The following is an 81,472-nucleotide window of genomic DNA, read 5'->3' as shown; positions in this document are numbered from 1 at the left end:
CTATAGGGTACATTTTATTATGAGGCATCATCTTTTTTATACTTGCGGTTCAGATTCTACTTTCTCAACCTTCTTCTTGTTTTTCCCCTTTTTCAAACGACGGTTTTCAAGCATTAACCAAATTTGAGAAGCAACGAAAACAGAAGAGTACGTACCTACAACTAATCCAACAAGTAACGCAAACGAGAAGTTACGTAGTGACTCACTACCGAAGATAAGCAGTGCAATTACTGGGAATAACACTGTTAATACGGTGTTAATCGAACGACCAAGCGTTTGGCGAATACTTGCATTTACAATTTCTTCTAAGTCTTTTATATCGCGAACTCGTTTTTTCTGTTTGTATAATTCACGGTTTCTATCGAATGTAACAATCGAGTCATTAATAGAATAACCAATAATTGTTAATACCGCAGCGATAAACGTTAAGTCTACCTCTAACTGGAAAATACTAAATATAACAATCATAACAAATGCATCATGTAATAATGCAAGTACTGCAGATAATGCGTACGTAAATCGGAATCGAATACTTACGTATAAAATGATAACCGCAGAAGCAATTAATACTGCGATAAATGCATTTCGTGCAATTTCTTTACCGATTGTCGGCGAAACTGTACTTACGTTTGGATCTGTACCATATTTATCGTGGAAGAATGTTTTTGTTTTCGCAATTTCATCTTTTGATAGAACACCTAATGTACGAACTGCGAATCCTTTATTGTCATCTCCAGTCGGTACAATATTTTCTTCCTTCACATCAATGTTCAATTCTTTAAAATCTTTATGAACATCAGACACAGTAACTGCTTGTTTTGATTGCAAGTCGATTCGTGTACCACTCGCAAAGTCAATACCAAGGTTCAATTTGAAAATCGGTAAGATAATTGCACCTGCAATTACAACTACAATCGAGAAAACAAGGAATTTATGACCGATATTTACGAAGTTAATACGGTCAAATTTTGTCGGTGGATGTACTACACCTTTTGTTAATGGAATAATATCCTTTTGTTTCACACCAAAGTATCCTGATTTTTTATCGAAGTAACGGCTCTTTACAAGTAATCCTAGTAAGAAACGAGTACCGAATACGTTCGTAATGAAACCAACTAAAATACTTACGATTAAACTTGTTGCGAATCCTTTTACAGAGCTATTACCATAAACGAATAACACACCAGCTGCTGCAAGAGTCGTAACGTTTGCATCTAAAATTGTTGCTAATGAACGATGGTTACCAGCACGGAATGCTGACATCATTGACTTACCAATTTTCAGTTCTTCTTTCAGTCTCTCGTACGTAATAATATTCGCATCAACTGCGATACCTACCCCGAGCACTAACGCCGCAATACCCGGCAACGTAAGAACTGCATGCATCCAGTTAAAGACAAGTAATGTAACGAAAATGTATAGACCTAACATAATAACCGCTACAAGTCCTGGTAAACGGTAAAATACAAGCATAAATAAGAAAATAAGAGCGATACCAATCGCACTAGCGAAAATCGTTTGCTCTAACGCTTGTTGACCAAATTTCGCTCCAACAGATGTTGAATACATTTCTTTTAAATCAACAGGAAGTGCACCTGCATTTAATAAAGATGAAAGTTGTTTCGCACTTTCAACTGTGAAATTTCCACCTACGATAGATACTTCAGCTTGGTTAAACACTTGACTTACTGTTGCTGCTGATAAAAACTTCGGATTCGGTTTTGCAGCTTCTGCTTTATACGAATCTTTTCCTTCTTCAAAATCAAGCCAAATCACCATTAAATTCGTTGGTGGTGGCATTTTTGAAATTTTTTCAGTTACTTCACGGAATTTGTCAGCGCTTTTTAGTGTAAGACCTACGCTCGCACGACCTTGCTCATCAAATGTTTGCTTCGCTCCGCCGCCTTTTAAATCCGTTCCATCCATAAGAAGGTTGTCATCTACATCACGGAATGTTAATTTCGCTTGTGTTGATAACATCTCACGTGCTTTTTGCTGATCTTGTACACCAGCAAGCTGTACACGAATTCGATTTTCCCCTTCAATTTGAATGTTCGGCTCACTTACACCGAGAACATTGACACGATTTTCAAGCGCACCTACTGTACTTACAAGCGCCTCTCGGTCAATTTTATCACCTTTTTTGGCTGGTTTTACTTCATACAGAATTTCAAAACCACCGCGAAGGTCTAGTCCTAGACTAATTCCTTTTGCTATGTCTTTTCCTGCCGCACCAATTACTCCACCGATTAATAAAACGATGAGGAAAAAGGCAGCAATTCTCGTACCACGCTTTGCCATATGTACCCTCTTTCTGCTACTAACACTTTCAATAAATCTCTTACGATTCACTGCTATACGTGTGCATACGCCTAGTTAGTAGACTTCCTTTCTATAGTTTTGCTAGCCCATCACTAGCTATGTCGGTAAGCCTTACGGAATACCTACACTTTTATTATTTATTTTTCGCTTCACTACCTCCTTTATATATAATCTTAGACATCATTAATTCCTCTTTATCAATACCTATCATTATACTGCAAAAGGAAGAACAAACCAATTGCAGTCAGTTATTTATTTTCATATTCATCAAATGACCAAAGGGGCGCTTGATATGCTTCAACAGTTAAATATGTCATATATTCATTAGCACTTACTCTTAAGACATCATTTACTAATTCATATAACCTAACATCACTGTCTATCTTTTTCCACTTTTTCACCTTGAGAAACTTCCAAATATCATTATCTGTCACTCGGTCATAACCGAACATTCGAAACTCTTCTACTTTACTTTCCAAAACGACTTGTAACTGTCCGCGGTATGATTCTACCAAAGCCTCTTTATCCAACATATATAACATCTCCTTCTTATTTCAGCACGAAAAGTCGCTTTTACTCCCGCTCTAATGGACAGCAATAACTACTACTTTCAAGAGCATTCATACTTCACTCTCTTAAATGCTTGTCATTCTTGTCTCATACGTGCATATAAATTATTGTAAATCATTCCACTGATTTTGAGAAGGTAGGAGAAGAGTATGACGAGACAAAGCTTTTTAAAAGGTGCATTTATTTTAATGATAGCTGGCTTTATTACAAAAATCCTTGGATTTATTAACCGCATTGTAATGGCACGTATACTAGGAGAAGAAGGCGTTGGCCTTTATATGATGGCTGTTCCCACCTTCATTTTAGCAATTACATTAACACAAATCGGCCTTCCTGTTGCAATTGCAAAATTTGTAGCAGAAGCGGAAGCAGTGAATGATAAACAAAAAGTCAAAAAAATATTAACTGTCTCCCTAGCTGTTACATCCGTTATTAGTATCATTTTAACAATTGGGATTATGCTCCTCACACCCATTTTAGCCAAAACATTATTGACCGATGAAAGAACGTACTACCCGTTAATGGCTATTTTGCCTGTCGTTCCTGTTATTGCAGTTTCTTCTGTTTTACGTGGTTATTTCCAGGGGAAACAAAATATGAAGCCTAGCGCTTATGCTCAAGTTATAGAACAAGTTGTCCGTATTACAATTATCGCTATATGCATTCGGTTATTTTTACCTTACGGCGTAGAATATGCTGCAGCCGGCGCTATGTTATCAGCCGTTCTCGGCGAAGTTGCATCCTTATTATTTTTACTCACTTTATTCCAGCGCGAAAAACATTTATCAATACGCTCTGGATTTTTCACTACTGTAAAAAATAGCAAAGGGACATTTTATTCTCTTATGGACATTGCCCTTCCCACTACAGGGAGCCGTTTAATCGGTTCCGTTTCATATTTTTTTGAGCCTATCGTTGTTATGCAAAGCTTAGCGATTGCTGGCGTTGCTGCCTCTGTCGCAACTCAGCAATATGGTATATTAAACGGCTATGCATTTCCACTTCTATCATTACCAGCCTTTATTACATACGCTCTTTCAACAGCACTCGTTCCATCCATTAGCGAAGCGATGGCAAAAAGGCAGCACAAATTAGTGGAACACCGATTACAACAAGCTCTTCGAATCTCATTAATTACTGGAGGATGGTCAGTCGTTATACTATATGTATTCGCTTCTCCCGTTTTAACTCTTATGTACGGATCAGACAGTGCCACAGCATTCATCCAACTCCTTGCACCTTGCTTTTTATTTCATTATTTCCAAAGTCCACTTACCTCTGTTTTGCAAGCTTTAAACCTAGCACGAGCTGCAATGATGAATACATTTATTGGCGCCATCGTGAAGTTAATCGTTATTTTTGTACTAGCTTCAAGACCAGATTTTCAAATGATGGGGGTTGCACTAGCCATTGCGGCAAATATAGTAACGGTAACCTTCCTTCACTACGCTACCGTTTTAAAAAAGATTACATTTACCATTTACGCAAAAGACTATATTTTTGGCGGGCTTGCCATCGGTATTGCAGGTAGCTTCGGTTTTTACCTTCATAAGTATATTGTTTTTTCTCATTCGCTCGGTGTACAAACGTTATGGGAAATCATCTTAACAACAATCGTTTATACCATCCTACTTTTCACTTTCAAGCTGATTCGAAAAGAAGAGTTAAGCCGTCTCCCTATCATTCGTAAACTTTCATTTTTGAAATAAACAGGCTTACTATTTCATATGGTAAGCCTCTAGTTTTCTTTTAAATCAACAAAAAATTGTCCATTTTGAAAGCTGCAGTACAAAACTTGTGTTATATCGTTATAACCTAAGTTTTTTAATTTCCCAATGAGCCATTCGTCTGTATGTTCAATCATTTGCAAATGACTAGATTGAATTTCCCCATCAATAATAAGAGGAAGAGTAAACTGCAATACATCCTGCTCACCTTTTTGTTTTTGAAAGACAGATAACTTCCCAGATGGTTCTAAAATAGCGTATTCTACATCTCGGATATCTCCGACTCCCTGCTCCCTTAATTGCATCATTAAATCATCCATATTATAACGTTGCTTTCTCATCTTCTTTTCATCAATCTTTCCCGCATTTACAAGAATAGCCGGCTCCCCTTCTATTAAATGCCGAAAGCGTTGATACTTTAACGAAATAACTGACAAAATGATCTGTATACACATAAGAAAAGTCATTGGAACTAATTGGTGCCAAAGTGATTTATCGGTATTTTCAATTGCGACTACTGCCATTTCACCAAGCATAATGAATACAACTAAATCTAATACACTTAGCTCTCCAATTTCACGTTTACCCATAAGACGAAAAATAATTAAGATGATGATATACAAAAGCATCGTCCGGCCAATAATTGATACCCATTCCATTTCTACATCTCCTTTTTACATATAGACTCCCCTTTAAAAAAGAAACTAGTCTAACTTAGGCAAAATGAAAATATGCTTGTATTAAAAAGGGGGAATGCATAAATGGATGGAACGAAAAAATTATCAACGGCAATTGGCTTCGGTATTATTACCTTATTAATTCTTGCCTCTATCACAAGTATGGTCATGGCTCTTTTATTAAGGTTTACGAATATTAGTGAAGGAACATTAGTAATTACGATTTTTATACTAGCCCTCCTCTCCATGCTTATGTCTGGATTTATCGCTGGAAAAAAAGCACAAGGGAAAGGTTGGCTAGTAGGTTTCACGACAGGACTTACATTCACTGTACTTGTTTTTCTAGTTAACTATTTAGGCTTTTCTCAAACCTTATCGAACCCACAGTTACTTTATCAGTTAGCATTAATGGGTGCGAGCACACTCGGTGGTATTTTCGGTGTAAATATGTCAAAGCAAACTAACTAAAAAAAGGCCCTGCACATTTCATGCAGGGCCTTCCTCATTAGTTTTTCACAACTTCACGAATCGCATTGCGATCGAAAGTTAAGTGTGAACCACCAGATTTAACAACGATTTTCGTTTCATCTACTGATTCGATTGTACCGTGTAAACCACCGATTGTTACGATAGCATCACCTTTTTTTAACTCATTTTGCATTTGAGCAACTGCTTTTTGACGCTTTTGTTGCGGGCGAATTAATAAGAAATAGAAAATCGCAAACATCGCAACGATCATAACGATATTCATCATACCTGCATTCATCTTTTGTTCCTCCTTTTAAATTATGTATTAGAAGTTTTTAGCATTCGGTTTATTAAAGCCATACTGTTCAAAGAATTCTTCGCGGAAATCGCCAAGACGGTCTTCACGAATAGCTTGTCTCACCTGCTCCATTAAGTTTAACAGAAAATGAAGGTTGTGATAAGACGTTAAACGAATTCCGAACGTTTCATCACATTTCATTAAGTGACGAATGTACGCACGAGAGTAATTTTTACATGTGTAGCAATCACAATTTGGATCAAGTGGACCGAAGTCTCTAGCGAATTTCGCATTTTTCACAACAAGACGACCTTCACTTGTCATACATGTACCATTTCGCGCAATACGAGTTGGAAGTACACAGTCAAACATATCAATACCACGAATTGCACCATCAATTAACGAGTCAGGAGAACCTACTCCCATTAAGTAACGTGGTTTATTATCTGGAAGAAGTGGTGTTGTGAACTCAAGTACACGGTTCATAATATCTTTTGGCTCCCCAACAGATAAACCACCTACAGCGTAACCAGGGAAGTCCATTGAAACAAGATCTTTTGCACTTTGACGACGAAGTTCTTCAAACTCCCCGCCCTGTACAATACCGAATAAACCTTGATCTTGTGGACGTTCATGCGCTTTTAAACAACGCTCTGCCCAGCGGCTTGTACGCTCTACAGATTTCTTCATATATTCAAAAGTAGCTGGGAATGGTGGACACTCATCAAATGCCATCATAATATCTGAACCTAATGCATTTTGAATTTCCATCGCTTTTTCTGGTGATAAGAATAATTTATCTCCATTTAAGTGGTTACGGAAGTGAACGCCTTCTTCTTCAATACGGCGGAAGTCACTTAAACTGAATACTTGGAAACCACCAGAGTCTGTTAAAATCGCGCGATCCCAGTTCATAAATTTATGCAAACCGCCTGCTTCACGAATAATTTCATGACCTGGACGTAGCCATAAATGATACGTATTACTTAAAATAATGCCAGAATCCATTGCTTTTAATTCTTCTGGTGACATCGTCTTAACTGTTGCAAGTGTACCAACTGGCATAAATGTTGGTGTATCAAATGAACCGTGTGGCGTATGGACACGTCCTAAACGCGCACCCGTTTGTTTACAAGTTTTAATAAATTCATAACGAATTGCTGTCATAATTTACTCCTTTTATTTGTTTCCCATTTTAGCGTGAGAGGCAACGAACATTGCATCACCAAAGCTAAAGAAACGATATTTTTCTTTTACTGCTTCATTATAAGCATGAAGTACATTATCTCTGTTTGCAAATGCACTTACAAGCATAATTAATGTTGATTTCGGTAAATGGAAGTTTGTAATTAAACCATCAATTGCTTTAAATTCATAACCTGGATACATAAAAATGTCTGTCCAGCCAGAAGCAGCACAAAGCTTTCCATCATGATCTGTCGCAATTGTTTCTAGCGTACGAGTTGATGTCGTACCTACAGTAATAATACGTCCACCACTCTCTTTCACACGGTTTAATAATGCCGCTGTCTCTTCAGACATATGGTAATATTCTGCGTGCATATGGTGTTCTTCAATCGTATCTGCAGAAACTGGTCTAAATGTCCCAAGCCCTACGTGAAGTGTAATAAATGCTAACTCAACGCCTTTTTGTTTTAACTTCTCCAGTAACTCTTCTGTAAAGTGAAGTCCTGCAGTTGGCGCTGCTGCTGAACCGATTTCTTTCGCATATACTGTTTGATAGCGATCGCGATCTTCTAGCGTCTCTTTAATATATGGAGGAAGTGGCATTTCTCCAAGCTCATCTAAAATTTCATAGAAGATGCCGTCATATGAAAATTCAAGCTGACGTCCACCTTGATCTGCAGTTCCTGTGCAAGTTGCTTTTAATTTCCCTTCGCCAAAAGAGATAACCGTTCCTTCTTTTACACGTTTCGCTGGCTTAACAAGCGTTTCCCACTTATCGCCTTCTTCTTGTTTTAAAAGAAGTACTTCAATGTGTGCGCCTGTATCTTCTTTCACACCGTGCAAACGAGCTGGCATTACTTTCGTTTCATTTAAAACTAAGCAATCCCCCTCATGTAAGTAAGAAAGAATGTCCGTAAAATGTTTATGCTCAATATCGCCTGTTTCACGGTCTAACACCATTAATCTTGATGTTTCACGCTCTTCTAACGGGACTTGTGCAATAAGTTCTTCTGGTAAATGAAAATCAAACAGATTAATATCCATAACTATATCCACCTATTTCTTATTTAAATCGATTTATTATATACATAATAAAAGATAATACAATACTTAACACAATACATGTAATGATAGGAAAATAAAAGGTAACGTTTCCTTTTTTCACAAAAATATCGCCTGGAAGCCTTCCAATGAACTTCCAAGCTAATCCAACAACGATGAGTAAGATACCTGCTGTAATAAGCAATTTTGGCATCTCCGTCATATTTTTGGCATCTCCATTCCGAAATGCTCATATGCAAGTGGCGTTACAATTCGGCCCCTTGGCGTTCGTTGTAAAAAGCCAATTTGTAGTAAATATGGCTCATACACATCTTCAATCGTATGAGATTCTTCTCCAATCGTTGCCGAAACGGTTTCTAATCCAACTGGACCACCACGGAACTTCTCAATAATACCAAGCAATAATTTATGATCGATATGATCGAGTCCTAATTTATCTACTTGCAGTAGTTCTAACGCCATTTGTGTGATTTCCATTGTAACCGTTCCGTTACCACGAACTTGTGCGAAATCTCGTACACGTCGTAATAAACGATTTGCAATACGAGGTGTACCACGAGCACGTCTTGCAATTTCTAGTGCGGCTAACGAGTCAATTTCAACTTCGAATACTTCTGCTGTACGTTCAACAATCTCAGAAAGCTGATCTACCGTGTAATACTCTAATCTTGAAAGCACACCGAAACGGTCACGAAGCGGTGCTGATAATGCACCTGCACGCGTCGTTGCCCCAACTAATGTAAATGGAGGTAAGTCTAATCGTACAGACCGTGCTGACGGTCCTTTCCCAATTACAATATCAAGACAGAAGTCTTCCATCGCAGGATATAGTACTTCTTCAATTGATCTATGCAAACGATGAATTTCATCAATAAATAATACATCCCCTGGTTGAAGTGCTGTTAAAACAGCCGCTAAATCACCTGGTCTTTCAATTGCGGGTCCTGAAGTTGTTCTAACATTTACGCCCATTTCATTGGCAATAATATTCGCAAGCGTCGTTTTACCAAGCCCTGGCGGTCCATATAAAAGCACGTGATCTAGCGTCTCTTCACGCATTTTCGCCGCTTCAATAAACACCTCTAAATTATGTTTCGCCTTATCTTGGCCAATATACTGACGGAGCGTCTGTGGCCGTAATGAATATTCTAAATCCACATCTTCATATGCAGATTCCCCTGAAAGGAGACGTTCGTCCATTATACTCACCTCTTACCATTTAGTAAAAGACTAAGTGCCTTTTTAATATACTGATCCGTCGTCAATGATTCTTTTAATAACTCTGGTACAACGCGAGAAACTTCTCGTTCCGCGTATCCAAGTGCGCGCAGAGCTTCTAACGCCTCATCCAGCTCAGCTGATGAACCTTTCTTCTCATCAAAACGTTCTTCGTCTGAGAATAAATCAACAAATGCATCTGGTACGACATCTGCTAGTTTTCCTTTTAAATCTAAAATCATTTGGCGCGCTGTTTTCTTTCCGACACCCGGGAACTTTACTAAAAACTTCTCATCTTCATGTTCAATTGCTTGAACAACCTGTCCTGTTTGACCAGAAGCTAAAATGGCAAGAGCACCTTTTGGTCCAATGCCAGACACACCTAACAACTTTGTAAATAATAAACGCTCTTCACGTGTTTTAAACCCGTAAAGTGCCATAATATCTTCTCTCACATAATGATATGTATAGACACGGATTTCTTGCTTACTTCTTTGAAATACATACGGATTCGGTGTGAAAATTTGATAACCAATTCCATTATGGTCAATTACGACATATTCCGGTCCTACATACTCCACGTAACCTGTAACATATTCAAACAAAATACGATCTCTCCCTCTTAAATCATGTATTCCATTTTAACATATTTAACGATAGAAAAGCGAGACTGCCCCAACAAATGTTCTCTATTTGAAACTTCTGTTATTTTCCATTGACAGATAGTATGAAGCACATTAATATACAGTAGTCGATAATGATTATCAATACTAATTAAAGGGGTTACATCAGGATGAAACAGAAGTTATTTATTTTATTTACTATCATGCTAGTTGTTCTTTCTATCGTTGGCTGTTCTTCTCAAAAGGAAGAATCAAAAGCAAAAGAACAACCGAAAACAAAAGTTGTAAAACACGCTAAAGGGGAAGCTACAATTCCAGTAAATCCAAAGAGAATTGTTGATTTATCTGGATCAACAGAAGAATTATTACTTCTTGGACACAAACCTGTTGGTACAGCAAACACATATAAAGATAAAATCCAAAATCACTTAACAGAAAAATTAGATGGCGTAAAAGCAGTAGGTTGGTACTGGGCACCTAAAGTCGATTTAGAAGCTGTTACTGCTTTAAAACCAGACTTAATTATTTTAAATAATCGTCAATTGAAAATTTATGATCAATTAGAAAAGGTTGCACCGACAGTTGTTCTAGAAACAAACTTAGAAGATTGGCGCGGTAAGTTTAAAGAAGTAAGCAAGCTATTTGATGAAGAGAAGAAAGCTGACAAATGGATTGCAGACTACGATAAAAAAGCAGACTCTTTATCTAAAAAAATTAAAGAAAAAACAAAAGATGAAAACTTTATGTTCGTTGCAGTTACACCACAAAACTTCCGTGTATACGGTAGCTTCGGATACGGTGACATCATCTTTAACGACTTAAAACTTCCAGCAACAAAAGGTACAGATTTAAAACAAACGATGGCGCAAGTATCACTAGAAGGTCTTGTTGCATTCCAGCCTGACCAAATGTTCGTTGTAAACTTCGGCGGAGAAGCTGATAAAGTGTACGAAGACTATAAAAACAGTGCCGTTTGGAAAGATAATAAAGCAGTAAAAAGCAATCACGTATATGAAGTATCAAACGAAGTATTCAATACGAAAGCATTCAATCCAATCGGAAAAGATATGCTAATTGATGAAATCGCAAAACAAATTTTAGATAAAAATAAATAAGAAAAAGCAGCTCACCATGAGCTGCTTTTTTTCTTACTTTGTACTGCATATTGCTTCATTTTTTCGATTGTCTTCACGAATCCTTCTTTTGACTTAATACGAATACCACGCTTCAACTTCGCCCGTTCATAACTCTCTAGCTTTTTCATATCAATTTGAAAAAAGGAATGAATCGCATTATCACTTTTCGGCACACCTTTAAAGATTTGTAATATCCCTTCCTCTGAAACACCGAAATAACCACTCGTTTTCAATAAGGGAGAAATATCATCAACTTTCTTTTGTAATACAATTTGTACATCATCACGATCAACGAGCTGCCATTCTTTATATTGCTGTAAAAACTTTTCTAAATCCGCTACTTTTTCTGTAAATATTTCTTCACTTACTTCTCCATCAACATACATGCGCTCTAATAAAATTGTAACTTGAGGGTCTTTCTCTGTTACTTCTGGTACTGGCCCTTCCGCCCTCGCACTCGTTTCATAAACTAAGCAAAACATCATAACGAACGCTTGCATTGTAATCAGTATCCATTTCATTTCCGTTCACCTCTTTTAGGCAAGATCAAACTTTCATTTGTAGCTTTTCCGGAAATGGGGGTTTTATCCATATAAATGACTGTATTACGTTTCTCAAAAAAATAAAAAACGCAGATAAGGATAAAACTTCATCCTTATCTGCGTTAGCATTTGTTTTTATATAAAATGAAAGACGCCTGCAAAGCAGGCGTCTTGATGCGTTTACGGCGAGAGACCAGGCGACCACATTCGCGTGTTTAGCACTTAAGCATATCTCTCGTCTTACGTAAATTAGCTCATCGCTTTGCTAATATAACATTAATAACGTATAAGTGCAACATATTTACAAAAAATATTTTATCTCCTCTTTATTCCAAATTACTTTATGTAAATTATAAATTGATAAATGTAATATATATGTTACAATAAATGTAACATCGAAATCATAATAAACAGGAGATGGATATTGTGAAAAAAATAAAGGATGAACGACTCATTCTTCAAACATTAAAGAACATACGTATTGCTTTTCTTTTTCAATCACTTGGTATAATTGCCATTTTAGGCTATATCGGATTCACTGAAGGAGCGGATTAAATTACGAAATCTCCATTATGGTTATTATTTATTCTTACGAGTATGGTACTTAGTTATTTACAGTTAAGTGTTTCTATCGATGTAGAAGAAAGTGAAAAAGAAATACAATTAACCCCTTATTACAAAATTGTTTTACGCTCTCTTATTGTTGGAATCGTTATGGCTATTATCTATATCATTTTCAGTCCAGAAAGACCTCTCTTTGAAGCTATTTTAACAGGTAGTATTCTCTTCCTATGCTTTTTAGCGTCTTACTCTGTTAGCTATTTTATAAAAAAACGTCGGTTACAAGAAGGCGATGAATAAAGAGGAAGGGCTAGCCCTTCCTCTTTTGTTTTGCTATCGCGCAGTACCAGTTAAACCGTAACGAATGTCTCGGAACATATTCACTATGTCGCGATTAAAATCGTTTGTAACGGTGCCATTACGTAAACGTGTGTTTATTGCATCGACACGAGTAAACATATCATTTCTTACAGAAACGTAAACATTTCTGTTTCCAACTTCATTTGCAACAGCTTGACGAATTTCGTTTGCAAGCGCTGTTTCATTCGATACTGGATTACGTGGTTTTACCGCAATCGCTACATCATTTCCATATACAACTGTAGATACTCTGTCTACATTATTCATACGTTTTACACGATTCGTAATTTTTTCTGCAGTTTTACCATCGTTGTTAATGTATGAATTGTTCATTGTAATATTACGTGTTGGATGTGGATTTGCAATTTGTCCGTTGTAATTTACATCACGGTAATAATTATATCCTGTATCGTTACGACCGTTTCTATATGTTACATAATCTGTATAACGATCGTTACGCGCTACATTGTCACGATACTGGTGTGTATCATTATAAGATGTACGCTCATAATTGTAATTACGTCCATCCATTGCATTATTATCTTTTGGTGTACCACATGCAGCTAATGCACTGGTAACTAACAAAGAAGCAGCAATCACTTTTACTTTCGTATTCAATACAAAAACCCCCTCTGTTAGGATGAACTTCTCTTCTGAAAAGCTCCCTCTTATAATGAGTAACAGAGCGGATTTTTACACTGTTAATATTTCACTAGGAATTTTCTAACACTTGATGTACATCTTTCGCTTTCTAAATAAATCTACATACAAAAAAAGGGCGGGAATAACCCCGCCTTTTTTAAACTTCCTCTTCGTCCTCTTCTTCTGAATCGGGTTCTCCAAATACATTTGGTGGATCTGGTTGGTAATACATCGTTCCTGGCTGTGGTGCATATGCTGACTGAGTTGGTTGATAATATAAAGGATTCGCATATTGTGGCCCACCTGGCTGCGGACTATACAGTCTATTGTCTCCACCACACCCACAATCTTCCTCACCTTGCACGAGCGGCGGCATATTATTATCCATTGGCATCATATTTGGATTTGGCATAGATGTATATTGCGGTCCAAACGGCGCTCCTTGCTGATATGGCATTTGATATGGATTTGGTTGTTGATAATACGGATTCGGTGGCATCATAGGCTGTTGATATGGCATTTGATATGGCATCATGTTCGGTGGTTGATTGTTATCCATAATTGGCATCATATTTGGCATTTGATTATTATCCATAATTGGCATGATGTTTGGTGGTTGATTATTATCCATGATTGGCATCATATTTGGCATTTGATTATTATCCATAATTGGCATCATATTTGGCATTTGATTATTATCCATAATTGGCATCATATTTGGCATTTGATTATTATCCATAATCGGTTTGGTGGTTGGTTGTTATCCATAATTGGCATGATGTTTGGTGGTTGGTTGTTATCCATGATTGGCATGATGTTTGGTGGTTGGTTATAATTGGCATGATGTTTGGTGGTTGGTTGTTATCCATGATTGGCATGATGTTTGGTGGTTGGTTGTTATCCATAATTGGCATGATGTTTGGCACTTGAATATTTGGCGGTATGACTTGCGGGATAACTACATTTTCTTTCGATACGTTTGGTGATACTATATTCCCTACATTCTCTTTCTTCACTTGCGGTGATACTATACTCCCTATATTTTCTTTCTTTACTTGCGGTGACACGATATTTCCTACATTCTCTTTCTTTACTTGCGGTGACACGATATTTCCTACATTCTCTTTCTTTACTTGCGGTGACACGATATTTCCTACATTCTCTTTCTTTTTCATTCTCTTTCTTTACTTGCGGTGACACGATATTTCCTACATTCTCTTTCTTTACTTGCGGTGACACGATATTTCCTACATTCTCTTTCTTTACTTGCGGTGATTTCCTACATTCTCTTTCTTCACTTGCGGTGATACGATATTTCCTATATTTTCTTTCTTCACTTGCGGTGACACGATATTTCCTATATTTTCTTTCTTCACTTGCGGTGATACGATGTTATCTTTTTTCGTTTGCGGAGAAATGATGTTATTAGGTTTCATTTTCGTAATTTGCGGAGCAATTAACTCGCTTCCTTTTTTAATGACGTCTGAAATTTTATATTCTTTTTTCTGTTTTATTGGTGGCTGCGGCGGCTGCGGTAATACATTTACCGAAAACTTCGTGTTTTCTTTTTCCGCTGGTTTTTGTTTTTCTATAACAGGTGGTTTTTGAATGACAGACGGTTTTTCAACTGGTTTTTCTTTTTGAATCGGCTGTTCTTTTTGAATTGGCTGTTCTTTTTGAATCGGCTGTTCTTTTTGAATTGGTTGTTCTTTTTGAATTGGCTGTTCTTTTTGCGGTTTTACCTGTACTTCTTTTTGCGGCTTCACTTGCATTTCCTTCTGGGGTTTTACTTGCACTTCTTTTTGTGTTTGTTGCATAGCAGGCGCTTGTGTAATTGGCGCTGATTGATACGTAACTTCTTCCTCATCTTCTATTCCAAGCGGAGTTGGTGTTGCTGCAAATTCTTTTTGTTGCACTTCTTTTACGTATTGTTTTGGAGGTGCTGAACCTGCTCCAGCATGTTGTTTCACGTGAACGCTGTTTGATGGTACTTTAATTTTCATACCCGGCATGATTAAATCTGGATTACTAAGTTGTGTATTTGTTTTTTTCAACGTGTCAAAATCCACTCCGTACTTTTTCGCAATTTTCCAAAGGGTATCCCCTTTTTGCACGATATGAATTTTCAAATTTTCCCCCTCCTGTATAACTTATCTATAAGTAACAAATCTCATGAAGTAACACCTTCTAAATAACATGAACTTCTTTTCACTTTTAACACTTCTTCTATTTTCAATATAGTTCGAAGTGGAATAAGCATAAAAAAATCGCAATGATTTCTTCAAAACAATGTATGCCTATTTCGTTCTCGTTATGATTATATGTACGAAAAAAAGCAACGGGAATCCCGCTGCTTCATACACGCTCTAACATACGATTTAATGCAAGAACCGCTTCTTCGGTCACTTGTTTATCTACGCTAATAACGTTAATTTCTTCTCCTCTTTCTATCGTTTCAAGTGCCCATAATAAATGCGGTAAATCAATTCGGTTCATCGTTAAACACGGACACATAAAGGGATTAAGTGAAACGATTTCTTTATCTGGATGTTGTTGAATAATTCGATTCACCAAATTCATTTCCGTACCAATTGCCCATTTACTTCCAGATGGAGCCGATTCAATCATATCAATAATATATTTCGTCGAGCCCGCATAATCTGAAGCTGCTACAACTTCGTAACAACATTCCGGATGTACAATAATATTCATATCCGGATGATTTTTTCGTACATTCTCAATGTTTTTCACTGTAAAGTTTTGATGAACAGAACAATGACCTTTCCATAAAATTACTTGAATTTCTTCTATATCTCCATCGTACTCTAATGAATCTGTATGCGGGTCCCATACTGCCATTTTATCTAATGGGATACCTAAGTCGTACGCTGTATTTCTTCCTAAATGTTGATCCGGTAAAAAGACAAGACGCTCTTTTTGTGTAAACGCCCAAGATACCATTTGTTTAGCATTAGAAGAAGTTACTGTCGCTCCGCCATTACGACCACAAAATGCTTTAATTGCAGCCGTAGAATTTACATACGTTAACGGAATCATCGTATCTCCAAATAATTTCGTGAGCTCTTTCCACGCTCTTTCTGTTTGTTCAATATCTGCCATATCTGCCATCGAACAACCTGCACGCATATCTGGTAAGATGACAACTTGTTCATCTGTCGTTAACATATCTGCTGTTTCTGCCATAAAGTGTACACCGCAAAACACAATATATTTCGCCTCTTTATTACTTGCTGCAACTTGTGCAAGCTGCAGCGAATCTCCTGCTGCATCTGAAAATTGTACCACTTCATCCTTTTGGTAATGGTGGCCTGGAATAAATAATGTTCTCCCCATTTTTTCTTTAATTTCACGAACACGCTTTTCCATATCTTCTGTTGACATCGTGTGATAACGCTCCGGTAACATCGTTTCAATCGGTTGCACTTTTTCTAAAATACCCATATTTCTTTCTCCCCCTCTAAGCCACTTTCCTTACGCCTCAATATTGAAACTAATATCAAGTGCTTTCACTGAATGTGTTAACGCTCCAAGTGAAATATAATCTACCCCTGTTTTTCCGTATTCCGATAAATCTTCAATTGTAATGCCTCCTGAAGCTTCTGTAACGATGGCACTTGGTACAATCTTTGAAAACTCTCGAATCTCATCTGGCGTACGGTTATCAAACATAATAATATCCGCACCAGCAGCTACAGCTTCTCTCACTTGCTCCTCTGTTTCTGTCTCCACTTCCACTTTCACCATATGCCCTAATTTTTCTTTCACCGATGTAACGGCTTTCGTAATAGAACCGGCAAAAGCAATATGATTGTCTTTAATCATGACACCGTCATATAAACCGAAACGGTGATTAAATCCGCCTCCACATACAACTGCATACTTATCAAACATACGTAGCCCTGGCATCGTTTTTCGCGTATCACAAATGCGTGTATGGCTGCTATCTAACGCAAGAACAGCTTTATGTGTCATTGTCGCTATCCCGCTCATACGCTGGATAACGTTTAATATAACGCGCTCTGCCGTTAATAACGATGCGATTGGGCCTTGGACAGTTGCAATGATTTCGCCTTTTTCTACAAGATCTCCATCTCGTTTATGAAGCTCCACTTCAATTCTCTCATCAATTAATTTAAACCCTTCTTCAATTACTAAACGTCCCGCAAAGACCCCTGTATCTTTTGCAAGAAACGTTCCTTTTGAAAGTAAATTGTCTGGAAAAATAAGCTGAGATGTTACATCTCTTTCTCCTATATCTTCTAGAAAAAATCGATTTAGTGCTTCTTTAACCTTTATTGTATTCATAAAGCCCCTCTTCCCCTCATTACACAAGTTGTAGTTTTCTTTTCACTCGAACAATCTCTTTTTTTACGCTATTTCTATCTGGATAATCACTTCGATAATGGCCGCCGATGCTTTCTTCTCTTTGCAAAGCTGATACGACTATAAGCTCACAAACTGTTAACATATTAATAAGCGTTATCTCTTCATTTGTAAGAGCATCATATTGTAATATCATATTTCGAACACCATACTTACTAAGCCATCTCTTTGCATAAGATAAACTTTGCTCTGTTCGTACAATCCCAACATATTTCATCATGCATTCTTGTATTTCTTCTTTCGCCGGCAAATGCTTCAGAACGATAAATTTGTCTTCCTTCTCTGTTAGACCCTTCATTCTTTCTTTTGCAGTTCTAGATAAAATATGTTGTCCGATTCTTTTCCCAAACACAAGGCCTTCTAATAATGAGTTACTCGCTAACCTATTTGCGCCGTGAACACCATTACAAGCTACTTCACCAACTGCGTATAAGTTAGGAATGGATGTTTCTCCATCACAGTTCGTTTTCACGCCGCCCATATGAAAATGAGCACCTGGTACGACTGGAATACGTTTTTTATTTATATCGACACCATTCGTTTTACATATTGATGACACGGTCGGAAAACGTTGTTCAAAGTTTTGAATCATTTCGATGTTTAAGTACACTTTTTCACCCGCAAGTAACTGTTCATGAATAGCCCTTGCCACTACATCACGCGGGGCTAGATCCTGTTCAGGATGTACATCCATCATAAAACGCTGTCCTTTTCCATTTATAAGGACAGCTCCCTCTCCGCGAACAGCTTCAGAAATGAGGCCGGGGCACCCTCCGCCCGCGTATAACATCGTCGGATGAAATTGTATAAACTCTAAATCTACGAGCTCCCCGCCCGCGCGGTACACCATCGCAAGTCCATCGCCTGTAATTGTCCCGTCATTAGAAGTAAAGGCATATAAACCACCAATTCCTCCTGTTGCTAACACCGTATAACCTGCATCGTAACGCTTCAGTTCCCCTTCACTATTTCTCGTTAAAACTCCAACACATTTATCGTTTTCTATAATAAAATCGAGCACCATTTCCTGTTCCACTACTGTAACGTACGGGGCTACTTCTTGTATGAAATGCTCTAATAAATTCTTTCCTGTTGCATCGCCACCTGCATGTAAAATACGACGATTTCGATGTGCGCCTTCTTTTCCAAGGTGAGGACCCGTTTCATCTCCATCAAATTCCATTCCGTTTTCAATGAGATTATTTATTTCTTTCGGTCCTTCCTCGACTAAATAACGGACGACTTCTTCCTTGTTATAATGACACCCTGCTACTAGCGTATCTTCAAAATGATCATGAGGATCATCATATGTAGCAACAGCTGCCGCAATTCCACCTTGGGCTAAATGTGTATTATTATTACGTTCTGTACCCTTTGTGATAATAATCACATTCTTTTCGTGACAAATCTCTTTTGCAACACGAAGTGCCGCAACGCCACTTCCAATAATTAAGACATCTGCACTTGGCATATTCGTTGCCTCCTACTTTACACTTTTCAACTGTCTTGACACCTATATTTACATAGTTTTAAAATAATGACAAGAGTTTTTTTATAATTCTTATTTTCACTACCATTTAAAAAATACAAGAAATGTAACTCTTACTAGAGAGAGGACCTTACATGATGATATATCTCGACTATGCAGCAACTACACCTATGAGCGCGGAAGCGTTACAAACATATACGAAAGCAGCAACACAATACTTTGGAAATGAACAAAGTTTACATGATATTGGAGGGACAGCCTCTTCTTTATTACAAGTGTGCAGAAAAACATTTGCAGAAATGATTGGAGGAAAAGAACAAGGAGTATTTTTTACAAGCGGCGGTTCAGAATCTAACTATCTTGCGATTCAATCACTTCTAAATGCTAGAAATGGAAAACACATTATTACGACACCTATGGAGCATGCATCCATTCGAAGTTATTTTCAATCTTTAGCATCACAAGGTTATACGATTACGAAAATTCCTGTTGATAAAGGTGGACTTATTCGTTTAGTAGATATAGAAGCAGCTATTACAGAAGATACTGTTCTAGCAAGTATACAGCACGGAAATTCTGAAATCGGAACCGTTCAAAACATAGCAGAGATTGGGCTACTTTTAAAAAAATATAATGTTTTATTTCATACGGATTGTGTGCAAACGTTTGGCAAACTTCCTATCCATGTTTTTGAGATGGGGATTGATAGTCTTTCTGTTTCAGCACATAAAATATACGGACCAAAAGGTGTCGGCGCTTGCTATATAAATCCACAAGTTCGCTGGGAACAAATATTTCCAGGTACTTCTCACGAAAAAGGATTTCGCCCTGGTACAGTGAACGTTCCTGGAATCGCCGCTTTTTTAACAGCAGCTGAGAATATATTAAAAAATCATATGGAAGAGAATTTACGTTTTAAAGCGTTACGGACCTACTTTTTAGAACAATTACGAACACTTCCGCTAGAAATTGAAGTAGAAGGTCATTCTACTTCTTGTTTACCACATATTATTGGGGTTACAATAAAAGGAATAGAAGGTCAATATACTATGCTAGAATGCAACCGCCGCGGTATTGCCATTTCCACGGGAAGTGCTTGCCAAGTCGGTAAACAAGAACCTTCGAAAACAATGCTTGCAATTGGAAAAACGTATGAAGAGGCAAAACAATATGTCCGCTTCTCTTTCGGACAGCAAACAACGAAAGATCAAATTGATACTACTATTCATGCACTACACACAATTGGAAATCAATTTTATAGAGGTGTTAAATCATAATGAAACAAAATGAACAAAAAAAGATTTTAGGTGAAGAAAGACGACAACTTATCCTGCAGTGGCTTCTTGCTGCAAATGAACCGTTATCAGGGAATGAACTATCAAAAAAGACAAACGTAAGTAGACAAGTTATCGTGCAAGACATTTCCTTGCTGAAAGCAAGAAACGAACCAATTATTGCAACTGCTCAAGGCTATTTATATTTAAAACCACAAGAGAAACAACAGACTTTTGAACGCGTAATTGTATGCCAACATAAACCAGCAGAAGTACGTCAAGAACTTACAATGCTTGTTGACCACGGCGTTACGATTAAAGACGTAAAAGTTGAGCATCCTGTATACGGTGACTTAACAGCATCTATTATGGTAAGTAATCGCTTTGATGTAGAGCAATATTTACAAAAAATCGAAAACACAAATGCTTCCTATCTATCGCAACTTACAGATGGTATTCACTTACATACAATTGAAGCAGATTCCAAAGAAAAGTTAGACGCTGCTTGCGAGGCTTTAGATAAAGCAGGATTTCTCGTTTATTAATGTAAAGCACAGAGTTTTTATAATTCTCTGTGCTTTTATTTTGTAAGTGATATAATATTGTAATCAATTGTAAAGGAGATTGCATATGGGAATTGAACTCGTTCACTTTAGCATTGGCAAACCGAAACAAATGAAATATGGCGAAGATAAAGAAATGATAACAGGTATATGTAAAGATTCTACGGAAGAAGCTTTTCTCTCAAAAGACGGCTTCCTTGGCGATGATGTAGCGGATTTAAAACACCACGGGGGACCTGATCGTGCAGTTTGTGTGTACCCACACGAGCATTACGCACTATGGGAAGAGGAATTCCAAACAACGCTTCCAGCTTCCACATTTGGCGAAAACATTACCGTAACAAATATGTTAGAGCATGATGTTTGCATCGGAGATACATATCAACTAGGCGAAGCAATCATTCAAGTAACACAAGCAAGGGTACCTTGTAGCACGATTTCAAAACGCCTCGGTATTCCTGGCATACTGCCTCGCATTGTAGCAACTGGATTTACTGGCTACTTATGCCGCGTTCTTCAAGAAGGTACTGTACGTAAAGATTCTAAAATTACATTACTAGAACGCCATCCAAACAATGTATCTGTTCTTTTCTCTAATGAAATCTATTTCCATAATAGAAAAGATAAAGATGGCATCGAGAAGATTCTTGCTGTCCCAGAACTAGCTGATATTTGGCGTGGTCAGTTAGAGGATCGTCTTGCGAAGTTAAAATAAAGAATCCCACCTTCTGCAGGTGGGATTTTATTAATCTAGCAAAATTGTTTCTGTTGCTTCAATAGAATAGACAGCTCCTCACCTCTTACAACCAATAAGAAGAATAACTCCCCAGCACCGTAACAGAAAAACCAAGTGCTTCAAGTTCCATCGTTACGCCTGGCAATAATACGTCATCGTATGCTTTATCGACATCGATTAAGAAAAAGTAATTTCCAAGTCCTGTTTTCATCGGACGAGATTCGATTTTGGATAAGTTTAATTTTCTCCATGCGAAAGCTGATAACACTTGATATAGTGCTCCTGCATAATCCGCAGGTAACGTTATCATAAGCGTCGTTTTCTCCCCGCGATTTTCTCCGTTATTTGGGAGTACCGCTTTCTTTTTCTTATGCAGAACGAGGAAACGTGTATGATTGTTTTTATGCGTATGAATACCACTTCTTACAATTGCTAATCCGTATTTTTCTGCTGCCGCTTCGTTTGCAATAGCGGCGATTTTTTCTTCAGGATGTTCTTTCACATATTGTGCTGCAGCACTTGTTGATGTCATATCTCGAACGGTTACCCCTTTTAATTGTTCATTTAAAAACTTATGACATTGTGCAATAGCATGTGGATGAGAATGCACTGCATATACTTCTTCCCACACTTCTGCATATTGGGGATGCACAAGTAAATGCTGCTGAATCGGTACTGTAATTTCTCCTACAATGGAAAGCGGTTGTTCATGTACGAGATAATCGACTGTTATGTTTACTGAACCTTCAATCGCATTTTCTAGCGGTACAACTGCGAAATCTACATTTTCATTTGCGGCTGCATCTATACAATCTGGAATCGTTCGATACGGTACATGCTCTGCTTCCGGAAAAAAACGACTCACCGCCATATTTGTAAATGTTGCTTCTGGTCCTAAATATCCTACTCGAATCATCGTCTTTTCCCCTCTTTTTCGTTTTCTTACTGTTATACCATACTTTTTTATATTCTTCTATGTAAATTTCGAATATTTAAAAAAGACTAGCATTTGCTAGTCTAAATGTTTCTTATATTCTCTTTGAGCGAAAAAGAAATACATGATGCATGCGGCGATATAAAACAGAATAAACAAGGCTACTTTTCTGAATGAACCATCCATAAAAATCGTATTATGAAACGTATATAACGCAACTGCACTATGCATACTCCCTACTATAATTGGTGCAAAAAATAGCATACACAATTGCCAACGAGAAACCTTCCACACTTCTTCCTTCGTCATTCCAAGTTTAGAAAGTGCCCCGTACTGCTTTCGATCCGATGCAATATTATGAAACCATTTAAAATATACGATACTACATGAAGTAAGAAAAAATAATATACTAATGAATGAACCTACAAATAAAGTAATATCGCCAAACTCTTTCATATTCACATATAACTCCATATTACTTCGAAATGCATTATTATCATCTTGTTTCATATGGTTCCGTAAATCTCCATTTAATTTTTTCGTATTTTCGATATTGGGTAATGTGTATCCTCGATATATCATTTTTTCAGAATCCGGAACCTTATTTGCTATACTGTCAAAATCTTCATCATTCATAACGAAAAACAAACCGTTAATGTGCGCGAGGTGATAATTAAATCGCGCCCCTTCTTTCTGACCATTAAATACGAATGAATACGTTTGATTCATTACTTGTAATTGAATCTCTTTTTGATTATATACATTCGGATAATTACTTTTATTATAATAAACAAGTGTAACTGTTCCTTTTTTCGGGTGATATATTTTCTTTTTTTGTTTTCTCGCTTCTTGATTGTATTCACTTTCCTTTATAAGCGGTACAACTTCGATTTCTCCCTTATTAGACTGGAAAGATGCATACAATCCAACAAAACTCATAAATTGAAAATCATCATATCCATATTGATGCAGTAATTGTTCAACCTTACCTTCCTCAAAGACTTCATGGGTAGAAGCACCTTTTTCTATGTATGAAAATGAGTGTGCGCCCCCATCCCGCCACATATCTTGCATGCTAGAAAAATATAAGAACACCGTACCTGTTGCCGTAACTACAAATGTCGTTGCCATAGAAAGCATAAAGAAAAAGCGACCATTTTCCTTCATTCGATGTGACAATTGATTCACTATAAATAAATACGGATATGTATACATAATCTTTTTATTTCGTTTAATCATTTCTAACAATTGGATTGTACCGTGTGTAAAAGAAAAGTACGTTCCGAAAAAGACAAGTATAGACACAGGGAAAAAATATAATCCTATCGTTTCCATTGTCACTTGTAGCGCTAACGCATATCCTGTCCCTAAACAAATAAAGCCGAATATACAAAGCCACATTGATGTTTTCTTCTCTTTTTTATCCGTTCGAAATTCTTTCAATAACCGAATGATTTTTATGTTCCATATACGTAAAGCACTTATAAAAGATAACAGAATAAAAACAACCATATATGTAATAAACGTTACCCCAATCGCTTTCACGTCAAATATGACAGGGAGTTCTTGCGGAAGACGCATTAGCATGCTAAACACCATAAAAAAGAGTTTCAAAAAGATCATGCCAATCCCTATACCGAAAATATTAGCAAATACCCCCATCAATATTTGCTCGGTCATAATCACTCCTATTACGTTAGATTTCGTCGCTCCCATTAACATATATAATCCTAACTCTTTCTTACGTGCCTCTATGAAAATAGAAGTAGAGTACAAAATAAATATGATGAAAAAAGAAATGATTATAACATTACATATGATAAGTCCCCAGCGTACGTTTTGATACCACAGCGTCTCCTGCATATACGGATGCACAATAACAGACATATATGCATAAGAAGCAAATATCGCAAAACAACTACTTAAGAAAAATACTTTATAATTACGCCAATTTCCCTTTATATTTTGCAGCGCTAGTTGCCAAATGTTCATCTATCTTCCTCCTATAACTTACTACATGCGTAAAAAGCTAGAGGTTTCCCTAGCTTTTTACGTGTTTCAAATATCCTCTTTGCGCGATCATAAAGTAAATCGCAGAAGCTAAAATGTATGCTCCAATTACAATCGCACCTGATTTCCATAAATCGAGATAAAGCATTTTCCCTAACGTATGAAGAGCAAATCCACTATGAATGGCACCGATTAAAATTGGGATAAAGAAGATAACGCCCATTTGACGGATTGCAATTTTACGAATCTCTTTATCTGTCATACCGATTCTCTTTAACGATTTAAATTGAATACGATCTTGTTCTTTATCGTTAAACCATTTAAAGTATGTCATACTACAAGCGAAGAAGAAGAACAGTACTGCTACGAAGAAACCGATGAACATTGTAATTGCTCCTGATTCCCTTATATTTTTATAAGCGAGCACCGAGTTATTTAACTCCTCTTGCTTATCTGGTGCAATTTCCTTTTTCAAATCTAACACAAGGTCTTCCGTACTTTTCCAGTCTTCTATATAATAACCATAATATTTCGTCTTTTCTTCATCTGGTACGAGCTTTGCGTATTTCTCAAAATCTTGATCATTCACAATGAGATATTCACTATCATTAAAAACAGAAAATGAAGTTGGCTCATTTAATTGAACAGAGTGCGTTTGTCCGTTAATTTTAAATTCATACGGTTTCGAAAGATCTACCTTCATCATATCTTTCGCCATATCCATTATGACCATCGTTGCACTACCTGGTGCATTATGAACTTCTCTAACTTGCTCTCTCTTTTGTTCACGCACTTCAGCGTTATATTCTTTTTCTGAAATAATCGCCATTGGTACTTCATGTTCACTATTAAACATCGTGATTTTTTGAGTTCCAGGAAGTTTGACGTACGTTACTTCTCGTGCTTCTTCAAATCCATGTTTTTTTATTAATTCTTTTGTTTTTCCTTCTTTTATAACATTATGCGTATTAATCCCCTTTTCCTCATACGAAATAGCATGCGGGGTACTAGTTACTGTCTTATAACTCATATCCTCAAAGAATACGTACAGTGTACCAACTGCTGAAGATACAACCGCCGTAATGATAGAAATTACAAATAAAAAACGAGCATTATCTTTCATTTTATAAATAAGATTGCTAAGTACGAACATATTTGGATATGTATAAAAAGATTTTTTTCGTTTTTGCAACGCCTTTAATACGACTGTACTACCTTGTGTAAACAGCAAATAAGTTCCGCCTATCGTCAGCCCTACAATCGGTAAAAACAGCATGATAAAATTCATAAATGTCACTTGGAAGCTAAGTACATATGCAACAATAATACATCCTATACCCGCTACACATAACCATGTAAATGCAAAAGGTTCTACTTTTTGTTTTCTTGCTTCTCTTAATAAATCAATAATTTGCAAGCGTCCTACTGTCCACACGCTAAACAATGATAGGATTAAAAATAGAATAAAGTATACACCCGCTGTAATAAGAACTGCCTTACTATTCCATACGAGCGGAAGTGTTTTATCTATTTTCAATATTACGCTTAATGCTTGGAAGAATAATTTTGAACAAAGCATGCCAAGCCCAATACCTACTACAATTGCAATGCTCCCTAACATAAGCTGTTCTAATATAATCATTCGGCCAAGTTGAGATTTTGTTCCGCCTATTAATGTTAATAAACCAAACTCTTTTTTCCTTGCTCGTAAAAATGTTGAATTTGCATATAAAATAAAGAGTGCTGAGAAGATGACTACAATATAATTCATTGATTCTAACCCTTTTGAAATCATCTCCCTCATACTAATATTACCGCTTACGACATCTGGATGATAAATGAAAGAAGCATACATGAAAAACACAACAATAGATAAACAACTACTAATGAGAAACGCTTTATAATTACGCCAATTCCCTTTTACGTTATTAAGCGCGAGCTGGCGAAAGTTCATGATATTCTCCTCCTAACATCGCAAGTACGTCTAAAATTTCTTGGAAAAAGGCTTGTTTCGTTCTTCCTTTATGAATTTCTGAGAAAATTTCTCCGTCGCGAATGAAAAGAATACGTTCGCAATAACTCGCCGCTACTGGATCATGCGTTACCATTGCAATTGTCACTTTCTTTTGTTCATGCAAGTCTTGCAACGCGCTCATTAATGATTTCGCCGACTTAGAATCTAAATTTCCAGTTGGTTCATCTGCTAAAATTAATGTCGGTTCATGAATGATCGCTCTCGCAGCTGCTGCACGTTGTTGTTGTCCGCCTGATACTTCATATACTTTTTTATTTAAAATTTCTTCGATGTTTAAAAACTTTGCAATTTCCAGTACTTTCGCATCGATTTCATTTACAGATTTCTTCGCCATTACAAGCGGTAAAATAATATTTTCTTTAATCGATAACGTATCAAGTAAGTTAAAATCTTGGAAAATGAATCCTAAATGTGTACGGCGAAACTCTGCTAATTTTGCAGCACGCATTTGATTAATTTCTTCGCCATTTACAAGCACATGACCTGAAGTTTGTTTATCAATTGTTGCTAATAAATTTAAAAGCGTTGTTTTCCCGCTCCCTGAAGGACCCATAATCCCTACAAATTCGCCTTCTTCTATTTTAAAATTTATATCGTTTAAAGCAGTCGTCGCTACTGAACCTTTTGATTGGTACACCTTCGTTAATCCTTTTACTTCAAGAACACTCATTTCTAATCCCCCTATGTGTTTTCTTCTTACATTTACTATAAGAAAAATAAGAAAAAGAAACGAGTGATTTCCCTTACAAAACGTTTTGTTATCTTACAGTTTTGTCATTTTTCTCATTAATGTATGATATTCTTCATCTTTTGCAAATTGGAACGTGAATGTTGTCCCTTCGCCTTCAGCCGATTGCACATAAATACCGTGATGTAAATTATCACAAATTTCCTTCGTAATATATAAACCCATTCCAGTCGCTTCTCTCGTTTTACGACCATTTATTCCCGTAAAGAATGGATCAAATATACGCTTTACATCTTGCTCTGGGATACCGATTCCATTGTCCTTAATATGTAATAACACCTTTTGTTCTTTCTCTTCAATTTGAAATTGAATTTCCTTTTTCTCTGCTTCTGCGATTTTTGTATACTTAATTGCATTTACAACAATTTGACCGATAGCAATACTGAGCCATTTTCTATCAGATGCAACCATACAAATATCTTCCTCAAACATCACTTTCGGAAATACAGACGATTGAATGAAAGACTTTCTATTTTCATTAATAATACCTCGAATGATATCTATCACATTTACTACTTCTACTTTATAATCTTTCGCAAATTGCTCTAATCTTGCCATATGTAACGCTAAATCTAAACCATTAAGTATGCGGTTATTTTCTTCGCGGATACTTTCAACGGTTGCTCTTGCTTCACGATGCTCTTTACCAAACTTCTGTAATAGTAATTCAATAACAGATACTGGTGTTTTCATTTGATGAATCCATTGGTTCATAAATATCATTTGCTGTTGCTCTTTCGCATGTTGTTTATGAACTTCATTCATATATTGCTGTCTTAATAGCGTAAATGATTCAACGACCATCTCTTGTTCTGACGTATAAGAAGTATCAATAAGTAACGAGTCATGTAATGTATTCCCACTAGCAACATATTTTTCGATTCTCTTTAAAAACACACTCCGTTTTCGGTAATCGTAAATGAGGTATACAGTAAACACAACCGTCCCTAATAAAAGTCCATATAACCACGTACTCCAATCAATTGATCTTTTTTCTAAAATATTTTGCAACTGCAATACGAGCCCGAATAAACAAAGACTAACAATATAAGAAAGAAGTAAAGAAAATCGGTCTATGAGGTAATTTTTAACCTTCATGCCCTTCGCCCCACTCTGTAAGAAGCGCATAACCGTATCCTCTTTTTGTAACAATTGCATTTTTAATGCCTAGCTCCTCTAGCTTCTTCCTTACCCGTTTTACATTTACGGTTAATGTATTATCATCAACAAATGCTACTTCGTCCCATAAAGCTTCTAACAGTTCTTCGCGCGTTACATATTGATTCGCCTGTTTCATTAAACACTCTAACAAGTAAAATTCATTTTTTGTTAGTTCTGTTTGTTGCCCTTGCCACTCAACCACATGTTGGGACGGGAATAACAACAATCCATTAACACCTAAACAATCACTTTCTGCCGCAGAAGCATACTCACCATATCCACGTCGAAGTGCACTTTTCACCTTTGCCATTACGATATCTAAATGGAATGGCTTCGTAATGTAATCATCTCCACCATTTTCAATTGCCATTACTTGATCCATTTCCCCTGTTCTTGCAGAAACAAAAATAATCGGCGCATTCGATACACTTCGAATTTGACGGCACCAATAGAAACCATCAAAATACGGTAAATTAATATCTAGTAATACGAGATGTGGATTCACTTTTACGAACTCATCTTTAATATGGCGTAAATCACTTGCTCTAAATGACTGATACCCATATCTTTCTAAATGCTCCTCTAATATTCCCGCGATTTTTTCATCGTCTTCTACAATTAATATTTTATACATATTTTTTCTCCCCATAAAAGAATTCTTCTAAAATTACTCCTTTTTCCATTATAAATTGAAAATTTAATTAGTGGGGATATTTTCCTATAACAATTGGACTTTTGCGATATAAAAAAAAAGACTGCCCTATTTCGGCAGTCTTAATCGATAAATTCAAATTCATATTCAAGAATTTTTACAATATCTCCGTCTTTTGCACCACGTGCACGAAGCGCTTCATCGATACCCATTCCGCGCATTTGGCGAGCGAAACGACGTATAGATTCATCACGTGAGAAGTCTGTCATTTTGAATGTCTTCTCAATATCGTAACCAGAAATAACAAACGTGCCGTCACTTTCACGTGTAATTTCAAATTTAACACCTTCAGTATCAAATTTGTACATTACACTTGCTTCAGACTCATCGACAACATCATGCATTGGGAATTCTGGTGTTGTTTCTAATAAGTTCGCTACTTCAAATAGTAAGTCACGAACACCTTGTTTCGTTACAGCTGAGATTGGGAAGATTTTTACTTCGTCTCCCACTTTTTCTTTAAATGCTTGTAAGTTTTCTTCTGCATCTGGCATATCCATTTTGTTTGCAACAACAACTTGTGGACGCTCAGTTAAACGAAGATTGTATTCTTTTAATTCATTATTAATCGTTACGTAATCTTCATATGGATCACGGCCTTCTAAACCAGACATATCAATAACATGCACGATTACACGTGTACGCTCGATATGACGTAAGAATTGGTGTCCAAGTCCAACGCCTGCATGTGCGCCTTCAATTAGTCCAGGAAGGTCAGCCATTACGAAGCTGCGGTTATCACCAGTTTCAACAACACCAAGATTCGGAACGATTGTTGTAAAGTGATACTCTGCAATTTTCGGACGTGCTGATGATACAACAGATAATAATGTAGATTTACCTACACTTGGGAATCCGACAAGTCCAACGTCTGCTAGCACTTTAAGTTCTAGGATGACATCACGTTCTTGACCTGGTTCCCCGTTCTCAGCGATTTCTGGCGCTGGGTTCGTAGCTGTTGCGAAACGTGAATTACCACGGCCACCACGGCCACCTCTTGCGATTACAGCTGTTTGTTCATGCGTTACTAAATCAGCAAGAATTTGACCTGTTTTTTCATCTTTTACTACTGTTCCTGGTGGAACCTTTACGATTAAATCTTCAGATTTACGTCCGTGCTGACCTTTACTCATTCCGTGCTGACCGCGATCAGCTTTGAAATGACGTTGGTAGCGGAAGTCCATTAATGTACGTAAGCCTTCCTCAACTACGAAAACAACATCTGCACCTTTACCGCCGTCGCCACCTGCTGGGCCACCTTTAGGAACATACTTCTCACGACGATACGCAACCATACCGTTACCACCGTCGCCGCCTTTTACATATATCTTGACCTGATCTACAAACATTATTTCACCACACTTTTTTCAATTGGTTGTAATATAACTGAGACTTCTTCGTCTCTTACTGTATAAGAAATGGAATACCATTTATTGTTTTGGTTCGCAAGCCAATTCTGTAGTTCTTCTACACTCGTTAGCTTACCACGAAAATCAAAAAAGAAACGAGCATTCTCCGCGTCACATTCAATTGTGATACAAACATAATTTTCAACATATACGTCTAAACTATGCTGAAGCATTGAGAAAAACTGATTCGTCCATGTACATACAGTCTCATCTAAGTGAGATAAGTTATGTAATTTCCCTAATACTTCGTACTCCAATAAGCACGGCTGCTGTTTCCAATTATATGTTAAAATCCACTCTGAAAATAAAGGCATTGATAGCCCCATCAGATTGGATTCTTGTCTCGCTTCTTGGACAAAACGATCGATGAGCTTATGAATCTCTTCCACTTTTCCAAGGGAAAGGTTTCCTTTAACCATCTGCATACGATTGAGCCAATCATGTCTTGAATGACGCAATGCATCTATAATTGTCCATTTTTCATTCATTTAGATACCCCTTAATATAGAAAAACTCTAACCTGCACTCAGGTTAGAGTTTTCCGTGAGTTCTTATGCTTCTTGAGCAACAGGATATACGCTCACTTGTTTGCGGTCACGGCCAAGACGCTCGAAGCGTACTACGCCGTCAACTTTCGCGTATAAAGTGTCATCGCCACCACGACCAACGTTAACACCTGGATAAATTTTTGTACCGCGTTGACGGTAAAGAATTGAACCACCTGAAACCGTTTGACCATCTGCGCGTTTAGCACCAAGACGTTTTGACTGAGAGTCACGACCGTTCTTTGTACTACCTACACCTTTCTTAGATGCGAAAAACTGAAGATCTAATCTTAACATACGTTACACCTCCTGCACTTTTTCTATTAAACGGATATACTTTCCGTAATCAAGTTCGATCGTCTTAAGCGAAACAACTAATCCTTCTAAAAGCGTTTGTGCTTTTTCTGCTGCATGAACGTCTAAATCATTAGGCAATTCATACGTTAAGAATCCGCCATCACTTCCGAGTTCAATAGTTGCCTGCACATTACAAAGTTCTTCCACTGCATTTATAGAACCAAACACAACCGCTGTAGTTCCAGCACAGACAAGGTCTTGTCCATGTGGCGCATAATCGGCATGTCCAGTCATTTTAAATGATTGGATACTTCCTAATTTCGTGCGACTTATCGTAATTTTAATCATGTTAACCAGAATTAAGCGTTGATAGCTTCAACAACTAGCTTAGTGTAAGGTTGACGATGACCTTGTTTCTTACGATTGTTCTTTTTCGCTTTGTATTTGAAAACGATGATTTTCTTAGCGCGACCTTGTTTTTCAACTTTCGCAGTAACTGTTGCACCTTCTACAACTGGGCTACCAACTTTAACGTTTTCGCCACCAACGAAAAGAACTTTGTCAAAAGTAACAGTTTCACCAGCTTCAACATCTAATTTTTCAATGTAGATTGCTTGACCAGCTTCAACTTTAATTTGTTTTCCACCTGTTTCGATAATTGCGTACATACTTGCACCTCCTCTTAATTACTAAGACTCGCCAAAAACGAGGTAGACATAAATGCCTTTAGGGAACCTGTCTTGTGCGGTTGTAGCATATAGCCGTTTAGGTGCTATAAACTATAACATAAAGATGTTATCATGAATCATAGACTATTGTCAATAAATGTTCTGCTAACTATTTTTTCCGTTCTACAATTTCTTTCTTACTTCCAAAACGGATAATAGCATACTTTTCGATAATATCATCTTTGAAATAAATTTCAAATGGAATATTTTTTTGTAATTCTTTTTGTAAAAATTGTTTTTGCAGATTTTTAGGCGCAGCGATTAACACCGCCTCATCTTCTATATTGCCATATGTGATTAGTTCTCTCTCTAACTCATACGCAATTGTTTCATACGACATAACATATCCCGTCGCTTTGCAAGGCACACACTCCTCTAGTAATACGTCACGTAAAGAATGTTTTTTGCGTTTACGAGTCATCTCCAAAATCCCTAACTCAGTAAATCCAAGCACTCTTGTATACGTACGATCACCTTGCATAGCAGCTATGAGGCATTCTCTTACCTTTTCTTTATCTTCTTTTCTTTTCATATTAATGAAATCAATTAATATCATACCACCAATATCACGAAGTCTTAATTGACGCGCAATCTCTTCAGCAGCTATTTCATTTGTGCGAAGAACTGTATCTTGTAAATTTTGTTTTCCAGTAAACTTGCCTGTATTCACATCAATTACAGTCATCGTCTCCATTTGTTCTACAATTAAATACGCACCATTTTGAAGCCATACAATTTTTTGAAGTGCTTTTTCAATTTCACGCTCTATTCCAAAATGGTTAAACATTGAAGACTTTTCATTATAAAAAGATACTTTTTCTTTACCGACTTTTTCTTCTAATTCTTTTACTATACTTCTTGTATCTACAACTATTTTTTCAATTGTTTCAATTGGGTTCTCTTGAAATACACGATCTAAAAAAGTCGCTGGTCGATGAAGTAATAATGGCGCTTTCCCCTGGCTCTCTTTTCTTTTTAACTCTTCATATAACTGCTGCAACCTTTGCATTTCAGCTTGTATTTCTTCAATTGTTCCTTTTTCAGAAGCAGAGCGGAAAATATATCCTCCTGTTCCTTCTACCTCAATTTGAAGCAATTCTTGTCTTCTTTTATTATTTTTTATTTTCCGAGAAACAGCGCGCATTTCATCAAACGGCATATAAACAACATATTTCCCTGTAAATTCTATATTCGCTGTCAATTTAGGACCTTTCGTATCAATTGCCTCTTTCACGACTTGTACGAGCACTGCTTGTCCTTCATGTATACGGTAGGAAGGTGGTACATCATCATAAGAAAGGTACGCATGTTTTTCTAAACCTATATTTACAAATGCCGCGTTCATTCCAGCAATTGTCCTTACGATACGTCCAACATAAATATGTCCGACAATTTCTTGCTCTTCATTACGTTTCCATAGAAATTCAACAATTTTTTTCTTTTCTTCAATTGCTACTCTCTTTTCCGATCCAGCGTAATTCATATATAACGTCTTCAAAATTATTTCCTCACTTTATAATCTTCTTTGCTTTTACAATAATAAAAGGTTAGTGCTATCGTCAACACTAACCGATTAATTCTTCAACAGATGAAGTTGTTCGTTTTTCAGTAAAATACGCATAGAGCAATTCATTCTCATCCAATGTATAATGCTCTTTATATTTTCCACGGACGATAATAGAGTGCTTATACCCTCTGCGAAATTTTGTAAAGATTGTATATAGACGATCGTCTGTTTGCACCTCAATAGGTGCAATCTTTTCAATTCCCCTTTTATTCCCATAATAGCGTTCTAATAAGAAGCGCATAAACGCATAGCGTCTTTGTTTCCACTCTTGATATAACGACACTGCCAAAAATATGAGTAATACCCACATCATAATATTGTTGCTATTCCAAAGTAACTGCCACCCTAATATTACACCAAAAAAAACACATGACAATTTCATCATCTTTTCATGTGCTTGCAAATAAGGAAAACGATATGAGAGTACATTAAACAGTACTTTTCCGCCATCAAGTGGCCAAATAGGTAATAAATTAAATGCTAAAATCACTATATTGTTCCACATAAAGAAAGAATATAACTCCGCACCAAGCCAACCAGCTTTAAACAGTGCATAACCAACCATCATCATCCAAACGTGTTGAACAGGTCCTGCAATTACGACAACAAGCTCCTCTTTCAACGACTTATTTCCATGTTCCTCAAGCTCAGCCACACCACCAAATGGTAACAACTGAATTCTTTTAATACGCCAATTATAGTGTGCCGCTGCAAAAGCGTGCCCAAGTTCATGAATAAGAACAATACAAAATAACAATAGTAATTCTTTAAAACGCGCCGTAAAAATACCAATGACAATAATAACCCAAAACAACGGATGCACTGAAATTTTTGTTAAAACATCCCTATATTTAATCAAATGAGATCACCTGAATCGGGTCAATAAATTTTTCATTCTTTTTTATTGCGAAATAAAACTTGCCATTTTTATTATTTTCATCATTATTCACCGTACCAATTTTTTGTTTCTTTGCAACGTAATCATATAATTTTACCGACATGTCATTTAAATTTGCATACCATGACTCAGTACCATCTGCATGCTGGATTTGAATTGTATTTCCAAGTTCCTCTTTCTTACCTGCAAAAACAACTAATCCTTCATTTACCGACTCAACTGTTGCATTTGTAGCCGTTTGGACAAATACACCTTGGCCATTTTTTTGAAATCCTTGCATTACCTTTCCTGAAGCAGGAATTGCATAATCTTTTTGTTGAATCGTCCCTTCCTTTTTCTCGCTAGGCGAATAAAAGACGAGAGGTTTTCCAAACTGTTTTTCATACCATTTCGCTACAGTAGCAAACTGAAATTCCTCTTTCATCACTCTCTCTGTAACAGCTTTAGCTCCATCGAAAGTTGAAGGAGCATTCTTATATAAAATAGCAACAGAAAGCACTAATATTGCTGATAATAACACTTTGAAGAAAAATATTTCTTTTCGGAACAACGGATGAATTTCCTTCTCTCCCTCTTCAACAAATACCGTTTCGCTATCAAAATTCCCTCCAGAAAAATATTGCTCTTCCTCCATCCTTTCTTGCTCTGCCTTCCTCTTCGCAATCCGCTTTTTAATTTCTTCTACACGTCTATTCTTCATACTGTCTCCTTTCTTTCGTTAAGCTAATTTAAGTAGAAACAGTTGTATACAGTTTGTACATATGTATGAGCTAGGAAAGAAAGATATTCATGTGAAGAAAAAAGAAAGCACCTCGCGTATGTGCGAAGTGCTTTTAACGGATTCCAAAGAAGTTTTTCATCTTTGTAAATACCGATACTTTTTCTTGTTCAAATGCTTGTAATGGTACATTCTCACCTAACAAACGTCTTGCAATATTACGATAAGCTAACGCTGCTTTTCCGCTCGGTTGCAACGCTACAGGTTCACCTGTATTTGTAGCTCGAATAACTTCATCATCATCTTCAACAACACCAAGAAGCTCAATTGACAATGTACGTACGATTTCATCAACATCTAACATATCCTGTTCATGAAGCATATGACTACGTACACGGTTAATAACAAGTTTCGGTGGTTCAATATCCTCTTTTTCTAAAAGCCCGATAATACGATCTGCATCGCGCATTGAGGATACTTCTGGCGTCGTAACGACGATTGCTTTATCCGCACCAGCTACCGCATTTTTAAATCCCTGCTCAATCCCCGCAGGACAATCAATTAATATGTAATCATAATCTTGACGTAATACTTGTATTAATTCATCCATTTGTTCAGGTGTTACCGCTGATTTATCACTCGTTTGTGCTGCAGGTAATAAATAAAGATCATCAAAACGTTTATCTTTAATAAGAGCCTGAGGTAAACGGCAACGCCCTTCAACGACATCAACAAGATCAAATACAATACGATTTTCCAGCCCCATTACTACGTCTAAGTTTCGAAGACCGATATCTGTGTCAATTAAACACACTTTCTTTCCAGATAAGGCTAGGGCTGTACCAATGTTCGCAGACGTTGTAGTTTTACCTACTCCGCCCTTTCCAGATGTAATTACTATTGCCTCTCCCACAGCTATACAATTCCCCTTTCTAACTTTGTTAAATTAGGTCTAAGATGAGTGAGAAGTTGCAGGCGATCGACAACAATGTGATTATCCTCATTAATATACGCACATTCTGCCATCTCTGCTCCGTCTTCTTTCTCTTCCGGAGCCCGCATTGTCACATCATTAATTCGAAGTTGCATCGGGTTCATAACAGATGCCGCAATAACAGCTTCCGCATCTCCATCACAACCGGCGTGTGCAATTCCTCTTAATGATCCCACAACAAAAATATTCCCCCCAGCGATAACCGTTCCGCCTGGATTAACATCTCCAATTAACAATAAATTTCCTTTTACACGCAATACTTGTCCAGAGCGAACGATTTTGGAAATAGGGACAATTTCTGTTTCTTCTTTCCAAGCTATTGCTTCCGCTTTAGTCATAACATCACTTTCAATTGAATCCACAACGAGATTCTTCTTATTACGAATTAACGTACGAATCTCTTCTTGTTGGACTTCTGTTAAATAACGATTGCCTACTTTCACGTGCACTTCAATTAAAGAGTGCCCGTCGCCACCATAGTAATGTGTAGAAAGCTTTTCGTCCAATTCACTCAACAATTCAGAGAATGAACAGCAATCATCTAAATGAAGCGTTATCCCGTCTTTTGTCCCTTTTATCGTTACATTTTGTTGCTTTTTTTCTTCCACTAAAGTTCACCCCACCGATTCAATTCGACATAAAATTAGAAAATCCTTTTTTCTTTTTCTTCCATCGCTTTTGAAAGACGCGTTAAATATCGTCTCAGTGGGAAACAAACTATTAATAGGAAAATTCCATTTAGCAATAAAGTAGCTAGGAGACGATCTGTGAAAAAGACATAGGCTGACATATGAGTACGTCCTAACAAAGTTAAAAATCCATACACATAATACTCTAGTGCTGCAATGCTAGCTAATACGATAGAAACAACAATAAATAAATTCAATTGCAATATCTTCATTATACTATAGACTAAATAAGCTAAAATCGGATAAGCAAATATATATACGCCGACAAGTTCTGTGTATACGGTATCAAATAAGAAACCAAATAATAGTCCGTAATAAATCCCTTGGACCGGACTATAATACACTGTAATAAAACATAACACAATTATAAAGAAGTGCGGTGCTGCTATACTTTCTTTCCAAAACACATCCGTTGGAACAACAGTAGCAAACATATTTTCAAATAGAAAAACAAAAAGGAGCAAAAGAGGAAGAGCTGCTCTTTTTAAAATCTTCATCATCTCTTCTTCTCCCCCTATTCTAATGGCGCTGAAGGCGTTGCACGTTTAGCAACTATAATATGCTCTACGTCATTTAAATCAGCGGCAGGTTTTACATAAGCAGTTTTTGTTAAGCCGTATGGATCTGGCTGAACATCAACGATTTTTCCGATGACAAGACCTTTCGGGAATATATCACCAAGTCCTGATGTTACAACTAGTTGATCTTTTTCTACCGGTGCATCAGAGCCAATCTTTGTGAAAAGAAGTAATTGTTTTTCTTTATCATAACCTTCAATCAATCCAAAGATTTTCTCTTGCCCTTGTACAATAGCAGAAACACGATTTGTTCGACTCATAGAGCTTAACAGCTCTACTGATGATGTAAATTGAGATACACTTTTCACTCTTCCAACTAAACCTTGTGAAGTGATTACAGCCATATCTTTTTTAATCCCTTGCTGTGCCCCTTTATCAATCCCAATTAAATCGTACCATTTATCTGGATTACGAGAGACGACAGTAGCTGGAATTTCAGTATAATCACTATTCAACTGTGTTTTACCAGTTAACTCTTGTAATTTCTTTTTATCATCTTCTAATTGCTTTACGTCACCTGATAACTTTGCATAGTTATCTAATTTTGCTTTTAATTCTTTATTCTCTTCATACGTGCGCTTTACATCTTCTACGTTTTCGAAGAATCCGGCAACATAATTCGCTGGCTTTTGGAATACACGTTCTACAACACCGACAGTATCTTTTATAAACTGCTCTGGCCATGTTAAACTGTTCCGTTCTTTCAATGAAATTCCAATCAATGCCACGAGAAGAATAATACTAACTAACAAAACAATTAATCTTTTGTTTAAGAAAAACTGTGGCACGTTCACACCCTCTTAATTTTACTGATTTTTATTTTGCAATATTATCGAGCAGCAGTTTTGAAAAGGTCGATATTGTCTAATGCTTTACCCGTTCCAATTGCTACACAATCTAATGGGTCTTCCGCAACAAGAACTGGCATATTTGTTTCTTCACTAATAACTTTATCTAAGTTACGTAGTAATGCCCCGCCACCAGTTAATACGATACCACGGTCCATAATATCTGCCGCTAATTCAGGTGGAGTTTTCTCTAACGTATTTTTAACTGATTCTACAATCGCATCCACTGTATCTTTTAATGCATCTGCGATTTCTTCAGGCTGAATTAGTACTGTTTTTGGTAAACCACTTACTAAATCACGACCGCGAATTTCCATAGGCTCGATACCTTCTGGCTCGCCTGCAGAACCGATTTCTAATTTTAATGCTTCAGCTGTTCTTTCACCGATCATTAAGTTATAGCTTTTCTTAATGTACTGAATGATTGAATCATCCATATCATCACCGGCAACACGAACTGATTGACTTGTTACAATACCACCTAAAGAAATGATTGCAACTTCTGTTGTACCGCCACCGATATCAACAACCATACTACCAGTTGGTTCCCAAACAGGTAAGTTCGCACCAATTGCTGCTGCAAATGGTTCTTCGATAGGATAAGCATCACGAGCACCAGCTTGACGAGTCGCATCGATTACTGCACGTCTTTCTACAGCTGTAATACCAGATGGTACACATACCATTACGTATGGTTTACGTGAGAAGAATCCATTTGATTTTTGAGCTTGTTGAATGTAATATTTCATCATTGTTGCTGTTGTTTCATAATCAGCAATTACACCGTCTTTCATTGGGCGAAGTGCCACAACATTTCCTGGTGTACGACCAATCATTTGTTTTGCGTCGCTACCTACAGCAACGATTTGTTTCGTATCAGTTTGTAACGCTACTACTGAAGGTTCACGTAAAACTACACCTTTTCCTTTTACATATACAAGCGTGTTCGCAGTTCCTAAATCTATTCCAAGATCGCGAGTAAAGCCACCAAATCCAAACATATTATTTATCTTCCTTTCTTGTTTTCACGGACTCATTTTTTCTTACTTTATATGATAAAAACAGTACGTTTTTTATATCTGTATCCTTTTTGCAGATAATTTTCTACAAAAAACTCATAAATCACATTATAAAACAAAATAAGTAAAAAGCATAGTCTTAAATATGACCTTTTTCCTTTAAACTCACGAATTTATGGTCACCTATTATAATATGATCAAGCACTTCAATTCCGATAATCTGACCGCATTCTACTAAACGTTTTGTTACTTCAATATCTTCTCGGCTCGGCGTAGGATCTCCTGAGGGATGGTTATGAAGACAGATGATAGAGGCTGCTGCTCGGCGGAATGCTTCTTTAAAAACTTCCCTTGGGTGTACAATTGATGTGTTTAAACTTCCAATAAAAATCGTTTGCCTATGTATAACTTGATTTTTTGTGTTCAGATATAAGCACACAAAATGCTCCTGTTGTAAAAAGCGCATTTCTTCCATCATGTATCTCGCACAATCTTCCGGGCTTCGAATGCTATATCTATTTTGATATTCTAAACGCACCATTCTTCTACTTAGCTCAAAGGCTGCCATAAGCTGAGATGCCTTTGCAATCCCCACACCATGTATACTAACTAGCTCTTCTAACGTTGCATCTTTCAACATACGTAAGCCATCAAAGTGATGCAAAATTTTATCTGACAACTTTAAAACCGTCTCTTCTTTAGAACCTGTTCTAAGTAATACTGCAAGAAGCTCCCGATTCGATAAACTTCCAGCTCCTTCTAACAATAAACGCTCCCGTGGCTGTTCTTCTCTGACAACATCACGAATACCGTTCATCTCTCCACCCCTTTATTTGTTCTCTCAAAGAAAACCCCATGCAATTTTACGCATGGGTCACATCAATATTAAATTTTTTCAATTCCCGAACGAGACGTGCAATTGGTAAACCAACTACACTGTAGTAGTCCCCTTGGATATGTTGAACAAAAATAGACCCCTTACCTTGAATACCATAACTTCCTGCTTTATCAAGAGGCTCCTTCGATGCAACGTATGTATCAATTTCCTCTTCTGTTAATTCCCAAAATGTAACTTCTGTACGCTCATAAAAAGTAACTGTTTTTTCTTTTGCTATAATTGCAACACCAGTATACACTTCATGTGCTTTCCCTGATAATAACTGTAACATTTCTTTCGCCTCAGCCTCACTAGAGGGCTTTCCAAGAATACGTGACTCATATGTAACAATTGTATCTGCACCTAACACAATGTGATCACTATTATTTTCTGCTACCGCAGATGCTTTTTGTAGGGCAAGAGACATAACAATATCAGAAGGCGATGAATACGCACCAATCGTTTCTTCTACTTCACTTACAACAATTTCAAATGGCACACCAGCTAATTCAAGCAATTCCTTCCTCCGAGGTGATCCCGAAGCTAAAATGATTTTTCTCATATTTTCTCCTTCCTTTCTCACATGAAGCAAAATCATTTACATCAATCGTATCAAAGGAATAGTTTGTCCACAAATGAAAGAAATATTATTTTCCCTAGACAAAGTAATATTTCTTTATTGAATACGATTATATTCCGACCATAGAGAAAGCACTTTGCTCTAAATTCAAAAGAAAAGAAAGAAGCACTTATACTTCTTCCTTCGCCATTTTATTATCCTATCATTTCACTTTTTGCGAAACAATTTTTTCATACGAAAGCATACCGTCAATAATAACTTGATTTAATTTCGCCAAAGATTCCTTATCACCTTTCCCTTCTTTCACTGTTTGTACAGCCACTGACGTATACATATACAGTTTCTTCGCCTCTTCCTGCTTCATACTTTTCCCGTCTTTTTCAATTGCTTTCCATTCTTTTTCAATCGCTCCTATATCTTTTTCATTACTTTTTCCACCAGCCTGCACACTAGAAATATATTTTGTTAAATGAGTATATAATGGCTGCACTTTTGTTAAAAAAGCTCCTACTTCTTTATCATCTTTAAGTAACACCTTATCTGTTATATCCCAGTTCTTTTTCAAAACGGAGACACCATCATTTTTATACTGAGTCATTAATTGATTTATGCCCTGTTCATCGCTAGCAATACCAACAACTAATGCATACTTATCGCCGCTCGGCTTCAAAGCTGCAATCCCCCCATTAGCTTTCCATTCTTCAAGAGCTGCTTGTCCCTTTTCTTCAGAAGAATAGAGCCCTCCTTGAACAAAAAATAATTTCATTGGATCTAATGACGTCCCTACCTGCGCTTTTTGTTTTTCCTCTTTTGGTGCTGGTGTTTGTTCCCCCGTTCCACCCACCTTTGATTCTTCATTCCCGGTCTGCTTTGAAGCTGTTACTTCACTTCCCCCTGTCGTCCCTTGCCTGGTGACATGAAGCATTCCCATTCCAAGCGCCGTACCAATAACAATAGCAGTAGCAACAATTATAATTAATCTATTACTCCATTTCTTTCGATACTTTTCCATAGATATCGATTTCGCTTTTTGAAAAGGAACGACGTTCTTCGGTCTCTCACTTTCTACTACCATCCAGTCAAATTCATCTTTCTTTTTTTCCTCATACTTTGCTTCTGTTCCATTCACTTTCACTGAGATCGTTCGTGATTGCTTGTCCATACACTCACACCTCACCTCTTATCATTGTCCGCATCATATCATATTCATTTCACAAAAAAACGGGATATTTGTCAGAGAAATTCGCCAAATTACCCTATATTATTATCTTATATGTATGCATTTGACTTCATTTGTAGAACAAAAAAACTAGATAGTAAATACTATCTAGTTTTTTCGCCGATATACTTTCGAACTTCAGAAATGAAGTAAAGAGAACCTGTTATGATGAAAACATCATTTCCTCCCATCATTTCAAGCTTCGTATCAATTGCCTCTTTCCAATTCTCGAAAACTAATTTTGACTCTTTTTGCGAATATGATGCAAGCTTATCAGCAGAAATAGCACGATCAAAGGCGAATGTTGTAAAAATAATTTCATCAGAAATAGTTTCTAATTGACCTACCATGTTATGCAATTGTTTATCCCCAAGAGCTGTAAATAAAACGATTACGTTTTTATCTTTATAATGTGCTTCTACTGTTTTCACAAGACTTTCAATACCTTCTGGGTTATGAGCACCATCTATAATAACATCTGGATTACTTTGCAGTTTTTCAAAGCGCCCAACCCAATACGCTTCCTGTAATCCAGTTCTTATTTCTTCTTCCTCAATTAAAAACGATACATATGTTTTTACATACATTACTGCCATAAGTGCTAGTGCTGCATTTCCTACTTGGTGAATACCTTTCATTGAAATTTGCACATCATCAAATGTTGCGAAAGGACAAGTAAAATCAAACTTTTCTCCATCTTCACTAGACTGTTTATGTAACGCTGTAAAATGCTTGCCAATCTCATATAAGTTTGCATGATTTTCCGTCGCAACTTTTCGAATGACTTGCAATGCTTCCTCATTTTGCACACCTGTAATTACCGGAACACCTGACTTAATAATTCCTGCCTTTTCATATGCAATTTCTCCTAGTGTATTCCCTAAAATATGCATGTGATCGTGGCCGATATTCGTAATAATTGTTAGAACAGGGTGAATGACATTAGTGGAGTCAAAACGTCCTCCAAGCCCCGTTTCAAATAAAACAACATCACAGAAATTGACTTTACCAAAATAACAAATTGCCATAACAGTAATAATCTCAAACTCAGTCGCTTCTCCTAAATCCGTCTCATCTAGTTTTTCAACGACTGGTTTTACCATCTTTACAAGTTCAGTAATCTCTTCATCTGCAATTGCTGTTCCGTTCACACTAATACGTTCATTAAATGTTTCGATATAAGGAGAAGTGAACGTCCCCACCTTATATTTCGCGCCTTCTAGCATGTAGCGCATATATGTTAAAGTTGAACCTTTTCCATTTGTACCAGCAAGATGAACACATTTTATGTGACGCTCTGGATTTCCGAGTTCTTCTAGCATCCACCTCATTCTTTCTAATCCTGGTTTAATTCCAAACTTCAATCGACTATGAATCCATCCTATCGCTTCTTCGTATGTATGTATCACGTATACTTTTCCCCTTTCAAAAAACCTTCATCATTCTATTATACGCAAAGAAAAGAGACTCACCAATATAGTGAGTCTCTAAAAAACATTTTTATTTCTCAAGATCTGCTAGACGTTGGCGAACTGCTTCGCGTTTTTCTAGGTAATCTTGCTCTTTCGCACGCTCTCCTTCAATAACTGCTGCAGGAGCTTTCGCTACGAAACCTTGATTTGAAAGTTTCTTCTGTACACGTTCTACTTCTTTATCAAACTTCTCAAGTTCTTTCTCAAGACGAGCTCTCTCTTCATCAAGATTGATAAGGTCAGCTAACGGTAAGAATAACTCCGCACCTGATACGATTGCAGTCATTGCTTTTTCTGGTGCTTGTAAATCCGTTTGAATTGTTAATTCACTTGGGTTACAGAAACGCTCAATGTAAGAGCTGTTTTTCGTAAGTTGAGCAAGTACAGCCTCATCTTTTGCTTTAATTTGCATTTGAACTTTTTTGCTCATTGGCGTATTTACTTCTGCACGGATATTACGAACAGAGCGAATAATATCAACTAGAAGGTGCATTTCTGCTGCCGCTTCTGTATCTTGTAAATCTTCGCGAACTGTTGGCCACGCTGCTACTGTAATAGATTCGCCTTCGTGCGGTAAATGTTGCCAAATCTTCTCTGTTACGAATGGCATGAATGGGTGTAATAGACGCATTGTTTGGTCTAATACGTAAGCTAAAATAGAACGAGTTGTTTTCTTAGCCGCTTCATCTTCACCGTATAATGGAAGTTTCGCCATTTCAATGTACCAGTCACAGAAATCATCCCAAATGAAGTTGTATAGTGAACGACCAGCTTCACCGAACTCATATTTATCCATGTTACGTGTTACACTTTCGATTGTTTCGTTTAAGCGAGTTAAAATCCACTTATCTGCAACTGATTTTTCACCAGTTAAATCGATTTCTTCATACTTCATATCATCCATGTTCATTAATACGAAACGTGATGCGTTCCAAATTTTATTAATGAAGTTCCAAGTGGATTCTACTTTTTCCATGCTGAAACGTAAATCTTGTCCTGGTGCACTTCCTGTTGATAAGAAGTAACGCATTGCATCTGCACCGTACTTCTCGATAACATCCATCGGGTCGATACCGTTACCAAGAGATTTACTCATTTTACGCCCTTGCTCATCACGAACTAAACCGTGAATTAATACATCTTTAAATGGACGCTCGCCTGTAAACTCTAAACCTTGGAAAATCATACGAGATACCCAGAAGAAGATGATGTCATAACCAGTTACTAATGCATCTGTTGAATAGTAACGTTTAAAGTCTGCTGCATCTTCATTTGGCCAACCAAGTGTTGAGAACGGCCATAGCGCTGAGCTGAACCATGTATCAAGTACATCATTATCTTGATTCCAGTTTTCAATATCTGCTGGCGCTTCTGTACCTACGTATACTTCACCAGTTTCTTTATGATACCAAGCTGGAATACGGTGTCCCCACCATAACTGACGAGAAATACACCAGTCATGAATGTTTTCCATCCAGCGTAAGTATGTGTTTTCAAAACGCTCTGGTACGAACGTTACTTTTTCTTCTTCTTTTTGTTGTAACTCTACTGCCTTTTCAGCAAGTGGAGCCATTTTTACGAACCATTGTGTTGATAAGTAAGGCTCAACAACTGCACCGCTACGCTCACTATGACCTACTGAATGCATATGAGGCTCGATTTCTACTAATACGCCAGCCTCTTGTAAGTCTTTCACTAATTCTTTACGACATTCGAAACGATCCATACCGTTATACTTACCAGCTTTTTCATTCATCGTTCCATCTTCGTTCATTACTAAGATGCGTGGTAAGTCATGACGGTTACCTACTTCAAAGTCATTCGGATCATGAGCTGGTGTAATTTTTACAACACCTGTTCCGAAGTCTTTTTCTACGTACTCATCAGCGATAATCGGAATCTCACGGCCTACGATTGGAAGTGTAACTGTTTTTCCGATTAAGTGTTTGTAACGATCATCTTCTGGATGAACTGCTACTGCTGTATCACCAAGCATCGTTTCTGGACGAGTAGTTGCAAGACGAATGTGACCAGAACCATCTGTTAACGGATAGTTCATATGGTAGAATGCACCTTGAACTTCTTTATGAATTACTTCAATATCAGAAAGAGCTGTACGTGTTGCTGGATCCCAGTTGATAATATATTCACCACGGTAAATTAAGCCTTTTTCGTATAATTGAACGAATACTTTATTAACCGCATCAGATAAACCTTCGTCTAATGTGAAACGTTCACGAGAATAGTCTAGTCCTAAACCAACTTTTCCCCATTGTTGACGAATGTGAGAAGCGTATTCTTCTTTCCATTCCCAAGCTTTTTCAAGGAATTTCTCACGGCCAAGATCGTAACGTGAAATACCTTCTTCACGAAGTTTCCCTTCTACTTTCGCTTGTGTTGCGATACCCGCATGGTCCATTCCTGGAAGCCATAATACATCGTAACCTTGCATACGCTTCGTACGAGTTAAAATATCTTGAAGAGTCGTATCCCAAGCATGACCTAAGTGTAACTTACCAGTTACGTTCGGAGGTGGAATTACAATTGTGTATGGTTGTTTCTTCTCATCTCCTGTTGCTTCAAAATATTTGCCTTCTAGCCACCATTGGTACAGGCCTTCTTCAACGGACATATGATCATATTTAGTTGGTAAATTCTTTTCCGTGTTTGACATTATTTTCCCTCCTTAAAATAAAAAACGCCCCTCATCCAAAAAAGGACGAGGGACATCGCGGTACCACCTTTATTTACAAACAAATTCAGAATTTGCTTATACTCTTAATTTGATAACGGACAAATCCGTCTTTTCCTAATGAGAACTATTCCGTTCAGAAAAGATGCTCCAGGGCTACCTTCTAACATAACTATCTAGAGAATCTCCCAGCTAATGATTCTCCTCTCTGAAGACGTTTCATGTTATACTCTTCCCCTTCAAGGCATTTATATGATTGTTAATTATTATATACAATAGTGTAAAAAACGAAACCTTATTCGTCAAGATAAATTTAATACTACATCTTTCTGGGCGAATACAAAAAAAGATAAGTAGCATCCTCTACTTATCTTCTTATCCGTTCCCTTGCTGGGCAGCTTGTAATTGTGACAGGAAATATTCTATGTTACTAACGAGCCAATGCGATTGTTGCAAACTCTTTACTCCGCGAATTTCATTTTCCTCATTGCGATTCTCTCTTCTTTTCTTATAAGACTGGATTTGCCGAATAAATTGCGATGGATACGTCATATAAGCAAACATAAGAAGTTGCTCTTCTTTCGTAAACGGGAAATTTTTTTGGTACACTTGATACCATTCAAAACGATCACTTCGCGCAATTGGATATGTGTTTAAAGACCGAGAATAAAAGCCTACAATATCTTGCACAGGCGTGGCAAACTTTGATTTTTCTAAACTAATAAAATAGCCATTCCGCTCATAGTCAAATAAAAAATGATTCAGTGACACGTTACCATGTACAAACGTAATGCGTGTTTTTTCTTTTTCTTTCATCGCATCGTTCCACTCATTTAATTGCTTCGTTGCAAATTCCCGCGCCCTCATTACATGATGATAGTACGTACAATATTGTAATTCAAACGGAGACATATACCACTTCGCTTCAGACTCTACAAGAAACTCTTCTAACATCTCACCATCATTTTCCCAACGATCGGATATATTCGTATAATGCTTTTCTAAATCCTCTTCTGTATACGTTTCTTCTTTTACCGTTTTTTGATGCAACGTTCCAAGTGTCTGAAACATTTTATGGTATTGATCATTATCCTCGCCGTTTCCTTCCGCACGCTCTAACCAAGGCATTAAATAATAATTATACGTCCCGTCACTTAAAATATAATTTCCATCCGTCGCATGATATATAGGTACATAATTTGAAAAACCTTTCTCTTTCAAATATTGAATATGATGTAGAAAATTATTTCGCGCTAATTTTCTATCTTCTATTTTTTTCAATGCATATGGACCTTGATTTGTGTAAATTTTCGTTACACTTCCGTGCTCTTCCATGTGCTGCGTATCCAATCGATACTGCCTTACAATGGGTTCATAACGATTTCGTAATTCAATATCCATACGAATGACCCTTTCTATTCAAAGCATAACCTCTAAGAAAATAAGGGGAAACTCTTCCCCCTTATTTTGCCTTCGCTCTTGAAACGGGAATATAAATTATTTGTCCTTCAGTTAAATAGATATCTTCTGTTTGATTGACACGGTACAAGTTCTGTACTGACGTTTCATAACGTTCTGCAACAGATTCGATCGTATCTCCTTCTTGCACAAAATACATTCTTAACTTTGTAAATTCCTCTTCCGGTTCTTTCGTAAATAATTTCGTTAAATAAAGCGCATTTTCATCTCTCTGTGAGTACACTTCTTCTTGTTCTTCCTGCTTTTTCGCTTTTTCTTTCTTGAAATCTTTTCGTCCGAACAATTCAAATTGCGGCGTGATTTCTTTCTCCTCTTCACGCCCTACAAATTCATGTTCTTCTATTTCCTCTTCCTCTACTTCTTGCTCTTTTCTTTCTTCTAGTTGGAACGGTTCAAATGCATAATCTTCCCACTCATCCGATTCCTTATAAGCTGGTTCTTCTACATGCGGTGTAGGCCTATTTTCATCCTCTTGTGCTGCATCATCTTCTTCTAACTCCTCATACACCGTTTCTTCTTCTTCTTCTTCATCCTCGATCCTTTCCTCATCACATAAACCTGTAATAGATATATCCGCTAGTAATTGTAAGCAACCATTTTCCTTTAATTCATAATCAAATTCCTCGATTGATACATATAGTTCTTCAATTACTTTCACCCGGTTTCTTGGTATTGATATTTCAAGCGGGAAGGAATGAACAAGTTCATTAACCCCATCTTCCCTTGTTTCTACATAATCAATTGATTTTGCTGGCGATAGTTCTCTTAATGAATAAGCTGAATCATCTTGCCGTGCGACATACTCTCCCGTTAAATCTAATTGCCCTCTCACGATAACTTCATGATCAAGCTCTTCTATTTCAACGTCTGGATCTAACGAAATTGACAAAAGTTCTTCGACTTCCTGTCCTTTTTGGAACCAAACAGATTCTTTTAATGAGAATCGTAATGAATGATCTGTTGTCACTTCTTTTCCCCCTCCCAAACTATATGTCATTACAGATTTATGTTTCGAAAGCCTACTTTATGAATAAAAAAATCGCTCCCCTTATGGAGAGCGATTTTCTTTCATGCATTATGCTTTTAATTTTGACATTGCAATTTCAGCCGCTTCAATCGTCGCTTCAATATCAGCATCACTATGCGCTGTCGATAAGAATAATCCTTCGAATTGAGATGGCGGTAAGAATACACCTTGTTCTACCATTTCACGATAGTAAGCCGCAAAGAATTGTAAGTTTGAAGATTTTGCTGCCTCATAATTAATAACTGGCTCATCTGTAAAGAAAATACCAATCATAGAACCTGCACGATTAATATGATGAGGAATTCCATGTTTTTCCGCTGCTTTACGTAATCCAGCTTCTAACATTTCAGCTTTACGCTCAAATTCTACATACGATTCTGGCGTTAACTGTACTAACGTTTCATAACCTGCTGCCATTGCAAGTGGATTCCCTGATAAAGTACCAGCTTGGTAAATTGGTCCGCTTGGCGCAACTTGGCGCATAATTTCTGCTTTACCACCGTATGCTCCTACTGGTAAGCCACCACCGATTACTTTACCTAAACAAGTTAAATCAGGTGTTACACCGTAGTAACCTTGTCCACAATTGTAAGCAACTCGGAATCCTGTCATTACTTCATCAAAAATAAGTAATGAACCGTTTTGCTCTGTTACTTCACGAAGACCTTCTAAAAATCCAGGCTGCGGGGGAACAACCCCCATATTTCCTGCTACTGGTTCTACAATTACACAAGCAATGTCATCACCGAATTGTTCGAAAGCATATTTTACACTTTCCAAATCGTTGTACGCTACTGTAATCGTATTTTTCGCTACACCTTCTGGTACACCAGGGCTATCTGGTAAACCTAGTGTCGCCACACCAGAACCCGCTTTAATTAATAACGAATCACCATGACCGTGGTAACAACCGATGAATTTCAAAATCTTATTACGACCTGTATAACCACGAGCTAAACGTAGCGCACTCATTGTCGCCTCTGTTCCAGAGTTAACCATACGTACAATCTCAATTGATGGTACGCGCTCAATAACAAGTTTCGCTAATTTATTTTCAATTTCTGTTGGTGCACCGAAGCTTGTACCTCTTTCAGCAACAGATTTTAACGCTTCAACAACTTGATCATTTGCATGACCATGAATTAAAGGCCCCCATGATAATACGTAATCAATGTACTCATTTCCATCGATATCATATACTTTAGAGCCTTTTCCGCGCTCCATAAATAACGGATTCATACCAACAGATTTAAAAGCACGAACAGGGCTGTTTACGCCGCCCGGCATTAAGTCTTGAGCCTCTTCAAACGCCGCAATCGACTTATCAAACTTTTTCATTATTTAGCGCCTCCTTCTTGTAACCATCTTGCTGCATCTTTTGCATGATACGTAATAATTAAATCTGCTCCTGCACGTTTCATGCTAATTAACTTTTCAAGTACAACTTCTTTTTCGTTAATCCAACCATTTTGCGCTGCCGCTTTGATCATCGAATATTCACCACTCACATTATAAGCAACAACTGGTAAGTTAAAGTTATTTTTCACATCACGAACGATATCTAAGTAAGAAAGAGCTGGCTTTACAATTAAGAAATCTGCCCCTTCCATTACATCTGATTCAGCTTCACGGAATGCTTCCATGCGGTTCGCTGGGTCCATTTGATATGTTTTACGGTCACCAAATTGCGGTGCACCGTGCGCAGCATCACGGAATGGTCCGTAAAATGCTGATGAATATTTCACAGCGTACGACATAACTGGTACATGTCCAAAACCATTTTCATCTAACGCATGACGAATTGCTGTTACGAATCCGTCCATCATGTTTGATGGCGCAATAATGTCTGCTCCTGCTTTCGCTTGGCTTACAGCTGTTTTCGCAAGAACCGCAAGAGACTCATCATTTAAAATAATACCATCTTCAATTACACCGCAATGACCGTGACTTGTGAATTGACATAAACATGTATCCGCAACTACTACTAACTCAGGGAACTCATCTTTAATTTGCTTAATTGCACGCTGTACAATTCCATGATCACAATATGCTGATGATCCAACTTCATCCTTTTCAGCAGGTAAACCAAATACAATAACAGAGCGAATACCCAAATCAACAACTTCTTGCATTTCAGCTTGCAATAAATCTAAAGACATTTGATATACGCCTGGCATAGAAGGAACTTCGTTACGAACATTTTCACCTTCTAATACAAAAATAGGGTAAATAAAATCTTCCGTATGTAAAAACGTTTCACGCACAAGCGCACGCATATTACCGCTTTGTCTTAAGCGACGATGACGATTAAATTGTAAAGAGTTCATAGATTTCTATCCCCATTCTTTTATTTTATAGATTCACAAATGCATTGTAGTAATGCTTCTACAGTGTACTCTTTCGGCACAATAACATGCGGAAAATAAAGGATCGCCTCTTTTTCCGTAATAGGCCCTATACAAGCAATTGTACATTTTTTTGTCCATTCTCTCCAGTTTGTGCCCTCAAGTAAATGAACAAAACTAGTAACAGTTGAAGGGCTCGTAAATGTAATAATATCTATTTTCTCTACTTCTAACGATGCTATAAGCTCCTGCCTTTTCTCTACATTTTCTTTCGTACCATATACGATTAATTCATCTAGAGAAACACCAAGTCCTCGAAGTGCAACTGGAATTACATCTCTTGCTAAATTCCCTTTCGGAAATAGAATACGCTCGTTTCCACTTAGTTTTTTTATAAATTCTTCTGCAAATACCTCTGCCACAAATGAAGTTGGAACAAAGGCTACTTGATAGCCCCGCTTTTCTAACTCTAACTTTGTTTTCACACCGACAGCAGCAATTTTAATTGTTGCTGGAAGCTTCTTTTTCAAACTATCTAGAAAAAAAGCTACACCATTTTTACTCGTAAAAATAACCCAGTCATACGAATGCAGCTGTTCTGCTATATGTTGAATTTGCCTAGAAGACATACCTTCCATACGCAAAAGCGGAATTTCCAATGGAATTCCGCTCTTTTCTTTTACCGCCACACTCATTTGTTTCGCTTGATGCTGGGCACGTGTAATCAATACCGTTTTGCCAGCGAGAGCGTTCATATTTATTGTTGCCCCTTATTTGCAGCAAGAATAAGTTCTTTTGCACCTTGTTTAATTAAACGGTCCGCTGCCTCTAATCCTACTGCCTCAGGATCAGCGCCTGCTACTGTCTCTTTCAATAAAACAGAACCGTCCATAGAACCGACAAGAGCTGTCAATTCGATTGCATCGTTTTCTGTAAGAGTTGCATATCCAGCGATCGGAACTTGGCATCCACCTTCAAGTTTATGAAGAAATACGCGTTCTGCTGCCACTGTTTTTTCTGTTACGGCATCATTCATATGCGCTAACAACTGTAGTAAATCCTTATCGTCCTCACGACATTCAATCGCTAATGCCCCTTGTCCTACAGCTGGTACACATAGCGTTTCATCTAAATGTTCTGTAATAACTTCCCCGTCCCAGCCCATTCTCTGTAATCCCGCTGTCGCTAAAATAATTGCATCATAATCTTCATCTTTTAACTTACGTAAACGTGTATCGATATTCCCTCGAATCCACTTCACTTGTAAATCAGGTCTCGTAGCTAGTAGTTGTGCACTACGTCTCAAACTACTCGTTCCTAAAATCGCGCCTTCTGCTAAGTCTTTAAATGATTCTCCGTTTTTAGAAATAAAAGCATCACGAGGGTCAACGCGCTTTGGTGTACAGCCAATCGTTAATCCTTCTGGAAGTACAGCTGGCATATCTTTCATACTATGTACAGCCATATCGATTTCTTTCGTAAGTAACGCGTGTTCAATTTCCTTTACAAATAAACCTTTTCCGCCTACTTTTGAAAGAGTAACATCTAAAATAACATCACCTTTTGTGACGATTTCCTTCACTTCAAATTCATACGGTAAGCCTAACGCTTTTAACTGATCGATAAACCAATTTGTTTGTGTTAATGCTAGTTTACTCTTTCGTGAACCTACAATAATTTTGCGCATAATTCTCTCTCCTCATTATAAATACCAAAAGTGGAAATTAGATAAACTACTTAATAGAAAAATGTTAACTAGCATTACGAGAAATGCCCCGATATTCCACAGTACAATTTTTTTCCCTTGCAACACATCTGCCGCTCGTAAATATAAACCTGTGCAATATACAAATAAAACAACGAAAGATCCGATTACTTTCGTATCATACCAATGGAAATTGTCCAATTTTGTATATCCCCATATGCATCCTAATAAAATCGCTAATAAGAAAAACGGAACAGAAAATAAATTTAATCCGTAAGACGTAGATTCGAGCTTCGGTAAATTCCCTAACCTTCTTAATCTCGCATTCCATTTTTTCTTTTTTAATAGGCGATACTGCAATAAATACATAATAGAAAAAATAAACGATACAGTAAACGTTGCATAAGAAATAATCGCCATACCGACATGCACGTATACAAGTTCTGAAACTAATTGCTCTGCAAGTACTGGCGACATCTTTCCGAGCGGTGTAAAAATAGAAAAAGCGCTTACGCCAAATGCTACAACATTTGTAAAAAAGACTAAAAAATCCACGCGCATAAATCGGTTAATGACTAACGACATCGTAATCAATAACCATACATAAAAATAAATCCCTGATAATAAAGTTAAGATAGGATTTGTTTCCGAATCTGTAGCCCGAAGTAGCATAAAAATAGACTGCAGAATCCATACAATCGAAAGTAACCAAAAAGCAAATCGGTTCGCCTTTCGGTTACTTTGGAAATAATCTATAAAATATAAACTAATGCTACAAGCATATAAAACAATTGCAATATGATAAATAATACTGTTATTTAAAAAGCTCATCCGATCATCCTTCCAAATTATAAAGATGGAACGGATGGTGTCCACGCTCTTTTATGTTTTACTTCTTCCGCATTTCTCTCTACTTCTTCCATTTCTAAATCAAAAATCTTCGCAAATAAAGCGAGTTTTTCTGTCGCTCCATCCTCAGCAGCTATTTCTTTTGCTACTAGAATTGGGTCTTTTAATAATTGATTAATTATACTTTTCGTATGTTTACTAATTACTTTTTTCTCACGATCACTAAGATTTGGTATTTTTCGCTCAAGACTTTCCATCGTATCACTTTGAATCGCTAACGCTTTATCACGAAGAGCCGATATTAACGGGACAACACCAAGTGTACTTAACCACGTTTTAAATAGAACCATTTCCTCTTCAATCATAAATTGAATTTTCTCTGCTTCTTTCAAACGCTCAACACGGTTTGCTTCCACTACTCCTTGCAAATCATCGATATCATATAAGAAAGAACCTTCTAGCTCATCGATTGCAGGATCAATATCACGTGGTACTGCAATATCCACCATAAATAAAGGACGACCAGAGCGCATTTTCTCTACTTTCGTCATCATCTCTTTCGTAATGACATACTCCGATGCACCAGTTGAACTAATTAAAATATCCGCTTCTAATAATGCACATTGCAATTCACTTAAAGATTTTGCATGTCCCATATACTTCTCAGCCATTACTTCTGCTTTCGATAGCGTTCTGTTCATGACCGTTACTTTACGAGCACCACTTCCGTATAAGTTTTGCAATGCCAGTTCACCCATTTTACCCGCACCAAGAATAAGCACATGACAATCTGTTAACTCACCAAATATTTTCTTTCCGAGCTCAACAGCAGCATAACTAACAGACATCGCACTTTCACCAATTGTCGTTTCTGAATGAGCACGTTTTGCCAATGTAATGACTTGCTTAAACAATTCATTAAAAATTGTGCCTGTTGCTTTCACTTGCTGTGCTTCTAAAAAGCTATCTTTTATTTGCCCTAAAATCTGCGTTTCTCCAACTACCATAGAATCTAAGCCGCACGTTACGCGGAATAAATGATCTACTGCACCATCTTGTTCAAAAATCGTTAAATATGGTGCAACCTCTTCTATTTCAAGCTGAAACCAATCAGCTAAAAACTTCTTAATATAATACCGTCCCGTGTGTAATTGATCGACAACAGCATAAATCTCAGTGCGATTACAAGTTGATACAATGACATTCTCTAACACGCTCTTTTGATTTTGTAATGTAGTCATTGCTTGCTCTAGCTCTGCTGCCTGAAATGTGAGTTTCTCACGAAATTCTACAGGGGCTGTTCGATAATTTACACTAACAACAAGAATATGCACGCAGCATGTCCCCCTTCACCCGTTTTATCACTTTATCTACTATCATAATACAACTTTCCTCTTATGAATCTGACAATCGTGTGAACAACCGATTATTTTTTATTTATTCTCCGTATGTAATGAAGGAGATTCAGTAAAACTAATAAAAATTCCCTAATTTATAATGATTATAAATTAATAACTCTATTTGTACGTTACCAAAAAAAGTCCTCATAATCAAGTGATGGAAACTATTCCATATAAATTATAACATCATCTTTCCTATCTTCTTTCATCATGAAGGAAAATATGTATGATTGTTCCAAAATGTAGTTTCTCAATACAATGTATTTGACATTGTATTTCTTTTTCGGTATATTGATTTTACAAAATTAAATTGTGCACAACTTAATAAGGGGGGAGTCATTCATGACAGAAGATTCTTTGCATCTAGATAACCAACTTTGTTTTTCTATTTATGCCTGTTCTAGAGAAGTTACCCGCTTTTACCGACCGTATTTAGAAGAAATGGGCATTACGTATCCCCAGTACATTACTTTACTCGTACTATGGGAACAAGACGGACTCACAGTAAAAGAAATTGGAGAACGTTTATTTTTAGATTCCGGTACGTTAACGCCTATGTTAAAACGAATGGAATCATTACAACTTGTCAAACGCGTTCGTTCCAAAGAAGACGAGCGAAAAGTTTGTATTGAATTAACAGAACAAGGTAAAGATTTAAAAGAAAAGGCTTGTTCATTGCCAACAACGATGGCAACAAATTTAGGAATTACAGAACAAGAATATCGTTCTTTATTAATTCAATTAAATAAACTAATTGAAACAATGAAAACAATTAATGATAGAAAAGGGGAATAAACATGGATAAATTATATACTGCTTCAGTAACTGCTACAGGTGGAAGAAACGGAAAAGTAGTCTCAGATGATGGCATATTAAATCTTGATGTAAAAATGCCGAAAGCACTAGGTGGTGCAGGCGGAGAGGCAACAAACCCAGAACAACTATTTGCCGCTGGCTATGCAGCTTGTTTTGATAGTGCATTACAACTTGTCATTCGTACAAAACGTGTGAAAGTAGAAAGTACAGAAGTAACTGCTCATGTTTCAATTGGAAAGGATACAGATGGTGGTTTCGGACTATCCGCTGTACTTGATGTACATGTCGCTGGCGTTTCACATAGCGAAGCACAAGAACTTGTAGAAGCTGCTCATGGTGTATGTCCTTACTCTAAAGCAACGAGAGGAAATATTGAAGTTACATTAAACGTACGCTAGTATATATAAAGAAAAAAACGCGCGACATTCGTCACGCGTTTTTTGTTTTTGTCATTTTATGAATTGCCTTCCACGCTTCTTCTTTTCCAAGTCCTGTTTCAGAAGAGAATAGAACGATTTCATCGCCAATTTCAACAGCAAGCGTTTCTTTTACAACTTTTAAATGCTTTTGCCATTTCCCTTTCGGGATTTTATCGGCTTTCGTCGCAATAATAATTGTTGGGATTTCATAATGCTTTAAGAAATCATACATCATCACGTCATCGCTTGTTGGTTTGTGACGTAGATCAACTACTAATACAGCTGCGTCTAATTGCTCACGTGTTGTAAAGTACGTTTCAATCATTTTGCCCCATGCTGCGCGCTCTGATTTAGATACTTTCGCATATCCATAACCTGGAACGTCAACAAAATGCATCATTTCATTGATTAAGAAAAAGTTCAGCGTTTGCGTTTTCCCTGGTTTAGAAGAAATACGCACTAACTTTTTACGATTTAAAATTTTATTAATAAAGGAAGACTTCCCGACATTTGAACGACCTGCTAATGCAATTTCTGGTAAATCACTGTCTGGATATTGTTCTGGTCTAACCGCACTAATTACAATATCTGCTTTTGTTACTTTCATTGTTTCACTCCTACTAATGCGTGCTCCAATACTTCATCTAAATGAGATGCAAGCACAAACGTAAGGTTTTCTTTTACGCTCTCTGGAATATCATCTAAATCTTTCTCGTTTTCTGCTGGCAAAATAATTTTTGTTAAGCCTGCGCGGTGAGCACTTAATGTTTTTTCTTTTAAACCACCAATTGGTAATACACGACCACGAAGTGTAATTTCACCTGTCATACCCACTTCTTTACTTACAGGAATACCTGTTAGTGCAGAAATAAGTGCTGTCGCCATCGTAATACCTGCTGACGGTCCATCTTTTGGAACTGCTCCTTCTGGAACATGAATATGAATATCATTTTTCTCATGGAAATTCGGATCAATCTGAAGCTCTTCTGCACGAGAGCGAATATAGCTAAACGCTGCTTGTGCGGATTCTTTCATAACATCCCCCAGTTTCCCTGTTAAAATTAATTTCCCTTTACCTGGTGCTACAGATACTTCAATTGCAAGTGTATCGCCACCAGCTGCTGTATATGCTAACCCAGTTGCCATTCCGACTTGGTCTGTTTTCTCTGCTTGCCCATAACGGAATATATGTTTACCAAGTAAATCTACAATATTTTTCTCTGTTACAACGATACGTTTACGTTCTGCTGTAACGATGATTTTCGCTGCTTTACGGCAAACTTTTGCGATTTGGCGCTCTAGCGTACGAACACCAGCCTCACGTGTATAATAACGAATAATTTCAAGAAGTGCTTCATCACGTACTTGTAAATTACCTTTTCGTAAGCCATGCTCTTTTAATTGTTTCGGCAATAAGTGCTCACGAGCAATATGAACTTTTTCAAGTTCTGTATAGCCAGCAATCGAAATAATTTCCATGCGGTCAAGTAATGGACCAGGAATACTTGAAAGTGTATTCGCAGTTGCTACAAACATAACTTTCGATAAATCATATGGTTCTTCAATGTAATGATCACTGAAGTTATGGTTTTGTTCTGGATCTAATACTTCAAGTAATGCAGCTGATGGATCTCCTCTGAAATCGTTAGACATTTTATCAATCTCATCTAATAAGAAGACTGGATTAACTGTTTTCGCCTTTTTCATACCTTGAATAATACGCCCTGGCATCGCTCCAACATACGTACGGCGATGACCACGAATTTCAGATTCATCACGTATACCACCAAGAGATACACGGACAAAGTTACGATTCAATGACGTTGCGATCGAACGCGCTAACGAAGTTTTTCCGACCCCAGGAGGTCCAACTAAGCAAAGGATAGGTCCTTTTAATGAATTCGTTAACTTCTGTACAGCTAAATATTCAAGTACACGCTCTTTCACTTTTTCAAGACCGTAATGATCTTTGTTTAAAATCTCTTCAGAATGAGTAAGATCAATCATATCTTCTGTTGCTTCTGTCCACGGAAGTGCTAATAACCAATCAATGTAATTGCGAATAACGCCGCTCTCCGCTGAACTCGCTGGTAACTTTTCATAACGATCTAATTCTTTCAGTGCAGCCTTCGTTGTTTCTTCAGGCATTCCTGACTGTTCAATTTTCTCACGAAGCTCTTCAACTTCTCCGCCCTTACCTTCTTTATCGCCAAGTTCAGTTTGAATTGCCTTCATTTGCTCACGTAAGAAGTATTCTTTTTGCGTGCGCTCCATTGAACGTTTCACTTTTTGTCCAATTTTCTTTTCTAAACTAAGTAACTCTTGTTCATCTTGAATAATTGAAATCAGTGTATGTAATCGTTCTTTCACAGATACAATCTCTAAAATCTCTTGTTTCTGCTTCGTTTTAATCGGCAAGTGAGAAGCAATTAAATCAGCTAGTCTTCCTGGTTCTTCTACATCAGCTACCGTTGCAAATGTTTCATTTGAAACTTTTTTCGAAACTTTAATATATTGTTCAAAATGCTCCAGTAACGTACGCATAAGAGCTTTCTCTTCTAGATCATCTTCCACTTCTTCAGTTACCGTTTGAATGGAAACTTGTACAAAATTCTCTTCTTCAATAAACTCTACTACTTCTGCTCTATGTAAACCTTCTACAAGGACACGAAGCGTACCGTTCGGCAATTTTAACATTTGCTTCACTTTCGCAACTGTACCTACACTATATATGTCATCTTCTTTCGGATCATCGATATTCATTTCTTTTTGCATCGCTAAAAAGATGATATTTTCATCCATTGCCGCCTGCTCTAGTGCTTGTATCGATTTATCACGTCCTACATCAAGATGCAGAACCATCGTTGGATATACGAGAACGCCTCTTAATGGTAGGAGGGGTACGATTTTTTCATTCGTATTCATACTAGACATAGCACCTCCATAATAAATTAAACTCCTGTTCAACTATTTTATATTACAATACAACTAGATGCAATTGCAGAGATTCTCCGCAATTGTAAATCCCTTGTTTTTTTCTCCCTTATGCAACGAAAAAAGACTCCGCTTAAGCATACAAACTTAAACGAAGTCTTGCAAATTTTATTATCGTCCACCCTCACATTGATTGTGCATCTGTTTCGTCTACAGCAGTATGTACATCCAGCTCACGATGCATATTTTCCTGCATAAACGTTAGCTCAAATACTTCTTTTAACTTACGAACAGGAATGATTTCAATTCCTTTTATTGTATACAAAAGTGGTTGCATGTTTTCAGCAGGGATGATGACTTTCTTAGCCCCGGCTTTTTTCGCAGCTTTTATTTTTGCGTACACACCACCAATCGGCTTCACTTCTCCGTGTATACTTATCTCACCTGTCATCGCTACTTCATTATTCACATACGTACGATGCACCGCTGAATATACACCAGTTGCCATAGCGATCCCTGCCGAAGGGCCATCAATTGGGATACCGCCTGGAAAATTAATATGTATATCGTACCCTTCTGGCAACACATCTAGAGAACGAAGTACTGTTAATACATTGTCTACAGAACCTTTCGCCATACTTTTACGGCGAATCGATTTTGTTTGACTACCAATACTTTCCTCTTCTACAATTCCGGTAACATTTACCGATCCTTTATCTTTCGCCTTGATTGCTGTTACTTCAATTTCTAATAATGCGCCCGTATTCGGACCATATACAGCAAGTCCATTTACAAGACCAATCCTTGGAATCGGATAAATATGTTTTTCATATTTCGGTGTAAGTTGACTAGAATGAACAACCCATTCTATATCTTCATCTTTAATGAAAGAACGTTCTTCATTTATCGCCATTCCAGCAGAAATTTGCACAAGATTAATCGCTTCTCGTCCATTTCTTGCATACATTCCAATCATTTCAATACCATTTTCACCTATTTGCATTTCCACTTTTTCAGCTGCATTCTTCGCTACTTTCTGAATTTCCTCTGTATCTAACTCACGGAAAAACACTTCTAAACAACGCGAACGAATGGCAGGTGGAATTTCCTCTGGTGAACGTGTCGTCGCACCGACTAAGCGAAAATCTGCCGGTAAACCCTTTTGAAAAATATCATGTATATATGTTGGAATCATCGTATTCTCTTCACTATAATACGCACTTTCTAAAAATACTTTCCGATCTTCTAACACCTTTAACATTTTGTTCATTTGAATTGGATGCAGTTCACCAATCTCATCAATGAACAAAATACCACCGTGTGCATCTGTTACAGCGCCTTTTTTCGGTTGCGGAATACCAGCTTGCCCCATCGCACCCGCACCTTGATAAATCGGATCATGCACCGAGCCAATTAAAGGATCTGCAATACCACGTTCATCAAACCTCGCTGTCGTCGCATCGAGTTCAATAAACGTTGCATTCGTACGAAATGGAGATTTCGGATTTCTTTTCGCCTCTTCTAATACAAGGCGTGCTGCCGCTGTCTTTCCGACACCTGGCGGGCCATATATAATTACATGTTGCGGGTTCGGACCACATAGAGCCGCTTTTAACGACTTAATCCCGTCCTCTTGCCCTACAATATCTAAAAAGGATGTAGGACGTACCTTTTCTGCAAGCGGCTCTGTTAAAGAAATCTCACGCATTTTACGAAGCTGCTCCAATTCTTTTTTCGATTCTCGATCAATTGAAACTTTTTGTGTTCGCTGATTTCGAAGTAAATGCCAAAAATACAATCCGACAATTACCCCAAAAACAAGTTGAACAACTAAAAATATATTTGTCCAGCTCATCATTTATTTCCTCCCGCAATGTTTTATCTCTTAGTATTTCCGCGGAGGAACGTAGCTAAACATAAAGAAAAACAGCAATTATAAAAATTGCTGTTTCTCCTTTGTATTATGCAGATGTTTTTGTGTCAAGTACAGTACCGTCTTGTAACACCAATTTTGGTGCTGCATTATCAGCTACTGTTTCTTTTGTAAGAACACACTTCTCGATATCTTTGCGAGATGGAAGTTCGAACATTACATCAAGCATTAAGCCTTCAATAATAGAACGAAGTCCACGAGCACCTGTTTTACGTTCAATTGCTTTCTTCGCAATTTCGATTAGTGCACCTTCTTCAAACTCTAACTCAACATCGTCAAGCTCCAATAATTTTTGGAATTGCTTAACAAGTGCATTTTTCGGTTTCGTTAAAATATCAACAAGAGCATCTTCATCAAGTGGCTCTAGGTTCGCAATAACTGGAAGACGACCAATAAACTCTGGAATTAAACCAAATCTTAAAAGGTCCTCTGGTAATACGTGAGATAAAACATGCTTTTCATTTACATCAGCATTTTTCTTCTCAGAACCGAATCCAATTACTTTTTCACCAAGGCGACGTTTAATAATTGGCTCGATGCCATCAAACGCTCCACCACAAATGAATAAGATGTTCGTTGTATCAATTTGAATAAACTCTTGATGCGGATGCTTACGACCACCTTGAGGTGGAACGCTTGCTACAGTACCTTCTAAAATTTTCAGAAGTGCCTGCTGCACACCTTCACCAGATACATCACGTGTAATTGATGGATTTTCGGACTTACGTGCCACTTTATCAATCTCATCAATATAAATGATTCCTTTTTCCGCTTTCTCTACATCATAATCAGCTGCTTGGATTAGTTTTAGTAAGATGTTTTCTACATCTTCTCCAACGTATCCAGCTTCTGTTAAAGATGTTGCGTCCGCGATTGCAAATGGAACATTTAAAATACGCGCTAACGTTTGTGCCAATAATGTTTTACCACTACCTGTTGGCCCGATAAGTGCGATATTACTCTTCGCTAATTCTACATCATCAATTTTGCTGTTAGAATTAATGCGTTTGTAATGGTTATATACCGCTACCGCTAGTGCTTTTTTCGCGTTATCTTGTCCGATGACATACTCATCTAAGATTTCACGAATTTCTACCGGTTTCGGTACATCTTTGAATTCTACTTCTTCGTCCTTCGCAAGCTCCTCTTGTACAATTTCAGTACAAAGTTCGATACACTCGTCACAAATGTAAACACCTGGACCTGCAACTAACTTTCGAACTTGCGTTTGTGTTTTACCACAGAAAGAACATTTTAATTGCCCTTTTTCATCATTAAATTTAAACATATTTTCACACCCCTTACAAAGTGCTAACCTCTTGCCTTCGTATGTACACGATAAATGTATCGTATGTAAATACATATTATGTCACTACGTGGCGAGAAATACAAATAATATGACTAGTTATGTACAAATAAAAAGTTTTTAAAACTTTTGAAATATGTATATTCGACTTACAAAGGAACTTTTCCTTCTTCATCGAAAAGTTTTATAAATATATTTCTATATTTATAAAACAAGGCACGATTAAAATCGCGCCTTGTTATTTTATTATGCAGCGTTGTCTACTAAGAAGTCTACAGCTTTGCGCACTTTAAGATCTTCAGCTAAAGCGTCTACGCTTCCAAGAGCTTGCTTGATAGCGTCTACTGGCATACCGTACATTTCAGCCATTTTTTCAACTTCTGCAGTTACTTCTTCTTCAGTAACTTCGATGTTTTCAGCTTCAATGATAGCTTCAAGAACAAGGTTGATTCTTACGCGTTTTTGAGCGTCTTCTTTCATTTGCTCTTTTAACTTGTCAGCGTCAGTACCTGTGAATTGGTAGTAAAGCTCAAGGTTCATACCTTGTTGGCTTAAACGTTGCTCGAATTCACGAACCATACGATCTAACTCAGTGTCGATCATAGCTTCTGGAATGTCGATTTCAGCGTTAGCAGCAGCTAATTCTACTACTTCGTCACGTACTTTGTGCTCAGCTTCGTGCTTTTTGCCTTCTTCTAAGTTTGTGCGAAGTTTCGCTTTTAATTCATCAAGAGTTGCAACCGCTTCGTCTGCTTCTTTAGCGAACTCGTCGTTTAACTCAGGAAGTTCTTTTGTTTTGATTTCGTGAATTGTTACTTTGAATGTTGCTGGTTTGCCAGCTAATTCAGCAGCATGGTACTCTTCTGGGAATGATACTTCAACGTCTTTAGACTCACCAGATTTAAGACCAATTACTTGCTCTTCGAAACCTGGGATGAATGTACCAGAACCGATTGCAAGAGAGTAGTTTTCGCCTTTTCCGCCTTCAAATGCTTCGCCATCAACGAAACCTTCGAAGTCGATTACAGCTGTATCACCGTTTTCAACAGTTCCTTCTTCTTTAACAACTAGTTCAGCTTGACGCTCTTGTAAAGCTTTTAATTCGTTCTCTACATCTTCGTCAGTTACAGTTGTTTCAACTTTTTCTACTGCTAAACCTTTGTACTCACCTAATTTAACTTCAGGTTTCACTGTAACTTTTGCAGTGAAGATAAGGTTAGCATTTTTTTCGAACTTCTCGATGTCGATTTCAGGATGAGCAACTGGGAAAATACCAGCTTCATCGATTGCTTCACCGTATGCTTTTGGTAAGATGATATCTAAAGCATCTTGGTATAAAGATTCGATACCAAAGCGTTGTTCGAATAATGGACGAGGCATTTTTCCTTTACGGAAACCTGGTACATTAATTGTTTTTACTACTTTTTTGAATGCAGCGTCGATAGAGTTGTTTACTTCTTTAGCATCAACTTCGATTGTTAAAACGCCAACGTTACCTTCTAATTTTTCCCATTTTGTAGACATTTATTCTTTCCCTCCAACTATAATAATGTATGCACATACCTCTATAGATTAAGACCTTCATTATCTCTTTTTTGAAATAACAAATGCACAAATAATCCTCTAGCAAAAGCTTTCAGATATAATGTTCCAATCTATTAATTGTCTAAAAGACAATTACGGTATATTTTGTTCGAGAATAATATGAAACATATTAAGTAAGAGAATTACACTTCTCTTCTCTTACAAACAGGCAGATTTCTGCCTTTTGCAACCCTTACATTATAACATAGAATATGCTCGTTTCAAGAACTGAACAATTCTTTTTCATAATTATACGGGCAAATATCCTTCTCTTTCAACACGTAATAACCATTGATAGGCAATATGAAACTCTTCTAATTCAATATTGTACGCTGTCATAAGCTCTTCTTCATCAATAGCCAATCCGAAACGCTTTCTTCCAATTCTCTCTAAAACAGCAGCCCAGATTTCTACTTTATCCATTAATAGAGCGAATGGGAAAACTCCAATTTGTAGTTCTTTCCAATATGTAACCATCGCATCAAATATATCCGGATAATTTTGCTCTAATCGGCCTGATAATATATGTATAATGTTATCGGATTGCTCCTCATTATGACCTGTAAATGCTGGAATCACCTTAATCGTATTTCCAAACTTTTCTACTTCTATCTCTTCTTCTATTTGATTTTCTATCATTTTATATAAAATAGAAGTTTTCAAATAAGGGTGCTGTTGTCCGTCTATTAAAAATTTCTTTAAGACAGGTAATGCAAGATCCAAGTCTTTTAACGAAAGTTGCTGAATCGCCCTTAGCTTTTGCCCGAAGTTTTCACCAAAAATCTCATTAGTAAACTCATCCAAATCAAAATTAGAATCCACTAATGACGCATCTTCCTCATTTAGCATTCCTTCTGCAAATAAAGCGAGCTGCGCTAATTTTTCTTTTTGCTCCGGCATTATATCTTTCGTTTGCAAAACTTTTTCAACAGTTTCAATAACACCTTCATAATCATTTGTTTGAACTAAAATAGTCACATATGTTTCAAGAATATCACCAAATAGTACAGCTCCTGTTTCAAGTAACTGTTCACATTTTTCTTTCGCTTCTTCCATACGTTTTAATTCTAATAAACAAATAACCGAAGCTAATTCCGTTTGTTCCGTTTCTGCATTATACTGACGTAATATTTCAAAGCAGCGCAATGCATCTTCGAATTTCCGCTCTTTCAGCGCTAAAAAACCTTCATCAATATAACGCTTTGATAGTTGAGGAAACAATACGACCGTATTTTCTTTTTTATCCATACGTCCGCCTCTTTTTCTTGGTTTTAATTATGTTCAAAGTAAATATATCAAATGCGTAATGAGAACACAACATCCCGAAAACATTTGTTTGAAATATAAAAATATTCTATTTTTATATTTCAACATGAACAAACCTTTATTAAAAACCAAGATTATATAAATAAAAATCCTCAGCAACAAGCGCAGAGGATCCATTATTAATGGAAAGCTTTTATAATAGTGGGGTATATAACAAGGGTAATAATTTGGAGAACAATAATTGCCATAACAATCATGCTAAAATAGAAGATTGGTTTACTTCGCTTCATTAAAAACATAATAATAAGCATCGTACAACCAAACAAACTTAAGAAGAACAAACTCGTTGTCGAACTAAGTATACCACTCGGGACAAAGAACAATAATACTACACTACAAGTACCTATAATTCCAAATAACCATTCCATTCATTCACTCATTCCCTTTCCCTCTCATGGCAGTTTTTTCTACGCTACTAAATGTTTTACAACATCAATTACATACGTTAATTTCTCATACGCTACAAATCCAAAAGCTACTGTTAAGCCCGTTACGATTAACCCTTTCATTATTTCTTCCTCCTCGTTTTATCGTTGTTACCTTTATTATAAAAGATTAGCAATTTGTTACCATCGAACTACCTTACAGTTACCTTACAGAATTGTAAGATTTCAAAAATTGATTTAAAATCATGTTAATATATTTTTGTACAATTAAGAATTTAATTTGCAAGGGGGATTATACATGTTTAAAAAAATGGCTGCAGATGTTTTAGGGTTAAGCGATGTAGGTTCTGTCATTACACCGAAGGATTACGATAAGGTTGATGCTGATGATTATGTAATGCATGAAGATGGCGAAAAAATTTATTTTCTAATTAAATCAAAATCAGATGAATACTGCTTCACAAACAAAGGATTAATCCACCTAGACGGTACAAGCGCAACAAGTAAAAAACGTACACTACGCCGCTTTAGCTATAGTAAGTATCCAATTAAAAACGTAGCACTTGAAACTGCCGGAACGATTGACTTGGATGTAGAAATTAAGTTTCAAATGGGAGATGAGCATTACTCAATTGATGTTCATAAAAAACATATTGAAGAATTAAAAGATTTATATAAAGCTTTACTTAAAATCGAAGAAATTTCATACGATAACGATATTACATTGCAGTATGCACATAAAAGTTTAGATATGGCATCTAACGCTTTCAGCCGTATTTCAAACGCACAAGTAAATTTAGCAGACCAATTTAAAGAGATAAACGAGATCGCTTTTAACTGGCTCGTTGATACGAAGAAGCAATATAACGTGAAAGATTATGGTTTTGTTTTTGAAAAGTTTATTAATAACTAAACAAAACCCTTGTTATCAAAAGATAACAAGGGTTTCTTAGCATCCCAGGAAAGATTTGAACTCCCGAACATCAATTACCTACGATATATAATGTTTCGTAAATTGCGAAATAAACATAAATACATAATTTCATATAAAAAAGAAAGGCGAGGTGATCCCCGCCCATTTCCGCACTATTTTATATATTTTGATCGCAGTCTTAATCTATCTTCCTCTTCGCGAATGCCTGCCGATCCCTTCCTGACATTTTTCACGACAGTCCAATTCGGGTTATTTTCATCACCGATGTTCTGTACTGTAAAGTTGCCGTCACCATATTTCCGATGACCTTCTGCCAATTTCTCCGTTAAATCATTCTCTTTTGATCTCGCCATCTTTGCGCCATCTCCCTTTTTATACAACCTTCTTAAACTGTCCAATCACACGTCCAGTCAATTGGAGATCCTCGCTTTCCGCTTCAATTAATTGTAACACACTGCCAGGGATAAGTTCTGATAACGGCTGCCCTATCGCACTAGGAACATTATTTTCTTTGAATGCGAATGAGCTGACGCCAGTTAGGCTAAACGATGCGATCCCTTGCCGCTGCATTTTGTTTGTATCATTATAAACGATTACTAAGTATGCGCTGAATTCGAATATCGCATTATAGGCGATATCATATCCTTTGAATTGATTGTGCAACGTTCGATCCGCCGAGTCCATTAATCGTACTTTCTTTTGATCGTCCACATCGTGCCAATCTTCGTTGCTGATAACATATGCGTCGATATGTTCACTGTTTTAACAGAATTCGATAAAATAGCTAACGAACTAGAAAGAGCTGCGGAAAAATTTCGAACCTCTTGCACATACATCAATTTTTAGATAAACAAAAAACCTTGTTATCAAAAGATAACAAGGTTTTGTTAGCGTCCCAGGAGAGATTCGAACTCCCGACCGTACGCTTAGAAGGCGTATGCTCTATCCGGCTGAGCTACTGGGACATGGAGCGGGTGAAGAGAATCGAACTCTCGACCAGAGCTTGGAAGGCTCTTGTTTTACCACTAAACTACACCCGCATATATTATTTTTTCTTCTTCGTTAGCGCCGTTGCCCTATCGACAATATTTATTATATGTATAACCACTCATAAAGTCAACACCTTTTTTAAAAGAGGATAATTTTTTTTACCCTCTTTTAAAAACTGCTTGTTCAACTAGTTGTCCGTCTAATGTTTCAAAACGAACTTCCATTTGATTTTCATTCATTTCTAATAAAGCAAATGTCTTCTCTACACGCTGACGTGGCAATAAAATACTGCCTGGATTAATAAATAAAACGCCGTCGATTAATTCCGCACCTAATACGTGAGAGTGTCCGAAGCATGCAACTTGCGCTCCTGCCTCTTCTGCACGGTACGCTAACGTTTGTAATGTCACTTTCACGTTATGACGATGCCCATGCACCACTACGAAACGAATGCCATCTACATCCGTTACAATTTCATCTTGAAAGTTAGCATAATCACAGTTCCCTTTTACAACGTGGAAACCTTGCAGTTCTTCATGAGCAGGTGTTAGCTCTGAATCACCGCAATGAATCATGATATCTACTTTCCCTTCATATTTCGCTTTTAACTGCTGTAATTCCTTCACAGAGCTATGACTATCGCTTACGATTAAAGCTTTCATCAATCTCTCTCCCTTATTCTCCTAAAAACCATTCCGGGATTTTTTCTTCTAACTTACGAAGAGCACGCCCGCGGTGACTAATGGCGTTTTTCTCATCTGAGCTTAGTTCCGCCATCGCTTTTTTATATTCTTCCACATAGAAGATTGGATCATATCCAAAACCGTTCTCCCCGCGGCGCTGTTCTAAAATGAACCCTTCACACGTGCCATTCACAATTACTGGCTCTTTATCCGCTTCTGGGAATGCAACTGCTAGTGCACAGTAGAAACGAGCTTTACGTTTTTCAAAATCGACATCATTTAATTCTTGTAACACTTTATCGATGTTCGCTTGATCGTCTTTCGGCTCTCCAGCAAAACGAGCTGAATACACGCCTGGTTTTCCGTTTAAAGCATCTACAATAAGACCTGAATCATCCGCAATTACGATTGCATCCAGCTGTCTACTTAGACTATCTGCTTTTAAGATTGCATTTTCTTCAAATGTTTCGCCAGTTTCTTCAACTTCTTCAATATGAGGGAAATCGTGTAATGATTTCACTTCTAAATCAAATCGTCCAAATAACTCAGCAAACTCACGTACTTTCCCCATATTTTTTGTCGCTACAACAACTTGTTTCATATTTTCCACCTCTACTCTATATGAGATACGATGTCACCTAACGCTTCTTTTTGCATATCAATCAGTTGGAAAATCCCTTGTTCCGCAGCATCAAGTAATTCATTTAACTGCGCTCTGCTAAACGTCGCTTCTTCTCCAGTTCCTTGTACTTCAACAAACTGACCTTTTCCAGTCATAATTACATTCATATCAACGTCTGCTTTAGAATCTTCTGCATAGTTTAAATCTAAAACAACACCTTGCTCTTCTACAATCCCTACTGATGTTGCTGCTAAATAATCTTTCACTGGAATTTTAGATACTTTTTCTGCTTGTAATAACTTCTCAAACGCTAATACCATCGCTACATATGCACCTGTAATAGAAGCTGTTCTCGTTCCGCCATCCGCTTGAATAACATCACAGTCAATCCAAACTGTTCTCTCGCCAAGTGCTTCTAAATCAACTACCGCACGTAATGCTCGTCCAATTAAACGCTGGATTTCCATTGTACGCCCTGTTACTTTCCCTTTACTTGACTCCCTGATTGTACGTTGTTCTGTCGCACGTGGAATCATCGCGTATTCAGCTGTTACCCAGCCCTTTCCTTCTCCACGCATAAACGGTGGGACACGCTCTTCAATTGTCGCTGAACAAATTACCTTTGTATCCCCAACTTCAATTAATACTGACCCTTCTGGATGTTTTAAATAATTCGTATGAATATGTATATGGCGTAATTCTGTTTTCTCTCTACCATCTACTCGCATAAAAATAACCTCCTCATAACTACTACTCGTTAGTATAGCCAAATTTAAATGTATGATATGTATACAATAAAAGAAGGAGAACCCAAAAAGCAATTCCCCTTTCTTACATAAGTATATCAAATTATTCGTGATTAAAAACCACCTGTATTTACGTTTTCTGGACGATCTACAGGTTTTGTTAACTTTTCACCCTTCTCATCCATAAGATTCGCTTTCCCATTCACTTGAATAGAAACATTTTTCACGCCTTGTTTTTCCGTTAAAGATAAAACTAATGATTTCAATACGTAATTTGAAATCTTACTTTTATCTTTATTCGCAAATATATTTTCATTAAAGTTTAGCGTAATATTCCCGTCTTGCAATTTTGGATTCGTAATGAGTTTGACCCCTGGATTAAAATCACTCAACAGTGAATTTTGATTCGGGCCTTTTACTAGTTCATTTACAACTGTCGTAATATCGTTTTCTTTCCCCTCTGCAACGCGGCGCGTAACTGGTACATAATATTGCTGTTTATTATTTTGCGCCATAAAATACAATGTGACTGGTTTTGTATTTGTTACATCAGCTACTTGTTCATCATCAAAGTTAATACCATTCGCGCGGCTTACCCCTTCACCAAGCGGCGTACCACCAACAGGCATCCTTGCTAATTTTTCACCATTTATTTGGAATTGCACTTGTTTTACCTCTTTAAATTGCGTCAACGTCCACGCTATAGACTCAATAATTTGACGCTCTTCTTCTTTGGCGTAGTTTTTCATCTCGTTAGAGAAATCAATGACTGCCGTCCCATCTTTTTTCAAATTCAAAGTCATCATTGTATTTGCTGGAATGACCGCACGGAATCCATTCGGTAACAAATCCGTTACCGGTCCATCTTTCACAAGATATTCCAACGTTTGCTGCATGACCTCATTTGCTTTCGGAGTCGGTATCACTAACGTTTGTGGTACGACATAACCATTTTTATCAACAAGGTATAGTTCCCTCTTCACCGTTTGCCCTTGTTTATCTTTCTTAACTGTTTCTTTCTTTCCACCCTCTGTGTACGTAACTTGTTTTGGTGGATCGATTTGTTCAGTCGCTTTCTCCTGATTTATAAAGCCACACCCTGTTAGTAAAACAGCGCTCACAGTAGCACCAACAACCCATTTAAAAGTGGATTTAGGCATGCCATTCCCCCCTAAAAGCTAAGTTTGTACTATTATGTATACGAGCTGTTTCACATTTTAGAACAAGCCTTGCTTCTTATAAATAAAAAACTCCTGATTTCTCAGGAGTTCACTTATATGAGTCTACTATTATTCTGTTTCTAAATTGATATGCTTCACATTTTCAATTGGCTGACCGAACCACTTTGATGCAATTTCTTTAAATAGGCCTATTTTACCAGTCGTTAAGAAGAGGTGATCACTTTGTTCTTCTCCCTCATTTAACATTTTACTGTGGTATAAGATCGTACTTACTTCACGCGCTGTTTCATCACCCGAACTAATTAATTGCACTTTATCTCCCATTACTTTTTTAATAACTGGGCCTAAAATTGGATAATGTGTACAACCTAAAATAAGCGTATCAATATCAGTGCTTTTCAGCGGTTGCAACGTTTCTCTTACAACTTCATACGCCATTTCACTTTCGAAATTCCCACTCTCCACAAGCTCAACGAAAGGCGGGCACGCTAAACTTTCTACCATAACACGGTTATTAATAGATTTTAACGCCTCTTCGTACGCACCACTTTTCACCGTCCCAATCGTTCCAATAATCCCAACATGGTACGTATTTGTCACTTTTAAAGCTGTGCGTGATCCCGGATGGATAACTCCTACTACCGGAATTGGTAATTGCTTCTGCATTTCTTCTAGTACAACCGCAGTTGCTGTATTACACGCAATAACTAGCATTTTAATATTTAAATCTAATAAATGCTCTGTCATTTCCCACGTAAATTGACGCACTTCTTCTCGAGAACGTGGACCATACGGGCAACGTGCTGTATCTCCTAAATATATAATACGCTCTTTCGGCAACTGACGAATTAATTCCTTCGCTACTGTTAAACCGCCAACTCCTGAATCGATAACACCGATTGCTCTATTCAACTTCATCACCCGTTTTCTCATTCATCATCTTATTTTATGTTTATCATTATATTTTACGCAATTTAAGTTCGCTCACTAAAATTGCTCCTGTATGAAAATTTTTTATGTGTACCTGTATAGACTAGGACCTTTTTTATTTTGCTCCTTTTTTTCATAATTTGCAAGACAGAAAAATAACCAACTTTCTAAATGAAAGTCGGTTTCTTCTATAATAAAGTACGTATTTATTACGCCTCCTTTCTTTGGACAGAAGACATTCCTATTAATAAGAAGAAATGTGCAGAAATTAAACCGACGATAATTTATTTACAGCTCTTTTTATAGCCTTACCTATTTCCACACTAGACTGCGGATTCTGCCCTGTAATTAAATTCCCATCTACTACAACATGCGGCGTAAATTTAGGCGCAACATAAAAGAAAGCTCCTTCTTCCTTCAATTTACTTTCTAGTAAAAACGGAACTCGCTTTTCTAAATGCACAGCTTTTTCTTCATCATTTGTATAACCTGTTATATGCTTACCCCCACTAAAAAACGAGCCATCCTTATTTTTCACACCGACTAAAGAACTTACTCCGTGACAAACAGCCGCGACAATCCGATTATTGTTATACATATTTATAATCAAATTCGCGACATACGGATTACCTGGAAAATCTACAATCGCCCCATGCCCACCACCAAATAAAACCGCATCATAATCTAAAAAATGAACAGTAGAGATCGGATTCGTATTTTGTAATAAAGACGCGACACGCTTAAATTCACGGGGTATACCGTTTGGAATAGATACTCTATCAATAGGTACTCTCCCGCCTTTTATCGACACAATATCAACATCAAACTTAGCCTTTTTAAACAAATTATAAGGAGCAGCTAACTCTTCAAGCCACAAACCAGTCGGGTGTCCATTCATATCGTGAGCACTTGTTGAAACTAACAATATCCTTTTCAACATATCCCCTCCTTACTACCTATTTATGTATGAGACATTCTTATCATTCATATAGAGCGTGAAACAAACAGAAAAATAGCCGACTCTTTGTATAAAAGTCGGCTTACTTCTTATAACTCGAGCTCTCCCATACGAAGAAGCTCAACAACTGCCTGTGAACGTCCTTTAACCCCTAGCTTTTGCATTGCGTTAGATATGTGGTTGCGAACTGTTTTTTCACTGATAAAAAGTTCACCTGCAATTTCCTTCGTTGTTTTATCTTGAACCAGTAATTCAAATACTTCTCTTTCTCTCTTTGTGAGTAACGGTTTAGATTGATACGCTTTTTCCTTCAACTGGTATAACCCTCCTTGCTTAAGCCAGAGCTGTATATGTGTAAGTTGGGTGTTTATTTAGTCAAGATATTGTATGAACGAAATGTGCAGGTGGTGAATGAAAATAGGCTTTATTTCTTATGTTATTTTAGACATTTATACAGTGCATGCACTCGTTTTATCCACTTACTTTTTAATACGCCATATTTGTTCTAGCAATATACTTACAACTGTACCTACGAACAAACCATTGCCGAATATATATTGCATAACAGACGGTAACGATTGGAGTGCTCCAGACGGTAAAAACATAACACCGCTGCCAAATAATACCGCTACTCCTAAAATTGTTACATTCCTTTCATTCAGCTCCACTTGTTTTATATTGTTTAGCCCAATCCCAATTAGCTGTACGAATGAAGCCATTAAAACTGCAGATGCAACAGCGGATGGTAACGACGCTAAGTAACGAATAATACTTGGAAAAAGCGACATAACGACTAGTAGTACACATGCCATTAAGAATGATCGTATATATTTTTGTTTTGTTAGGCGTATAAATCCTGCTGTTGCTGGTAACGGAACGACACCTACAGTTGAAAATACAGAGGAAATGATATGTGAAATCCCTCCAACCCACGTACCATCTCTCAACTGTTTTTGTTCAATCGTCGCTTTATGAATGGTAGCTTGATTAATTGCTATAATAGCAGCTACTGTATTTGAAACTAAAATACATACCATAACGAAACTTGATACAGCCATCCCTGCATTCCATTTCGGAAGTCCCCAAGCAAATATATGCGGAAATTGCACAAAGTGAGTTACTTGAGACGGAATCGTCACTTTCCCTGCAATTAAAAAGATAATCCACCCACTAATTAATCCTATTAAAACTGCATAACTTTTAACAAAACCTTTCCCAAAATTAGATAGTATAATAACGAACAAAAATATACTAAACGCGATTATTGCTGTAAATCCATCGACTTGAGAAACAGTGGCTGTAATTCCTAGCATTCCTTTCAAAAATACACCACTTAGTTGTAAACATAACAAAAGTAAAAACGTCCCTGTCACAAGCGGCGTAAATAAAAATAAAATACGCCCTATAAAACCACTTACTCCTAATCCTATTAAAATTACACCGGAAATTATCATTCCTAATTCTAAAATTTGCAACGTACTATGTAATTGATCCTGCCCGACAGTTGCATAGGCAAGTACAGTAAATACACCAACCCAAGATCCAGCTGGCCCATCCGCAATTGGTAGTCTATGTCCAATCCAACCTTGTAAAAAAGAGGATATACCAACTACAAAAAACGTACGCTGCATTAAATAAAATATTTCTTCCGTCGTAAGATGAAATAATCCGCCAACGACAATTGGTAGCGCGATTGAATTCGCTAATAAAAATATAAACCATTGCAAAGTTCCCATAATGTGATTTTGATTATGTTGATTGCCCAATTTTTTCATCCCTTCCATATTCCTTATAAGAAATATATTATAAGCATAAAAAAGAAGGGTTCTACACTCACAATTAGAACCCTTCCCAAAACATTTAAACGATTCCTTTACACAAGATTATTTAATTCCACTTCATTTAAACTGCCAACAACAATATTTCCTTTATGTGCGACTAAACGCTTCTCTGTTTGACGCGCCACCGCTTCAGCAGTACATGTTGCATTCGTCAAAACAAAACTCGCCTCATCTCCTACATTCGGCCATACTCGCTCCCCTTCATTATTTAACGTTTCTTTTCCTCCCGTAATAAAGCGAAGTGCTTTTCCTAAAGACCTTTCATCACTCCACCCAAAACGTTCCGCTAATCGATTTGCCTTTTGCAGCATATCACCCGTTCCAAACGGTGACCAATGATCAGTAATACTATCATTTCCTAATGAAACTTTCACACCCTTTTTATCTAATAACGGAATTGGGATTACTTGCTTCCCAATTGGCACCGTTGAAGTAATATCAATGTTTAAAGCAGCCAGTCTTTCCGCCACTTCTTCAGCTTCTTTATCCGTAACACCACCGAGTCCAAGCGCATGACTAATTGTTACGCGACCTTGCCATCCAGCTTCTTCTGTTAGACTTGCCAATCTCTTCATCGTAAATGTTCCAAGATTGTTCGCATCATGTAGATGAATATCAACATCCGCATTAAATTCTACCGCGATATCCATAATTGTATGTAATGATTTTTCAATATCATTATCCACTGTAGCTGGATCCACTCCACCAACTAGATGCGCACCCATACGCATCGCATCTTTCACAAGTTGCACAGAATTACTGCGCAATAATCCATGTTGCGGAAAAGCAACAATTCTACCAGAAACCTGATTTTTATATGTTTCCAACGCCGCTAACGTCACCTCTAAATTACCAAGTCCAATAATCGGATCAATATTACAATGCGTTCTTATATTCGTTGCACCATTTCGAAGCAATAACGCTAACATATTTTCCGCCCTATTTTGAGCAGTTTCTAATTGCTTTGGCAAAATTTTTTCTTCTTCATTAAAACGTGTAAAAATACTTTCTGCTGGCATACAAGCTTTCCAAGGACCACTATAATAGGTCTTATCAATGTGAATATGCATCTCTTCGAAAGCGGGCAAAATCAATAAACGATTCGCATCAAGAATTAGTACCCCTTCCTCTTGAACAGCCCCTGCTATAATTTTTTTAATTTGTCCATCTTCAATGAGTAAACTACATAACTCTGTTTCTGTTTTGGAGATTCTCCCCTCTTCATATGTATACCCCGATTCAAGTGTTACATTAGTCAACCAGTATACTGTCATCTCTATTTCCCCCACCCTTTATTAGAAGTTACCTTTTTCTATAATTGTAATATCACCTGAAAATTAAGACAATTAATATGACCACTACCTAAAAAAAAGTCATACAACCTCATAGTCTTCTCATAAATTTCCATATAGAATAGAAATATGTAGTTTGATATAAAAAGGAGTTGATCGTAATATGTCAAAAAGATTATGTAAATCCGAGACTGATAGAATGTTATCTGGTGTATGTGGTGGTTTAGGAGAATATTTTGATATTAGTTCTACTCTCATTCGCATACTTTGGGTCATTGCCGTTCTATGTTTTGGAACAGGTTTTTTAGTCTATCTCATTTGTTTATTACTTATGCCACGTTCGTACTAGCGGCGTCATTTATATACTTAAAAACCACCTATAGAATTCTTTTCTATAGGTGATTTTTTCATGAAGAATACTTCATCGTTAAATGTAATACCGCTACTTCATCCTCATTATTTCGGTAACTATGTTTCTTATTCGCTTCAAATTGAATGGAATCAAACTCATTTAACTCATAGACATCATTCTCCACTTGAATCAAAACTTTCCCTTTCATTACCGTTACAAGTTCAATAGCCCCTTCATGATGTGCTTCCGGCTCATATACACTGTTCGCCCTTAAACAAGCACGATGCATTTCCATCCCTGTTTCTTTCGTGTAACGGAACATTGTTTCTAAATGCCACGCTTGTCCTACATCTACTGCAAATCCTTCTCCACAGCGCGCAACAGCTACAGGTTCTCCAACAACCATTAACCTTGATAAAGGAATCGATAACCCTTTCGTTATTTTCCAAATGACAGCTAACGTTGGATTCGTTTCGCCTCTCTCAATTTTCCCTAATGTTAATTTACTAACTCCTGTTTTTTGGGCTAATTCTTCTAAACTTAATTTTTGTTCATTTCGAATTTGTCTTAGTAGCTGACCTACTTGTTGAATGACTTCTTTCGTTTGCATATCTTCATGTTCTTTCATCTATAAAACCACCTTAAAAGTATAAAATAGTTTACTTTCAAAATATTAAAGTATATTATACTATACATAATCATTTAATTCCAAAAGGAGTGTTATACTTCATGCGCGCAATATTATTAGGACTTTTATCATCGGCCTTTTTTTCTGCAACCTTTATTATTAATAGAGCGATGAATGTATCTGGAACGAGCTGGGCTTGGACAGCTTCCTTCCGCTTTTTATTTGCTCTCCCTATTTTATTCCTTATCGTTTTATTTCGCAAAAACTTTAACAGTTTATGGGAAGAGTTAAAAAAACATCCATTCGCTTGGATCGGATGGGGTTCTGTTGCAGGTATTGGTTTCTATTCTTTATTAAGTTTCGCAGCTGTCTTTTCACCAGCTTGGCTCGTTGCTGGAACTTGGCAAGTTACGATATTAGCAGGTTTACTACTATCACCACTATTTTTCGTGAAAATAGAAACGAAATCAGGAACAAAGCTTGTACGCGGAAAAATTCCACTTCGTAGTTTATATGTAGCATTATTTATTTTACTTGGTGTAATTTGTATGCAAGCGACTGCAGCAGGCCACATTACAATGACTCAGTTTATCTCAGGATTTTTACCTGTCGTGTTAGCTGCTTTCTTATATCCGTTCGGCAACCGAAAAATGATGGAACTTGTTGGTGGACGTCTCGATACGTTCCAACGTGTATTAGGAATGGCGATTGGAAGTCTCCCTATTACAATTTTACTTGGGATATACGGATTTTCTACTACTGGTATTCCAACATCAAGCCAAATGCTACAAGGATTTTTGTTAGCATTATGTTCCGGCGTTATTGCAACGATGACATTTTTCTTTGCTACTGACTTAGCCAAAGATAACCTCGCTCTACTTGGGGCTGTTGAAGCAACGCAGGCTGGAACGATGGTCTTTACAGTGCTTGGTGAAATTGTTTTCTTAAATGGTTCATTTCCTGGTGGGCTTTCCCTGCTTGGAATGATTATTATTATGTTAGGAATGGTTGTAAATAGCGTATTAAACCGATCTGTTCCAGTCGTTAAACAGAAAAAAACAGCATAAAAAAGAGTATGGTTCTATAACAAAGAACCATACTCTTTTTTTATTGTCCCCCTATTTCGCCTTATCAGAATAGTATTTCATTGGCTGTTTATACTAAAACCTATGTTATAATACGTTTCATGCGCAACAATAGGAGGTAAATTATGTTAAAAAAAGCAATCGCTGAATTTATTGGTACATTTGTACTAGTATTATTCGGAACTGGAGTAGCTGTCATTGGCGGCGGAATTGAAGGAATTGGAACACTAGGAATCGCTATGGCTTTCGGTCTATCTATTGTCGCTATGGCATATAGCATCGGAACAATTTCTGGATGTCACATTAACCCAGCAGTATCAGTAGCTATGTTCATCAACAAAAGAATGAACGCTATGGAACTTTGTTATTATGTATTAGCTCAAATTTTAGGTGGTTTATTAGGAACTGCAACGTTAGTAACAATTTTAAAATCCGCTAAAACACCTTTAGATAATTTAGGACAAAACGGTTTTGGAACTCTTGGTTTATCTGGAGCATTTCTAGTTGAATTTATTTTAACTTTCGTATTCGTATTAGTGATCGTTGCTGTAACAGGTAAAAAAGGAAGTTCTTCGCTAGCAGGATTAGTAATTGGTTTTACATTAGTGTTAGTTCACTTATTAGGTATTCCGTTAACTGGAACGTCTGTTAACCCAGCTCGTAGTATCGCACCAGCTTTATTCGCTGGCGGAGAAGCACTTTCTCAACTATGGGTATTCATCGTAGCACCAATTCTTGGTGGTATCGTAGCAGCTATTGTTGGTAAATTCATTTTAAATACTGAAAAATAGAATTTTTGATATTTCTGAATAAAAAAAGGCGAGCCCTCATTATGAGGATGCTCGCTTTTTTATTCTTTCATTTTAGACTTTAAATTTGTAACTAATTGATCTACCGTTACATTTGCAAGTACGTTTTCCATCGCTTCTTGCGCTTGCATTAAAATAATTTCTAATACTGATTGAATATTAGCTCCTACTGGACATTCAATGTTGGGATTTTCATGGAAGGAAAATAGCTGTCCTTCTTCTACAACTTCCACTGCTTTATATACATCAAGTAATGTAATTTCTTCTAAATCACGAGCAAGTGTCGTGCCACCTTTACCAGCTTGTACATCAACAAGTCCTGCTCTCTTCAACATTCCTGTAATGCGACGAATCACAACTGGATTTGTATTCACACTACCAGCAATCCATTCAGAGGTACAGCGAGAGTTTCGATCTATCGCAAGTAACGTTAGCATATGAACACCTACTGTAAACCGACTACTAATTCCCATCTGCACACCCTCCTTCGTATTCATTCTATTAAAAGACGACTCTTATTATTATATACTATTTTTAATTTATACATAAAGAAAAAGCATGATTACAATAGAAAATCATGCTTTTCTCTCTTTATTGACGCTTTATAAATTTTGCTAAATCTTTAAATTTCACTTTGTCCGAGTAATTCATTACACCGTTTACGTAAATGCGGCTTGTAACAGCGTTTAACACACCAATTGTTGCCAATAAGACTACTAATGTTATCGTAATTTCTAACATACCTGCTTCACCAGCTACAATACGTGAGAAGGTAACCATCGGGGTAAAAAACGGAACGTAAGAGCTTACAACAACGATAGTACTATTTGGATCACTTAATGATTTTATACTAATGAAGAATGCAGCCATAATTAAAATCATTACTGGGAAAGATACAGCTTGTAAATCTTCCGTCTTAGAAACAACTGCTCCAGCAGCAGCGTACATCATTGCATAAAGTAAATATCCCGTAATGAAATAAACGAGGAACATGCTTATAACCTTTGCATCTAATTTCGTAAAGTCAATTGGCACTCCAAATAATGAAGCATTCTCTAAATCAACCCAACCTAACAAATACGGAATAAGGTAACCACACGCCAATATGACAAGTTGTAATAGTGCCGTTGAAACAACTGCTAATATTTTCGCATACATCATCGTAAGCGGTTTTACTTTCGGAAGCATTACTTCCATTACGCGTGATGCCTTTTCCGAAGCAATATTCATTGCAATTGTATTTCCGAACGCAACAATAAACACATATAAAGCAAATGTAAAAAAATAGGCAATTCCGAAAGAAGAAGAACGATCTTTTATCGCTTCTTGCTTCACTGGAATTTCAGTTTGCAATTGCTGTGCAATTTCCGGTGAAACATTATGCTTTGCAATTGTCACCATTGTATATTTTTGTTTTAAATAACCTGCCATGATTGCAGAAGTGGATTGACTTGGAAATCCATTATACATATACGTAACCTCTGGAGCTCCATTCTTTTCCGTTATATGAAACAAACCATCCAGCTCGCCATCTTCTACTTGTTTATGCATTTTATCAAAGTCCGCTTTTGAACCGACAGTGATTTTTACTGATGGTAATAACTTCGTTAACTCTTCTTTTTGTACGTTATATGTGGAACTTTCTGTTACAACCGCAATTTTATCTTTGTCCTTATTTTTATCGTTTCCAGAAGTAAAATGATTAAATGCAAAAATCCCAAACACGACTAAAAATAAAATCGCACTCGTAATTAATGATTTTTTAGATAAAAATGCTTCTCTAAAATAAAATGAAAATACATGAGAAAATTTACGCATCTTTATTTCGCCCTCTCTACAAAGATTTCGTTTAACGTCGGCTCTAACATTTTAAATTGGCGTAGACTAACACCTTGCTCTTGCAACTGCTGCAAAATGTTGAGAGCCTCTGCATCGTCTTGTACTTTTATATAAAGAAGGCCTTGTTGCTTTTCATATGGGACATGTATAGCTTCTAATCCCTTTTCATTCTCTGCCACATCTTCAATCGTTAAATTACGGAAACCATATTCTTTTTTAATATCACTTAATTGGCCTTTTACGACTGCTTCACCTTTTTTCAAAATACATACATGTTGGCAAAAAGCCTCCACTTGCTCCATACGATGACTGGATAAAATAATCGTCTTTCCGCTCTTTACTTGTTCTTCAATAATGCTAGCTAACATCCCAGCATTAACTGGATCAAGTCCGCTAAATGGCTCATCTAAAATGAGAAGTTCCGGATTATGAAGAAGAGCAGCAATTAATTGGATTTTTTGCTGATTCCCTTTTGAAAGCTCT

Annotated in this window: 81 protein-coding genes, 2 tRNA genes, 3 pseudogenes and 2 other annotated features (1 of these 88 cut by a window edge); of the genes and pseudogenes, 13 read left to right on the top strand and 73 right to left on the bottom strand. The window is 37.1% G+C overall.

Going from position 1 to position 81,472, the window contains the following annotated elements; translation table 11 throughout:
* Positions 1-36: 36 nt before the first annotated feature.
* Together secDF and DN410_RS22835 are read right to left on the bottom strand one after the other, a co-directional pair.
* Positions 37-2,301, bottom strand: coding sequence for a protein translocase subunit SecDF (secDF, locus tag DN410_RS22840; protein WP_149178154.1), 2,265 nt, complete (start codon positions 2,299-2,301; stop codon positions 37-39).
* Between the two features lie 269 nt (positions 2,302-2,570).
* On the bottom strand, positions 2,571-2,855 hold the full coding sequence (locus tag DN410_RS22835) for a post-transcriptional regulator (protein ID WP_000884550.1): 285 nt from the start codon (positions 2,853-2,855) through the stop codon (positions 2,571-2,573).
* Positions 2,856-3,041: 186 nt separating this feature from the next.
* Between DN410_RS22835 and spoVB the strand changes: the two genes are divergently transcribed.
* Positions 3,042-4,601 (top strand): stage V sporulation protein B, encoded by a 1,560-nt coding sequence (spoVB, locus tag DN410_RS22830; RefSeq protein ID WP_149178153.1) that lies wholly within the window; start codon positions 3,042-3,044, stop codon positions 4,599-4,601.
* Between the two features lie 29 nt (positions 4,602-4,630).
* Here the strand turns inward: spoVB and DN410_RS22825 are convergent, their stop codons facing one another.
* Positions 4,631-5,278 (bottom strand): DUF421 domain-containing protein, encoded by a 648-nt coding sequence (locus DN410_RS22825; protein ID WP_149178152.1) that lies wholly within the window; start codon positions 5,276-5,278, stop codon positions 4,631-4,633.
* 102 nt (positions 5,279-5,380) lie between these two features.
* On the opposite strand from DN410_RS22825, the gene DN410_RS22820 reads away from it, so the two are divergent.
* Positions 5,381-5,764 carry a TIGR04086 family membrane protein gene (locus tag DN410_RS22820; protein ID WP_149178151.1) on the top strand — a complete coding sequence of 128 codons (384 nt, stop codon included), beginning with the start codon at positions 5,381-5,383 and terminating at the stop codon, positions 5,762-5,764.
* A gap of 37 nt (positions 5,765-5,801) precedes the next feature.
* Here the strand turns inward: DN410_RS22820 and yajC are convergent, their stop codons facing one another.
* The 6 genes from yajC to ruvA are packed head-to-tail and all read right to left on the bottom strand — an operon-like array spanning position 5,802 to position 10,135.
* Positions 5,802-6,062, bottom strand: coding sequence for a preprotein translocase subunit YajC (gene yajC / locus DN410_RS22815; protein WP_071712910.1), 261 nt, complete (start codon positions 6,060-6,062; stop codon positions 5,802-5,804).
* Between the two features lie 27 nt (positions 6,063-6,089).
* Positions 6,090-7,229, bottom strand: a complete 1,140-nt coding sequence (gene tgt / locus DN410_RS22810; RefSeq protein ID WP_000125362.1) for a tRNA guanosine(34) transglycosylase Tgt — start codon at positions 7,227-7,229, stop codon at positions 6,090-6,092.
* Positions 7,230-7,241: 12 nt separating this feature from the next.
* The gene (gene queA / locus DN410_RS22805; protein WP_149178150.1) at positions 7,242-8,294 is read right to left on the bottom strand and encodes a tRNA preQ1(34) S-adenosylmethionine ribosyltransferase-isomerase QueA; all 1,053 of its coding nucleotides are present in this window, start codon (positions 8,292-8,294) and stop codon (positions 7,242-7,244) included.
* A gap of 19 nt (positions 8,295-8,313) precedes the next feature.
* Positions 8,314-8,514, bottom strand: a complete 201-nt coding sequence (locus tag DN410_RS22800) for a DUF2905 domain-containing protein (RefSeq protein ID WP_000138162.1) — start codon at positions 8,512-8,514, stop codon at positions 8,314-8,316.
* Complete coding sequence (gene ruvB, locus DN410_RS22795; protein WP_149178149.1) at positions 8,511-9,512, bottom strand: Holliday junction branch migration DNA helicase RuvB; 1,002 nt, start codon at positions 9,510-9,512, stop codon at positions 8,511-8,513. Before ruvB ends, DN410_RS22800 begins: the two co-directional genes overlap by 4 nt.
* 5 nt (positions 9,513-9,517) lie before the next feature.
* Positions 9,518-10,135, bottom strand: a complete 618-nt coding sequence (gene ruvA, locus DN410_RS22790) for a Holliday junction DNA helicase RuvA (protein WP_000464508.1) — start codon at positions 10,133-10,135, stop codon at positions 9,518-9,520.
* Between the two features lie 188 nt (positions 10,136-10,323).
* On the opposite strand from ruvA, the gene DN410_RS22785 reads away from it, so the two are divergent.
* Complete coding sequence (locus DN410_RS22785; RefSeq protein ID WP_149178148.1) at positions 10,324-11,268, top strand: iron-hydroxamate ABC transporter substrate-binding protein; 945 nt, start codon at positions 10,324-10,326, stop codon at positions 11,266-11,268.
* Positions 11,269-11,279: 11 nt separating this feature from the next.
* Here the strand turns inward: DN410_RS22785 and DN410_RS22780 are convergent, their stop codons facing one another.
* The gene (locus tag DN410_RS22780; RefSeq protein ID WP_149178147.1) at positions 11,280-11,810 is read right to left on the bottom strand and encodes a BofC C-terminal domain-containing protein; all 531 of its coding nucleotides are present in this window, start codon (positions 11,808-11,810) and stop codon (positions 11,280-11,282) included.
* A 447-nt stretch (positions 11,811-12,257) separates the two neighbouring features.
* Here DN410_RS22780 and DN410_RS22775 point away from each other — a divergent pair.
* A pseudogene (locus DN410_RS22775) lies at positions 12,258-12,692 on the top strand (branched-chain amino acid ABC transporter substrate-binding protein).
* 33 nt (positions 12,693-12,725) lie between these two features.
* On the opposite strand, the gene DN410_RS22770 reads toward DN410_RS22775, so the two are convergent.
* The 6 genes and pseudogenes from DN410_RS22770 to nadB form a co-directional block, all read right to left on the bottom strand.
* Positions 12,726-13,370 carry a YhcN/YlaJ family sporulation lipoprotein gene (locus DN410_RS22770; RefSeq protein WP_149178146.1) on the bottom strand — a complete coding sequence of 215 codons (645 nt, stop codon included), beginning with the start codon at positions 13,368-13,370 and terminating at the stop codon, positions 12,726-12,728.
* Between the two features lie 181 nt (positions 13,371-13,551).
* Positions 13,552-14,710 (bottom strand): annotated as a pseudogene (exsA, locus tag DN410_RS28835) (spore coat assembly protein ExsA); the annotation flags it as partial.
* 656 nt (positions 14,711-15,366) lie between these two features.
* Positions 15,367-15,523, bottom strand: a pseudogene (gene safA, locus DN410_RS28830) (SafA/ExsA family spore coat assembly protein); the annotation flags it as partial.
* A gap of 226 nt (positions 15,524-15,749) precedes the next feature.
* Positions 15,750-16,856, bottom strand: coding sequence for a quinolinate synthase NadA (nadA, locus tag DN410_RS22760; protein WP_149178145.1), 1,107 nt, complete (start codon positions 16,854-16,856; stop codon positions 15,750-15,752).
* Between the two features lie 30 nt (positions 16,857-16,886).
* A complete protein-coding gene (gene nadC, locus DN410_RS22755) occupies positions 16,887-17,720 on the bottom strand; it encodes a carboxylating nicotinate-nucleotide diphosphorylase (RefSeq protein WP_149178144.1) in 834 nt (277 codons plus the stop codon).
* Between the two features lie 19 nt (positions 17,721-17,739).
* Positions 17,740-19,269: an L-aspartate oxidase gene (gene nadB, locus DN410_RS22750; protein WP_149178143.1), complete on the bottom strand. Its 1,530-nt coding sequence runs from the start codon at positions 19,267-19,269 to the stop codon at positions 17,740-17,742.
* Positions 19,270-19,421: 152 nt separating this feature from the next.
* On the opposite strand from nadB, the gene DN410_RS22745 reads away from it, so the two are divergent.
* The 3 genes from DN410_RS22745 to DN410_RS22735 all read left to right on the top strand — a co-directional run bounded on the left by DN410_RS22745 (position 19,422) and on the right by DN410_RS22735 (position 21,839).
* Complete coding sequence (locus DN410_RS22745; RefSeq protein WP_149178142.1) at positions 19,422-20,564, top strand: IscS subfamily cysteine desulfurase; 1,143 nt, start codon at positions 19,422-19,424, stop codon at positions 20,562-20,564.
* Positions 20,564-21,106, top strand: coding sequence for a transcription repressor NadR (locus DN410_RS22740; RefSeq protein WP_000812275.1), 543 nt, complete (start codon positions 20,564-20,566; stop codon positions 21,104-21,106). The genes DN410_RS22745 and DN410_RS22740 overlap by 1 nt, the downstream gene beginning before the upstream one ends.
* Before the next feature lie 85 nt (positions 21,107-21,191).
* On the top strand, positions 21,192-21,839 hold the full coding sequence (locus DN410_RS22735) for an MOSC domain-containing protein (protein WP_149178141.1): 648 nt from the start codon (positions 21,192-21,194) through the stop codon (positions 21,837-21,839).
* Between the two features lie 85 nt (positions 21,840-21,924).
* On the opposite strand, the gene pheA is transcribed toward DN410_RS22735, so the two are convergent.
* The 32 genes from pheA to hemA form a co-directional block, all read right to left on the bottom strand.
* On the bottom strand, positions 21,925-22,776 hold the full coding sequence (gene pheA, locus DN410_RS22730) for a prephenate dehydratase (RefSeq protein ID WP_071713311.1): 852 nt from the start codon (positions 22,774-22,776) through the stop codon (positions 21,925-21,927).
* Positions 22,777-22,872: 96 nt separating this feature from the next.
* Positions 22,873-24,786 (bottom strand): ABC transporter permease, encoded by a 1,914-nt coding sequence (locus tag DN410_RS22725; protein WP_149178140.1) that lies wholly within the window; start codon positions 24,784-24,786, stop codon positions 22,873-22,875.
* Between the two features lie 49 nt (positions 24,787-24,835).
* Entirely contained in the window at positions 24,836-26,758 is a 1,923-nt protein-coding gene (locus DN410_RS22720) for an ABC transporter permease (RefSeq protein WP_149178139.1), read from the bottom strand.
* Entirely contained in the window at positions 26,733-27,509 is a 777-nt protein-coding gene (locus DN410_RS22715) for an ABC transporter ATP-binding protein (RefSeq protein ID WP_000114530.1), read from the bottom strand. The genes DN410_RS22720 and DN410_RS22715 overlap by 26 nt, the downstream gene beginning before the upstream one ends.
* Positions 27,510-27,602: 93 nt before the next feature.
* A complete protein-coding gene (locus DN410_RS22710) occupies positions 27,603-28,685 on the bottom strand; it encodes a HAMP domain-containing histidine kinase (RefSeq protein WP_149178159.1) in 1,083 nt (360 codons plus the stop codon).
* Positions 28,675-29,382 (bottom strand): response regulator transcription factor, encoded by a 708-nt coding sequence (locus DN410_RS22705; RefSeq protein ID WP_071726564.1) that lies wholly within the window; start codon positions 29,380-29,382, stop codon positions 28,675-28,677. The genes DN410_RS22710 and DN410_RS22705 overlap by 11 nt, the downstream gene beginning before the upstream one ends.
* 140 nt (positions 29,383-29,522) lie before the next feature.
* Positions 29,523-30,809, bottom strand: coding sequence for a GTPase ObgE (obgE, locus tag DN410_RS22700; RefSeq protein ID WP_149178138.1), 1,287 nt, complete (start codon positions 30,807-30,809; stop codon positions 29,523-29,525).
* Positions 30,809-31,357: a sporulation initiation phosphotransferase B gene (locus tag DN410_RS22695; protein ID WP_001003569.1), complete on the bottom strand. Its 549-nt coding sequence runs from the start codon at positions 31,355-31,357 to the stop codon at positions 30,809-30,811. The genes obgE and DN410_RS22695 overlap by 1 nt, the downstream gene beginning before the upstream one ends.
* A gap of 63 nt (positions 31,358-31,420) precedes the next feature.
* Positions 31,421-31,711 (bottom strand): 50S ribosomal protein L27, encoded by a 291-nt coding sequence (gene rpmA / locus DN410_RS22690; RefSeq protein WP_000944957.1) that lies wholly within the window; start codon positions 31,709-31,711, stop codon positions 31,421-31,423.
* Between the two features lie 3 nt (positions 31,712-31,714).
* Complete coding sequence (locus DN410_RS22685) at positions 31,715-32,059, bottom strand: ribosomal-processing cysteine protease Prp (protein ID WP_001973720.1); 345 nt, start codon at positions 32,057-32,059, stop codon at positions 31,715-31,717.
* A gap of 11 nt (positions 32,060-32,070) precedes the next feature.
* Positions 32,071-32,379, bottom strand: a complete 309-nt coding sequence (rplU, locus tag DN410_RS22680) for a 50S ribosomal protein L21 (RefSeq protein WP_000270907.1) — start codon at positions 32,377-32,379, stop codon at positions 32,071-32,073.
* A 14-nt stretch (positions 32,380-32,393) separates the two neighbouring features.
* Positions 32,394-32,471 (bottom strand) — a sequence feature (ribosomal protein L21 leader region).
* A 77-nt stretch (positions 32,472-32,548) separates the two neighbouring features.
* Positions 32,549-33,937: an Rne/Rng family ribonuclease gene (locus DN410_RS22675; protein ID WP_149178137.1), complete on the bottom strand. Its 1,389-nt coding sequence runs from the start codon at positions 33,935-33,937 to the stop codon at positions 32,549-32,551.
* A 67-nt stretch (positions 33,938-34,004) separates the two neighbouring features.
* A complete protein-coding gene (gene spoIVFB, locus DN410_RS22670) occupies positions 34,005-34,865 on the bottom strand; it encodes a stage IV sporulation intramembrane metalloprotease SpoIVFB (RefSeq protein ID WP_149178136.1) in 861 nt (286 codons plus the stop codon).
* The gene (locus tag DN410_RS22665; protein WP_149178135.1) at positions 34,858-35,604 is read right to left on the bottom strand and encodes a M23 family metallopeptidase; all 747 of its coding nucleotides are present in this window, start codon (positions 35,602-35,604) and stop codon (positions 34,858-34,860) included. Before DN410_RS22665 ends, spoIVFB begins: the two co-directional genes overlap by 8 nt.
* A 133-nt stretch (positions 35,605-35,737) precedes the next feature.
* Positions 35,738-36,535, bottom strand: coding sequence for a septum site-determining protein MinD (gene minD, locus DN410_RS22660; RefSeq protein ID WP_000503310.1), 798 nt, complete (start codon positions 36,533-36,535; stop codon positions 35,738-35,740).
* Positions 36,536-36,537: 2 nt separating this feature from the next.
* Entirely contained in the window at positions 36,538-37,224 is a 687-nt protein-coding gene (gene minC / locus DN410_RS22655; RefSeq protein WP_149178134.1) for a septum site-determining protein MinC, read from the bottom strand.
* Positions 37,225-37,259: 35 nt separating this feature from the next.
* Positions 37,260-37,805 (bottom strand): rod shape-determining protein MreD, encoded by a 546-nt coding sequence (mreD, locus tag DN410_RS22650; protein WP_149178133.1) that lies wholly within the window; start codon positions 37,803-37,805, stop codon positions 37,260-37,262.
* A 14-nt stretch (positions 37,806-37,819) separates the two neighbouring features.
* A complete protein-coding gene (gene mreC, locus DN410_RS22645) occupies positions 37,820-38,671 on the bottom strand; it encodes a rod shape-determining protein MreC (RefSeq protein WP_001135469.1) in 852 nt (283 codons plus the stop codon).
* A gap of 41 nt (positions 38,672-38,712) precedes the next feature.
* Positions 38,713-39,732, bottom strand: coding sequence for a cell shape-determining protein MreB (gene mreB / locus DN410_RS22640; RefSeq protein WP_000466737.1), 1,020 nt, complete (start codon positions 39,730-39,732; stop codon positions 38,713-38,715).
* A gap of 157 nt (positions 39,733-39,889) precedes the next feature.
* Entirely contained in the window at positions 39,890-40,567 is a 678-nt protein-coding gene (radC, locus tag DN410_RS22635; protein WP_149178132.1) for a DNA repair protein RadC, read from the bottom strand.
* A 46-nt stretch (positions 40,568-40,613) separates the two neighbouring features.
* A complete protein-coding gene (locus DN410_RS22630; RefSeq protein WP_149178131.1) occupies positions 40,614-41,189 on the bottom strand; it encodes a Maf family protein in 576 nt (191 codons plus the stop codon).
* Between the two features lie 220 nt (positions 41,190-41,409).
* Positions 41,410-42,369, bottom strand: coding sequence for a stage II sporulation protein B (locus DN410_RS22620; RefSeq protein WP_149178129.1), 960 nt, complete (start codon positions 42,367-42,369; stop codon positions 41,410-41,412).
* A gap of 161 nt (positions 42,370-42,530) precedes the next feature.
* Entirely contained in the window at positions 42,531-43,835 is a 1,305-nt protein-coding gene (locus DN410_RS22615; protein WP_149178128.1) for a bifunctional folylpolyglutamate synthase/dihydrofolate synthase, read from the bottom strand.
* A gap of 91 nt (positions 43,836-43,926) precedes the next feature.
* Positions 43,927-46,572 carry a valine--tRNA ligase gene (locus tag DN410_RS22610; protein ID WP_149178127.1) on the bottom strand — a complete coding sequence of 882 codons (2,646 nt, stop codon included), beginning with the start codon at positions 46,570-46,572 and terminating at the stop codon, positions 43,927-43,929.
* A gap of 38 nt (positions 46,573-46,610) precedes the next feature.
* Positions 46,611-46,842: a binding site (T-box leader), on the bottom strand.
* 123 nt (positions 46,843-46,965) lie between these two features.
* Positions 46,966-47,991, bottom strand: coding sequence for a spore coat protein YsxE (gene ysxE / locus DN410_RS22605; RefSeq protein WP_149178126.1), 1,026 nt, complete (start codon positions 47,989-47,991; stop codon positions 46,966-46,968).
* A gap of 61 nt (positions 47,992-48,052) precedes the next feature.
* Complete coding sequence (spoVID, locus tag DN410_RS22600; protein ID WP_149178125.1) at positions 48,053-49,066, bottom strand: stage VI sporulation protein D; 1,014 nt, start codon at positions 49,064-49,066, stop codon at positions 48,053-48,055.
* A 78-nt stretch (positions 49,067-49,144) separates the two neighbouring features.
* Entirely contained in the window at positions 49,145-50,434 is a 1,290-nt protein-coding gene (gene hemL / locus DN410_RS22595) for a glutamate-1-semialdehyde 2,1-aminomutase (RefSeq protein ID WP_071713325.1), read from the bottom strand.
* Positions 50,434-51,423: a porphobilinogen synthase gene (hemB, locus tag DN410_RS22590; RefSeq protein ID WP_149178124.1), complete on the bottom strand. Its 990-nt coding sequence runs from the start codon at positions 51,421-51,423 to the stop codon at positions 50,434-50,436. The genes hemL and hemB overlap by 1 nt, the downstream gene beginning before the upstream one ends.
* A gap of 20 nt (positions 51,424-51,443) precedes the next feature.
* Entirely contained in the window at positions 51,444-52,196 is a 753-nt protein-coding gene (gene hemD / locus DN410_RS22585) for a uroporphyrinogen-III synthase (RefSeq protein ID WP_149178123.1), read from the bottom strand.
* Between the two features lie 2 nt (positions 52,197-52,198).
* Positions 52,199-53,128, bottom strand: coding sequence for a hydroxymethylbilane synthase (gene hemC, locus DN410_RS22580; RefSeq protein ID WP_149178122.1), 930 nt, complete (start codon positions 53,126-53,128; stop codon positions 52,199-52,201).
* A gap of 15 nt (positions 53,129-53,143) precedes the next feature.
* Positions 53,144-53,977, bottom strand: a complete 834-nt coding sequence (locus DN410_RS22575) for a cytochrome c biogenesis protein (RefSeq protein ID WP_149178121.1) — start codon at positions 53,975-53,977, stop codon at positions 53,144-53,146.
* 17 nt (positions 53,978-53,994) lie between these two features.
* Positions 53,995-55,329, bottom strand: coding sequence for a glutamyl-tRNA reductase (gene hemA / locus DN410_RS22570; RefSeq protein WP_149178120.1), 1,335 nt, complete (start codon positions 55,327-55,329; stop codon positions 53,995-53,997).
* Positions 55,330-55,737: 408 nt separating this feature from the next.
* On the opposite strand from hemA, the gene DN410_RS22565 reads away from it, so the two are divergent.
* Entirely contained in the window at positions 55,738-56,190 is a 453-nt protein-coding gene (locus DN410_RS22565) for a MarR family winged helix-turn-helix transcriptional regulator (protein WP_097951060.1), read from the top strand.
* A gap of 2 nt (positions 56,191-56,192) precedes the next feature.
* Positions 56,193-56,609 (top strand): organic hydroperoxide resistance protein, encoded by a 417-nt coding sequence (locus tag DN410_RS22560; RefSeq protein WP_000359781.1) that lies wholly within the window; start codon positions 56,193-56,195, stop codon positions 56,607-56,609.
* 31 nt (positions 56,610-56,640) lie between these two features.
* Here DN410_RS22560 and ysxC read toward each other — a convergent pair whose 3' ends face one another.
* From ysxC to DN410_RS22525, 7 genes are all read right to left on the bottom strand, one after another.
* A complete protein-coding gene (gene ysxC / locus DN410_RS22555; RefSeq protein ID WP_149178119.1) occupies positions 56,641-57,237 on the bottom strand; it encodes a ribosome biogenesis GTP-binding protein YsxC in 597 nt (198 codons plus the stop codon).
* On the bottom strand, positions 57,234-59,564 hold the full coding sequence (gene lon, locus DN410_RS22550) for an endopeptidase La (protein WP_149178118.1): 2,331 nt from the start codon (positions 59,562-59,564) through the stop codon (positions 57,234-57,236). Before lon ends, ysxC begins: the two co-directional genes overlap by 4 nt.
* Positions 59,565-59,748: 184 nt before the next feature.
* The gene (gene lonB / locus DN410_RS22545) at positions 59,749-61,419 is read right to left on the bottom strand and encodes an ATP-dependent protease LonB (protein WP_149178158.1); all 1,671 of its coding nucleotides are present in this window, start codon (positions 61,417-61,419) and stop codon (positions 59,749-59,751) included.
* A gap of 106 nt (positions 61,420-61,525) precedes the next feature.
* Positions 61,526-62,785, bottom strand: coding sequence for an ATP-dependent protease ATP-binding subunit ClpX (gene clpX / locus DN410_RS22540; RefSeq protein ID WP_000472280.1), 1,260 nt, complete (start codon positions 62,783-62,785; stop codon positions 61,526-61,528).
* Between the two features lie 264 nt (positions 62,786-63,049).
* Positions 63,050-64,327 (bottom strand): trigger factor, encoded by a 1,278-nt coding sequence (tig, locus tag DN410_RS22535; protein ID WP_149178117.1) that lies wholly within the window; start codon positions 64,325-64,327, stop codon positions 63,050-63,052.
* A gap of 309 nt (positions 64,328-64,636) precedes the next feature.
* Entirely contained in the window at positions 64,637-65,635 is a 999-nt protein-coding gene (locus tag DN410_RS22530; protein ID WP_149178116.1) for a hypothetical protein, read from the bottom strand.
* A gap of 197 nt (positions 65,636-65,832) precedes the next feature.
* Entirely contained in the window at positions 65,833-66,081 is a 249-nt protein-coding gene (locus DN410_RS22525) for a hypothetical protein (RefSeq protein ID WP_071713332.1), read from the bottom strand.
* A 316-nt stretch (positions 66,082-66,397) separates the two neighbouring features.
* On the opposite strand from DN410_RS22525, the gene DN410_RS22520 reads away from it, so the two are divergent.
* Complete coding sequence (locus tag DN410_RS22520) at positions 66,398-67,012, top strand: PH domain-containing protein (protein ID WP_000473865.1); 615 nt, start codon at positions 66,398-66,400, stop codon at positions 67,010-67,012.
* A gap of 173 nt (positions 67,013-67,185) precedes the next feature.
* Here the strand turns inward: DN410_RS22520 and DN410_RS22515 are convergent, their stop codons facing one another.
* From DN410_RS22515 to DN410_RS22450, 14 genes are all read right to left on the bottom strand, one after another.
* A complete protein-coding gene (locus DN410_RS22515) occupies positions 67,186-67,386 on the bottom strand; it encodes a cytoplasmic protein (RefSeq protein WP_149178115.1) in 201 nt (66 codons plus the stop codon).
* Positions 67,387-67,405: 19 nt separating this feature from the next.
* Complete coding sequence (locus tag DN410_RS22510) at positions 67,406-67,744, bottom strand: hypothetical protein (protein WP_255446802.1); 339 nt, start codon at positions 67,742-67,744, stop codon at positions 67,406-67,408.
* Positions 67,717-67,869, bottom strand: coding sequence for a hypothetical protein (locus tag DN410_RS28205; RefSeq protein ID WP_218947479.1), 153 nt, complete (start codon positions 67,867-67,869; stop codon positions 67,717-67,719). The genes DN410_RS22510 and DN410_RS28205 overlap by 28 nt, the downstream gene beginning before the upstream one ends.
* Positions 67,870-67,924: 55 nt before the next feature.
* Positions 67,925-67,998, bottom strand: a tRNA-Arg gene (locus DN410_RS22500).
* A gap of 1 nt (position 67,999) precedes the next feature.
* Positions 68,000-68,073: transfer RNA gene (locus DN410_RS22495), tRNA-Gly, on the bottom strand.
* 108 nt (positions 68,074-68,181) lie between these two features.
* Positions 68,182-68,685: a metallophosphoesterase gene (locus DN410_RS22490; protein ID WP_149178114.1), complete on the bottom strand. Its 504-nt coding sequence runs from the start codon at positions 68,683-68,685 to the stop codon at positions 68,182-68,184.
* A 13-nt stretch (positions 68,686-68,698) separates the two neighbouring features.
* Entirely contained in the window at positions 68,699-69,307 is a 609-nt protein-coding gene (locus tag DN410_RS22485) for an XTP/dITP diphosphatase (protein WP_149178113.1), read from the bottom strand.
* 11 nt (positions 69,308-69,318) lie between these two features.
* On the bottom strand, positions 69,319-70,056 hold the full coding sequence (gene rph, locus DN410_RS22480; RefSeq protein ID WP_001261765.1) for a ribonuclease PH: 738 nt from the start codon (positions 70,054-70,056) through the stop codon (positions 69,319-69,321).
* Between the two features lie 131 nt (positions 70,057-70,187).
* Entirely contained in the window at positions 70,188-71,234 is a 1,047-nt protein-coding gene (locus DN410_RS22475; RefSeq protein WP_149178112.1) for a GerMN domain-containing protein, read from the bottom strand.
* 129 nt (positions 71,235-71,363) lie between these two features.
* Positions 71,364-72,188: a glutamate racemase gene (racE, locus tag DN410_RS22470; RefSeq protein ID WP_370456828.1), complete on the bottom strand. Its 825-nt coding sequence runs from the start codon at positions 72,186-72,188 to the stop codon at positions 71,364-71,366.
* 265 nt (positions 72,189-72,453) lie between these two features.
* On the bottom strand, positions 72,454-73,125 hold the full coding sequence (locus DN410_RS22465) for a type 1 glutamine amidotransferase domain-containing protein (RefSeq protein ID WP_149178111.1): 672 nt from the start codon (positions 73,123-73,125) through the stop codon (positions 72,454-72,456).
* Between the two features lie 107 nt (positions 73,126-73,232).
* On the bottom strand, positions 73,233-73,457 hold the full coding sequence (gerE, locus tag DN410_RS22460; protein ID WP_000659484.1) for a spore germination transcription factor GerE: 225 nt from the start codon (positions 73,455-73,457) through the stop codon (positions 73,233-73,235).
* A gap of 165 nt (positions 73,458-73,622) precedes the next feature.
* Positions 73,623-74,918 carry a purine/pyrimidine permease gene (locus tag DN410_RS22455; RefSeq protein WP_149178110.1) on the bottom strand — a complete coding sequence of 432 codons (1,296 nt, stop codon included), beginning with the start codon at positions 74,916-74,918 and terminating at the stop codon, positions 73,623-73,625.
* A gap of 98 nt (positions 74,919-75,016) precedes the next feature.
* On the bottom strand, positions 75,017-76,258 hold the full coding sequence (locus tag DN410_RS22450) for an amidohydrolase family protein (protein WP_149178109.1): 1,242 nt from the start codon (positions 76,256-76,258) through the stop codon (positions 75,017-75,019).
* A gap of 181 nt (positions 76,259-76,439) precedes the next feature.
* Between DN410_RS22450 and DN410_RS22445 the strand changes: the two genes are divergently transcribed.
* Complete coding sequence (locus DN410_RS22445; protein WP_149178108.1) at positions 76,440-76,625, top strand: PspC domain-containing protein; 186 nt, start codon at positions 76,440-76,442, stop codon at positions 76,623-76,625.
* A 58-nt stretch (positions 76,626-76,683) separates the two neighbouring features.
* Here the strand turns inward: DN410_RS22445 and DN410_RS22440 are convergent, their stop codons facing one another.
* A complete protein-coding gene (locus tag DN410_RS22440) occupies positions 76,684-77,256 on the bottom strand; it encodes a helix-turn-helix domain-containing protein (RefSeq protein ID WP_149178107.1) in 573 nt (190 codons plus the stop codon).
* Between the two features lie 101 nt (positions 77,257-77,357).
* Here DN410_RS22440 and DN410_RS22435 point away from each other — a divergent pair, with 101 nt between their 5' ends.
* Together DN410_RS22435 and DN410_RS22430 are read left to right on the top strand one after the other, a co-directional pair.
* Positions 77,358-78,323, top strand: a complete 966-nt coding sequence (locus tag DN410_RS22435; protein WP_149178106.1) for a DMT family transporter — start codon at positions 77,358-77,360, stop codon at positions 78,321-78,323.
* A 143-nt stretch (positions 78,324-78,466) separates the two neighbouring features.
* A complete protein-coding gene (locus DN410_RS22430) occupies positions 78,467-79,132 on the top strand; it encodes an MIP/aquaporin family protein (RefSeq protein ID WP_060632441.1) in 666 nt (221 codons plus the stop codon).
* A 59-nt stretch (positions 79,133-79,191) separates the two neighbouring features.
* Here DN410_RS22430 and DN410_RS22425 read toward each other — a convergent pair whose 3' ends face one another.
* The 3 genes from DN410_RS22425 to DN410_RS22415 form a co-directional block, all read right to left on the bottom strand.
* A complete protein-coding gene (locus tag DN410_RS22425; RefSeq protein WP_000512998.1) occupies positions 79,192-79,623 on the bottom strand; it encodes an Rrf2 family transcriptional regulator in 432 nt (143 codons plus the stop codon).
* A 118-nt stretch (positions 79,624-79,741) separates the two neighbouring features.
* The gene (locus DN410_RS22420; protein WP_149178105.1) at positions 79,742-80,968 is read right to left on the bottom strand and encodes an ABC transporter permease; all 1,227 of its coding nucleotides are present in this window, start codon (positions 80,966-80,968) and stop codon (positions 79,742-79,744) included.
* 2 nt (positions 80,969-80,970) lie between these two features.
* Positions 80,971-81,472: the 3' portion of an ABC transporter ATP-binding protein gene (locus DN410_RS22415; protein ID WP_149178104.1), read on the bottom strand. Its footprint extends 383 nt past the window's final position; only the last 502 of its 885 coding nucleotides appear in the window; its start codon lies beyond the right edge, outside the window; the stop codon is at positions 80,971-80,973.

Origin of the sequence: Bacillus sp. SH5-2 (assembly GCF_008368905.1) — a bacterium.
Classification (GTDB): Bacteria; Bacillota; Bacilli; order Bacillales; family Bacillaceae_G; genus Bacillus_A; species Bacillus_A luti.
The sequence above is the reverse complement of the archived record's forward strand: the minus strand, read 5'-3'. Positions and strand labels throughout refer to the sequence as shown.

Bases quoted from the DNA above. Each gene is read 5' to 3' on its own strand.
- secDF (WP_149178154.1), bottom strand. From the start codon at position 2,301: ATGGCAAAGCGTGGTACGAGAATTGCTGCCTTTTTCCTCATCGTTTTA.
- DN410_RS22835 (WP_000884550.1), bottom strand. From the start codon at position 2,855: ATGTTGGATAAAGAGGCTTTGGTAGAATCATACCGCGGACAGTTACAA.
- spoVB (WP_149178153.1), top strand. From the start codon at position 3,042: ATGACGAGACAAAGCTTTTTAAAAGGTGCATTTATTTTAATGATAGCT.
- DN410_RS22825 (WP_149178152.1), bottom strand. From the start codon at position 5,278: ATGGAATGGGTATCAATTATTGGCCGGACGATGCTTTTGTATATCATC.
- DN410_RS22820 (WP_149178151.1), top strand. From the start codon at position 5,381: ATGGATGGAACGAAAAAATTATCAACGGCAATTGGCTTCGGTATTATT.
- yajC (WP_071712910.1), bottom strand. From the start codon at position 6,062: ATGAATGCAGGTATGATGAATATCGTTATGATCGTTGCGATGTTTGCG.
- tgt (WP_000125362.1), bottom strand. From the start codon at position 7,229: ATGACAGCAATTCGTTATGAATTTATTAAAACTTGTAAACAAACGGGT.
- queA (WP_149178150.1), bottom strand. From the start codon at position 8,294: ATGGATATTAATCTGTTTGATTTTCATTTACCAGAAGAACTTATTGCA.
- DN410_RS22800 (WP_000138162.1), bottom strand. From the start codon at position 8,514: ATGACGGAGATGCCAAAATTGCTTATTACAGCAGGTATCTTACTCATC.
- ruvB (WP_149178149.1), bottom strand. From the start codon at position 9,512: ATGGACGAACGTCTCCTTTCAGGGGAATCTGCATATGAAGATGTGGAT.
- DN410_RS22785 (WP_149178148.1), top strand. From the start codon at position 10,324: ATGAAACAGAAGTTATTTATTTTATTTACTATCATGCTAGTTGTTCTT.
- DN410_RS22780 (WP_149178147.1), bottom strand. From the start codon at position 11,810: ATGAAATGGATACTGATTACAATGCAAGCGTTCGTTATGATGTTTTGC.
- nadA (WP_149178145.1), bottom strand. From the start codon at position 16,856: ATGGGTATTTTAGAAAAAGTGCAACCGATTGAAACGATGTTACCGGAG.
- nadC (WP_149178144.1), bottom strand. From the start codon at position 17,720: ATGAATACAATAAAGGTTAAAGAAGCACTAAATCGATTTTTTCTAGAA.
- nadB (WP_149178143.1), bottom strand. From the start codon at position 19,269: ATGCCAAGTGCAGATGTCTTAATTATTGGAAGTGGCGTTGCGGCACTT.
- DN410_RS22745 (WP_149178142.1), top strand. From the start codon at position 19,422: ATGATGATATATCTCGACTATGCAGCAACTACACCTATGAGCGCGGAA.
- DN410_RS22740 (WP_000812275.1), top strand. From the start codon at position 20,564: ATGAAACAAAATGAACAAAAAAAGATTTTAGGTGAAGAAAGACGACAA.
- DN410_RS22735 (WP_149178141.1), top strand. From the start codon at position 21,192: ATGGGAATTGAACTCGTTCACTTTAGCATTGGCAAACCGAAACAAATG.
- pheA (WP_071713311.1), bottom strand. From the start codon at position 22,776: ATGATTCGAGTAGGATATTTAGGACCAGAAGCAACATTTACAAATATG.
- DN410_RS22725 (WP_149178140.1), bottom strand. From the start codon at position 24,786: ATGAACATTTGGCAACTAGCGCTGCAAAATATAAAGGGAAATTGGCGT.
- DN410_RS22720 (WP_149178139.1), bottom strand. From the start codon at position 26,758: ATGAACTTTCGCCAGCTCGCGCTTAATAACGTAAAAGGGAATTGGCGT.
- DN410_RS22715 (WP_000114530.1), bottom strand. From the start codon at position 27,509: ATGAGTGTTCTTGAAGTAAAAGGATTAACGAAGGTGTACCAATCAAAA.
- DN410_RS22710 (WP_149178159.1), bottom strand. From the start codon at position 28,685: ATGAAGGTTAAAAATTACCTCATAGACCGATTTTCTTTACTTCTTTCT.
- DN410_RS22705 (WP_071726564.1), bottom strand. From the start codon at position 29,382: ATGTATAAAATATTAATTGTAGAAGACGATGAAAAAATCGCGGGAATA.
- obgE (WP_149178138.1), bottom strand. From the start codon at position 30,809: ATGTTTGTAGATCAGGTCAAGATATATGTAAAAGGCGGCGACGGTGGT.
- DN410_RS22695 (WP_001003569.1), bottom strand. From the start codon at position 31,357: ATGAATGAAAAATGGACAATTATAGATGCATTGCGTCATTCAAGACAT.
- rpmA (WP_000944957.1), bottom strand. From the start codon at position 31,711: ATGTTAAGATTAGATCTTCAGTTTTTCGCATCTAAGAAAGGTGTAGGT.
- DN410_RS22685 (WP_001973720.1), bottom strand. From the start codon at position 32,059: ATGATTAAAATTACGATAAGTCGCACGAAATTAGGAAGTATCCAATCA.
- rplU (WP_000270907.1), bottom strand. From the start codon at position 32,379: ATGTACGCAATTATCGAAACAGGTGGAAAACAAATTAAAGTTGAAGCT.
- DN410_RS22665 (WP_149178135.1), bottom strand. From the start codon at position 35,604: ATGAAGAATAGACGTGTAGAAGAAATTAAAAAGCGGATTGCGAAGAGG.
- mreD (WP_149178133.1), bottom strand. From the start codon at position 37,805: ATGATGAAGATTTTAAAAAGAGCAGCTCTTCCTCTTTTGCTCCTTTTT.
- mreB (WP_000466737.1), bottom strand. From the start codon at position 39,732: ATGTTTGGATTTGGTGGCTTTACTCGCGATCTTGGAATAGATTTAGGA.
- radC (WP_149178132.1), bottom strand. From the start codon at position 40,567: ATGAACGGTATTCGTGATGTTGTCAGAGAAGAACAGCCACGGGAGCGT.
- DN410_RS22630 (WP_149178131.1), bottom strand. From the start codon at position 41,189: ATGAGAAAAATCATTTTAGCTTCGGGATCACCTCGGAGGAAGGAATTG.
- DN410_RS22620 (WP_149178129.1), bottom strand. From the start codon at position 42,369: ATGGACAAGCAATCACGAACGATCTCAGTGAAAGTGAATGGAACAGAA.
- DN410_RS22610 (WP_149178127.1), bottom strand. From the start codon at position 46,572: ATGTCAAACACGGAAAAGAATTTACCAACTAAATATGATCATATGTCC.
- ysxE (WP_149178126.1), bottom strand. From the start codon at position 47,991: ATGGATATTGAATTACGAAATCGTTATGAACCCATTGTAAGGCAGTAT.
- spoVID (WP_149178125.1), bottom strand. From the start codon at position 49,066: ATGACATATAGTTTGGGAGGGGGAAAAGAAGTGACAACAGATCATTCA.
- hemL (WP_071713325.1), bottom strand. From the start codon at position 50,434: ATGAAAAAGTTTGATAAGTCGATTGCGGCGTTTGAAGAGGCTCAAGAC.
- hemB (WP_149178124.1), bottom strand. From the start codon at position 51,423: ATGAACTCTTTACAATTTAATCGTCATCGTCGCTTAAGACAAAGCGGT.
- hemD (WP_149178123.1), bottom strand. From the start codon at position 52,196: ATGAACGCTCTCGCTGGCAAAACGGTATTGATTACACGTGCCCAGCAT.
- hemC (WP_149178122.1), bottom strand. From the start codon at position 53,128: ATGCGCAAAATTATTGTAGGTTCACGAAAGAGTAAACTAGCATTAACA.
- DN410_RS22575 (WP_149178121.1), bottom strand. From the start codon at position 53,977: ATGAGCTTTTTAAATAACAGTATTATTTATCATATTGCAATTGTTTTA.
- DN410_RS22565 (WP_097951060.1), top strand. From the start codon at position 55,738: ATGACAGAAGATTCTTTGCATCTAGATAACCAACTTTGTTTTTCTATT.
- DN410_RS22560 (WP_000359781.1), top strand. From the start codon at position 56,193: ATGGATAAATTATATACTGCTTCAGTAACTGCTACAGGTGGAAGAAAC.
- ysxC (WP_149178119.1), bottom strand. From the start codon at position 57,237: ATGAAAGTAACAAAAGCAGATATTGTAATTAGTGCGGTTAGACCAGAA.
- lon (WP_149178118.1), bottom strand. From the start codon at position 59,564: ATGTCTAGTATGAATACGAATGAAAAAATCGTACCCCTCCTACCATTA.
- lonB (WP_149178158.1), bottom strand. From the start codon at position 61,419: ATGAGCTGGACAAATATATTTTTAGTTGTTCAACTTGTTTTTGGGGTA.
- clpX (WP_000472280.1), bottom strand. From the start codon at position 62,785: ATGTTTAAATTTAATGATGAAAAAGGGCAATTAAAATGTTCTTTCTGT.
- tig (WP_149178117.1), bottom strand. From the start codon at position 64,327: ATGTCTACAAAATGGGAAAAATTAGAAGGTAACGTTGGCGTTTTAACA.
- DN410_RS22530 (WP_149178116.1), bottom strand. From the start codon at position 65,635: ATGGATAAAAAAGAAAATACGGTCGTATTGTTTCCTCAACTATCAAAG.
- DN410_RS22525 (WP_071713332.1), bottom strand. From the start codon at position 66,081: ATGGAATGGTTATTTGGAATTATAGGTACTTGTAGTGTAGTATTATTG.
- DN410_RS22520 (WP_000473865.1), top strand. From the start codon at position 66,398: ATGTTTAAAAAAATGGCTGCAGATGTTTTAGGGTTAAGCGATGTAGGT.
- DN410_RS22515 (WP_149178115.1), bottom strand. From the start codon at position 67,386: ATGGCGAGATCAAAAGAGAATGATTTAACGGAGAAATTGGCAGAAGGT.
- DN410_RS28205 (WP_218947479.1), bottom strand. From the start codon at position 67,869: ATGTATGTGCAAGAGGTTCGAAATTTTTCCGCAGCTCTTTCTAGTTCG.
- DN410_RS22490 (WP_149178114.1), bottom strand. From the start codon at position 68,685: ATGAAAGCTTTAATCGTAAGCGATAGTCATAGCTCTGTGAAGGAATTA.
- DN410_RS22485 (WP_149178113.1), bottom strand. From the start codon at position 69,307: ATGAAACAAGTTGTTGTAGCGACAAAAAATATGGGGAAAGTACGTGAG.
- rph (WP_001261765.1), bottom strand. From the start codon at position 70,056: ATGCGAGTAGATGGTAGAGAGAAAACAGAATTACGCCATATACATATT.
- DN410_RS22475 (WP_149178112.1), bottom strand. From the start codon at position 71,234: ATGCCTAAATCCACTTTTAAATGGGTTGTTGGTGCTACTGTGAGCGCT.
- racE (WP_370456828.1), bottom strand. From the start codon at position 72,188: ATGAGAAAACGGGTGATGAAGTTGAATAGAGCAATCGGTGTTATCGAT.
- DN410_RS22465 (WP_149178111.1), bottom strand. From the start codon at position 73,125: ATGTTGAAAAGGATATTGTTAGTTTCAACAAGTGCTCACGATATGAAT.
- DN410_RS22455 (WP_149178110.1), bottom strand. From the start codon at position 74,918: ATGAAAAAATTGGGCAATCAACATAATCAAAATCACATTATGGGAACT.
- DN410_RS22450 (WP_149178109.1), bottom strand. From the start codon at position 76,258: ATGACAGTATACTGGTTGACTAATGTAACACTTGAATCGGGGTATACA.
- DN410_RS22445 (WP_149178108.1), top strand. From the start codon at position 76,440: ATGTCAAAAAGATTATGTAAATCCGAGACTGATAGAATGTTATCTGGT.
- DN410_RS22440 (WP_149178107.1), bottom strand. From the start codon at position 77,256: ATGAAAGAACATGAAGATATGCAAACGAAAGAAGTCATTCAACAAGTA.
- DN410_RS22435 (WP_149178106.1), top strand. From the start codon at position 77,358: ATGCGCGCAATATTATTAGGACTTTTATCATCGGCCTTTTTTTCTGCA.
- DN410_RS22430 (WP_060632441.1), top strand. From the start codon at position 78,467: ATGTTAAAAAAAGCAATCGCTGAATTTATTGGTACATTTGTACTAGTA.
- DN410_RS22425 (WP_000512998.1), bottom strand. From the start codon at position 79,623: ATGGGAATTAGTAGTCGGTTTACAGTAGGTGTTCATATGCTAACGTTA.
- DN410_RS22420 (WP_149178105.1), bottom strand. From the start codon at position 80,968: ATGCGTAAATTTTCTCATGTATTTTCATTTTATTTTAGAGAAGCATTT.